Source organism: Kluyvera sp. EC_51 (genome assembly GCF_019584505.1).
Taxonomy (GTDB): Bacteria; Pseudomonadota; Gammaproteobacteria; order Enterobacterales; family Enterobacteriaceae; genus Kluyvera; species Kluyvera sichuanensis.
In genome coordinates, this window is sequence record NZ_VDAG01000002.1 from 56,155 (window position 1) to 171,497 (window position 115,343).

At 55.3% G+C, this 115,343-nt stretch carries 104 protein-coding genes and 2 pseudogenes (1 of these 106 running past the window's edge); 37 read left to right on the forward strand and 69 right to left on the reverse strand.

Annotated features, from left to right (window positions below; translation table 11 throughout):
- Window positions 1-955: the 3' portion of a bile acid:sodium symporter family protein gene (locus tag FHC49_RS00650; protein ID WP_220438246.1), read on the forward strand. It extends 41 nt beyond the left edge of the window; the window shows 955 of its 996 coding nt (coding positions 42-996); its start codon lies off the left edge, out of view; it ends in the stop codon at window positions 953-955.
- On the opposite strand, the gene FHC49_RS00655 is transcribed toward FHC49_RS00650, so the two are convergent.
- The 3 genes from FHC49_RS00655 to zipA all read right to left on the reverse strand — a co-directional run bounded on the left by FHC49_RS00655 (window position 952) and on the right by zipA (window position 4,262).
- The gene (locus tag FHC49_RS00655; protein WP_035896906.1) at window positions 952-1,164 is read right to left on the reverse strand and encodes a DUF3820 family protein; all 213 of its coding nucleotides are present in this window, start codon (window positions 1,162-1,164) and stop codon (window positions 952-954) included. The two genes, FHC49_RS00650 and FHC49_RS00655, sit on opposite strands and share 4 nt — an antisense overlap.
- 1 nt (window position 1,165) lies before the next feature.
- On the reverse strand, window positions 1,166-3,181 hold the full coding sequence (gene ligA / locus FHC49_RS00660; protein ID WP_220438247.1) for an NAD-dependent DNA ligase LigA: 2,016 nt from the start codon (window positions 3,179-3,181) through the stop codon (window positions 1,166-1,168).
- A gap of 70 nt (window positions 3,182-3,251) precedes the next feature.
- Window positions 3,252-4,262: a cell division protein ZipA gene (zipA, locus tag FHC49_RS00665; protein WP_220438248.1), complete on the reverse strand. Its 1,011-nt coding sequence runs from the start codon at window positions 4,260-4,262 to the stop codon at window positions 3,252-3,254.
- A 230-nt stretch (window positions 4,263-4,492) separates the two neighbouring features.
- Here zipA and cysZ point away from each other — a divergent pair, with 230 nt between their 5' ends.
- The 5 genes from cysZ to crr all read left to right on the forward strand — a co-directional run bounded on the left by cysZ (window position 4,493) and on the right by crr (window position 9,348).
- A complete protein-coding gene (gene cysZ / locus FHC49_RS00670; protein ID WP_220438249.1) occupies window positions 4,493-5,254 on the forward strand; it encodes a sulfate transporter CysZ in 762 nt (253 codons plus the stop codon).
- A 156-nt stretch (window positions 5,255-5,410) separates the two neighbouring features.
- Entirely contained in the window at window positions 5,411-6,382 is a 972-nt protein-coding gene (cysK, locus tag FHC49_RS00675; RefSeq protein ID WP_035896911.1) for a cysteine synthase A, read from the forward strand.
- Window positions 6,383-6,767: 385 nt separating this feature from the next.
- The gene (ptsH, locus tag FHC49_RS00680; protein ID WP_002913505.1) at window positions 6,768-7,025 is read left to right on the forward strand and encodes a phosphocarrier protein Hpr; all 258 of its coding nucleotides are present in this window, start codon (window positions 6,768-6,770) and stop codon (window positions 7,023-7,025) included.
- Window positions 7,026-7,070: 45 nt separating this feature from the next.
- Entirely contained in the window at window positions 7,071-8,798 is a 1,728-nt protein-coding gene (gene ptsI / locus FHC49_RS00685; RefSeq protein ID WP_185669913.1) for a phosphoenolpyruvate-protein phosphotransferase PtsI, read from the forward strand.
- A gap of 40 nt (window positions 8,799-8,838) precedes the next feature.
- The gene (gene crr, locus FHC49_RS00690) at window positions 8,839-9,348 is read left to right on the forward strand and encodes a PTS glucose transporter subunit IIA (RefSeq protein ID WP_185669912.1); all 510 of its coding nucleotides are present in this window, start codon (window positions 8,839-8,841) and stop codon (window positions 9,346-9,348) included.
- Between the two features lie 60 nt (window positions 9,349-9,408).
- On the opposite strand, the gene FHC49_RS00695 is transcribed toward crr, so the two are convergent.
- Both FHC49_RS00695 and pdxK read right to left on the reverse strand, forming a co-directional pair.
- Window positions 9,409-9,648 carry a cytoplasmic protein gene (locus FHC49_RS00695; RefSeq protein WP_115073804.1) on the reverse strand — a complete coding sequence of 80 codons (240 nt, stop codon included), beginning with the start codon at window positions 9,646-9,648 and terminating at the stop codon, window positions 9,409-9,411.
- Window positions 9,645-10,511, reverse strand: coding sequence for a pyridoxine/pyridoxal/pyridoxamine kinase (pdxK, locus tag FHC49_RS00700; protein ID WP_220438250.1), 867 nt, complete (start codon window positions 10,509-10,511; stop codon window positions 9,645-9,647). Before pdxK ends, FHC49_RS00695 begins: the two co-directional genes overlap by 4 nt.
- 84 nt (window positions 10,512-10,595) lie before the next feature.
- On the opposite strand from pdxK, the gene ptsJ reads away from it, so the two are divergent.
- From ptsJ to FHC49_RS00715, 3 genes are all read left to right on the forward strand, one after another.
- Window positions 10,596-11,891 (forward strand): transcriptional regulator PtsJ, encoded by a 1,296-nt coding sequence (gene ptsJ, locus FHC49_RS00705; RefSeq protein ID WP_220438251.1) that lies wholly within the window; start codon window positions 10,596-10,598, stop codon window positions 11,889-11,891.
- A 13-nt stretch (window positions 11,892-11,904) separates the two neighbouring features.
- Complete coding sequence (locus FHC49_RS00710) at window positions 11,905-12,609, forward strand: type 1 glutamine amidotransferase (RefSeq protein ID WP_220438252.1); 705 nt, start codon at window positions 11,905-11,907, stop codon at window positions 12,607-12,609.
- Window positions 12,610-12,708: 99 nt separating this feature from the next.
- On the forward strand, window positions 12,709-13,110 hold the full coding sequence (locus FHC49_RS00715) for a DUF4440 domain-containing protein (protein ID WP_185669908.1): 402 nt from the start codon (window positions 12,709-12,711) through the stop codon (window positions 13,108-13,110).
- Here FHC49_RS00715 and cysM read toward each other — a convergent pair.
- The 5 genes from cysM to FHC49_RS00740 all read right to left on the reverse strand — a co-directional run bounded on the left by cysM (window position 13,107) and on the right by FHC49_RS00740 (window position 17,940).
- The gene (gene cysM, locus FHC49_RS00720) at window positions 13,107-14,018 is read right to left on the reverse strand and encodes a cysteine synthase CysM (protein WP_220438253.1); all 912 of its coding nucleotides are present in this window, start codon (window positions 14,016-14,018) and stop codon (window positions 13,107-13,109) included. The genes FHC49_RS00715 and cysM overlap by 4 nt on opposite strands.
- Window positions 14,019-14,131: 113 nt before the next feature.
- The gene (gene cysA, locus FHC49_RS00725; protein ID WP_185669906.1) at window positions 14,132-15,226 is read right to left on the reverse strand and encodes a sulfate/thiosulfate ABC transporter ATP-binding protein CysA; all 1,095 of its coding nucleotides are present in this window, start codon (window positions 15,224-15,226) and stop codon (window positions 14,132-14,134) included.
- Window positions 15,216-16,091 (reverse strand): sulfate/thiosulfate ABC transporter permease CysW, encoded by an 876-nt coding sequence (gene cysW / locus FHC49_RS00730; RefSeq protein ID WP_185669905.1) that lies wholly within the window; start codon window positions 16,089-16,091, stop codon window positions 15,216-15,218. The genes cysA and cysW overlap by 11 nt, the downstream gene beginning before the upstream one ends.
- Complete coding sequence (gene cysT, locus FHC49_RS00735) at window positions 16,091-16,924, reverse strand: sulfate/thiosulfate ABC transporter permease CysT (protein WP_185669904.1); 834 nt, start codon at window positions 16,922-16,924, stop codon at window positions 16,091-16,093. Before cysT ends, cysW begins: the two co-directional genes overlap by 1 nt.
- Window positions 16,924-17,940, reverse strand: coding sequence for a sulfate ABC transporter substrate-binding protein (locus FHC49_RS00740; RefSeq protein WP_220438254.1), 1,017 nt, complete (start codon window positions 17,938-17,940; stop codon window positions 16,924-16,926). Before FHC49_RS00740 ends, cysT begins: the two co-directional genes overlap by 1 nt.
- A 197-nt stretch (window positions 17,941-18,137) precedes the next feature.
- On the opposite strand from FHC49_RS00740, the gene FHC49_RS00745 reads away from it, so the two are divergent.
- Window positions 18,138-18,500 carry an endonuclease domain-containing protein gene (locus FHC49_RS00745; RefSeq protein ID WP_185669903.1) on the forward strand — a complete coding sequence of 121 codons (363 nt, stop codon included), beginning with the start codon at window positions 18,138-18,140 and terminating at the stop codon, window positions 18,498-18,500.
- Window positions 18,501-18,584: 84 nt separating this feature from the next.
- On the opposite strand, the gene FHC49_RS00750 is transcribed toward FHC49_RS00745, so the two are convergent.
- The 4 genes from FHC49_RS00750 to FHC49_RS00765 form a co-directional block, all read right to left on the reverse strand.
- Window positions 18,585-19,484, reverse strand: coding sequence for a Dyp-type peroxidase (locus tag FHC49_RS00750; protein ID WP_220438255.1), 900 nt, complete (start codon window positions 19,482-19,484; stop codon window positions 18,585-18,587).
- 96 nt (window positions 19,485-19,580) lie between these two features.
- Entirely contained in the window at window positions 19,581-20,156 is a 576-nt protein-coding gene (locus FHC49_RS00755) for an RpoE-regulated lipoprotein (RefSeq protein ID WP_185669901.1), read from the reverse strand.
- 61 nt (window positions 20,157-20,217) lie between these two features.
- Window positions 20,218-20,667 (reverse strand): DUF2919 domain-containing protein, encoded by a 450-nt coding sequence (locus tag FHC49_RS00760; protein ID WP_185669900.1) that lies wholly within the window; start codon window positions 20,665-20,667, stop codon window positions 20,218-20,220.
- Complete coding sequence (locus tag FHC49_RS00765; RefSeq protein ID WP_035891508.1) at window positions 20,654-21,079, reverse strand: GNAT family acetyltransferase; 426 nt, start codon at window positions 21,077-21,079, stop codon at window positions 20,654-20,656. The genes FHC49_RS00760 and FHC49_RS00765 overlap by 14 nt, the downstream gene beginning before the upstream one ends.
- A gap of 213 nt (window positions 21,080-21,292) precedes the next feature.
- Between FHC49_RS00765 and amiA the strand changes: the two genes are divergently transcribed.
- Both amiA and hemF read left to right on the forward strand, forming a co-directional pair.
- A complete protein-coding gene (amiA, locus tag FHC49_RS00770; protein WP_185669899.1) occupies window positions 21,293-22,162 on the forward strand; it encodes an N-acetylmuramoyl-L-alanine amidase AmiA in 870 nt (289 codons plus the stop codon).
- A complete protein-coding gene (gene hemF / locus FHC49_RS00775) occupies window positions 22,162-23,061 on the forward strand; it encodes an oxygen-dependent coproporphyrinogen oxidase (RefSeq protein WP_185669898.1) in 900 nt (299 codons plus the stop codon). Before amiA ends, hemF begins: the two co-directional genes overlap by 1 nt.
- A 43-nt stretch (window positions 23,062-23,104) precedes the next feature.
- On the opposite strand, the gene maeB is transcribed toward hemF, so the two are convergent.
- Complete coding sequence (gene maeB / locus FHC49_RS00780; protein ID WP_220438257.1) at window positions 23,105-25,384, reverse strand: NADP-dependent oxaloacetate-decarboxylating malate dehydrogenase; 2,280 nt, start codon at window positions 25,382-25,384, stop codon at window positions 23,105-23,107.
- A 245-nt stretch (window positions 25,385-25,629) separates the two neighbouring features.
- Window positions 25,630-26,541, reverse strand: a complete 912-nt coding sequence (locus FHC49_RS00785) for a LysR substrate-binding domain-containing protein (protein WP_220438258.1) — start codon at window positions 26,539-26,541, stop codon at window positions 25,630-25,632.
- Between the two features lie 215 nt (window positions 26,542-26,756).
- Between FHC49_RS00785 and FHC49_RS00790 the strand changes: the two genes are divergently transcribed.
- Entirely contained in the window at window positions 26,757-27,083 is a 327-nt protein-coding gene (locus FHC49_RS00790; RefSeq protein ID WP_220438259.1) for an EthD family reductase, read from the forward strand.
- Here FHC49_RS00790 and FHC49_RS00795 read toward each other — a convergent pair.
- The 3 genes from FHC49_RS00795 to aegA form a co-directional block, all read right to left on the reverse strand.
- Complete coding sequence (locus FHC49_RS00795) at window positions 27,080-28,129, reverse strand: DUF1176 domain-containing protein (RefSeq protein WP_220438261.1); 1,050 nt, start codon at window positions 28,127-28,129, stop codon at window positions 27,080-27,082. The two genes, FHC49_RS00790 and FHC49_RS00795, sit on opposite strands and share 4 nt — an antisense overlap.
- Window positions 28,130-28,231: 102 nt before the next feature.
- Window positions 28,232-28,810, reverse strand: coding sequence for a GDP-mannose pyrophosphatase NudK (gene nudK, locus FHC49_RS00800; protein WP_220438262.1), 579 nt, complete (start codon window positions 28,808-28,810; stop codon window positions 28,232-28,234).
- 57 nt (window positions 28,811-28,867) lie between these two features.
- The gene (gene aegA, locus FHC49_RS00805; RefSeq protein WP_220438263.1) at window positions 28,868-30,850 is read right to left on the reverse strand and encodes a formate-dependent uric acid utilization protein AegA; all 1,983 of its coding nucleotides are present in this window, start codon (window positions 30,848-30,850) and stop codon (window positions 28,868-28,870) included.
- 327 nt (window positions 30,851-31,177) lie between these two features.
- On the opposite strand from aegA, the gene acrD reads away from it, so the two are divergent.
- Window positions 31,178-34,291 (forward strand): multidrug efflux RND transporter permease AcrD, encoded by a 3,114-nt coding sequence (gene acrD, locus FHC49_RS00810; protein ID WP_220438265.1) that lies wholly within the window; start codon window positions 31,178-31,180, stop codon window positions 34,289-34,291.
- Window positions 34,292-34,431: 140 nt separating this feature from the next.
- Here the strand turns inward: acrD and ypfM are convergent, their stop codons facing one another.
- Window positions 34,432-34,491 carry a protein YpfM gene (gene ypfM, locus FHC49_RS00815; RefSeq protein WP_001386977.1) on the reverse strand — a complete coding sequence of 20 codons (60 nt, stop codon included), beginning with the start codon at window positions 34,489-34,491 and terminating at the stop codon, window positions 34,432-34,434.
- A gap of 357 nt (window positions 34,492-34,848) precedes the next feature.
- On the opposite strand from ypfM, the gene FHC49_RS00820 reads away from it, so the two are divergent.
- The 3 genes from FHC49_RS00820 to FHC49_RS00830 are packed head-to-tail and all read left to right on the forward strand — an operon-like array spanning window position 34,849 to window position 36,616.
- Window positions 34,849-35,208, forward strand: coding sequence for an ArsC family reductase (locus FHC49_RS00820; RefSeq protein ID WP_220438267.1), 360 nt, complete (start codon window positions 34,849-34,851; stop codon window positions 35,206-35,208).
- Window positions 35,209-35,262: 54 nt separating this feature from the next.
- A complete protein-coding gene (dapE, locus tag FHC49_RS00825) occupies window positions 35,263-36,390 on the forward strand; it encodes a succinyl-diaminopimelate desuccinylase (protein ID WP_185669889.1) in 1,128 nt (375 codons plus the stop codon).
- 25 nt (window positions 36,391-36,415) lie between these two features.
- Complete coding sequence (locus FHC49_RS00830; protein ID WP_185669888.1) at window positions 36,416-36,616, forward strand: YpfN family protein; 201 nt, start codon at window positions 36,416-36,418, stop codon at window positions 36,614-36,616.
- Window positions 36,617-36,705: 89 nt separating this feature from the next.
- On the opposite strand, the gene ypfH is transcribed toward FHC49_RS00830, so the two are convergent.
- From ypfH to dapA, 6 genes are all read right to left on the reverse strand, one after another.
- Window positions 36,706-37,404 (reverse strand): esterase, encoded by a 699-nt coding sequence (gene ypfH / locus FHC49_RS00835; protein WP_185669887.1) that lies wholly within the window; start codon window positions 37,402-37,404, stop codon window positions 36,706-36,708.
- Between the two features lie 76 nt (window positions 37,405-37,480).
- Complete coding sequence (locus FHC49_RS00840; RefSeq protein ID WP_220438268.1) at window positions 37,481-39,481, reverse strand: tRNA(Met) cytidine acetyltransferase TmcA; 2,001 nt, start codon at window positions 39,479-39,481, stop codon at window positions 37,481-37,483.
- A 16-nt stretch (window positions 39,482-39,497) separates the two neighbouring features.
- Window positions 39,498-40,370: a neutral zinc metallopeptidase gene (locus tag FHC49_RS00845; RefSeq protein WP_220438269.1), complete on the reverse strand. Its 873-nt coding sequence runs from the start codon at window positions 40,368-40,370 to the stop codon at window positions 39,498-39,500.
- 141 nt (window positions 40,371-40,511) lie between these two features.
- Window positions 40,512-41,225 carry a phosphoribosylaminoimidazolesuccinocarboxamide synthase gene (gene purC, locus FHC49_RS00850; RefSeq protein WP_035891480.1) on the reverse strand — a complete coding sequence of 238 codons (714 nt, stop codon included), beginning with the start codon at window positions 41,223-41,225 and terminating at the stop codon, window positions 40,512-40,514.
- Window positions 41,226-41,334: 109 nt separating this feature from the next.
- Window positions 41,335-42,369, reverse strand: a complete 1,035-nt coding sequence (bamC, locus tag FHC49_RS00855; RefSeq protein ID WP_185668934.1) for an outer membrane protein assembly factor BamC — start codon at window positions 42,367-42,369, stop codon at window positions 41,335-41,337.
- Window positions 42,370-42,385: 16 nt separating this feature from the next.
- Window positions 42,386-43,264, reverse strand: coding sequence for a 4-hydroxy-tetrahydrodipicolinate synthase (dapA, locus tag FHC49_RS00860; protein WP_185668933.1), 879 nt, complete (start codon window positions 43,262-43,264; stop codon window positions 42,386-42,388).
- Between the two features lie 154 nt (window positions 43,265-43,418).
- On the opposite strand from dapA, the gene FHC49_RS00865 reads away from it, so the two are divergent.
- Complete coding sequence (locus tag FHC49_RS00865) at window positions 43,419-43,991, forward strand: glycine cleavage system transcriptional repressor (protein WP_035891472.1); 573 nt, start codon at window positions 43,419-43,421, stop codon at window positions 43,989-43,991.
- Window positions 43,991-44,461, forward strand: coding sequence for a thioredoxin-dependent thiol peroxidase (bcp, locus tag FHC49_RS00870; protein WP_185668932.1), 471 nt, complete (start codon window positions 43,991-43,993; stop codon window positions 44,459-44,461). The genes FHC49_RS00865 and bcp overlap by 1 nt, the downstream gene beginning before the upstream one ends.
- A gap of 291 nt (window positions 44,462-44,752) precedes the next feature.
- Here bcp and FHC49_RS00875 read toward each other — a convergent pair whose 3' ends face one another.
- Window positions 44,753-45,826, reverse strand: coding sequence for an AI-2E family transporter (locus tag FHC49_RS00875; protein ID WP_185668931.1), 1,074 nt, complete (start codon window positions 45,824-45,826; stop codon window positions 44,753-44,755).
- A gap of 215 nt (window positions 45,827-46,041) precedes the next feature.
- On the opposite strand from FHC49_RS00875, the gene bepA reads away from it, so the two are divergent.
- The 3 genes from bepA (at window position 46,042) to FHC49_RS00890 (ending at window position 49,022) form a co-directional block, all read left to right on the forward strand.
- Window positions 46,042-47,505: a beta-barrel assembly-enhancing protease gene (gene bepA / locus FHC49_RS00880; protein ID WP_185668930.1), complete on the forward strand. Its 1,464-nt coding sequence runs from the start codon at window positions 46,042-46,044 to the stop codon at window positions 47,503-47,505.
- Window positions 47,506-47,517: 12 nt separating this feature from the next.
- Entirely contained in the window at window positions 47,518-47,877 is a 360-nt protein-coding gene (gene arsC, locus FHC49_RS00885) for an arsenate reductase (glutaredoxin) (RefSeq protein ID WP_220438270.1), read from the forward strand.
- Window positions 47,878-48,083: 206 nt separating this feature from the next.
- Window positions 48,084-49,022 carry an Rpn family recombination-promoting nuclease/putative transposase gene (locus FHC49_RS00890; RefSeq protein WP_220438271.1) on the forward strand — a complete coding sequence of 313 codons (939 nt, stop codon included), beginning with the start codon at window positions 48,084-48,086 and terminating at the stop codon, window positions 49,020-49,022.
- A gap of 1 nt (window position 49,023) precedes the next feature.
- Here the strand turns inward: FHC49_RS00890 and FHC49_RS00895 are convergent, their stop codons facing one another.
- From FHC49_RS00895 to bglK, 5 genes are all read right to left on the reverse strand, one after another.
- Window positions 49,024-49,725, reverse strand: coding sequence for a DnaA inactivator Hda (locus FHC49_RS00895; protein ID WP_185668937.1), 702 nt, complete (start codon window positions 49,723-49,725; stop codon window positions 49,024-49,026).
- Between the two features lie 94 nt (window positions 49,726-49,819).
- Complete coding sequence (gene uraA, locus FHC49_RS00900) at window positions 49,820-51,109, reverse strand: uracil permease (protein WP_185668927.1); 1,290 nt, start codon at window positions 51,107-51,109, stop codon at window positions 49,820-49,822.
- 87 nt (window positions 51,110-51,196) lie between these two features.
- Complete coding sequence (upp, locus tag FHC49_RS00905; protein WP_035891452.1) at window positions 51,197-51,823, reverse strand: uracil phosphoribosyltransferase; 627 nt, start codon at window positions 51,821-51,823, stop codon at window positions 51,197-51,199.
- 186 nt (window positions 51,824-52,009) lie between these two features.
- Window positions 52,010-53,440, reverse strand: coding sequence for a 6-phospho-beta-glucosidase (locus FHC49_RS00910; protein WP_220438275.1), 1,431 nt, complete (start codon window positions 53,438-53,440; stop codon window positions 52,010-52,012).
- 24 nt (window positions 53,441-53,464) lie between these two features.
- Complete coding sequence (gene bglK / locus FHC49_RS00915) at window positions 53,465-54,343, reverse strand: beta-glucoside kinase BglK (protein WP_220438276.1); 879 nt, start codon at window positions 54,341-54,343, stop codon at window positions 53,465-53,467.
- A 287-nt stretch (window positions 54,344-54,630) separates the two neighbouring features.
- Between bglK and purM the strand changes: the two genes are divergently transcribed.
- From purM to ppx, 4 genes are all read left to right on the forward strand, one after another.
- Window positions 54,631-55,668, forward strand: coding sequence for a phosphoribosylformylglycinamidine cyclo-ligase (purM, locus tag FHC49_RS00920; RefSeq protein ID WP_185668924.1), 1,038 nt, complete (start codon window positions 54,631-54,633; stop codon window positions 55,666-55,668).
- The gene (gene purN, locus FHC49_RS00925) at window positions 55,669-56,307 is read left to right on the forward strand and encodes a phosphoribosylglycinamide formyltransferase (protein WP_220438277.1); all 639 of its coding nucleotides are present in this window, start codon (window positions 55,669-55,671) and stop codon (window positions 56,305-56,307) included. It begins immediately after the preceding gene.
- Window positions 56,308-56,537: 230 nt separating this feature from the next.
- Window positions 56,538-58,598: a polyphosphate kinase 1 gene (gene ppk1 / locus FHC49_RS00930; protein ID WP_185668922.1), complete on the forward strand. Its 2,061-nt coding sequence runs from the start codon at window positions 56,538-56,540 to the stop codon at window positions 58,596-58,598.
- Between the two features lie 3 nt (window positions 58,599-58,601).
- Entirely contained in the window at window positions 58,602-60,149 is a 1,548-nt protein-coding gene (ppx, locus tag FHC49_RS00935; RefSeq protein ID WP_185668921.1) for an exopolyphosphatase, read from the forward strand.
- Here the strand turns inward: ppx and FHC49_RS00940 are convergent.
- Window positions 60,102-62,378: an EAL domain-containing protein gene (locus tag FHC49_RS00940; protein ID WP_220438278.1), complete on the reverse strand. Its 2,277-nt coding sequence runs from the start codon at window positions 62,376-62,378 to the stop codon at window positions 60,102-60,104. The two genes, ppx and FHC49_RS00940, sit on opposite strands and share 48 nt — an antisense overlap.
- Window positions 62,379-62,731: 353 nt before the next feature.
- Between FHC49_RS00940 and FHC49_RS00945 the strand changes: the two genes are divergently transcribed.
- Together FHC49_RS00945 and mscS are read left to right on the forward strand one after the other, a co-directional pair.
- Entirely contained in the window at window positions 62,732-62,935 is a 204-nt protein-coding gene (locus FHC49_RS00945; RefSeq protein ID WP_185668919.1) for a YfgG family protein, read from the forward strand.
- A 368-nt stretch (window positions 62,936-63,303) separates the two neighbouring features.
- Window positions 63,304-64,182 carry a small-conductance mechanosensitive channel MscS gene (gene mscS, locus FHC49_RS00950; RefSeq protein ID WP_185668918.1) on the forward strand — a complete coding sequence of 293 codons (879 nt, stop codon included), beginning with the start codon at window positions 63,304-63,306 and terminating at the stop codon, window positions 64,180-64,182.
- Between the two features lie 17 nt (window positions 64,183-64,199).
- On the opposite strand, the pseudogene FHC49_RS24265 reads toward mscS, so the two are convergent.
- Together FHC49_RS24265 and FHC49_RS00955 are read right to left on the reverse strand one after the other, a co-directional pair.
- A pseudogene (locus tag FHC49_RS24265) lies at window positions 64,200-64,307 on the reverse strand (hypothetical protein); the annotation flags it as partial.
- A gap of 127 nt (window positions 64,308-64,434) precedes the next feature.
- Window positions 64,435-65,338, reverse strand: a pseudogene (locus tag FHC49_RS00955) (LysR family transcriptional regulator).
- 72 nt (window positions 65,339-65,410) lie between these two features.
- On the opposite strand from FHC49_RS00955, the gene FHC49_RS00960 reads away from it, so the two are divergent.
- From FHC49_RS00960 to FHC49_RS00970, 3 genes are all read left to right on the forward strand, one after another.
- On the forward strand, window positions 65,411-66,604 hold the full coding sequence (locus FHC49_RS00960; RefSeq protein ID WP_185668916.1) for an MFS transporter: 1,194 nt from the start codon (window positions 65,411-65,413) through the stop codon (window positions 66,602-66,604).
- Between the two features lie 4 nt (window positions 66,605-66,608).
- The gene (locus FHC49_RS00965) at window positions 66,609-67,124 is read left to right on the forward strand and encodes a GNAT family N-acetyltransferase (protein WP_220438288.1); all 516 of its coding nucleotides are present in this window, start codon (window positions 66,609-66,611) and stop codon (window positions 67,122-67,124) included.
- A gap of 262 nt (window positions 67,125-67,386) precedes the next feature.
- On the forward strand, window positions 67,387-68,946 hold the full coding sequence (locus tag FHC49_RS00970; protein ID WP_220438289.1) for an EAL domain-containing protein: 1,560 nt from the start codon (window positions 67,387-67,389) through the stop codon (window positions 68,944-68,946).
- Between the two features lie 328 nt (window positions 68,947-69,274).
- On the opposite strand, the gene FHC49_RS00975 is transcribed toward FHC49_RS00970, so the two are convergent.
- From FHC49_RS00975 to guaB, 4 genes are all read right to left on the reverse strand, one after another.
- Window positions 69,275-71,227 carry a DUF262 domain-containing protein gene (locus tag FHC49_RS00975; protein ID WP_185668913.1) on the reverse strand — a complete coding sequence of 651 codons (1,953 nt, stop codon included), beginning with the start codon at window positions 71,225-71,227 and terminating at the stop codon, window positions 69,275-69,277.
- Window positions 71,224-72,504: a DUF262 domain-containing protein gene (locus tag FHC49_RS00980; RefSeq protein WP_220438290.1), complete on the reverse strand. Its 1,281-nt coding sequence runs from the start codon at window positions 72,502-72,504 to the stop codon at window positions 71,224-71,226. The genes FHC49_RS00975 and FHC49_RS00980 overlap by 4 nt, the downstream gene beginning before the upstream one ends.
- 385 nt (window positions 72,505-72,889) lie before the next feature.
- Entirely contained in the window at window positions 72,890-74,467 is a 1,578-nt protein-coding gene (gene guaA / locus FHC49_RS00985; protein WP_185668911.1) for a glutamine-hydrolyzing GMP synthase, read from the reverse strand.
- A gap of 68 nt (window positions 74,468-74,535) precedes the next feature.
- Window positions 74,536-76,002, reverse strand: a complete 1,467-nt coding sequence (guaB, locus tag FHC49_RS00990) for an IMP dehydrogenase (protein WP_185668910.1) — start codon at window positions 76,000-76,002, stop codon at window positions 74,536-74,538.
- Window positions 76,003-76,162: 160 nt separating this feature from the next.
- Between guaB and xseA the strand changes: the two genes are divergently transcribed.
- Window positions 76,163-77,539 carry an exodeoxyribonuclease VII large subunit gene (gene xseA / locus FHC49_RS00995; protein ID WP_220438291.1) on the forward strand — a complete coding sequence of 459 codons (1,377 nt, stop codon included), beginning with the start codon at window positions 76,163-76,165 and terminating at the stop codon, window positions 77,537-77,539.
- Window positions 77,540-77,583: 44 nt separating this feature from the next.
- On the opposite strand, the gene FHC49_RS01000 is transcribed toward xseA, so the two are convergent.
- The 4 genes from FHC49_RS01000 to FHC49_RS01015 form a co-directional block, all read right to left on the reverse strand.
- On the reverse strand, window positions 77,584-77,805 hold the full coding sequence (locus FHC49_RS01000; protein ID WP_220438293.1) for a zinc ribbon domain-containing protein: 222 nt from the start codon (window positions 77,803-77,805) through the stop codon (window positions 77,584-77,586).
- A gap of 51 nt (window positions 77,806-77,856) precedes the next feature.
- A complete protein-coding gene (locus FHC49_RS01005) occupies window positions 77,857-78,948 on the reverse strand; it encodes a Gfo/Idh/MocA family oxidoreductase (protein WP_220438294.1) in 1,092 nt (363 codons plus the stop codon).
- An 89-nt stretch (window positions 78,949-79,037) separates the two neighbouring features.
- The gene (metC, locus tag FHC49_RS01010; RefSeq protein ID WP_220438295.1) at window positions 79,038-80,219 is read right to left on the reverse strand and encodes a cystathionine beta-lyase; all 1,182 of its coding nucleotides are present in this window, start codon (window positions 80,217-80,219) and stop codon (window positions 79,038-79,040) included.
- 51 nt (window positions 80,220-80,270) lie between these two features.
- Complete coding sequence (locus tag FHC49_RS01015) at window positions 80,271-81,551, reverse strand: amino acid permease (protein WP_185668905.1); 1,281 nt, start codon at window positions 81,549-81,551, stop codon at window positions 80,271-80,273.
- 387 nt (window positions 81,552-81,938) lie between these two features.
- Here FHC49_RS01015 and FHC49_RS01020 point away from each other — a divergent pair, with 387 nt between their 5' ends.
- Window positions 81,939-82,916: a LysR family transcriptional regulator gene (locus tag FHC49_RS01020; protein WP_185668904.1), complete on the forward strand. Its 978-nt coding sequence runs from the start codon at window positions 81,939-81,941 to the stop codon at window positions 82,914-82,916.
- A 4-nt stretch (window positions 82,917-82,920) separates the two neighbouring features.
- Here the strand turns inward: FHC49_RS01020 and FHC49_RS01025 are convergent, their stop codons facing one another.
- The 3 genes from FHC49_RS01025 to FHC49_RS01035 all read right to left on the reverse strand — a co-directional run bounded on the left by FHC49_RS01025 (window position 82,921) and on the right by FHC49_RS01035 (window position 84,840).
- Window positions 82,921-83,166 (reverse strand): DUF2543 family protein, encoded by a 246-nt coding sequence (locus FHC49_RS01025; RefSeq protein ID WP_123650323.1) that lies wholly within the window; start codon window positions 83,164-83,166, stop codon window positions 82,921-82,923.
- Between the two features lie 45 nt (window positions 83,167-83,211).
- Window positions 83,212-83,688: a cold-shock protein gene (locus tag FHC49_RS01030; RefSeq protein ID WP_185668903.1), complete on the reverse strand. Its 477-nt coding sequence runs from the start codon at window positions 83,686-83,688 to the stop codon at window positions 83,212-83,214.
- Window positions 83,689-83,856: 168 nt separating this feature from the next.
- Entirely contained in the window at window positions 83,857-84,840 is a 984-nt protein-coding gene (locus FHC49_RS01035) for a GlxA family transcriptional regulator (RefSeq protein WP_220438297.1), read from the reverse strand.
- Between the two features lie 111 nt (window positions 84,841-84,951).
- On the opposite strand from FHC49_RS01035, the gene FHC49_RS01040 reads away from it, so the two are divergent.
- Entirely contained in the window at window positions 84,952-85,593 is a 642-nt protein-coding gene (locus FHC49_RS01040) for an HD domain-containing protein (RefSeq protein ID WP_220438299.1), read from the forward strand.
- Window positions 85,594-85,687: 94 nt separating this feature from the next.
- Here FHC49_RS01040 and der read toward each other — a convergent pair whose 3' ends face one another.
- The 10 genes from der to FHC49_RS01090 all read right to left on the reverse strand — a co-directional run bounded on the left by der (window position 85,688) and on the right by FHC49_RS01090 (window position 102,169).
- On the reverse strand, window positions 85,688-87,163 hold the full coding sequence (gene der, locus FHC49_RS01045) for a ribosome biogenesis GTPase Der (RefSeq protein WP_185668900.1): 1,476 nt from the start codon (window positions 87,161-87,163) through the stop codon (window positions 85,688-85,690).
- A gap of 97 nt (window positions 87,164-87,260) precedes the next feature.
- A complete protein-coding gene (gene bamB, locus FHC49_RS01050; protein WP_185668899.1) occupies window positions 87,261-88,439 on the reverse strand; it encodes an outer membrane protein assembly factor BamB in 1,179 nt (392 codons plus the stop codon).
- Between the two features lie 10 nt (window positions 88,440-88,449).
- Window positions 88,450-89,067, reverse strand: coding sequence for a YfgM family protein (locus FHC49_RS01055; RefSeq protein ID WP_220438301.1), 618 nt, complete (start codon window positions 89,065-89,067; stop codon window positions 88,450-88,452).
- A gap of 33 nt (window positions 89,068-89,100) precedes the next feature.
- Window positions 89,101-90,375, reverse strand: coding sequence for a histidine--tRNA ligase (gene hisS / locus FHC49_RS01060; RefSeq protein WP_220438302.1), 1,275 nt, complete (start codon window positions 90,373-90,375; stop codon window positions 89,101-89,103).
- Window positions 90,376-90,466: 91 nt separating this feature from the next.
- Window positions 90,467-91,585, reverse strand: a complete 1,119-nt coding sequence (gene ispG, locus FHC49_RS01065; protein ID WP_185668896.1) for a flavodoxin-dependent (E)-4-hydroxy-3-methylbut-2-enyl-diphosphate synthase — start codon at window positions 91,583-91,585, stop codon at window positions 90,467-90,469.
- A gap of 26 nt (window positions 91,586-91,611) precedes the next feature.
- Window positions 91,612-92,628, reverse strand: a complete 1,017-nt coding sequence (rodZ, locus tag FHC49_RS01070; RefSeq protein ID WP_220438304.1) for a cytoskeleton protein RodZ — start codon at window positions 92,626-92,628, stop codon at window positions 91,612-91,614.
- 279 nt (window positions 92,629-92,907) lie between these two features.
- A complete protein-coding gene (locus tag FHC49_RS01075; protein ID WP_185668894.1) occupies window positions 92,908-94,074 on the reverse strand; it encodes a bifunctional tRNA (adenosine(37)-C2)-methyltransferase TrmG/ribosomal RNA large subunit methyltransferase RlmN in 1,167 nt (388 codons plus the stop codon).
- Between the two features lie 167 nt (window positions 94,075-94,241).
- Window positions 94,242-94,673, reverse strand: a complete 432-nt coding sequence (gene ndk / locus FHC49_RS01080; RefSeq protein ID WP_185668893.1) for a nucleoside-diphosphate kinase — start codon at window positions 94,671-94,673, stop codon at window positions 94,242-94,244.
- A gap of 229 nt (window positions 94,674-94,902) precedes the next feature.
- A complete protein-coding gene (gene pbpC, locus FHC49_RS01085; RefSeq protein ID WP_220438305.1) occupies window positions 94,903-97,221 on the reverse strand; it encodes a peptidoglycan glycosyltransferase PbpC in 2,319 nt (772 codons plus the stop codon).
- A gap of 1 nt (window position 97,222) precedes the next feature.
- Complete coding sequence (locus FHC49_RS01090) at window positions 97,223-102,169, reverse strand: alpha-2-macroglobulin (protein ID WP_220438306.1); 4,947 nt, start codon at window positions 102,167-102,169, stop codon at window positions 97,223-97,225.
- Between the two features lie 203 nt (window positions 102,170-102,372).
- Between FHC49_RS01090 and sseA the strand changes: the two genes are divergently transcribed.
- A complete protein-coding gene (gene sseA, locus FHC49_RS01095) occupies window positions 102,373-103,218 on the forward strand; it encodes a 3-mercaptopyruvate sulfurtransferase (RefSeq protein WP_220438307.1) in 846 nt (281 codons plus the stop codon).
- 68 nt (window positions 103,219-103,286) lie between these two features.
- Here the strand turns inward: sseA and sseB are convergent, their stop codons facing one another.
- The 11 genes from sseB to trmJ all read right to left on the reverse strand — a co-directional run bounded on the left by sseB (window position 103,287) and on the right by trmJ (window position 112,127).
- Window positions 103,287-104,063, reverse strand: a complete 777-nt coding sequence (sseB, locus tag FHC49_RS01100) for an enhanced serine sensitivity protein SseB (protein WP_035891377.1) — start codon at window positions 104,061-104,063, stop codon at window positions 103,287-103,289.
- A gap of 117 nt (window positions 104,064-104,180) precedes the next feature.
- Complete coding sequence (pepB, locus tag FHC49_RS01105; RefSeq protein ID WP_220438308.1) at window positions 104,181-105,467, reverse strand: aminopeptidase PepB; 1,287 nt, start codon at window positions 105,465-105,467, stop codon at window positions 104,181-104,183.
- 52 nt (window positions 105,468-105,519) lie between these two features.
- A complete protein-coding gene (gene iscX / locus FHC49_RS01110; protein WP_185668888.1) occupies window positions 105,520-105,720 on the reverse strand; it encodes a Fe-S cluster assembly protein IscX in 201 nt (66 codons plus the stop codon).
- 9 nt (window positions 105,721-105,729) lie between these two features.
- Complete coding sequence (gene fdx, locus FHC49_RS01115; RefSeq protein ID WP_035891374.1) at window positions 105,730-106,065, reverse strand: ISC system 2Fe-2S type ferredoxin; 336 nt, start codon at window positions 106,063-106,065, stop codon at window positions 105,730-105,732.
- 1 nt (window position 106,066) lies between these two features.
- Window positions 106,067-107,917, reverse strand: coding sequence for a Fe-S protein assembly chaperone HscA (gene hscA, locus FHC49_RS01120; protein WP_220438309.1), 1,851 nt, complete (start codon window positions 107,915-107,917; stop codon window positions 106,067-106,069).
- A gap of 15 nt (window positions 107,918-107,932) precedes the next feature.
- Window positions 107,933-108,448 carry a co-chaperone HscB gene (gene hscB, locus FHC49_RS01125; RefSeq protein ID WP_185668886.1) on the reverse strand — a complete coding sequence of 172 codons (516 nt, stop codon included), beginning with the start codon at window positions 108,446-108,448 and terminating at the stop codon, window positions 107,933-107,935.
- A 79-nt stretch (window positions 108,449-108,527) separates the two neighbouring features.
- Window positions 108,528-108,851, reverse strand: a complete 324-nt coding sequence (gene iscA / locus FHC49_RS01130) for an iron-sulfur cluster assembly protein IscA (protein ID WP_035891367.1) — start codon at window positions 108,849-108,851, stop codon at window positions 108,528-108,530.
- Between the two features lie 18 nt (window positions 108,852-108,869).
- Window positions 108,870-109,256 (reverse strand): Fe-S cluster assembly scaffold IscU, encoded by a 387-nt coding sequence (iscU, locus tag FHC49_RS01135; protein ID WP_005120408.1) that lies wholly within the window; start codon window positions 109,254-109,256, stop codon window positions 108,870-108,872.
- Between the two features lie 25 nt (window positions 109,257-109,281).
- Window positions 109,282-110,496, reverse strand: a complete 1,215-nt coding sequence (iscS, locus tag FHC49_RS01140) for a cysteine desulfurase (protein WP_035891364.1) — start codon at window positions 110,494-110,496, stop codon at window positions 109,282-109,284.
- Window positions 110,497-110,660: 164 nt separating this feature from the next.
- Window positions 110,661-111,152 (reverse strand): Fe-S cluster assembly transcriptional regulator IscR, encoded by a 492-nt coding sequence (gene iscR / locus FHC49_RS01145; RefSeq protein WP_035891361.1) that lies wholly within the window; start codon window positions 111,150-111,152, stop codon window positions 110,661-110,663.
- A gap of 243 nt (window positions 111,153-111,395) precedes the next feature.
- On the reverse strand, window positions 111,396-112,127 hold the full coding sequence (gene trmJ / locus FHC49_RS01150) for a tRNA (cytosine(32)/uridine(32)-2'-O)-methyltransferase TrmJ (RefSeq protein WP_185668884.1): 732 nt from the start codon (window positions 112,125-112,127) through the stop codon (window positions 111,396-111,398).
- A 120-nt stretch (window positions 112,128-112,247) separates the two neighbouring features.
- On the opposite strand from trmJ, the gene suhB reads away from it, so the two are divergent.
- Together suhB and FHC49_RS01160 are read left to right on the forward strand one after the other, a co-directional pair.
- Window positions 112,248-113,051: an inositol-1-monophosphatase gene (suhB, locus tag FHC49_RS01155; protein WP_185668883.1), complete on the forward strand. Its 804-nt coding sequence runs from the start codon at window positions 112,248-112,250 to the stop codon at window positions 113,049-113,051.
- Between the two features lie 142 nt (window positions 113,052-113,193).
- Window positions 113,194-113,622 (forward strand): OsmC family protein, encoded by a 429-nt coding sequence (locus FHC49_RS01160; protein WP_185668882.1) that lies wholly within the window; start codon window positions 113,194-113,196, stop codon window positions 113,620-113,622.
- A gap of 55 nt (window positions 113,623-113,677) precedes the next feature.
- On the opposite strand, the gene FHC49_RS01165 is transcribed toward FHC49_RS01160, so the two are convergent.
- Together FHC49_RS01165 and FHC49_RS01170 are read right to left on the reverse strand one after the other, a co-directional pair.
- Complete coding sequence (locus FHC49_RS01165) at window positions 113,678-114,658, reverse strand: nickel/cobalt transporter (protein ID WP_185668881.1); 981 nt, start codon at window positions 114,656-114,658, stop codon at window positions 113,678-113,680.
- Window positions 114,649-115,287: a DUF1007 family protein gene (locus FHC49_RS01170; RefSeq protein ID WP_185668880.1), complete on the reverse strand. Its 639-nt coding sequence runs from the start codon at window positions 115,285-115,287 to the stop codon at window positions 114,649-114,651. The genes FHC49_RS01165 and FHC49_RS01170 overlap by 10 nt, the downstream gene beginning before the upstream one ends.
- Window positions 115,288-115,343: the final 56 nt, after the last annotated feature.

Sequence of the window (115,343 nt, forward strand, 5' to 3'; positions counted from 1 at the left end):
TATTGCGGTCGTCCTGCTTGCGACCTTCTTCCCAGCGCGCGGCGACTTCGTTCCCTTTTTTGAAAATCTGACCACCGCCGCTATCGCGCTGCTGTTCTTTATGCACGGCGCCAAGCTGTCGCGTGAGTCGATTATTGCCGGCGGCAGCCACTGGCGACTGCATCTGTGGGTGATGTGCAGCACCTTTGTGGTCTTCCCGGTGCTGGGCGTGCTGTTCGCCCGGTGGGCGCCGATCAACGTCGACCCACAGCTTTATGCCGGTTTCCTGTATCTGTGCATTCTGCCTGCTACCGTGCAGTCGGCCATCGCTTTTACTTCGCTGGCGGGCGGTAACGTTGCCGCCGCAGTGTGCTCTGCGTCGGCATCCAGCCTGCTGGGGATCTTCCTGTCACCGCTGCTGGTTGGCCTGGTGATGAACGTCCACGGCGCGGGCGGTAGTCTTGAGCAGGTAGGCAAAATCATGCTGCAGCTGCTGCTGCCGTTTGTGCTGGGGCACCTTTCCCGCCCGTGGACCGCGGCGTTTGTAACCAAACACAAAAAATGGATTGCCAAAACCGACCAGACCTCGATTCTACTGGTGGTCTACTCCGCCTTCAGCGAAGCGGTGGTCAACGGTATCTGGCATAAGGTAGGCGTGGGGTCACTGCTGTTTATCGTGGTGGTGAGCATCGTGCTGCTGGCGCTGGTGATTCTGATTAACACCGTGGTTGCCCGTCGGCTGGGCTTCAATAAGGCGGATGAGATTACCATTGTCTTCTGTGGGTCGAAAAAGAGTCTGGCCAACGGTATTCCGATGGCCAATATTCTCTTCCCAACCTCAGTGTTGGGGATGATGGTGCTGCCGCTGATGATCTTCCACCAGATTCAGCTGATGACCTGTGCGGTTCTGGCCCGTCGCTACAAAGCGCAGGCCGAGAAACTGCAGGCCAAAGAACAGGCCCGCGTAGGCAGCTAGCGCTTAAGGGGCTGAACCAGCTGGCTCAGCCCTTCTGTTTTGATGAGCAGCGTCAGTTGCATCAGCTCGCCAAGATGCCCGGCAGGAAACTGATCCTTCCGGGCAAACCACAGCAGATACTCTTCCGGCACGTCAATAAGCCGCCGTCCTTTGTACTTACCAAACGGCATTTCGGTGTTGGCAATCTCAATCAGCTGCGCTTTATCCACCTCAGACTCCTAACAGACGCAGCATTTCGGCTTCGTCAATCACCGCAATGCCAAGCTCCTGCGCCTTCGCCAGCTTCGAGCCAGCGGCTTCACCGGCAATCACCAGATCGGTCTTCTTCGACACGCTACCGGCAACTTTCGCCCCCAGCTCAACCAGACGCGCTTTGGCATCGTCACGGGACATTTGGCTCAGGCTGCCGGTCAGCACCACGGTTTTACCAGCAAACGGGCTATCGATCTCTTCAGCGTTGATCACCACCGGCGCAGGCCAGTTCACGCCCTCTTTCAGCAGTTGTTGAATCACGTTACGGTTGCTCTCTTCGGCAAAGAAGTTGAACACGTGATTTGCCACCACCACGCCGACGTCCGGCACCTTTTGCAGCTCTTCAATGGAAGCGGCTTCCAGTGCTTCAAGCGTACCAAAGTAGGCCGCCAGACCGGCTGCCGTTGCCTCGCCCACTTCACGAATACCTAACGCGTAGAGGAAGCGAGCGAAGGTGGTCTGTTTGGCTTTTTCCAGCGCGCTGACGACGTTTTGCGCCGATTTTGGCCCCATACGGTCAAGCCCGGTCAGCTTGCCAGCGGTCAGGGTGAAAAGATCGGCCGGAGTATGGACATACTCCTTCTCCACCAACTGGTCGATAATTTTGTCGCCCATGCCGTCGACATCAAGCGCACGACGGGAGACAAAGTGCTTGAGCGCCTCTTTACGCTGCGCACCACAGATAAGGCCACCGGTGCAGCGGGCTACGGCTTCACCTTCCACGCGCTCTACGTCAGAGTTACACACCGGGCAATGAGTCGGGAAGACGATTTCCTGCGTGTCGTCCGGGCGCTCAGAGAGCACCACGTTGACCACCTGCGGAATCACATCGCCCGCGCGGCGAATCACCACCTTGTCACCAATGCGCAGGCCAAGACGCTCGATTTCATCGGCGTTATGCAGCGTCGCGTTGCTGACCAGCACACCGGCTACCTGCACCGGCTCCAGGCGCGCCACTGGCGTAATCGCCCCGGTACGCCCTACCTGGAACTCCACGTCGCGCACAAAGGTCATCTGCTCCTGCGCCGGGAACTTAAACGCCACCGCCCAGCGCGGCGCGCGGGCTACGAAGCCCAGCTGTTCCTGCAACGCCAGCGAGTTCACCTTGATCACCACGCCATCGATATCAAAACCGAGCGTAGGACGATCGGTTTCAACTTTATGATAGTAAGCGAGCACTTCCTCCGGGGAGTCACAGAGCGTGACCCGGTCGCTCACCGGCAGCCCCCATTCTTTAAACTGCAGCAAACGCCCCAGATGGGTATCCGGCAGTTCGCCCCCTTCCAGCACACCCACGCCGTAGCAGAAGAAAGTGAGCGGTCGCTTCGCGGTAATCCGCGGGTCAAGCTGACGCAGCGAGCCAGCGGCGGCGTTACGCGGGTTAGCGAACACTTTGTTACCGGTGCGACGGGCTTCGTCGTTGATTTTTTCAAACCCGGCCTGCGGCATAAACACTTCACCGCGCACTTCCAGACGGGCCGGAATGTTCTCTCCGCGCAGCTTCAGCGGAATAGCGCGAATAGTACGGACATTCGAGGTGATATCTTCGCCGGTGGTGCCGTCACCGCGCGTCGCCGCGCTGACGAACACGCCGTTTTCATAGAGGATGCTGACCGCCAGGCCGTCCAGCTTTAGCTCACAGCACCAGGTCAGTTTATCCGTACTCTTGAGACGGTCCTGGACGCGCTTGTTAAAGGCAAGGAAGCTCTCTTCGTCAAAGACGTTGTCCAGCGACAGCATCGGCACTTCATGGCGAATCTGGCTGAACGCCGCCAGCGGATCGGCGCCGACCCGCTGCGTGGGCGAGTCGGAGGTAATCAGCTCCGGGTGCTGCGCTTCCAGCTCGCGCAGTTCGCGCATCAGACGGTCATACTCCGCGTCCGGCAGTTCCGGGGTATCTAAAACATGATACAGATATTCATGATGGCGAAGCGTCGCTCGCAGTTCATTCAGTTGTTGTTCTATAGGTTGCATATCACACCATCAATGATAAAAAACCCCCGACAGGCGGGGGTTCAGGAAAGATTGGAAACGCGCGAGCCTATCAGGCGTTGGCGTCTTTAACTTCGCGGATGCGGTCCTGATACTCACGCAGTTTTTGCGGGGTCATCATGCGGCGCTGGTCGTCCAGCACTACACCACCCACTTCGTCGGCAATGTACTGCGCCGACTGCAGCATCAGCTTGAAGTTTTGCAGCTCATCGCCGTAGGACGGCACCTGCATGAAAATGGTCACGCCAGTGGTTTCCATCTCGCCCATCGTTTCCGGGTCAAAGGTGCCTGGCTTGAGCATATTGGCCAGGCTAAACAACGCCGGTCCACTGCCGTCCGGGCTAAGATGACGATGGAAAATATTCATATCACCAAATTTAAACCCGGCCTGCTGAATGCTATTCAACAACAGTTCGCCGTTAATCTGCGTACCCTGATGCGCGGAGACGTTCATGACGATAACCGTCTCTTTACGCTCTTTTTTCTCAGGCTGAGGAGGTTCAGGCGCTGGCTGTGCGGCAACCGGTTCTGGCTGCACCGGCTGAGCGACTGGCGCTTCTACCGGCTGCGGAGCCTGAGGCGCTACAGGCTGCTGAGCAACATGCTGCGGCGCTTGAGCTACCGGCTGAGGTTCGACAACCGGCGGACGCGGAGGCTGCTGAACAGGCTGCGGCGGCGGTACCGGCGCGGGCTGTGCAGGCTGATAAGGCTGTTGCACATGCGGTTGCTGTACCGGCTCTGGCGCACGCGCAGGCTGAGGCGCCTGACGCTCATAAGGCGGCTGGTACTGGTGTTGAGGCGCGTGACGAGGGGCTTCATGCTCCCCAGTTGCCCCAGGGGCGTGATTGACCTTGTGGACCCGAACTTCACCCACGCCTTCAACATTGTCATCAGCATCGTCTTCCGACTCATCGTCGGCATCACGAGACTTCATTCGCTTCATTGGTCGATCGCGGAACATCGATGAACGCTCTTTACGGCTCGTCCAGAAACCATGAACCAGTAAAGCAAGTATGGCGATCGCGCCAACAATGATTAATATCAGACGCAAATCCTGCATCATTATATTCTCTGTTGTTCTAACACCTTGCCACCACGGCAAACATTTACTCACTAAGAGTATTTGCCCATCACGTCAAGTGCAAGTGTGCACATGACATTCACCGCATAAAGATGCGTTAAATCGTACTTTTTGCTGTTTTTTCGAACATTTCCTAACTGGTCATTGTCCAACAACCCGATAATATATAGTCGTCTTTTCAATGTAGTCCGTAAAAGGAGCTTCACCTGACCATGGTTTCATCGTCCACCCCTGCCGCACGTAGCGGCGTCTACTATTTCTCTCAGGGCTGGAAACTGATCGGCTTGCCGGGCATCCGCCGATTCGTCATCTTACCGCTGTTGGTCAATATCATCCTGATGGGCGGCGCCTTCTGGTGGCTGTTCAGCAAGCTGGAAAGCTGGATCCCATCCTTAATGAATCGTATCCCCGACTGGCTGCAGTGGCTGAGCTATCTACTCTGGCCGGTGGTGGTGATTTCAATTCTGCTGGTGTTTGGCTACTTCTTCTCGACCATTGCCAACTGGATTGCCGCGCCGTTCAACGGCCTGCTGGCAGAACAGCTGGAAGCGCGCTTAACCGGCGCGACGCCGCCGGATACTGGAGTGGTTGGCATCATGAAAGATCTGCCGCGCATCATGAAGCGTGAATGGCAGAAGCTGGCATGGTATCTGCCGCGCGCGATTGTACTGTTCCTGCTGTACTTTATTCCGGGCATTGGTCAGACGGTCGCGCCGGTGCTGTGGTTCCTGTTCAGCGCGTGGATGCTGGCTATCCAGTACTGCGACTACCCGTTCGACAACCATAAAGTACCGTTTAAAACCATGCGCCAGGCCCTGCGAACTCGCAAAGTCACCAATATGCAGTTCGGGTCGCTAGTGAGTCTGTTTACCCTGATTCCGGTGCTGAATCTGGTAATTATTCCGGTCGCCATCTGCGGCGCAACGGCGATGTGGGTTGACTGCTATCGCGACAAACACGCCATGTGGAAGTAATCACCTCTCCAGGCGGGGCTTATGCCCTGCCTTATTCCATCCCGCTTGCCATTATTTCCCTTCAGTATATAGATATGCGAAATCCTTACTTCCGCAGAATCTTTAAGCAGGTATGCTGGACCAGTACCCCAAATTTCATACAGTTAAGGATAGGCCATGAGTAAGATTTTTGAAGATAACTCCCTGACTATCGGTCATACACCACTGGTACGACTGAACCGCATCGGTAACGGGCGCATTCTGGCGAAGGTTGAGTCACGTAACCCAAGCTTCAGCGTCAAATGCCGTATCGGTGCCAATATGATTTGGGATGCCGAAAAACGCGGCGTGCTGAAGCCTGGCATCGAACTGGTTGAGCCAACCAGCGGTAACACCGGTATCGCTCTGGCCTATGTCGCTGCCGCACGTGGTTATAAGCTGACGCTGACCATGCCGGAAACCATGAGTGTTGAACGCCGTAAGCTGCTGAAAGCACTTGGCGCGAACCTGGTACTGACCGAAGGCGCGAAAGGCATGAAAGGCGCGATTCAGAAAGCCGAAGAGATTGTTGCCAGCAACCCGGAAAAATTCCTGCTGCTGCAGCAGTTCAGCAACCCGGCTAACCCGGAAATTCACGAAAAGACCACCGGCCCGGAAATCTGGGAAGATACCGACGGTCAGGTTGACGTATTCATTGCGGGCGTCGGCACCGGCGGTACGCTGACCGGCGTAACGCGCTACATTAAAAATACCAAAGGCAAAACAGATCTGATCTCGGTCGCCGTTGAGCCAACCGACTCTCCGGTTATCGCCCAGGCGCTGGCGGGTGAAGAACTGAAGCCAGGCCCACATAAGATTCAGGGGATCGGCGCAGGTTTCATCCCTGGCAACCTTGATCTGAAGCTGATCGATAAAGTCGTCGCCATCACCAACGAAGAAGCTATCTCCACGGCGCGTCGCCTGATGGAAGAAGAAGGCATTCTGGCGGGTATCTCTTCCGGTGCCGCGGTTGCCGCAGCATTGAAACTCCAGGAAGATGAAACCTTTACCAATAAGAATATTGTGGTTATCCTACCGTCTTCGGGTGAGCGTTATTTAAGCACGGCGCTGTTCGCAGATCTCTTCACCGAGAAAGAACTGCAACAGTAATGCCAGTTGGTTAAAATCGTGTAAAAAAGCACCCAAATGGGTGCTTTTTTGTGGCATGCATCAAACTTTTACCCCCCCTGGCATTGATTCACCTCCGTAGGTCTGGTATTTAACCTCTCATATTTATTTTGAGCCGCGAAATTATTCTTAACAGGTTTTCCATAAGCTGAATCGATTTTATGATTTGGTTCAAATCCTGCTTTCACGGCATAATGTTTAATGATAAGCGAAACGTCAAAGGCCAGAAGCGTCTGCGTCGGATGGTTTGTCGCCGATGGTAGTGCTGATTTTGTGGGCGTCGCTTGATTTGTAATACAGGCTAAAGTCTATCCACCAGGCTAGACTTTAGTTCCACAACACTAAACCTATAAGTTGGGGAAATATAATGTTCCAGCAAGAAGTTACCATTACCGCTCCGAACGGTCTGCATACCCGCCCTGCTGCTCAGTTTGTTAAAGAAGCGAAAGGCTTCACTTCCGAGATCACTGTGACCTCCAACGGAAAAAGCGCTAGCGCAAAAAGCCTGTTCAAACTGCAAACTCTGGGTCTGACCCAAGGCACCGTTGTTACCCTGTCCGCAGAAGGTGAAGACGAGCAGAAAGCAGTTGAACATCTGGTTAAACTGATGGCTGAACTCGAGTAAGTTCAACGAGTTCTTTTAAATATCAGTCACAAGTAAGGTAGGGTTATGATTTCAGGCATTTTAGCATCCCCGGGTATCGCTTTCGGCAAAGCACTGCTGCTGAAAGAAGATGAAATTGTCATCGACCGGAAGAAAATTTCTGCCGATAAAGTTGAGCAGGAAGTTGAACGTTTTCTGAGCGGCCGTTCTAAAGCGTCAGCTCAGCTGGAAGCTATCAAGACTAAAGCTGGCGAAACTTTCGGTGAAGAAAAAGAAGCCATCTTCGAAGGGCACATCATGCTGCTCGAAGATGAGGAGCTGGAGCAGGAAATCATAGCCCTGATTAAAGATAAGAACATGACGGCTGACGCAGCTGCGCATGAAGTTATCGAAGGTCAGGCAACTGCCCTGGAAGAACTGGATGATGAATACCTGAAAGAACGTGCGGCTGACGTACGTGACATCGGTAAGCGCCTGCTGCGCAACATCCTGGGTCTGGCCATTATTGACCTGAGCGCCATTCAGGATGAAGTTATCCTGGTTGCCGCAGACCTGACGCCGTCCGAAACCGCACAGCTGAACCTGAAGAAGGTGCTGGGTTTCATCACTGACGTCGGTGGCCGTACTTCCCACACCTCCATCATGGCGCGTTCCCTGGAACTGCCAGCGATCGTGGGTACCGGTAGCGTCACCACTCAGGTGAAAAATGGCGACTATCTGATTCTGGATGCCGTAAACAACCAGGTTTACGTCAACCCAACTAACGAAGAAATTGAGCAACTGCGCGCCATTCAGGAGCAGGTTGCCAATGAGAAAGCCGAACTGGCTAAACTGAAAGACCTGCCGGCAATCACCCTTGATGGCCACCAGGTTGAAGTTTGCGCCAACATCGGTACCGTTCGTGATATCGACGGTGCTGAGCGTAACGGCGCTGAAGGTGTTGGTCTGTACCGCACCGAATTCCTGTTCATGGACCGCGACGCGCTGCCAACTGAAGAAGAGCAGTTTGCGGCGTACAAAGCTGTGGCTGAAGCGTGTGGCTCTCAGGCAGTCATCGTCCGTACCATGGACATCGGTGGCGACAAAGAGCTGCCGTACATGAACTTCCCGAAAGAAGAGAACCCGTTCCTGGGCTGGCGTGCCGTGCGTATCGCAATGGATCGTAAAGAGATCCTGCGTGACCAGGTTCGCGCTATCCTGCGTGCCTCTGCTTTCGGCAAACTGCGCATCATGTTCCCAATGATCATCTCTGTTGAAGAAGTGCGTGCACTGAAGAAAGAGATCGAAATCTACAAACAGGAACTGCGCGACGAAGGTAAAGCGTTTGACGAAACGATTGAGATTGGCGTGATGGTAGAAACCCCTGCCGCTGCGACTATCGCTCGTCATTTAGCCAAAGAAGTTGATTTCTTTAGTATCGGTACCAATGATTTAACGCAGTATACTCTGGCAGTTGACCGTGGTAATGATATGATTTCACATCTTTACCAGCCAATGTCACCGTCTGTCCTCACTTTGATCAAGCAAGTTATTGATGCTTCTCATGCTGAAGGCAAATGGACTGGCATGTGTGGTGAGCTTGCAGGCGACGAACGTGCTACACTTCTGTTGCTGGGTATGGGTCTGGACGAATTCTCTATGAGCGCCATTTCTATCCCACGCATTAAGAAGATTATCCGTAACACGAACTTCGAAGATGCAAAGGTTTTAGCAGAGCAAGCACTTGCTCAACCAACTACAGACGAACTGCTGGCGTTGGTGAACAAGTTCATTGAAGAAAAAACAATCTGCTAATCCACGAGATGCGGCCCAAATTACTGCTTAGGAGAAGATCATGGGTTTGTTCGATAAACTGAAATCTCTGGTTTCTGATGATAAAAAAGACACCGGAACCATTGAGATCATTGCACCGCTCTCTGGCGAAATCGTCAACATCGAAGACGTGCCGGACGTAGTGTTTGCTGAGAAAATCGTTGGCGATGGCATTGCTATCAAACCGACCGGCAACAAAATGGTTGCGCCGGTTGACGGCACCATCGGTAAAATCTTTGAAACCAACCACGCTTTCTCTATCGAATCCGATAGCGGCATCGAGCTGTTCGTTCACTTCGGTATCGATACCGTTGAACTGAAAGGCGAAGGTTTCACTCGTATCGCGGAAGAAGGCCAGCGCGTTAAAGTTGGCGATACCGTGATTGAGTTCGATCTGGCTCTGCTGGAAGAAAAAGCCAAGTCTACCCTGACTCCGGTTGTTATCTCCAACATGGACGAGATCAAAGAACTGATCAAACTGTCCGGTAGCGTAACTGTGGGTGAAACCCCAGTCATCCGCATTAAGAAGTAATGCTTAATTGCATATAGAAATGGCGCCGATTGGCGCCATTTTTTTTGCCTGTAGGCCAGGTCACAGCTGCGACGTCACCGGGCGGAAACACGGCTCGCGCATCAGAACTTTCATCCCTTCCGGCCCGCTTTCCAGCATTCGACGCTCAGAATCAGACACCAGCAGTTCACACTGATAGCCACCGGTCACGCCAAACATCGCCCGCGCGACGCAGGCATCCTCAAGGGCATCCTGCCCGCTGGTATCAAAATGCCCTACCAGACGGCCATTATGCCGAATAACCAGACGATAACACTTCATCGCACCTCCCCTGCCGGTGGCAGTATTAACTCATCACAACCGCATTGCTGCGTCCAACTCATCACTGCCAGCACCCTTTCTGCCGCCGCATGCGCGGCTGCAGCCAACGGCTGTTGCTGCACAATGCCGCTAATGAGCTCAGCACAGAACAGATCGCCCGTCCCTTTCAGGTCCGTTTCCAGACGTGGATGCTCAATCACCTCTGTCGATTCCGGCGTCACCACGGCAACCGTAATATTGTTTTCCGTCTGCCCCGGCGCGCTGGTGATCACCACCCACTTCAGCGTATCGCTGAGCATTGATTTCGCCGCCAGAATCGCTTCATCCAGCGTACGGCATGGCTTGCCGCTGAGCATTTCCAGTTCGAACACGTTCGGCGTCAGCCCCTGCGCCAGCGGCAGCAGATGAGTACGGTAGGCCTCCGGAATTTCCGCCTTCACGTAGATCCCACTGTCGACATCGCCAATCACCGGGTCGACCAGGATGCAGATATCCGGATGCGACACCTGTACCGTTTTCAGCCACTCAGCCAGCAACGCAATCTGCTCCGCGCTGCCCATATAGCCGGTGGTGACCGCTTTCAGCTCACGCAGCGCATCACGCTCGTTCAGCGCCTTCAGGTAGCCGCCGAACCACTCACCGGGAATAACGCCGCCGTAGAACGTCTCGTAGTGCGGCGTGTTGCTGAACAGCACCGTCGGCACGGCGGTCACCCGCAGACCGTGGGATTTAATCGCCGGTACCGCGATGCTGTTGCCTACGCTGCCGTAGACCACCTGTGACTGAACGGCCACGATGTCCGTCTGTAATGCCCGGTGCGTATCGTTGAAGAGCACCGACTGTATTTCACTATCCTGCCCCATCACCTTCTCCTCTGACTCTGGACAGCGGGCTAACGCCTCACTATTATCGTCATATGCTAAAATTCATTTTGTCATAGGTCAATAATGATCGACGGAAAAAGCGCCAACGAAATCTTTGACAGTATTCGTCAGCATATCACCAGCGGAGCCTTAGCGAAGGGAGAAACGCTGCCGCCGGTACGTGAACTGGCCGCCCAGCTTGGCGTTAACCGCAATACGGTGGCGTCCGCCTATAAGCGGCTGGTCACCTCCGGGCTGGCGCTGAGCCTGGGTCGTAACGGTACCGTGGTTAAAGAGACCGTCGCTCCGGTGGCGCTGGAGGGCGGTAACCCGCATACCCCGCTTACCGATCTCTCCAGCGGCAATCCCGCCACGGCACGGCTGCCAAACCTGGCTCAGTATCTCTCCCATATTAGCTGCTCACCGCGCCTGTATGGCGATACGCCGGTGTTGCCAGCGCTGGCTGACTGGGCGGCGAAGTGGATGCAGGACGCCATGCCCGCAGCGGGAGAAATCGACCTCACCAGCGGGGCAATTGATGCCATTGAGCGCCTCCTGAGCGCCCATCTGCTGCCCGGTGATAGCGTTGCCGTTGAAGACCCCTGCTTTCTGAGCAGCATCAGCATGCTGCGCTACAGCGGCTTTAGGGCCAGCCCGGTTCCCATCGACCAGGAAGGTATGCTGCCGGAAAAGCTGGAGCAGGCGCTGAGCAAAGGCGCTCGTGCGGTGATTCTGACGCCGCGCGCCCATAATCCTACCGGGTACAGCCTTAGCGCCGCCCGCGCCGCCGCTTTACAGCAAGTGTTAATCCGCTACCCGCAAACGCTGGTGATTATCGACGACCACTTTGCCCTGCTCGCCGAAGCGCCATGGCATCCGGTCATTGCGTCGCAGACGCAGCACTGGGCGGTGGTGCGCTCGATGTCAAAAACGCTGGGTCCGGACCTGCGGCTGGCCTTTGTCGCCAGCGATAAAACCACTTCGGCGAAGCTGAGGCTGCGGCTGAACGCCGGCAGCCAATGGGTCAGCCACCTGTTGCAGGATCTGGTCTACGCCTGCTTAAGCGACCCGGACTTCCAGCAATCCCTTGAGCAGACTCGCCAGTTTTACGCCGGGCAGCAACAAAAAATGGCCGAGGCGCTTCAGGCGCAAGGCGTCACCAATATTGCCCCCGGCGACGGCCTGAACTTCTGGCTGCCGCTCGCTGATTCCAGCCATGAAACGGCCTTTGCGCTCGCCAAATCCGGCTGGCTGGTGCGCGAGGGGGACGCTTTTGGCGTGCAGGCGCCAGCGCAGGGCCTGCGCATTACGCTTTCAACACTCAACGACAACGACATCAACCGGCTGGCTGGCGATATTCGTCAGGCGCTGAGCCACTAACAGGAGAACATCCGTGCGAGTCCATTTTGTTATTCATGAATCATTTGAGTCTGCGGGTGCCTACCTGCCCTGGGCTGCGACGCGCGGCCACATCGTGAGCGAGACCCATGTGTATACCGGGGAGGTGGTGCCGGAGAGCGCCGACGGTTTTGATATGCTGGTGGTCTTTGGCGGCCCGCAGTCGCCGCGCACCACGCTTGCCGAGTGCCCTTATTTTGACTCGAAAGCCGAGCAACGGCTGATTCGTCAGGCGATTGAGGTCGGGCATGTCGTGGTAGGGATCTGTCTCGGCTCGCAGCTGATTGGCGAAGCGCTAGGTGCAGAAGTGCAGCAGAGCCCGGATAAAGAGATTGGTCACTACCCGATTACGCTCACCTCAGCAGGGCTTGAACATCCGCTGTTCAGCCATTTCGGCTCACCGCTGACCGTAGGCCACTGGCATAACGATATGCCGGGCCTGACCGCAGAGACAGTGATTCTGGCCGAAAGCGCAGGCTGCCCGCGCCAAATCGTTCAGTATCGCGATAAGGTTTATGGTTTCCAGTGCCATATGGAATTTACCGCTGATGCCGTAGAAGGGTTAATTCAGCACTCCGAGCAGGAACTGGCGGAGGCCAAAGGCAAACCGTTTATCCGTTCGGTGGAGGAGATGCGCGCGCACGATTATCGCGAAATGAACCAGAAGTTATGGGAATTCCTTGATAAGCTGACCCAGTAAGGTTGAAGCATTCCCGGCGGCGCTACGCTTGGCCGGGCTACAAAACACCAAACCGTAGCCCGGACGAGGCGAAGCCGACTCCGGGGATGAGGAGAACCCATGCCAGCAACATCGCTAAAAGCCGTTATCGAAGCCTGCGACCGCGCTATCTCGCAGGAAGACTACGCCACGCTAATGGAATACTACGCCGACGACGCCACTCTGGTGGTCAAGCCGGGTATGGTCGTCAGCGGCAAAGAGAATATCCGCAAAGCGTTTATTGCCATTGCCGACTACTTTGGGCACCGGCTGGTGGTGACGCAGGGGCGAATGGAAATAATTGAAGGCGGTGATAACGCGCTGGTGATCATGGAAACTCGGCTGGATATTCCGTTGGCGGAGGGCGGTTCAACGCAGGTCACGCGCCGCGCCACCTACGTTTTTCAACAGTTTGCGGGCCGCTGGCTTTGTACCGTAGATAACTCCTACGGCACAGACCTGCTGGATAATCCCGAGATTTAAATCCCTGCGCCCTGGCTGAAGTGCTCTTCGCCAAACACGCCGGTTGAGAGGTAGCGATCGCCACGATCGCAGATGATCGCTACCACTACCGCTCCCGGGTTTTGCTCTGCCACGCGAATGGCGCCCGCCACCGCACCACCGGAACTCACACCGCAGAATACGCCTTCTTTCACCGCCAGCGCGCGCATAGTGTTTTCCGCGTCGTTCTGGTGGATATCCAGCACCTGATCGACAAGACTGGCATTGAAAATACCCGGCATATACTCTGCCGGCCAGCGGCGAATGCCCGGAATACTGCTGCCCTCTTCCGGCTGCAGACCAACGATAGTGACCGCTTTGTCCTGCTCGCGTAAAAAGCGCGACACGCCGGTAATGGTGCCGGTGGTCCCCATGCTGGAGACGAAATGGGTCATGCGCCCCGCCGTCTGCTGCCAGATTTCCGGGCCGGTGGTGGTGTAGTGCGCGTACGGGTTATCCGGGTTGTTGAACTGATCCAGCAGCTTGCCTTCGCCACGTTGGGCCATTTCAAGCGCTAAATCGCGCGCCCCTTCCATCCCCTGCTCTTTGGTGACCAGAATCAGCTCTGCACCGTAGGCACGCATCGCCGCACGACGTTCCTGGCTCATGTTGTCGGGCATCAGCAGCTTCATCTGGTAGCCCTTGAGCGCGGCAATCATCGCCAGCGCAATGCCGGTATTACCACTGGTCGCTTCAATCAGCACATCGCCCGGCTTAATTTCGCCGCGCTTTTCCGCTTCGACAATCATCGACAGCGCTGCGCGGTCTTTGACCGACCCCGCCGGGTTGTTGCCTTCCAGCTTGATCCAGATTTCGCTGCCGTTATCCGGCCCCAGACGTTGTAATTTGACCAGCGGCGTGTTGCCGATCGTTTGTTCTAATGTATTCACTTCTGCTGTCCAATAAAAAGCCCGGCTGCGTTTCGCTTACCGGGCCTGTCAATATTGTCTTGTAGGCCGGGTAAGCGTAGCGCCACCCGGCAAAACCACGTGCGATTAAGCTATCAGGCCGTTTCTGCCAGAGCAAGCGTCTCATGGGACTCAATGCGCTGGTCGCCGTGGTACAGGCGCGCATTCTGCAGGCCGACAAACAGGCGATCGCCACGCAGCGGCGCGTCGTCACCGCGCATCACCACCGTTAACGGCTCCTGATACCACCCCAGAGGCTGAACAACTAATTGGGTGTAGTGACCTTTAGGGCTGGCTTCCAGCACCTGCACCGGCAGCGGAGAATCGAGGCTGGTACGACGGCTCACGTCCACTTCCCACGGGCGCAGGAACAGATCCACTGGCCCCTGATAAGACGGCGTGTAGCCCAGCGGCCAGCGGTGCGCGCCAACGTGGAACTGCCCACCGCGAATGGTGCCCTGTAGACGGTTCACTTCGCCCATAAACTCCAGCACAAAGCGGGTCGCGGGCTCGCGCCATACTTGATCCGGCTCGTCGGCCTGTTCGATATTGCCCTGGCTCATCACCACCACGCGGTTAGCGACTTCCATCGCCTCTTCCTGGTCGTGGGTAACGAAGACGCTGGTGAATTTCAGCTCTTCGTGCAGTTGACGCAGCCAGCGACGCAGCTCTTTACGCACCTGCGCATCCAGCGCGCCGAACGGTTCGTCGAGCAGTAAAATCTGCGGTTCAACCGCCAGCGCACGGGCCAGCGCCACGCGCTGTTTCTGCCCGCCGGACAGCTGTGCCGGGTAGCGATCTGCCAGATGGGCAAGCTGCACCATCTCCAGCAGTTTGGTCACTTTGGCTTTAATGGTCGCGGCGTTTGGACGCTCGCGGCGCGGCAGCACGGTCAGGCCAAAGGCGATGTTGTCGAACACCGTCATATGGCGGAACAGCGCGTAGTGCTGGAAAACAAAACCTACCTTGCGATCACGGGCGTGCAGACGACTCACGTCGGTACCGTGGAAGCGAATATGCCCGCTGGTCTGGTGTTCCAGCCCGGCGATAATGCGCAGCAGCGTGGTTTTCCCGGAACCGGACGGCCCCAGTAGCGCGACCATCTGGCCGGAAGGGATATCCAGAGAGATATCATTCAGCACCTGGGTGCGACCAAAAGACTTCTTAATATTGGCAATCTCAATGCTCATGATTTCCCTCCTGTTGCGCGCGTTTTTCTTGATTATGCAAACGCCACTGCAACGCACTCTTTAAGAACAAGGTCAAAATAGCCATCAGGGTCAGCAACGCGGCGGCGGTAAAGGAACCGACGGTGTTGTAGTCCTGCTCCAGCAGTTCAATCTGTAACGGTAACGACAGAGTCTCGCCGCGAATCGAGCCAGAGACCACCGACACCGCGCCAAACTCGCCGATAGCGCGGGCGTTGGTCAGTACCACGCCGTACAGCAGCGCCCAGCGAATGTTCGGCAACGTGACGCGTTTAAACATCTGCCAGCCGGAAGCGCCAAGCAGCACCGCCGCTTCGTCTTCCTGGCTGCCCTGGCTCAACATCACCGGCACCAGTTCACGAACCACGAACGGGCAGGTGACGAAGATGGTGACCAGCACCATGCCCGGCCAGGCAAACATAATCTGCAGGTTATGCGCTTCCAGCCAGCCGCCAAGCGGGCCGTTGGAACCGTAGAACAACAGATAAACCAGACCCGCCACCACCGGCGAGACGGCAAACGGGATATCCAGCAGCGTCAGCAGCAGCTGACGCCCCGGGAAGTTAAAGCGCGTCACCAGCCAGGCGAGCAGCACGCCGAACACCAGGTTCACCGGCACGGTAATCAGCGCAATCATCACCGTCAGCCAAATGGCATGAAGCATGTCCGGGTCGGCCAGGTTATGCAGAACCGGCATCAGCCCTTTGCTAAACGCCTGGACGAAGATATAAATCATCGGCACCAGCAGGATAAAGGCCGACACCACCATCCCGATGCCAATCAGCACCCATTTCCCCCAGTTGATGCGGGGGGCGTCATAGCGTTTCAATTGAGTAACTTCCGCCATTAGTGACCTACCACACGTCGACCAAAGCGACTTTGCAAGGTATTGATGGAGAACAGCAGCAGCAGAGAGGCCGCGAGGATCACCGACGCAATCGCGCTCGCCGCCGGATAATCAAACTCCTGCAGGCGAATAAAGATCATCAGCGAGGTCACTTCCGTCTTCCAGGCGATGTTACCGGCGATGAAAATCACCGCACCAAACTCGCCGAGGCTGCGGGTGAACGACAGCGCCACGCCCGCCACCAGCGCCGGAGACAGCTCCGGCAGCACCACTTTACGGAAGCTCTGCCAGCGCGTTGCGCCCAGGGTTTCCGCCGCTTCTTCATACTCGGGACCTAACTCTTCCAGCACCGGCTGTACGGTACGTACCACGAACGGAATGCTGGTAAACGCCATCGCCACCGCAATGCCGAGCCAGGTATAGGTCACCTTGATATCAAACTTCGCCAGCCACTCGCCGTAGAAGCCGTTCACCGAGAACAGCGACGCCAGCGTCAGGCCCGCTACCGCCGTTGGCAGCGCAAACGGCAGATCCATCAGTGCGTCCAGCAGCGTGCGGCCCGGGAAACGGTAGCGGGTTAAAATCCACGCCATCAGCAGGCCAAACACGCCGTTAAAAATCGAGGCCACAAACGCCGACAGCAGCGTCACTTTATAGGCCGCCACCACCTGCGGGTTGGTGATCACTTCCCAGTACTGCGACCAGCTCATCTGCGCCAGCTGCATAACCAGCGCGCTCAGCGGCAGCAGCAGAATTAAACATACAAACAGCAGACTGGTGCCGAGGCTCAGGGTAAAGCCCGGCAGCACGCGTCTGGAGGAGACTGCAAACATTACTTACGCCCCGCCGCTAACAACTTGTCTAACTCGCCACCGCTGGCGAAATGGGTTTTCATCACTTCTGGCCAGGCACCGAACTTGTCTTCCACGCGGAACAGTTCGGTCTGCGGGAATTTGTCTTTCAGCTTGTCCATCACCTGCGGGTTGTTCACGCGATAGTAGTAGTCGGTGATGATGGTTTGCGCCTGCGGGCTATACAGGTAATTCAGGTAGGCTTTCGCCGCCTTCTCGGTACCGTTAGCGTTGACGTTTTTGTCTACCCACGCGACCGGGAACTCCGCCAGAATGTTGACCTTCGGCACCACGACTTCGAAGCCCTGATCTTCATACTGCTTACGAATGTTGTTCACTTCAGACTCAAAAGTGATCAGCACATCGCCGAGACCACGCTCCACGAAGGTGGTGGTTGCCCCACGGCCGCCGGTATCAAACACTTCGACGTTTTTCAGGAACTGGGTCATAAACTGCTGGGTTTTGGCTTTATCGCCGCCGTCAGCCTGATCCGCCGCGCCCCACGCTGCCAGATAGGTGTAGCGCGCGTTACCGGAGGTTTTCGGGTTCGGGAAAATCAGCTTCACGTCCGGACGCACCAGATCATTCCAGCTTTCGATGTGCTTCGGGTTGCCCTTGCGCACCAGGAACGCCATGGTCGAGTAGAACGGTGAGCTGTTGTTCGGTAAACGAGACTGCCAGTCGGCCGGGATCAGGTTGCCTTTATCATGCAGGATCTGCACATCGGTCACCTGGTTATAAGTTACAACGTCAGCTTTTAAGCCCTGCAAAATCGCCAGTGCCTGCTTGGAAGAACCGGCGTGCGACTGCTTAATAGTCAGCTTGTCACCTGCGTTATCCTTAGCCCATTGCTGCTCAAACGGCGTATTCAGGGCGGCAAACAGCTCACGGGAGACGTCATAAGAACTATTTAACAGCTCTGTCGCCTGTGCTTGTGCCACCAGCAGCATTGAAGCAGCCAGCGCCAGGTATCTTTTTTTCAGTAACGTCATAGCCATTGCGCACCCTATCGTTTGAGGACTCTCTGAGCATCAGTGTATTTATAACGGGGACGAAAGGAGTAACGGTTTTATATACCGTTTGGTGATTTGGAAGTTGAAAAGAGAATAAGCGCCAGAATGGTGCTTTCTGAAGCGAGATTCCAGAATCGTAACAGCATTCTGACAAAGCGAAAACATCCAGGCAAAGTGCCTGAATGGAAAATACCTATGATTTTGCTCGTCAGTTAAGGCGAGGACTTACGCCCCATGAACGCCGCTTGTGGTATCAGCTCCGGGATCGTCGGTTTGCGCAGTTTAAGTTCCGTCGCCAGCATCCGGTTGGGCCGTATATTCTTGATTTTGCCTGCTGCGCGGTTCGTCTGGCGGTGGAGCTGGATGGTGGGCAGCATAATGAGAGGGCCGGATATGATGCAAGGAGAACAGCATGGCTAGAGTTACAAAGGTGGCGGGTGTTGCGGTTCTGGAATAATGAGTTGATGGGGAATGAGGAGGCGGTGTTGGCGCAAATTCTGGAGGCATTGGTATCACAATTACCCTCACCCCGGCCCTCTCCCTGAAAGGGAGAGGGGGAATAGCAAACCGCACCTAACGGTCCCCTCTCCCCTGCGGGGAGAGGGTTAGGGTGAGGGGGCAACGTCGAACTACAACGCCACCAGCTTATCCAGCGAAGGCGCAAAGTAATACCCACCGGTCACCGGCTTGGTGAAACGCAGCATCGCATCACGCTTACCGTCGGTGTCGCCAAACATGCTCAGCAGCTGCTGCTCAATGTTGTGCAGACGCGCGCAGTAGGCGCAGAAATAGAGGCCATGAGTGCCGCTCGCGGTGCCGTAAGGCAGGCTCTGGCGCACAATTTTCAGCCCTTTGCCGTCTTCTTTCAGGTCAACGCGGGTCAGGTGAGAGGTTTCCGGGCGCTCGTCGCCGTCAATCTCTTCGTTGGCTTCTTTGGTACGGCCAAACATCATTTCCTGATCCGGCACGCTCATGCGGTTAAGCTGCTTGAGGTTGTGCTCCCAGCGCTGAACGAAAACATAGCTGCCGCCCGCATCAAAGCCGTCTTTAATGACCGCAACTTCGCGGCGCGTCTCTTCACCCGCCGGGTTTTCGGTGCCATCAACGAAGCCGCTCAGGTCACGCTCTTCAACCCAGCGGAAACCGTGCACTTCTTCCTGCACGTCCAGGGAATCACCGAACGCCGCCAGCGCCGCCTGGGCAACGGAGAAGTTAACGTCGTGGCGAAGTGACAGAATGTGGATCAGCACATCAAACTGCGTGGAGGGTGCAAGTCCTTTACCGTACGGAGGGAAGTCTTTCAGCTCTTCTGCACCTACGCCGCCGCTCAGCTCACGCCAGGTGTTGTGACCAAACGCCACCACCGCGCCTAAATGCGCGTCCGGGAATTTATCCTGAAACGCCGCCAGCTTTTCGGCAAAAATTTTGCTGCCAGCGCGCAGGGCGTTTACGTCCCCTTTGAGATTGGCTTCAATCCAAATCGCCGCACGGCAATGTTCCGGCAAAATGCCGCTCTGAACCTGAGACATCGCTCCTCCTGAAATAAAATGCCACGACATCGTGGCATATAAAAACCTCACATATTGTACCCGCTTTTGACATCTGCGGGCTATCTGGCGTCAAATTTAGCGACGCCAGATAATTTTCTTCAGCGTCCAGTTCTTCAGCGTATCGTCCGGCGGCATCAGACCCTGCGGCCCCTGCCAGTCGCCCGAGAACTGATAGCTGATGTGCTCGCTGCCTTTGGCCTTACACTCAACGACGTTGCTGTCGTCCCCCGTGGTCGCCTGACAGTTGCCGAAGGCTTTATCGTAAACTTTATTGAACGGGGTGCCGACCTTCACGTCATCAGCGGCTTCAATACTGTCATCAAGAACATCAATACGGCTGACGGTGCCGCTATCGCCGTTAATCACCAGCGCCAGCGTGTCGCCGCGCAGTGCTTCAAAGTAGTGAACGATATTACCGTCGTGCGCTTTCATCCCGCTACGCAGGCGGTAGCTGCTGCCGAGCGCGTCGCTAATCGCCTGCTCGTTCAGCGCCGTTGAGCCGCTAAGCCCGCCCACGCCCTGCTCCGTCACGCCGGCAGAGGAACCAAACCAGTTCCACGGATAGGCGGCGGACCAGTTCACCGACGACAGCGTAGAGCAGCCGGTCAGCGCCAGCGGGAGGGCACACAAGAGTAAACGCAGCGATTTCATTGATACTTCCTATATTTTCAAGTCAGGCCTATTGGAGTCCAGTAAACACAAAAAGTGCCGTCTATTCTGCGACATCCGTAAAACAGGCGTGTAAACGCCGGTTGGTGATAAGCCACCATAAGGCAAAAATATCGAGTAAAAACAGACTTAAGCCTATGCCAGAGAGCGTTTCGCCGCTCAGCCAAAGACAGGGCTGCCAGAGCAGTAAAATCAGTTGGGCGAAGATCAGCACCGGGCGCAGCCATTGCCATAGGCGTGGATACAGATGCCGCCGCCCGCTCAGCAAAAAAGCCAGTACCGCCGGTACGCCGGGGATCAGACCTATCCAGAAAAGGCTATGGTCGGGATAAAACAGATTCAGCAGCGCATCGCCCTGGTCGCGCGAAGCGCCCGCCATCAGGAACAGTACCCACGTCCGCGCCTGCAATAGCAGCAAGCACCAGAACAGGAAAGGCAGGCGCAGACGGCCCTGCGGGTCGTAATCAGCGGGCGAAAACTCAGTACTCTTCATCTTCTATCAGGCGCTTACCTAAACTTTGTGCGTCGGCGTGTTCATAGCCTAAACGCTCGTACATCCCCAGCACCACGTCGTTTTCTTCGCGCACCATAATCTGGATCTTCGGGCAGCCGCGGGCAATCAACTTCTTCTCAAGGCGATTAAGCAGCGCATTGGCGATGCCGCGCCCCCGGTATTCCGGGTGTACGCCGAGATAATATGCGGAGCCACGATGACCGTCGTAACCGCCCATAATGGTGCCGACAACTTCACCGTTCACTTCGGCGACCAGGAACAGGCTGACGTCGTGGTTTACCTTGCGCTCGATGTCCATCTCTGGGTCGTTCCACGGCCGCAGCAGATCGCATCGCTCCCACAGGGTGATGACCTCTTCAAAGTCCGACTGGCGAAAAACGCGTATCTCCATGGTATTACCCGCCTTTTCAGGTTTAAAAACAGTGATTATGGCGTGAACGGGCAATTTAGCCAATATCTGACGCGGCACAGTGAAAAAAATGGCATAATACGGTACAGACACGTATTGAAATGAAAAGTAAAACAATTCTCATCACGAACAGTCGTAACCGAAATCGCGATACGATATAACATATAGATTCTTGTTTTTACAACTCAGGCCGGAATGAGCACTTTTAAACCCTTAAAAATACTGACTTCGCGCCGCCAGGTGCTAAAAGCCGGATTGGCTGCACTCACGCTGTCGGGGATCGCCTCCCAGGCAGTCGCTAAAGAGACCAATTTAAAAACCAGCAACGGTCACAGCAAACCGGCAAAAAAATCGTCGGGCAGACGCTTAGTGATGCTGGACCCAGGCCACGGCGGTATTGATACCGGGGCCATTGGGCATAACGGTTCGAAAGAGAAACACGTGGTGCTGGCGATTGCCAAAAACGTCCGCGCTATTTTGCAAAAGAACGGTATCGATGCCAAATTGACCCGCTCTGGCGACACCTTTATTCCGCTGTACGACAGGGTCGAAATTGCCCATCAGCACGGTGCGGATCTGTTTATGTCGATTCACGCGGACGGCTTTACCAACCCTTCTGCGGCGGGCGCCTCAGTATTTGCCCTCTCGAACCGTGGGGCCAGTAGCGCCATGGCAAAATACCTGTCGGATAAAGAGAACGCCGCCGATGAACTCGCCGGTAAGAAGGCCAAGGATAAAGACCATCTGCTCCAGCAGGTGCTGTTTGACCTCGTCCAGACCGACACCATTAAAAACAGCCTGACGCTCGGCTCACACGTACTGAAGAAAATTAAGCCGGTGCACAAGCTGCACAGCCGCAGCACAGAACAGGCCGCATTTGTGGTACTGAAGTCGCCGTCCATTCCGTCGGTGCTGGTCGAAACCTCATTTATTACCAACCCAGGTGAAGAAAAGCTGCTGGGTACCACCGCGTTCAGGCAGAAAATTGCCGATGCGATTGCCTCCGGCATCATCAGCTATTTCCACTGGTTTGATAACCAGAAAGCCCACGCGAAGAGACGTTAATGACCATCAACGTACAACAGGTGAAAGCCTTTCTGCTTAAGCTGCAGGACGATATCTGCCAGCAGCTTGAGCGCGTAGACGGCAGCGCCTTTATCGAGGATAGCTGGCAGCGGGAAGCAGGCGGCGGCGGTCGCAGCCGGGTGCTGCGCGACGGCAGCGTCTTTGAACAGGCCGGAGTGAACTTCTCCCACGTCTACGGCGACGCCATGCCCGCCTCCGCCACCGCACATCGCCCGGAGCTTGCCGGGCGCAGCTTTGAAGCGATGGGCGTTTCTCTGGTCGTTCACCCGCGTAATCCGTACGTGCCGACAAGCCACGCCAACGTGCGCTTCTTTATTGCTGAAAAGCCGGGCGCTGAGCCGGTGTGGTGGTTCGGCGGCGGCTTCGATTTAACGCCCTATTACGGTTTTCAGGAAGATGCGGTGCACTGGCATACCGTCGCTCGCGACCTGTGTCAGCCGTTTGGCGAGGATGTCTATCCGCGCTATAAAAAGTGGTGCGACGACTATTTCCATCTCAAGCACCGCAACGAGCAGCGCGGCATTGGCGGCCTGTTCTTTGATGACCTGAATACGCCTGACTTCGACCACTGCTTTGGCTTTATGCAGGCCGTGGGGAAAGGCTTCACCGACGCCTACCTGCCGATTGTTGAGCGTCGCAACGCGATGCCATACGGTGAGCGCGAACGTGATTTTCAGCTCTACCGCCGCGGGCGCTACGTGGAGTTCAATCTGGTGTGGGACCGCGGCACGCTGTTCGGCCTGCAGACCGGGGGCCGTACGGAGTCGATTCTAATGTCGATGCCGCCGCTGGTGCGCTGGGAGTATAACTTCCAGCCGGAAGAAGGCAGCCCGGAAGCCGCCTTGAGCGAGTTTATAAAAGTGAAAGACTGGCTCTGAGCTAACCCGGGGTCGGCGTAAACGCCTCGCCCGGGCTGCATTGTTACAGCGGCTGGGTTTGCGCTTCGACTACCGCCAGCGCCACCATGTTAACGATACGGCGAACGGAAGCGATTGGCGTCAGGATATGTACCGGCTTCGATACCCCCATCAGCACTGGCCCCACGGTTACCCCTTCAGAGCTGGATACGCGCAGCAGGTTGTAGCTGATGCGCGCCGCTTCCATATTTGGCATCACCAGAATGTTCGCGGAGCCTTTCAGCGGGCTGTCCGGCATACGATCATTACGGATGCTTTCCACCAGCGCAGCATCGCCGTGCATCTCACCGTCAATCATCAACTCAGGATCACGCGCCTTCACCAGCTCCAGCGCATCACGCATTTTGCTGGCTGACGGGCAGTCGGACGAGCCAAAGTTAGAGTGTGACAGCAGCGCCACGCGCGGTTCGATACCGAAACGACGTACGCTTTCCGCCGCCATCAGGGTGATTTCAGCAATCTGCTCCGGCGTCGGATCGTTGTTGACGTAGGTATCGGCAATAAAGGTGTTGCCGCTTGGCAGCAGCAGTGCGTTCATAGCACCAGCGGTATGAACGCCTTCACGGTAGCCAAACAGCGGCTGTACGGCGCTAAAGTGCTCGTGGTAGTCGCCAATGGTGCCGCAGATCATGCCGTCAGCTTCGCCGCGCAGCACCATAATGGAGCCAATCGCGGTGGTGTTGCTGCGCATTTCACGCTGCGCCTGCTCCTGAGTGATGCCGCGGCGCTTCATCAGGTTGTAGTATTCCTGCCAGTACTCTTTAAAGCGCGGGTCCGATTCGTTGTTAACGATTTCGAAGTCTACGCCCGCTTTGATTTGCAGCCCCAGTTTCTGCAGGCGCATTTCAATGACGCTTGGGCGACCAATCAGAATCGGCTTCGCCAGACCCAGCGTGATCAGCTCCTGCGTGGCGTGCAGTACGCGGTTATCTTCCCCTTCTGCCAGCACGATACGCTTCGGCTCTTTACGCGCCTGAGAGAAAATCGGCTTCATGAACAGGTTGGTTTTGTAGACGAACTCGCTCAGTTTTTCGATGTAGGCATCAAAATCGGCAATTGGACGATTCGCCACGCCGGAGTCCATCGCCGCTTTCGCTACCGCAGGGGCGATCTTGACGATCAGACGCGGATCGAACGGCTTAGGAATAATATATTCCGGGCCAAAGCTCAGGTCCTGGTCACCGTAGGCGGAGGCCACCACTTCGCTCTGCTCGGCGTGCGCCAGTTCAGCAATCGCGTGGACTGCCGCCAGCTTCATCTCTTCGTTAATCGCCGTTGCGCCAACGTCCAGCGCGCCGCGGAAGATGAACGGGAAGCACAGCACGTTGTTGACCTGGTTCGGGTAGTCTGAACGGCCGGTACAGATAATCGCATCCGGACGCACTTCTTTTGCCAGCGGCGGCAGAATTTCCGGCTCGGGGTTGGCCAGCGCCAGAATCATCGGCGCACGCGCCATCTTCTTGACCATCTCCTGAGTCAGCACTTTCGGACCGGAGCAGCCAAGGAAGATATCGGCATCGGCAATCACGTCGTCGAGGCTGCGTTTACCGTCATCTTTTACCGCATAAGCGGCTTTGGTTTCCGCCATATTCGGCTCGCGGCCTTCGTAAATCACGCCCTTCGAGTCGCAGACCACGATGTTGTGTTTCTGCATCCCCAGTGCCACCAGCAGGTTCATACAGGCGATTGCCGCCGCGCCCGCGCCGGAAACCACCATGCGAACGTCGGAGATATTTTTCTCGACGACGCGCAGGCCATTGAGGATAGCTGCGGTGCTGATGATAGCCGTACCGTGCTGATCGTCATGGAACACAGGAATGTTCATACGTTCACGCAGTTTCTGCTCAATGTAGAAACATTCCGGTGCTTTGATATCTTCCAGGTTGATGCCGCCGAAGGTTGGCTCCAGTGCGGCAACCACGTCGATAAATTTGTCAGGGTTGGTTTCGTCCACCTCGATGTCGAAAACATCAATACCGGCGAACTTCTTGAACAAAACGCCCTTGCCTTCCATTACGGGTTTACCGGCGAGCGCGCCGATATTCCCCAACCCGAGTACCGCGGTACCGTTTGATACCACTGCCACCAGGTTGCCGCGCGCCGTATATTTGTACGCCGCCAGCGGGTCTTTTTCGATTTCCAGACACGGCGCCGCTACGCCCGGAGAGTAGGCCAGCGCAAGGTCGCGCTGCGTTGCCAGCGGCTTAGTCGGGGAGACTTGAATTTTTCCTGGGATAGGGAATTCATGGAAATCGAGGGCACTTTGTTTTAATTGGTCGTCCATTTAGGGTTCCTTTCACGTATCGAACTAAAAAGGTGAAGCGCAATTACGTTCCTGATGCACTCCCGAAGGAAGCGCCTAGTATCGCCTTTGGCAGCCCGGCAAACTTTGAAGGCCGCCATACTCTTGCGAACACGCTTTGCTTTGTTATTGATTTATTGCTCGCATGTTATCAACTATCGGTAGCAAGATCATGATTTCCATCTATGCTTTTTCGTTATGTTCGCCATAACCAAATCGTTATGGGCTTAATCCAACCGCCCCTCCTGACCCGCCCGCACCAGCTCATCCACCGCATAGCGAATCTTCGGCAACAGCTGGCGATTCTTCGGCCAGATGGCGCTGATGGGCATCTCCGCGCCCGCGCTTTCCACCAACACCTCAACCAGCAATCCCTGGGCCAACGCGTCTGCCACCAGCCAGCGCGGCAGCTGCGAGAGCCCGCAGCCGGCAAGCGTTGCCGCCAGCATGGCATCACCGTCGGCCATCTCAAACGTTGGCGGCGGCGTGAAGCGCGTTACCTTCCCGTCCGCCGATTTTAGCAGCCACGAAATCGGCTGATTCCGCCGAAAACCAACCACGCAGCGATGGTGAGCCAGCGCTTCTGTGCTCAGCGGCTCGCCGAATGCCGCGAGGTAGGCCGGGGCCGCGCAGATAACCAGCTTCTGCGTCGTCAGCCGTCGAGCGACCAGCCCGCTGCTGTCGGCCAGTTCACCGATGCGCACCACCAGATCAATCCCCTCTTCAATCAGGTCAACAAAGCGCTCGCTGAAGGTCACCGTCAGCGACAGTTCAGGATAGTGTTGGGTAATGGCTAGCAGGATCGGCAGCACGCGCTGGCGGCCAAAAGCCGACGGTAGATCAACCCTCAGCCGACCAGACGGATGAATCACGTGCGAAGTGAGCTCAGCTTCCGCCTGTTCAAGAATATCGATCGCCTGCTGACAGCGCGAAAGGAAGGCTTCGCCGTCGGGGGTCAGGCTCAGGCGGCGGGTAGAACGCTGAAACAGCGTTAGCCCGAGGCGCGCTTCGAGGCGGCTCACGCTCTTGCCCACCGCCGATTTGGTCAGCCCCAACTGCTCTGCGGCGGCGGTAAAGCTGCCCTGCTGAGCCGTTGTCACAAAAGCGGTGATCCCGCCAAGGTTATCGGTTTTTCGCATCGTTCCACGTCCACGGAATTAAGTCCCCTCAAGCTGTAGCGTATTGGAGAATTTATGTCTACAAAGAAGCAACCAAAACCCCATTTATCGCCAGAATAAAATCAATCATAGTATTCAGCGTGATGACGAATCGCCATCATGCGGCAAAGCAGGCCTGTTAAGCCATCATCCTGAATCGTTAAATTAATCATTACGTTGATAATCTGGAGAACATTATGACGACGGTAAACGGTTTTAAACACGTCGGTCTGCTGACGAAAAAAGAGACGCAGAGTTTTGAAGAATTTGTCGCCCACTGGCAGGCCGTGCACAGCAAGATTGCCCTGGCACTGCCGGGTCTGCGCGGGTATGTGCTGAATCCTATCGATCGCCGCGTCTACCCTGACTCACCGATCGACGGTTTTTCCGAGCTGTGGTTTGATTCACTGGAGGATGCAATGGCGGCCTTTGCATCGCCGGTGGGTCAGGAGGCGTTCGACGACGTGCCGAACTTTGCCGCCAACGTGGCCGTTACCTATATTACGGAAATCAGAAAGCGTTAACCGGAGACCCACTGCGTCGCCCACGCATCCGCGCTCTGCCAGCTGTCGCATTCCGGCTGCGCGGCATAGCGCACCAAGCGGAAGCGTTGGCCGTCGTAGCGCCAGCGCGTTTGCACGCCACAGTCGCCCAGACCACGGCCTTTATCCAGCGTCACCAGCTCCCGGGAATTTTCATTGAAGGTCAGATTGACCAGCTCAATATCACGGCTATCGCTACCGGCAGGCAAGAACGGCAGGCGCAGACGTATTGGCGTAGTGATGAACGGCTTCTGACGCGATACCAGCCAGGCAAGATAGATGGTGTTGTAGGCGCCGGATTCGCAGCTAGTCATGATCAGCGCTTTATCATCGCTTAAGGCGGTAACCCACACTTCGCGGCGGATAGGGTCCAGAGAGCACTGGTTGTTGTTCATGCGCCAGGTGGCGAAGTCGAGCAGATCGTTGTACTCATCATGGTTCAGCGGCACGGGCGCGGGGATCGCTTTAACCGCTGATTTCAGCGCCGGTGCGGGCGGCACGCTCATTGGCGGCTCGTCACCTTTGCGAACCCATGCGGTTTCATTACCCACGCGCTTTTGCTGAGCGTCGATAAACAGCAGCGCGGCCTTCAGCCCCTTCAGTGACATCACCTGCACGCCTTTATCCAGCGTAATCGCATCGGCATCCTGAACCTGTTGGAGAAACGCATCGATGGTGACGCTATCGCCGGTGGTGAGTAGTTTAGGCTGCACCTTCCAGTGTTCGCCGGAAAGCTTCAGCGGTTTGCTATCCAGCAGCAGCCGTGGCTCAATCGCCGGAACGGCGGCAACCGGGTTCACCAGACCGCCCAGCTCAATGCGCAGCTGTGCGTCGGTGTGCGCCCCGGCGCTACGGCTTAACGTCATCACCAGACCGTGGTGCAGGCCCACGTTGCGGGTGACGCAGAAATTCTGGTTATTACAGGTCACTAACCAGTCAGAAAACAGCTGCTGCGCTGGCGCGGCCCACGTCACCGACGTCGGGAGCCACCCGATGCAGAAGAAAAACAGGAGAACGTGGTAACGCATGGACGGTACAACCCCAGAAGAAAAAAGCATCAGCATACTGGGGGTATCTTCACTATCGAAGCGGCAAGGCTCAATCGGATTTATCGGATTGAGCATTGTCCCTTATTGCGCCATAAGGCCGGAATTTTGCAGATACTGGAGCAAAATCACCGTCTTACCGTCGCAAATTTCGCCACGACGAATCATCTCAATTGCCTGAGCAAACGGCAACTCCAGCACGTCAATATCTTCATCTTCCACCCCACCGCCGTCATTCTGCCGCAGACGTTCGTCATACTCGGCAATAAAGAAGTGGACGATTTCAGTGACGCCGCCGGGTGACATATACAGCTGGAACACTTTACGCACGTTGCTGACCTGGTAGCCGGTCTCTTCAATCGCCTCTTTACGGATGCAGGCTTCCGGCTCGTCATCGTCCAGCAGGCCCGCGCAGGTTTCAATCAACATACCGTCGAGATTACCGTTAACCCAGGTGGCGACGCGGAACTGGCGTACCAGCACTACGCTCTGTTTTTGGCGGTTATACAGCAGTACCGTCGCACCGTTGCCGCGATCGTACACTTCGCGCTTATGCTGGACGACCTCACCGTTTCGCTGGGTTAAGTTGTAGGTGATATTGCGCAGGATAAAGTAGTTTTCGGAGAGGATTTTATCTTTGATAACGGTGATATTCAGGGACATGCGAGCTCCACGGCGTAATACGGATAGCGCATATTACGCCGCTGAGCCCGGCTATCGTCAATGCGCAGGGATGCTTTTTACCCCCAGCCAGTCGAGAATGCCCTGTGCGGCGTGTCGTCCTTCGGCCATCGCGGTCACCACCAGATCGGCCCCGCGCACCGCATCACCGCCGGCAAAAATCTGCGGGTTGCTGGTCTGATAGCGGTAAGGCGAATTGACGTTAGCGCGAATGCGCCCCCAGTCGTCGACATCAACGCCTTTAGCATTAAGCCACGGCATGCTGTGCGGATGGAAACCAAAGGCCATAATCACCGCATCAGCGGGCATCACAAACTCGCTGCCGGGGATCGGCATTGGTCGACGGCGGCCCTGAGCATCCGCCTCACCAAGCTGAGTGCGCAGCAGGCGAATACCGCAAACGTGGCCTTTCTCATCCAGTTCAAGGGTCACTGGCTGTACGTTAAACTCAAAATCAGCCCCCTCTTCTTTGGCATTCTTCACCTCTTTTTTCGACCCCGGCATATTGGCTTCGTCGCGACGATAGGCGCAGGTCACCTTCTGCGCACCGTGACGCAGCGCGGTACGCACGCAGTCCATCGCCGTATCTCCACCGCCGAGCACCACCACGTTCAGCCCTTTGGTATTGATGTAAGGCTCGTCAGGTAGCTCACCGATGCCCATCACGTTTTTGGTATTAGCAATCAGGAACGGCAGTGCATCGTAGACGCCGGGCGCCTCTTCATTCGGTAAATCCGCCTTCATCGAGCGATAGGTTCCGACGCCGACAAACACCGCGTCGTAATCCGACAGCAGCGTCTCCAGCGCGATATCTTTACCAATCTCGCAGTTCAGCTCAAAGCGAATGCCCATCTCGGTAAAGATCTCACGGCGGCGCGCCATCAGCGATTTATCCAGCTTGAAGGAGGGAATGCCAAAGGTCAGCAGGCCACCAATTTCCGGGTGACGGTCAAACACCACTGGCTCCACGCCCTGGCGCACCAGGATATCGGCGCACGCCAGCCCCGCCGGGCCAGCGCCGATAATGGCGACCCGCTTACCGCTGCTGGCAACGTTACCGACCGTAGGCCGCCAGCCTTTGGCCAGCGCACGGTCAGAGATATAGCGTTCGATATTGCCGATGGTTACCGCACCGTGTTCATCGCGAATGGTGCAGGCTCCTTCGCACAGCCGGTCCTGCGGACAGACGCGGCCAGTAATTTCCGGCAGCGGGTTGGTCTGGTGCGACAGCTCTACCGCGGCGTCGATATCCCCGGCGTTCACGCGTTCAATCCACTGCGGAATATGATTGTGCAGCGGGCAGGTCCATTCACAAATGCTGTGTTCACCGCAGGTCAGGCAGCGTGAAGCCGCCTGCTGCGCCTGCGCTTCTTTTAGCGGCAGATAGATTTCAGCAAAGCCAGTTTTGCGGGCGTCGATATTCAGCTTATCCGCCTCACCGCGTGCGGGCGTCTGCGCCATCTGCTCAACTTTGCTGCGCTGCACCTCAGGGGCAACGGCACGGCTGTCGCTGTGCCATGGCTGCGCTTCCCGGCAGGCAGTTTGCAGGCGGCGGTTTTTAGCGATATCGGTAAGCTGCTGGCTGGTCATCAATTGCAGCGCATCTGCCGGGCAGTTCTCCACGCACGCCGGACCCGCCGCGCGGTCATGGCACAGATCGCATTTATGAGCGCTGGCTTTGACGCGCCCCTCTTTGGTTGGCGTCAGCACCATCTGCATGGTGCCGAACGGGCAGGCCACCACGCAGGATTTACAGCCGATACATTTTGCCTGATCGACCAGAATGGCGTCATCGTTCTGACGTATCGCGCCGTTCGGACAGCTACGGGCGCAGGGGGCATCTTCGCAGTGGTGGCAGGTTGCCGCCCCACGTTGATTATTCATCTTCACGGTCGTAATGCGCGGAATAAACTGCGCTGAAGTCAGCACATGTTGCTCATCGTTATGCGACATTACACAGGCTACTTCACACGCCTTGCATCCAATGCATTTTTGGCTATCTACCCTAATAAAACGGTTCATACATTCTCAGCCTATGGTTCAAATTAACCTTATATTTATAAGTCCTATTTATTAGCCGAGTATTCCTCACCCAGGCAATGTCCATTTGCCCAGAAACGGTGACTATTTATCAGTATGATGTGGCAGATCAAAAAATTTCAGCTTAAATGAAATTACGTTTCAGGGGCCAAGGCCGATAGCGTAAGGATGTGCAAACCGTTTCTGAAAAGCGGAATGATAATTTACATTATCTCCTTTTTTTCTCCACGATTGCTGAGGGCCTTACCGCTACAGTGTTTGACGCAATTCAGTACGTAAAAAAATGAACAACACGAGGTTCGGATCCTGATGGCGAATTTCTTTATTGATCGCCCCATTTTTGCCTGGGTGCTGGCAATCCTTTTGTGCCTCACAGGGGCCCTGGCGATATTTTCTTTACCCGTTGAGCAATACCCTGACCTCGCGCCACCGAACGTGCGCGTCACGGCAAACTATCCAGGTGCTTCCGCGCAAACGCTGGAGAACACCGTCACGCAGGTTATCGAGCAGAATATGACCGGTATCGATAACCTGATGTATATGTCCTCACAAAGCAGCGCCACCGGGCAGGCAACAATTACCTTAAGCTTTGTAGCAGGCACTGACCCTGACGAAGCGGTGCAGCAGGTACAAAACCAGCTACAAACCGCCATGAATAAGCTGCCGCAGGCGGTACAAACTCAGGGCGTCACGGTGCGTAAAACCGGGGATACCAACATTCTGACCATCGCCTTCGTCTCTACCGACGGCAGCATGGATAAGCAGGATATTTCCGACTACGTCGCCAGTAACATTCAGGACCCCATCAGCCGCGTGGACGGCGTGGGCGATATCGATGCCTATGGCTCACAGTATTCGATGCGCATCTGGCTGGACCCGGCCAAGCTTAACAGCTACCAAATGACCACGGCCGACGTGACAAATGCGATTAAATCCCAGAACGCCCAGATTGCGGTCGGCCAACTTGGCGGCACGCCATCCATCGACAAGCAGGCGCTGAACGCCACGATTAACGCCCAATCGCTGCTGCAAACGCCGCAGCAGTTCCGCGACATTACGCTACGCGTCAACCAGGACGGCTCAGAAGTGACCCTGGGCGATGTGGCGACCGTCGAAATGGGTGCAGAAAAATACGACTACCTCAGCCGCTACAACCGTAATCCGGCCTCTGGCCTGGGGATTAAGCTCGCCTCTGGCGCCAACGAAATGGCGACCGCCGAGCGCGTGATCCAACGTCTGGATGAACTCAAGCAGTACTTCCCGCATGGGCTGGAATATAAAGTGGCCTACGAGACCACCTCGTTCGTCAAAGCCTCAATTAAGGATGTGGTAAAAACGCTGCTGGAAGCCATTTTGCTGGTGTTCCTGGTGATGTACCTGTTCCTGCAGAACTTCCGCGCAACGCTGATTCCGACCATTGCCGTTCCGGTGGTATTGATGGGTACCTTCGCCATTCTTTACGCCTGCGGATACAGTATCAACACCCTGACGATGTTTGCGATGGTGCTCGCCATCGGCCTGCTGGTGGATGACGCCATCGTGGTGGTCGAAAACGTTGAGCGAATAATGAGTACCGAAGGGCTCACACCGCGGCAGGCGACGCGTAAATCAATGGGGCAGATTCAAGGGGCGCTGGTGGGTATCGCCATGGTGCTGTCGGCGGTCTTTATCCCGATGGCCTTCTTCGGCGGCACCACCGGGGCTATCTATCGTCAGTTCTCTATTACCATTGTTTCAGCAATGGTGCTGTCGGTGCTGGTGGCGATGATCCTCACCCCGGCGCTGTGCGCCACCCTTCTCAAGCCGATTCATAAAGGCGAAGTGCACGGCACCAAAGGCTTCTTCGGCTGGTTTAACCGTCATTTCGATGCCAGCGCGCGTCGCTACGAATCCGGCGTGGCCAGAATTCTCCATCGCAGTATCCGCTGGATGCTGATTTACGTGCTGTTGCTGGGTGGTATGGTATTCCTGTTCCTGCGCCTGCCTTCCTCCTTCCTGCCGTTGGAAGACCGCGGCATGTTCACTACCTCCGTACAGCTGCCGAGCGGTTCGACGCAACAGCAGACGCTGAAGGTGGTGGAGCAGGTTGAAGACTATTTCTTCAAAAATGAGAAGGACAACGTAACCTCGATTTTTGCCACCATCGGCTCCGGCCCTGGCGGTAACGGCCAGAACGTAGCGCGTATGTTCGTGCGCCTGAAAGACTGGGACGAGCGTGACAGTAAAACGGGGACCTCGTTCGCCATTATCGAACGTGCCACCAAAGCGCTGAACAAAATTAAAGAGGCCCGCGTTTACGCCAGCAGCCCGCCGGCCATCAGCGGCCTGGGCAGCTCTGCCGGTTTCGATATGGAGCTGCAGGATCACGCCGGTGCCGGGCACGACGCGTTGATGGCCGCCCGCGATAAGCTGCTGGAGCTGGCGAGTAACGATCCACAGCTGACGCGCGTACGCCACAACGGTCTGGACGATAGCCCGCAGTTGCAGGTTGATATCGACCAGCGTAAAGCGCAGGCGCTGGGTGTGTCTATCGATGATATCAACGACACGCTGCAAACCGCGTGGGGTTCAAGCTACGTGAACGACTTTATGGATCGCGGACGCGTGAAGAAAGTCTACGTTCAGGCGGCGGCGAAGTACCGCATGCTGCCGGAAGACATGAACCTATGGTACGTGCGTAATAATTCCGGGCAGATGGTGCCATTCTCCGCCTTCGCTACTTCACGCTGGGAGACCGGTTCACCACGTCTGGAGCGCTATAACGGCTACTCGGCGGTTGAGATTATCGGTGAAGCCGCACCGGGCGTCAGTACCGGTACTGCCATGGACGTGATGCAAAACCTGGTGCAGCAATTACCAACCGGCTTCGGCCTCGAATGGACGGCGATGTCCTATCAGGAGCGGCTGTCAGGGGCGCAAGCACCGGCACTTTATGCCATCTCACTGCTGGTCGTCTTCCTCTGTCTGGCAGCGCTGTATGAGAGCTGGTCGGTACCGTTCTCAGTTATGCTGGTGGTACCACTAGGGGTTATCGGCGCGCTGCTGGCGACCTGGATGCGCGGGCTGGAAAACGACGTTTACTTCCAGGTGGGGCTGCTGACGGTTATCGGCCTATCCGCCAAAAACGCCATTCTGATCGTCGAATTTGCCAACGATCTGAATCAGAAAGGGGAAGATCTGATGACGGCGACGCTGGAAGCCTGTCGCCAACGTCTGCGCCCTATCCTGATGACCTCGCTGGCGTTTATCTTCGGCGTACTGCCGATGGCGCTCACCACCGGTGCAGGTTCTGGCGGGCAGCACGCGGTGGGTACCGGCGTGGTCGGGGGGATGGTTTCCGCAACGATTCTGGCTATCTTCTTTGTGCCGCTGTTCTTTGTGCTGGTGCGCCGCCGCTTCCCGCTAAAAGAGAAGCCGGAATAACGGGTAAACGCTAAAAACAGAAAAGGCGACATGATGAATGTCGCCTTTTGACCTTTATGTGATGCAACGACTCTGTACTGCAAACAACACCATCATGGTTATTGAAAGAACACAGCGCTTTTAAATCACATTGCTGAAAATTATTTACGAAGCATCACTTCAATAAAATCTTTCCAGTTCCCCAGTTCACGTTCGATCATAACTACCTCTCTTATTATTATGCGTATTTTACGTACAAATGTATGACCTGTGAATACGGTTAATCCGATTACTTTGATTGACGCTGCCAACCTTTGTTTACTGCTTGAGGTCACTATGGGCCGGAATTTTGACATTTAATGTGACCAACAGCAACATTCTGAAATAGTTATCAGAATGTGAATCATATGATACATATTTAACCTATGACAACGCAAACCCGCTACGCCAAAGCGCGTAGATAGCATGATAAACTGTACGCTTTTCAGCCACTTTAGCCGGATAAAATTAAAACAGGCAGCCGCGGGAATTACGTGTATATTCGAGTCCCCTAAAACCTGCAGATATAAAGGTGCAACATGACCATCCTCTACGGAATAAAGAATTGCGACACCATCAAGAAAGCCCGTCGCTGGCTGGATGAGCATCAGGTTGAATATCGCTTTCACGACTATCGCGTCGATGGCCTGACGCCAGAGCTGCTGGCAACCTTTATTGGCGAGCTAGGCTGGGAAGCGCTGTTGAATACCCGTGGCACCACTTGGCGCAAGCTGGATGAACAGGTGCGCGTCGGAATCAACAACGCCGATGCCGCTGCGGCGCTGATGCTGGAAATGCCGGCAATCATCAAACGCCCATTGCTCTGCGCGCCCGCACAGCCTATGCTGCTGGGTTTCAGTGATGCCAGTTATAGCCAATGGGTCGCCCAGACGCGCTAATGCCGTTGGCCCTGTTTTACAGTTTCAGATAACGAAAATAACGAGGTCTAGTTTATGTCTTGCCCAGTCATTGAGCTGGCTCAGCAGCTTATTCGCCGCCCTTCTCTTAGCCCAGATGATGCGGGCTGTCAGGCGTTAATGATTGAACGCCTACGCGCAGCAGGTTTTACCATTGAGCCGATGGATTTTGGCGATACCCAGAACTTCTGGGCCTGGCGCGGCAAAGGAGAAACCCTGGCATTTGCAGGCCACACCGATGTGGTACCTGCGGGTGATGCTGACCGCTGGATTAACCCACCGTTTGAACCCACAATTCGCGACGGCATGCTGTTTGGCCGTGGTGCTGCCGATATGAAAGGCTCGCTGGCGGCAATGGTCGTGGCGGCAGAGCGCTTCGTCGCTCAGCATCCGAACCATAAAGGCCGCCTGGCGTTCCTGATCACCTCCGATGAAGAAGCGAGCGCCACGCACGGGACGGTGAAAGTGGTCGAAGCGCTGATGGCCCGTAACGAGCGTCTGGACTACTGCCTGGTGGGCGAACCGTCCAGCACCGAAGTGGTTGGCGACGTCGTGAAAAACGGCCGTCGTGGCTCAATGACCTGCAACCTGACCATTCATGGCGTACAGGGACACGTAGCCTATCCGCACCTCGCCGATAACCCGGTTCACCGCGCCGCGCCGTGGATGAACGAACTGGTGTCGATTGAGTGGGATCAGGGCAACGAATTCTTCCCGCCGACCAGCATGCAGATCGCCAACATTCAGGCCGGCACCGGCAGCAACAACGTGATCCCGGGCGATCTGTTCGTGCAGTTCAACTTCCGTTTCAGCACCGAGCTGACGGATGAGATGATCAAAGCACGCGTTATTGCCCTGCTGGATAAATATCAGCTGCGCTATAGCGTTGACTGGTGGATTTCCGGACAGCCGTTCCTGACCGCACGCGGTAAACTGGTCGACGCGGTGGTGAACGCTATCGCGCACTATAATGAAATAGAACCGCAGTTGCTGACCACCGGCGGCACGTCAGATGGTCGCTTTATCGCCCAGATGGGTGCGCAGGTTGTTGAACTGGGTCCGGTGAATGCCACCATTCATAAAATTAATGAGTGTGTGAACGCGGCAGACCTGCAGATGCTGGCGCGGATGTATCAGCGCATCATGGAACAACTTGTCGCCTGACGGCACAACATAAGGGGTAATGCACATGGATTGGCTGTCAAAATACTGGTGGATTCTGGTGCTGGTGTTTCTGGTGGGGGTGATTATCAACGTGATCAAAGATCTCAATCGCGTCGATCACAAAAAATTCCTTGCCAATAAACCGGACCTTCCGCCGCACCGCGACTTTAACGACAAGTGGGACGATGACGACGACTGGCCGAAGAAGGACCAGCCGAAGAAATAGTTCGGTGTCGATCCCGGCGTCGCGTTGCTCGGCTGGGCTACCAGATAGTAGCCCGGCCGAACGCAGTGACGCCGGGGAACACACAAGATTTACATCATCTCAATAAGATCGTCATTTTTCGGCGTACTGCCGCTCAACGCTTCATCGAAATAGTGCTTCGGCACGGTATAACGCAGGTGATCCAGCGCGAACTGCATACTGCGATCGTCTATCGCGTGGCCTAAATCCTCAACGATATCCAGCGTCACATCGCCGCCTGCGGCCTGTAGTGCTTCCTGGCCTTTCACCGCCCAGGCAAGATCGATAACCCGGTCTTCCCCGCCGTGAATCAGGTGGATGGTCGTCGCGGTATCCGCTTTTTCCGGCATCGTCGCGTAGCGGCCGTTAAAGGCAATCACCCGTGATGCCAGCCCCGGCTGCGCTTTAATCCCCTCGAGCGACATAATTGCCCCCTGCGAGAAGCCAATTAATGCCGTCGCCTGTGGACTCACACCGCTCTGTTTCTGCCAGTAGCGCACGGTTTCAATAAAGGTCGGCATAATGGCATCAATACGCGCCTGACGGTTTTCTTCCGTCACGCCCGCCACCGAGAACCACTGGCGGCCCGGTGCCGGGCCACAAGGCTCTGCGCCACCTACGCTAACGATGAGCGCATCCGGAAACAGCGGCGCAAACCAGCTGCCGATCTGGCCCATTGCCACCGGATTATCGCCCACGCCATGAAACAACAGCAGCAGCTGTTGAGCGGGCTTCGCGGGGCTTTGAACAACAAAATGATCGTGTGTCATGGCTGTCTCCTTGGTTTTGACGGTCAGTTTACGCCGCGCCAAAATAATGACCATGCCATTTAACTGAATGAGTCAGTTAAAAAAATTGCAGTTGTTGAACCTGTTTCATGAGCTGATTTGTCCGAACCTCATCGAGGTTCAGCATCGCCTGCGCCGCGTCTTCACGCAGCCTGACCAGCAGCGCTTTCCGCCCGTGCAGGCCAAGGCGGGCGCAGAGCGCCTGCTCATTCTCGCCGGATAAACGTCCACGCAGCGCCGGAAGCGCCAATTCGCTAGTGCCACAAAGTAGGTGCAGGCTACCCAGCGCCGCCAGCATCGGGCGATGAGCAAAGGCAAACCCGGCCAGATCCAACCAGTCATCTTCAGTAAGGATAGCCTCTGGCACATCGGCTAGCGGCACTTTTTCATCGACCCACTGCGAGAGCCAGCGCCACTCACGACACAGCCGATGGTGCTCACGCAGCATCAGCGCTTCTCCCGCCGCCGTGAGTGGACGCAGTGCCATCGCTGCATAGCAGCCGCTGCTCGCCTCCCGCTGGGTGCCAATGCGCACCAGCGTAAAGCCGCAGCGCTGCCAGAAGCGCCAGAGTTCCTCGGTGTAGCCAAAACTCACCGACAGATAATCATATTCCGCCGCCGTTGCCCACGCCTGCGCAATCAGCCGCTGACCTATCCCCTCACGCTGACGCTGCGGATGAACCGCAATTCGACTAATACGCCGCCCGATAAGCGTCGCCGCCAGCGGGCTGCCTCCGTGCGCCGCCATCGACTGCGCCACCAGGTTCCCGCGGGGGCGACGGTAGCCCGCCCACACGGCCTGGCTCAGCTCAGGCGACAATCCCCCTTCATCCACCAGCCATAGCGCACCGGCTGGCCCCTGCGGCGTTTGTGCGCTGATAAAATGCTGCCCCGGCGCATCCATCATCCGCCGTAGATCGAGCGGCGAGGTGCGGTAATGCGCACCGGAAAGAAGTTGATACAACGCGACGGGTTGCTCAGGGCTGGACTGCCAGGCCGATTGGGGAACGGGACACAGCGTCACCTCACCGGCTGGCGACGTGGTAAAGGCTTCATCGCGGAAAATCAGCGCATCGTTAACCAGCGCTTCCAGCGGGCATCCTGCCGCCCAGCGGATAGGCTGGTTGAGGGTGAAAACGTGCCGTTCGGGAAATGCAGCGCAGAGTTTAAGTAAAAAACCGCGCCCGGTGCCCTCGTAGCCCTGCACGGTGGTGGTCAGCAGCGTACGGGGGAAGCGAGCGATAAGCCTCTGGAGCAGTGGCGCAGGGATAGCGGCGGCTTCATCCACCACCAGCCAGTCAGCGCATTCGTCTGAGTCCAGCAGCGCATCAGGGGCCATAAAGCGAAAACGCTCACCGGCAAAGGTGGCAATCACCTCCGCCGACGCCCGGGAAGGTGCGGTGACAACAGCCTCGCCGTGCAGGCGCTGGATATGCATCCCCGCCAGCGCTGACTTTCCTCGCCCGCGCTCTGCCGTCACCACCGATACGGGTGCGGTCGTCTCCTCCAGCGCCGCCAGAATCGCCTGCTGCTCACGTGCGGGCTCGCCGCTCGCGCGTTGCCAGTCCGGTCGTTCAATTGTCGTGAGCGGTGGCAGCGGTGTGCCCTGCAGCCAGAGTAGCGTCTCTGGATGGCGGGAGAGCGCCCGCCAGAAATGGTCAACAAAGTTCGGCGTGACGATGGGTTCCAGCGAATCACTCCAGCGCAGTGAATCCGCATCGGCATGATGGGGCCACTGCGCCCATTCCGGCACCAGCAGTATCAGCCAGCTTCCAGCCCGGAGCGTGCCCGCCAGCGCGGCAAAGGCCGAGACATCAAAGCCATCGCGGGCGTCGAAGATAGCGTGCTGGAACTCGCGCCCCAGCAGCGTCACCAGCTTAGAGGACGGGCAGAATGGCGCGGTGGCCGGGTTCAAACCAACCCAGAGCACCTCTTCCCCCGCCGCTGCGCGAAACGCCGTGGCCTGCTGTTCGCTCCACGCGCGTTCGCCGCTTATCACCAGCAGGCGGCGAATGCCCTCCTGCGCCATGCGCTCAGCCTGCGCCAGCAGTTCATCCATGACTCAGGACCCGCCGTCAGAGTGATTTGCTAAAAGTGTTGCACTGCGCCGGGTCGCCGCTATCAAAGCCGCGTTTCAGCCAGGTATAGCGCTGCTGTGAGGTACCGTGCGTAAAGCTATCTGGCACCACGCGCCCTTGCCCCTGCTGTTGCAGACGGTCGTCGCCAATGGCTTCGGCAGCATTCAGCGCCTCTTCCAGGTCACCGGCTTCCAGAATGCCCTGTTTCTGCATGCTATGCCCCCAGACGCCCGCAAAGCAGTCCGCCTGAAGCTCCATACGTACGGAGAGACGATTCACCTCCGCCTGCGAGGCGCCCTGCTGCATCTGACGCACTTTCGGTTCGATACCCAGCAGTTTTTGTACGTGGTGGCCGACTTCATGCGCAATCACGTAGCCCTGAGCGAAGTCGCCGCCCGCGCCAAGCTTGTTTTTCATGTCGTCGTAAAATGAGAGGTCGATATAGACCGTGCTGTCGGTTGGGCAGTAAAACGGCCCCATCAACGATTGCCCGGTACCGCAACCGGTACGGGTCGCGCCGCGGTACATCACCAGACGCGGCGGCTGATAGGTTTTGCCCATCGCCTTAAATTCCTGCGCCCAGGTGTCTTCCGTCGTCGCGAGGATCACCGAGGTGAACTTCGCGGCTTCGTCATCTTTAGGGCCGCTCACTCGCTGGGAAGTTTGCTGCTGACCGATGGGTTCGCCGGTCATCAGGCCGGTCAGATCCACGCCGTAGTAGCCCGCCACCAGCACGATAATCAGCAGGACAATGCCGCCCTTGCCGCTTGGGATGCGAAAACCCGGGCCGCGCCCGCCCATCATCGGGGATTCAGAATTATTCCGCCGGTCTTCTACATTGTCGCTTTCGCGACGACCTTGCCAACGCATAACTACCTCAGTCTTATTCTCAGAAATACTGAGATGATCGTAGGCGGTTACGGGGGGGATTACCACTGGAAATGTTGTGCGAGGATTTCCCGGCGTCGCTTTGCTCGGCCGAGCAAAGCGACGCCGGTGATGTGTAGAAACTTAGTCGAGCTTCACGCCTAAACGATGCGCCACTTCTTCGTACGCTTCAATCAGGCCGCCCAGGCTCTGACGGAAACGGTCTTTGTCCATTTTGTCCATGGTCTTTTTGTCCCACAGACGGCTTCCGTCCGGGGAGAACTCATCGCCCAGCACCACTTCGCCTTTGAACAGACCGAACTCCAGCTTGAAGTCGACCAGGATCAGGCCTGCGTCGTCGAACAGCTTTTTCAGCACGTCGTTCGCTTTGAAGGTCAGTTCCTGCATACGCGCCAGGTTCTCTTTGCTCACCCAGCCGAAGGTTTCGCAGTAGGATTCGTTAACCATCGGGTCGTGCATCGCGTCGTTTTTCAGGAACAGGTCAAACAGCGGCGGATTCAGCTCGATACCTTCTTCAATCCCTAAGCGTTTTACCAGCGAGCCTGCCGCACGGTTACGCACCACGCATTCCACCGGCACCATATCCAGCTTTTTCACCAGACATTCGGTATCGGACAACAGCGCTTCCATCTGGGTTGGAATACCAGCTTCTGCCAGTTTGCTCATAATGAAATGGTTGAACTTGTTATTCACCATGCCTTTACGATCGAACTGCTCAATGCGGGCACCATCCCCTGCTGACGTATCGTTACGGAATTCGAGTACCAACAGATCCGGGTTTTCGGTGCTGTATACGGTTTTCGCTTTACCACGATACAACTCAGCTAGCTTTTGCATCTTTGTCACTCCAGTGATGATTACGATAAATATTTGTGCATTTTCCGGCGACGCACACGATTGCGTCACTATACAGAAAAAAGGGCCGGATTGCTCCAGCCCTGTTTAATTACTTGCTAAATGCGGCCTGGAATGCGGCTACCAGGGCGTCATTCTGCGACTGCGTCAGCGTATGACCTTTCGGATCGATGAACTGCAGGCTACTACGGTTGTCCAGGTCGCCGACCTGAAGTTTGTAGTCACCGGAGACCAGACCCGGATCGCTAGCGCCCAGATCTTTCCAGCTGCTGTCAGACAGTGGCTTGTAGGTCACCGCGATGCTGCCCTGAGAACGGGTGCTGTCGGTCACTTTCATGCCCACTTTTTCCAGCGCGCCAGGCAGACGTTGCCATACCTGGTTAAACGGACCACGTACCACCAGCATTGGCAGGCCGGTATCGTCGGAGGCGCTCTGCACGTCGAAGGTTGCGCCCGCAGTACCTCTGGAACTGTTCGCGGCATCCGTCGCGTTCTTATCCAGGCCTGCGGAAATCACGTTCAGCATTTCAGCGCTATAGCGCTGCAGAGAAGCACGGTCAGCAACCGGCTTGCCAGCCTGTTCCAGGTTAACCAGCTTCACCATGACGGCCTGCTGGTAGCCCTGCGGCTGTACGGAGACCTGATAGCGACCACGGTACTGCTGGTCTTCATCAAGACGGTTCCACTCAACCCAGTCTGTCGTCAGCGTCTGGCTAGCATCATCACGTTTGGTGATGGTGTAGTTTTTCGCCTGAACGATGCTGACAACCTGCGGCCACAGAGAACCGCTACGGCCATTTTCAACCAGCAGCATAGCGGTATCACCCGTGAACTGGGTACGCGCACCAGAAACCAGCGCCAGCGGCTGAGCCGGTGGACGGATATCCAACGCTTTACCGACGGCACCGCTGCCGTTAGCGACCGGAATGTTATAGTCGCCATTTTCAACCGGCAGAATCATGCCCGCAGGGGCGTGAAGTTCACTCAACGGAGTGGCTTGCAGGTAGGATTCATCACCGCTGACCTGGCGCTTATAGCGCGAGTCGGAACTACAGGCCGCAAGCAGTAAAACCAGCGATACCCCCGCAACCTTCGCCAGGCGCGACTTCTGTACTGAGTAAGCCATCAAATCTCCCTAAACTTTACAGCAAACCGGCATGCTTTAATGCAGATGCCACCACATCACGACCGTGGTCGGTGATAGGGGTCATCGGCAGACGCATGGTGTCGGTCGCCACAAGTCCCAATTCCTTACATGCCCATTTCACTGGGATTGGATTGGGTTCGACAAATAATTTATTGTGCAGCGGCATCAAACGCTGGTTAATGATACGCGCCTGGTCAAACTGGCCATCAGCTGCCAGTCTGCACATTTCCGCCATATCACGCGCCGCAACGTTTGCCGTTACTGAAATAACGCCATGACCGCCGAGCTGCATGAAGTCCAGACCGGTTGCATCATCACCGCTCAGCAGGATGAAGTCATCTGAAACCAGCTCTTTGATCTGATGAACACGGCTTAAGTTCCCCGTGGCTTCCTTAATCGCGATAATATTTTTAATTTTCGCCAGGCGACCTACGGTTTCCGGCAGCATATCGCAACCGGTACGGGACGGCACATTATACAGAATTTGCGGCAGGTCAGTATGCTCAGCGATCGTTTTGAAGTGCTGGAACAGACCTTCCTGGGTTGGGCGGTTGTAATACGGGGTAACGGTCAGGCAACCCACCACGCCGGTATTATTAAAACGTTGGGTCAGGCTAATCGCCTCTGCGGTTGCATTTGCCCCCGTTCCTGCGATCACCGGAATGCGGCCGTCGGCCAGCTCCAGCGTCGTCATCACGACATCGCCATGCTCTTCGTGGCTGAGCGTTGCCGATTCGCCGGTCGTTCCTACCGAGACAATCGCCGAGGTTCCGCTGGCGACATGGTAATCAATCAGTTTTTTCAGGCTTGAACGGTCGACATTACCTTTTTCATCCATCGGCGTGACAAGCGCTACAATACTTCCCGTAAACATGGGCCATCCTCTGTGCTGACGTGCGGACATGAATCTCAATGGTACGTTTGGTCTTGTAATAAAAGCAAGAGACTGAGGGCCTTCAGAATGTTGTATGCCGGTTTTTTTTATGCTTTCCTAAGGAATACCGCACCTTTTTAAAGGAAGAACAGGTTTGACAGCCTCATTACAACACTATCTGGTCATTACAGCCCTGGGCGCGGATCGCCCTGGCATCGTCAATACGATTACCCGTCACGTGAGCAGCTGCGGCTGTAACATCGAAGACAGTCGCTTGGCCATGCTGGGGGATGAGTTCACTTTTATTATGCTGCTTTCCGGTTCATGGAATGCGATTACGCTGATTGAATCCACCCTGCCGCTCAAAGGTGCAGAGCTGGATCTGCTGATCGTGATGAAGCGCACCACCGCGCGCCCGCGTCCAGCGATGCCTGCCACCGTCTGGGTGCAGGTTGAGGTTCCTGATTCGCCGCATATTATTGAGCGCTTTACCGCGCTGTTTGATAGCTGGGAAATGAACATTGCCGAACTGGTGTCGCGCACGCAGCCTGGCGATAACGAAGGCGTTGCGCAGCTGTTTATTCAGATAACCGCCCACAGCCCCGCTACGAAAAATGCATCAAATATTGAGCAAGCGTTCAAAGCCCTATGTACAGAACTGAACGCACAAGGCAGTATAAACGTGATCAATTATTCACAGCATGATGAACAGGATGGAGCTGAGTAATGAACCCACTGAAAGCCGGTGATATCGCACCGAAATTTAGTTTGCCCGATCAAGACGGCGAGCAGGTAAATTTAACCGACTTCCAGGGACAACGTGTTCTGGTCTATTTCTACCCGAAAGCAATGACCCCTGGCTGCACCGTGCAGGCCTGCGGCCTTCGCGACAATATGGATGAGCTGAAAAAGGTTGGCGTTGAAGTGCTGGGCATCAGCACCGATAAACCTGAGAAGCTCTCCCGCTTTGCGGAAAAAGAGTTGCTAAACTTCACGCTGCTCTCCGATGAAGATCACCAGGTTTGCGAGCAGTTTGGCATCTGGGGTGAGAAAACCTTTATGGGCAAAACCTATGACGGCATTCACCGCACCAGCTTCCTGATTGACGCCGACGGTAAAGTCGAGCACGTCTTCGACGACTTCAAAACCACCAACCACCACGACATCGTGCTGGGCTGGCTGCAGGCAAACGCCTAACCCAATAACGTAGCCCGGCCGAGCGCATGTACGACCGGATACATAGGTAACACTTCAGACCGGGAACATAGGTAACACTTTCCTAGTCTATCCGGATAATACTACGGCTTTTCCGGTCATAGTAAGCAAGCGTTGGGTCTCAGTCCAGGGCATAGCGAGTCTCCTCTTCTATGCCAGTTATAACTGTTACCCATGTATCCGGTCTAAAGTGTTACCTATGTTTCCGGTTTGTACCGCAGCGACCCCGGGGTTCCTCCAGGGCCGGCGTAACCGCCTCGCCCGGGCGACACGTTAGTTTGATATTTCTTCTTCTACCACCAGCCCATCCGGCCAGGCGTGAACTACCGCTTTAATCAACGTCGCCAGTGGTATGGCAAAGAACACGCCCCAGAAGCCCCACAGCCCACCGAAAATCACCACCGACAGAATAATCACCAGCGGGTGCAGGTTCACGGCTTCGGAGAACAGCACCGGCACCAGCAGGTTACCGTCCAGCCCCTGAATAATCAGATAGACCGCAAACAGGCTCCAGAACTCGGTACCAAGGCCAAACTGGAACAGCGCCACGCAGACCACCGGAATCGTCACCACGAACGCGCCGATGTAAGGAATAAGGACCGATAGCCCCACCAGCACCGCCAGCAGCAGCGAGTAGTTAAGGCCAAACATCAGGAAGCCAAGCCAGGTGGCAATGCCTACGACGATCATCTCCAGCACCTTACCGCGAATGTAGTTGGTAATTTGCTGGTTCATCTCTTTCCACACCTGCCCTGCCAGACCGCGGTTGCGCGGCAGCACGCGACGCACCGCGTTCAGCATCTGCTCTTTATCCTTCACCAGGAAAAAGACCATCAGCGGCACCAGCACCAGATAGACTGCCAGCGTCAGCAGTCCCATCAGCGAGGCCACCGAATATTTCACCACCGAGTCACCGAGCGTTAGCATTCGGGTACGCATATTTTCGGCCATCGCATCAATGATCCCGGCATCCATCAGCGCAGGATAGCGGCGGGGCAGCGTGGCGGCATAATCAGAAAGCTTGTTCAGCATGCCCGGCATGTCGTGGATAAGGTTAATCCCCTGCTGCCAGGCAATCGGCATCACCACGAAGGACATCAGCAACAGAATGCCGATAAACAGCACCATCACGGCGGTAGTGGCCCAGGTACGCGACCAGCCCAGCCGCTCCAGGCGGACGGTCGGCCACTCCAGCAGATAGGCCAGCACCAGTGCAACCAGCAGCGGCGCCAACAGGCCACTGAAGAAGAACAGAATGCAAAAACCTGCCACCAGAATGACCAGCAGCGCGATCGCCTCCGGGTCACTAAATCGGCGGCGGTACCACTGCATCAACATCTCGAGCATAAATCGATTCCCTGAACGCTTTGCTTTCACACGGAGATGAATTGTATCGAAGTGTCACAAAAAAGACTCCGCTTTTTATATTTATCCCAACAATCTCGCGATTATCATTTTCATCCCGTGAGCAGATAGATACACTCCCAGAGCAGCGTAAAATGGAACGTAAGATTATGCTGTTGGTCAAAACAGGCACATCCCCACATTACAGGACAGAGGTTATGTTCAGGCAGTTGAAAAAAACGCTGTTGGCATCCCTTATTGCAACGCTTACGCTCGGGCAAATCGCTCCGGCCTTTGCGGATTCGGCTGATACTCTCCCGGATATGGGCACCTCAGCAGGAAGCACGCTCTCCATCGGTCAGGAGATGCAGATGGGGGATTACTATGTCCGTCAGCTGCGCGGAAGCGCTCCGCTGATTAATGATCCGCTGCTGGTTCAGTACATCAATTCACTGGGGATGCGTCTGGTTTCGCACGCCTTTTCCGTCCGTACGCCGTTCCACTTCTATCTGATTAACAACGACGACATCAACGCCTTCGCCTTCTTCGGCGGTAACGTGGTGCTGCACTCAGCGCTATTTCGCTATTCCGATACCGAGAGCCAGCTGGCGTCGGTAATGGCGCACGAAATCTCCCACGTCACCCAGCGTCACCTGGCGCGCGCGATGGAAGACCAGAAGCGTAACGCTCCGCTGACCTGGGTTGGCGCCCTCGGTTCAATTTTACTGGCGATGGCCAGCCCGCAGGCCGGTATGGCGGCGCTAAGCGGCACGCTGGCCGGTACCCAGCAGGGCATGATCAGCTTTACTCGCCAGAATGAAGAAGAGGCTGACCGCATCGGTATCCAGGTACTGCAGCGTTCAGGCTTTGATCCCCAGGCCATGCCGGCCTTTATGGAAAAGCTCCTCGACCAGTCGCGCTACTCATCGCGGCCGCCGGAAATGCTGCTGACTCACCCCCTGCCCGAAAGCCGTCTGTCCGACGCGCGTAACCGCGCCAACCAGATGCGTCCGGTGGTGGTGCAATCTTCCGCCGATTTCTATTTCGCTAAAGCGCGTACCCTCGGCATGTATAACTCCGGTAAGAACCAGCTCGGCAGCGACCTGCTGGATAACTGGTCGAAGGGAAATATTCGCGAGCAGCACGCCGCACAGTACGGCCGTGCGCTGCTGGCCATGGAAGCGAAAAACTACGCCGAGGCGAGCAAACAGCTGCAGCCGCTGCTGAGCGCCGAGCCGCAAAACGCCTGGTATCTTGACCTGGCAACGGATATCGACCTCGGGCAGAAGAAAACCGCCGAGGCCATCAGCCGTCTGAAAAATGCCCGTGAACTGCGTACCAACCCTGTGCTGCAGCTCAACCTGGCGAACGCCCTGCTTGAGGGCGGGCAGCCTGCGGAAGCGGCAACTATTCTGAACCGCTACACCTTTAACAATAAAGACGATACCAACGGCTGGGATTTGCTAGCCCAGGCGGAAGCCGCGCTGGGTAATCGTGATCAGGAGCTGGCGGCTCGCGCCGAGAATATGGCGCTGGTAGGCAGACTCGATCAGGCGATTTCCATGCTCAGCTCGGCCAGCGGTCAGGTGAAACTGCGTAGCCTCCAGCAGGCGCGCTACGATGCCCGTATCGATCAGCTACGCGAGCTGCAGGAACGCTTCCGCCCTTATCAGAAAATGTAAACAGGAGAGACGATGACGGATTCGGTCACGATTTATCACAACCCGCGCTGCTCAAAGAGCCGCGAGACCTTAACCCTGCTGAAGGATAATGGCATCGATCCTGAGGTGGTGCTGTATCTCGACACGCCGCCGGATACCGCGACGCTGCGCAAACTGATTGACATGCTCGGCTTCAGCAGCGCGCGCGAACTGATGCGCCAGAAAGAAGATCTCTACAAATCGCTGAACCTCGCCGACAGCCAACTTAGCGAAGAACAACTTATCCAGGCGATGATTGAGAATCCAAAACTGATTGAGCGCCCTATCGTTGTTCACAACGGGCAGGCGCGCATTGGTCGTCCGCCGGAGCAGGTGCTGGAAATCGTTCGCTAATCCCTTCTACCCGCCGCGGTTGATATTGTTCGGCTGCGGCACGCTCTCCCCCTTCCAGATGCGAACGTAATTCCAGCGTTTTGTACCGCTTGCATACATTGATAAACACTTTGCGTTGTACCATCTGTAGTTTGATTTTCCCTGCCTCTCCATGATGTCAAACTTGTTAGAGTCCCGCCATCCACTGGTCTTCACGGAGAGAAGCGATGAGCGAGAACGCCACATCGATGCCGCATGATGCGATTTTTAAGCAGTTCTTGCAGGATCCTGCCACCGCTCGCGATTTTCTACAGATTCATCTTCCTGGTTCGCTGCAGCGTCTTTGCGATCTCGATACGCTCAAGCTCGAGTCCGGTAGCTTTATTGAAGAGAGTCTACAGGCAAGCTATTCTGATATGCTTTACTCGCTTAAAACGACAGCTGGAGACGGCTATATTTATGCCCTGATCGAGCATCAGAGTAAGCCAGACCGTCATATGGGATTTCGCCTGATGCGCTATGCTATTGCCGCCATGCAGCGTCATCTCAATGCGGGGCACCGACGGCTTCCTTTGGTTATCCCCATTCTTTTTTATCATGGACTCGTGAGTCCCTACCCTCATTCACTAAACTGGACAGATGAATTTGCCGCACCGGAAATGGCACGAGCGTTCTATAGTCAACCCTTTCCGCTGGCCGATATCACCGTCATCCCCGACAGCGAAATTATGCATCACCGACGTATTGCCTCGCTAGAATTGCTGCAAAAGCATATTCGGCTACGGGATCTAGCCGAGCTTATCGCTCCTCTAGCTCAGCTATTAGTGATGGGATACACTGATCGCGACAGACTAATCGCAATCCTGAACTATATGTTGTTAAACGGCACCGCCGACCAGCCAGAAAAACTGATTCAGGAACTGGCACAACGCACAGCACATCATGAGGGAACACTGATGACGGTCGCAGAGTATCTGGAACAAAAAGGTTGGAAAAAGGGCCTGGAAAAAGGCATGGAAAAAGGGTTAGCAGAAGGCAGAAACGAAGCCGCCACCCGTATAGCCAAAGCCCTACTTCAGGACGGTATGGAACGGCAACGGGTTATCGCACTTACCGGTGTCCTGGCAGATGATCTTAACGCCATCGCACAGGAAAAAGCGGAATAACCTACAGCTTCAGAATCTCTTTCACAAACGGAATGGTCAGCTTGCGCTGGGCGGTGATAGAGGCGTGATCGAGCTGATCCAGCGTCTGGAACAGCGTGCGCATTTCGCGATCCAGACGTTTGAGCATAAAACGGCACACATCGTCCGGCATTTCAAAGCCGCGCAGGCGGGCACGTAGCTGCAATGCCTGTAATTTATCTTCATCGGATAGTGGTTGCAGCTTGTAGATTTGCCCCCAGTCGAGGCGAGAAGCGAGATCCGGCAGACCCAGATTCAGCTGACGCGGTGGGCGATCGCCGGTGATCAGCAGGCGGGTATTGCCCGACTCGAGGATCCGGTTGTAGAGATTAAAAATCGCCATTTCCCACAGTTCGTCTCCCGCTACGCACTCGATATTATCGATGCACACCAGCGAAAGCTGCTCCATCCCTTCCAGCACTTCCGGAACAAACCAGGTACGTTTATCCAGCGGAACGTAGCCCACGGCATCGCCGCGCTGCGAGAGTTCGGCGCAGGCTGCATGCAGCAAATGGCTGCGTCCGGCACCTTCACGTGCCCAGATATAGATGTATCCGCTGTGCTCCTGCCGCAGCACGTTTTGCAGTGCAGCAAGTAAAGAAGGGTTATCACCTGGGAAGAAACTCGCAAAGGTTTCATCATCAGGAAGATAAAGTGGCAAAGAGAGCTGTGCCGGTGCGTTCAGAGAGACCTCAACATGGGCTTACGAAAAAACGGGAAGAGTTTACCACAGAAAATAGCGGGGAGAGAACCGGGCGGCGATCCGCCCGGCTTGAGGATCACGACTTAGAGGTATCACTCTCGTCCGCGTCCAGCACCACTTCTTCCGGACGCAGGACACTTATCAGCTTGAAGACCAGGCTCAGACAGATACCAACGATCGTCGCCAGCGCCATGCCTTTCAGCTCAGCCGCGCCGATGTGCACTTTCGCGCCGCTGACGCCGATGATCAGGATGACGGAGGTCAGGATCAGGTTCTGCGCTTTGCTGTAATCCACTTTGGATTCGATCAGCACGCGGATACCGGAGGCACCGATTACGCCGTACAGCAGCAGAGAAACGCCGCCCATGACCGGCAGTGGGATAATCTGAATCGCCGCCGCCAGCTTACCAACGCAGGAGAGCAGAATCGCAATGATTGCCGCGCCGCCGATAACCCAGGTGCTGTACACGCGGGTAATCGCCATCACGCCGATGTTTTCACCGTAGGTGGTGTTCGGCGTGGAGCCAAAGAAACCGGAGATCACGGTGGAAAGGCCGTTGGCAAACATCGAACGGTGCAGACCCGGATCGCGAATCAGGTCTTTCTTGACGATGTTCGCCGTCACCACCAGGTGGCCGACGTGCTCGGCAATCACCACCAGCGCCGCTGGCAGGATAGTGAAGATAGCAAACCACTCAAAGCGCGGGGTATAGAAGGTTGGCAGCGCGAACCAGTGCGCATTCGCAATCGGCGAAGTGTCCACAACGCCCATCACGAAGGAGAGCGCGTAGCCCACCAGCACGCCGATAAGAATCGGGATAATCGCCAGGAAGCCGCGGAACAGCACCGAGCCAAACACGGTGACGCCCAGGGTTACCAGCGAAATAATAATGGTTTTGGTATCCGCAGACTGACCGTCCGGCGGCAGCAGGCCCGCCATGTTCGCCGCCACGCCCGCCAGCTCCAGACCGATAACGGCAACGATTGCGCCCATCGCCGCAGGAGGGAACATCACGTCAAGCCAGCCGGTCCCCGCTTTCTTCACGATGAAAGAGACCAGGCAGAACAGCACGCCGCACATAATAAAGCCGCCCAGCGCCACTTCGTAGCCTAACGGCAGCAGCAGCAGTACCGGAGAGATAAAGGCAAAGCTGGAGCCCAGATAGGCCGGGATTTTGCCTTTACAGATGAAGAGGTACAGCAGCGTCCCAAGACCGTTGAACAACAAAACGGTGGCCGGGTTGATGTGAAACAAGACTGGCACCAGCACGGTTGCGCCAAACATGGCGAATAAATGCTGCAAGCTAAGCGGGATGGTCTGTAAAAGCGGCGGTCTTTCACTTACCCCAATGGCACGGCGTGTCATGATGTTTTCCTCGAGTGTGTTATTAGCTTCGGTTTTTTTATTCAAAAAAAAGCCGACTCTAAAAGTCGGCTCTTTTTATTTTTTCGTTTACTTGGTACCAAAAATCTTATCGCCGGCATCGCCGAGGCCCGGAATAATGTATCCGTGCTCGTTCAGGCCCTGGTCAATCGACGCGGTGTACAGCTCGATGTCCGGGTGCGCTTTTTCCAGCGCGGCAATACCTTCCGGCGCAGCAACCAACACCAGCACCTTAATGCTGGAGCAGCCCGCTTTCTTCAGCAGGTCGATGGTGGCGATAACGGAACCGCCGGTAGCCAGCATTGGGTCAACGATCAGCGCCATACGTTCATCGATGTTGGAGACCAGCTTCTGGAAGTAAGGTACCGGCTCCAGCGTCTCTTCGTCACGGTACATACCGACAACGCTGATACGCGCGCTTGGTACGTTTTCCAGTACGCCGTCCATCATGCCCAGGCCTGCACGCAGGATTGGCACAACGGTAATTTTCTTACCTTTGATCTGGTCGATTTCTACCGGGCCGTTCCAGCCTTCGATAGTCACTTTTTCGGTTTCCAGACCGGCGGTAGCTTCATAAGTCAGCAGGCTGCCGACTTCGGAGGCGAGTTCACGGAAGCGTTTGGTGCTGATGTCGTTCTCGCGCATCAGGCCCAGCTTGTGTTTGACGAGTGGGTGTTTAACTTCCACAATCTTCATTCTCTTTCTCCTTTAGATGGGGCAGCCACAAAAAAAATCGCGGGATTATACCGCTTTTTTACGATTGCGCCATACCTGTGATGATTGACCAGGATCAAGCAAAGCGGTGAATGGGTCCCCAGAGAGTATAAGACAGGATAAAAATAAACCCCGACTCGCGGGGTTTTATTTTACGTATTCAGCGGGTTAGAGCTCTTCGCCGTTGGTCGCAATCACCTTCTGATACCAGGCAAAAGATTTTTTACGGCTGCGCGCCAGCGTACCGTTACCTTCGTTGTCTTTATCGACATAAATAAAGCCGTAGCGTTTCTTCATTTCGCCGGTGCCAGCGGAAACCAGGTCGATACAGCCCCACGGGGTGTAGCCCATCAGATCCACACCGTCTTCCACAACCGCTTTTTTCATTTCGGCAATATGCGCTGAGAGATAGTCGATACGGTACTGGTCGTTCACCGTGCCGTCGCTTTCCAGCACGTCAATCGCCCCGAAACCGTTCTCCACGATAAACAGCGGCAGCTGATAGTGGTCATAGAACCAGTTCAGCGAATAGCGCAGGCCCACCGGGTCAATCTGCCAGCCCCAGTCGGACTTTTGTACATATGGGTTGGAGACCAGGCTGGTGGTTTCGTCGTAGTCGAGCTGCGGGTTATCGTCGGTGGCCTTGGTGGCAAACGACATATAGTAGCTAAAGCCGATGTAATCGACGCAGCCCTGGGTCAGCGCCTGACGGTCTTCGTCGGTAATATCCAGCTCAAAACCGCGACGCTCGAAGTAGTTCAGCAGATGCTGCGGGTACTTGCCGCGCACGTGCACGTCGGTAAACCAGTAGCGACGGTGCATGGCGTTCATCGCCATCATCATATCGTTTGGCGCACAGCTCAGCGGGTAGATTGGGCACATGGCAATCATGCAGCCAACCTGCAGCGCTGGGTTAATCTCACGCGCGGCTTTTACGGCCAGCGCGCTCGCCACCAGCTCATAGTGCGCAGCCTGATACATCACCGGTTCGCGGTCTTCACCCGGCTGGTACTTCAGCCCCGAGTTGGTAAACGGTGCAAAATCTTCGTGGAAGTTTGCCTGGTTATTGATTTCGTTGAACGTCATCCAGTACTTCACTTTGTGCTGGTAACGGGTAAATACTACTTTGGCGAAGCGGACAAAGAATTCAATCAGCTTACGGTTGCGCCAGCCGCCGTATTCGGTGACCAGATGGTATGGCATCTCGAAGTGCGACAAGGTAATCACCGGCTCAATGCCAAGCTTGAGACACTCGTCGAACAAATCATCATAGAATTGCAGGCCCGCTTCGTTCGGGGTCAGCTCATCGCCGTTCGGGAAAATACGCGTCCAGGCAATAGAGGTACGGAAGCACTTGTAGCCCATTTCAGCGAACAGCTTCAGATCGTCTTTATAGCGATGATAGAAGTCGATGGCTTCGTGGTTCGGATAGTTTTTTCCTGGCAGTACGCCGTTGGTAATTTCGCGCGGCACGCCGTGCGCACCGGCGGTCATCACATCCGCCACGCTCACACCCTTCCCGCCTTCCTGCCAACCGCCTTCAAGTTGGTGTGCGGCTACCGCGCCGCCCCAGAGAAACCCAGCTTTAAATCCAGACATATCTTTCCCTCGTTAAACAGTGAGTTATCGCTGCGAATAGTGCTGATTGAAATGGTAAACCGCGCCGATAAGCCCGGCGTCGTTGCCATGGCTGACGGTATCGATGTAGTCGGCAATGCCGAACCAGGCCAGATGCTCACGCATCAGGGCTAGAAAACCAGGGCGCTCGACAATGCCACCGCCGATAAAAATAGTCTGCGGGTCAAACAGGTTTACCAGGTTGTAAAGGCCGGTGCCGATATCGTTGAGAAACTCTGATACCAGTCGCTGACAGATGGCGTCACCCGCGTCAAAGCGGTCAAAAATTTCCTCGCCCGTCACCTCTTCCAACGCTTTGCCGATATGCTGCGCGTAGCGATGGCGCAGCACGCGCAGGGTGCAGTTTTCATTCATGGAGTAGCGACGGACGTCGCGTGAACCGGGACGCATGGTTTGCATATAGCCAAACTCACCGGCGCGAAAACGGGCGCCGTGCACCAGTTGGTTGTTGCAGAAGATAGCGCCGCCGATGCCGGTGCCGATGGTCATCACCAGGCAGTTGGTCATATCACGGGCCTTGCCCTGCCAACGTTCCGCCAGCAGCACGCAGTTGGCGTCGTTCTCGATCGCCACCGGAAGACCGGCGCGTTCTTCCAGCCACGCTTTAATGGCAAAGTTGTCGAACCGACGAATGGCGCCGCCCATTTCGATAAAGCCGGTATGCGGGTTAACGTAGCCCGGCGCGCTGATGGCAATCCCTGTGCACTCTGGGTGGGCCGTAATCCAGCGCTCAATCGCCGCCAGAATCTGGTCACCATCGCTGTTGCTAATCGGCTCTTTTCCCTTATCGAGCAGCTCACCGCTTGCGGCAACAACGCCCATCTTTAACGCCGTACCCCCAATATCAAAGGCAGCAATCTTCATTCCATTCATCCCTTGTAGCCGTTTTACATCGGTGATTGGCTTCGCTGAAACAAAAAACAGAAACCGGTTTCATTGATATGATGTGGATTGTGCTCAGTGGATGCAAGGACAAGGGTGTACCCGGTTTCATTTTCGTGAGCAGTATCATATTTGACCGATATATAGATGGAAACAATGGAAAAACCGGGAGGTAAAAATTGGGATCAGAATAGGCTCGCAAACGTTTGCCTGGACTGATAGAATTGCGCCGATTTTTCTTGCTATCGCAAACGCGTGGAGACTTAGCAGTGACCGACAAAACCTCTCTCAGCTATAAAGATGCCGGTGTTGATATTGACGCAGGAAACGCTCTGGTTGACCGTATCAAAGGGGTGGTGAAGAAAACTCGCCGTCCGGAAGTGATGGGTGGATTAGGCGGTTTTGGCGCACTGTGCGCGCTGCCGCAAAAATATCGCGAACCGGTGCTGGTTTCCGGCACTGACGGCGTTGGCACCAAATTGCGTTTAGCGATGGATTTAAAACGTCACGACACTATCGGCATCGATCTGGTGGCCATGTGCGTGAACGACCTGGTGGTACAAGGCGCCGAGCCGCTGTTCTTCCTCGACTACTATGCGACCGGTAAGCTGGACGTCGATACCGCAGCAAGCGTTATCAGCGGCATCGCCGAAGGCTGTCTGCAGTCTGGCTGTGCGCTGGTTGGCGGCGAAACCGCCGAAATGCCGGGCATGTACCACGGTGAAGATTACGACGTAGCCGGTTTCTGCGTGGGTGTGGTCGAGAAGTCAGAAATCATCGACGGCAGCAAAGTGACCGACGGCGACGTACTGATTGCCCTCGGCTCCAGCGGCCCGCACTCCAACGGCTACTCGCTGGTGCGCAAAGTTATTGAAGTGAGCGGCTGCAACCCGGATACCACTCAACTGGAAGGCAAAACCTTGGCCGACCACCTGTTGGCACCGACCCGCATCTACGTGAAGTCCATTCTGGAACTGATTGCCAGCGTCGACGTTCACGCTATCGCCCACCTGACCGGCGGCGGCTTCTGGGAAAACATCCCGCGCGTGCTGCCGGACAACACCCAGGCGGTGATTGATGAATCCTCCTGGCAGTGGCCAGCGGTATTCAACTGGCTGCAGGATGCCGGCAACGTGAGCCAGCATGAAATGTACCGCACCTTTAACTGCGGCGTGGGCATGGTTATTGCGCTGGCGGCCGATCAGGCTGACAAAGCGATTGCGCTGATGAACGAAAAAGGTGAAAACGCGTGGAAAATCGGCTATATCAAAGCCTCTGATTCCGAACAGCGTGTGGTCATCGAATAAATGAAAAATATCGTGGTGCTGATTTCCGGCAGCGGCAGCAACTTACAGGCGATTATCGATGCCTGTGAGCAGAAAAGGATTCCAGGCACCATCAGGGCGGTATTTAGCAACAAGGCCGACGCGTTCGGCCTTGAGCGGGCGCGTGAGGCCGGTATTCCCCAGCACGCGCTGGCTGCCAGCCAATTTGCCAGCCGCGAAGCCTTTGACCGCGAGCTGATGCATGAAATTGACGCCTATGCGCCCGATGTCGTGGTGCTGGCAGGCTACATGCGCATTCTGAGCGCAGAGTTTGTTCAGCACTATCAGGGCAAGCTGCTCAACATCCACCCTTCCCTGCTGCCAAAATACCCGGGCCTGAACACCCATCGTCAGGCGCTAGACAACGGCGATACGGAACACGGCACCTCGGTGCATTTCGTGACCGAAGAGCTGGACGGCGGGCCGGTGATTTTGCAGGCTAAGGTGCCGGTTTTCGCCGGTGACGACGAAGCGGAAATCACCTCACGCGTTCAGGCGCAGGAGCACGCTATCTATCCTCTGGTGGTGAGCTGGTTCCTTAATGGCCGTCTGAAGATGCAGGATAATCACGCCTGGCTTGACGACATTAAGCTGCCGCCGGAAGGCTATGCCGCAGAATAAATCCAGTAGCCCGGACGAGGCGTGTCAACGCCGACTCCTCGGCATCTCCCCGGCGTCACTTCGTTCGGCCGGGCTACCTGACTAAGAGGGCCTTATGGCCCTCTTTTTTATGCAAATCAGGATAACTGTCATACTAAGATGACACAGTTGGACATAGCCCGGCAAAGCTAGCAATATAATCAGTAGACGACGTTGCCGCGTCCCGTGAATAAACCGGAGTGTGAGTAGTAATGGGTCAGGAAAAACTGTACATCGAAAAAGAACTGAGCTGGTTGTCATTCAACGAGCGCGTCCTCCAGGAAGCGGCTGACAAAAGTAACCCGCTTATTGAACGTATGCGTTTCCTGGGGATCTACTCCAACAACCTCGACGAATTCTACAAGGTCCGCTTTGCGGAGCTAAAGCGCCGCATCATCATTAGCGAAGAACAGGGTGTCACCACGCATTCTCGTCACCTGCTGAGCCGTATTCAGGCCCGGGTGCTGAAAGCCGATCAGGAGTTCGATGGCCTCTACAACGAACTCTTGCTGGAGATGGCCCGTAACCAGATCTTCCTGATTAACGAACGCCAGCTTTCCGTCAATCAGCAGGGCTGGCTGCGTCACTACTTTAAACAGCATCTGCGCCAGCACATCACCCCGATCCTGCTGAATCGGGAGACCGATCTGGTCCAGTTCCTGAAAGACGATTACACCTACCTGGCGGTCGAAATTATCCGCGGCGACGAGATCAACTACGCGCTGCTGGAGATCCCGTCAGATAAAGTGCCGCGCTTCGTCAACCTGCCGCCAGAAACGCCGCGCCGTCGCAAACCGATGATCCTGCTGGATAACATCCTGCGCTACTGCCTGGATGATATCTTCAAAGGCTTCTTCGACTACGACGCCCTCAACGCCTACTCCATGAAAATGACCCGTGATGCCGAGTACGATCTGGTGCACGAAATGGAGTCGAGCCTGATGGAGCTGATGTCCTCGAGCCTGAAGCAGCGTCTGACCGCCGAGCCGGTGCGTTTTGTGTACCAGCGTGATATGCCGGATGCGATGGTAGAAATGCTGCGTAAAAAGCTGACCATTTCCCGCTATGATTCCATCGTGCCGGGTGGTCGCTACCACAACTTTAAAGACTTTATTGGCTTCCCGAACGTCGGTAAAGCCAACCTGGTCAACAAGCCAATGCCGCGCTTGCGCCATCTATGGTTCGATAAGTTCCGCAACGGCTTCGATGCTATTCGCGAACGCGACGTGCTGCTCTACTACCCGTACCACACCTTTGAGCACGTGCTGGAGCTGCTGCGTCAGGCCTCGTTCGACCCAAGCGTACTGGCGATTAAGATCAACATCTACCGCGTAGCGAAAGACTCACGCATTATTGATGCGATGATCCACGCCGCCCACAACGGTAAAAAAGTCACCGTGGTGGTGGAACTGCAGGCACGCTTCGACGAAGAGGCCAACATTCATTGGGCGAAACGCCTGACCGAAGCGGGCGTTCACGTGATCTTCTCCGCGCCGGGACTGAAAATTCACGCCAAGCTGTTCCTGGTGTCGCGTAAAGAAGGCGATGACGTGGTGCGCTATGCGCACATCGGCACCGGTAACTTTAACGAGAAAACAGCGCGTATCTACACCGACTACTCGCTACTGACCGCCGATGCCCGCATCACCAACGAAGTACGCCGGGTGTTTAACTTTATCGAGAACCCGTATCGTCCGGTGAACTTCGACTATCTGCTGGTCTCGCCGCAAAACTCCCGTCGTCTGCTCTACGAGATGATCGACCGTGAAATCGCCAACGCGCAAAACGGCCAGGCCGCAGGAATTACCCTAAAACTCAACAACCTGGTCGATAAAGGGCTGGTTGATCGTCTGTACGCGGCCTCCAGTTCCGGCGTGCAGGTCAATCTTCTGATCCGCGGCATGTGTTCTCTGATTCCAGAATTAGAGGGGATCAGCGATAATATTCGTGTGATCAGCATCGTTGACCGTTTCCTTGAGCACGATCGCATCTATATTTTTGAGAACGGCGGCGATAAACGCGTTTATCTCTCCTCCGCTGACTGGATGACCCGAAATATCGACTACCGTATCGAAGTGGCGACCCCGCTGCTCGACCCGCGCCTTAAACAGCGGATCCTCGATATTATCGATATTCTGTTCAGCGACACGGTGAAAGCCCGCTTTATTGATAAAGAACTGAGTAATCGCTATGTGCCACGCGGCAACCGACGCAAGGTCCGCGCGCAGCAGGCGATTTACGATTACCTCAAATCACTTGAACAACCTGACTAACCTATGCCAATAAAAAGCAAAGCACCCCGGCCGCAGGAGTTTGCGGCGGTTGATCTTGGTTCGAACAGTTTCCATATGGTTATCGCGCGCGTCGTCGACGGCGCGATGCAGATTATTGGCCGTCTGAAGCAACGTGTTCATCTGGCCGATGGGCTGGATGAAAACAATATGCTGAGCGAAGAGGCAATGGAGCGCGGTCTTAGCTGCCTGTCGCTGTTTGCCGAACGCCTGCAGGGCTTCGCTCCGTCCAGCGTCTGTATCGTCGGTACCCATACGCTGCGTCAGGCCGCGAACGCCACCGAGTTTCTGACGCGAGCGGAAAAGGTGATCCCTTACCCTATTGAAATCATCTCCGGGAACGAAGAAGCCCGTCTGATTTTTATGGGCGTAGAGCACACTCAGCCTGAAAAAGGCCGCAAGCTGGTGATTGATATCGGCGGCGGCTCCACCGAGTTGGTGATTGGCGAAGACTTCGAGCCGAAGCTGGTCGAAAGTCGTCGTATGGGCTGCGTTAGCTTTGCGCAGCAGTTCTTCCTCGCCGGCACCATCAACCGCGAAAACTTCCAGCGCGCACGCCTGGCGGCAGTGCAGAAGCTGGAAACGCTGGCGTGGCAGTACCGCATTCAGGGCTGGAATTTTGCCATGGGCGCGTCTGGCACCATCAAAGCGGCCCATGAAGTGCTGGTTGAGATGGGCGAAAAGGACGGTTTTATCACCCCTGAACGTCTCGAGATGCTGGTAGAAGAGGTGCTGAAGTATAAAAACTTCAATAGCCTGAGCCTGCCGGGCCTGTCGGAAGAGCGTAAAGGCGTGTTCGTGCCGGGGCTGGCTATTCTCTGCGGCGTATTCGATGCACTGGCGATTAAAGAACTTCGTCTCTCCGACGGTGCGCTCCGTGAAGGCGTGCTGTATGAAATGGAAGGCCGTTTCCGCCACCAGGACGTGCGCAGCCGCACCGCGCAAAGTCTGGCAAACCAGTACAACATTGACCGTGAACAGGCGCAGCGCGTGCTGGAAACGACCATGCAGATGTACGATCAGTGGCTGGAGCAAAACCCGAAGCTGGGCAATCCACAGCTGACTGCGCTGCTGAAATGGGCTTCGATGCTGCATGAAGTCGGGTTGAATATTAACCATAGCGGCATGCACCGCCATTCGGCCTATATTCTGCAAAACAGCGATTTGCCGGGCTTCAACCAGGAGCAGCAGTATCTGATGTCGACGCTGGTGCGCTTCCACCGTAAGGCGATTAAGCTCGACGAACTGCCGCGCTTTACGCTGTTCAAGAAGAAACAGTTCCTGCCGATGATCCAGTTGCTGCGCCTTGGCGTGCTGCTGAACAACCAGCGTCAGGCGACAACCACGCCACCGACGCTGAAGCTGACCACCGAGGCTAACCACTGGACGCTCTGCTTCCCGCACGACTGGTTTACCCAGAACGCGCTGGTGCTGCTCGATCTGGAGAAAGAGCAGCAGTACTGGGAGAGCGTCACCGGCTGGCTGTTAAAAATCACTGAGGAGCGTGCGCCCGACGAAGTGGTCGCCGCCTGATTCACACGCCGCCGTTTCCGCTACCGCCAGCTCCTCCAGGGGAGCTGGCTTGCCGATGCCGTACCCCTGCAGATAATCAATCCCCAGCGCAATCGCCGCCGTGCGGATCTCCTCGTTTTCAACGTACTCCGCCACCACCCGCATCCTCTTCATGCGCGCCAGATGGCAGATAGACGAGACAATCTGGTAATCCAGGCTGCTGGTCGCAATATTGCGGATAAAACTGCCGTCGATTTTCAGAATATCGGCGCTGATATGTTTGAGACGCGCGTAGCTGGCATAGCCGGTTCCAAAATCGTCAATCGCCACCCGACAGCCCAACTCCTGAAGCTCACGCAGCGTCCGCCGCGCCTGCTCGGCATTCACCAGCGAGTGGCTCTCGGTTATCTCAAAGACCAGCTGCCAGGCCTCAATACCGTACTCTTCCAGCAGTTCCTTCACCTGATGCGCAAAGCCAGTTCCGCTCGCCGTGGAAGGCGAGAGGTTAAGCGCCAGACGCATACCTGGATTACTTTCCCGACGGCTCGCCATAAAGACCAGCGTATTTTCCAGCACCCAGAGATCGATGCGCGAGGCCATGCCAAACTCATAGGCGACCGGTAAGAACAACAGCGGCGAGATAAGTTCGCCATCATCACCAAGCATACGCAGCAGGACTTCGTGATAATCATCGCCGCGAATACCGACAATCGGCTGCGCCATCAGTCGGAAGCGGTTGTTTTCCAGCGCCTGCTGCACCCGCACCATCATGGCGATCTTATCTTTCAGCTCTTGCTGCAGGTACTGCGCGCCGCGGCGCTGTAAGTTTTCCGGGCGATTCGTAGCAAGCGAAAGCTCCGCCACCGTATTCAGCTCCCCCAGCATCAGCGAGAGATGGGCCACCGGCGAATGGATATAGCAATAGCTAATACCAATCTGCGGCTGCAGCGGCATCCCGTTCCAGCTGTAGCGGAACTGCTTCAGACGGTCGTAGAGCGCTTCCACTCGCTCTTTATAGGATTCAGTATGCAGCAGCACCGCCAGGTCACTACCGGTAAGCTGGTAGACGTTCTCGCCGGGGCGGAGCATTTCGCTAAGATACTTCGCCAGATTCTGCTTGTAGTTGATACGCAACATAATGCCATAGTGGCGCGTCAGCACTTCAAGATCCGGCATGCGTAAAAAGCACAGTACCGACCACGGCGTATTGTTCACCGCCCGACTCAGCGCGCGCATGTTAGGCAGGCTGACCACCGGGTCGATGAAGGCAATGCGGCGCACGCGTTCATGAATGGCGCGCTGGCGGCTGGAGAGCATCGCCATATACGCAATAATAAACGAGAAGATCAGGTAACTCGATGAGGTTATCGCCAGCTGGACGCTATAGCCTGCGCTTTTAGGTACATAGTGATAGTGGATGGCCACAATCAGCATCAGCGTCCAGATAACCGAGATAAAGCGGTAGCCAAAGCGCATCGAACCCCAGAGCATAATCGGCAGCAGCAGCGACAGCGTATAGTTGGTGCTGAATATCGTGCTGCCTTTGGTCATCGGCACCATCAGCATCGAGAAAACACCAATCACCAGGGTGCTCCAGGCCAGCATTTCCGGCCATTTCACCTTTGGATCAAAATCACGGCGCACCTGCGACAAGAAGCTGCGAAGATAGTTAGGGTTACGGATTAAACGCACCATCAGATAGCATAGCGGCACGCCGGTCAGATAGCCCATCAGCAACGACTGGTAGTTAATCAGATTGCGCTGGGTGAGCGGAGAGGCCCACTCGGTATCCCCCAGGCTCGGATACAGCCCAAGATACAGCGCAAACTGTATCAGCAGCATGAAAACCGTCGATGGGACAAACATCTGCCAGAACAGCCGATGCGCCATCAGCCGCGTATCGCCGTGTGAAATCATCTTGCGTTGCTGGTTAAAAAACTGATACCCGCCCCATGCCACAATCGTCGGAATGAGGAACTGCAACGCAATGCCCACCCTTTCCACAAAATGGAGATCGTCAGTAAGATAGCAGCTAATACCTGCAACAAGGCCAGGCAGCGCTTTCCAGTTGAAGAACAACATCATGCAAAGCATAAACGGCAGCGGTAGGTAATAAAGGTAGGTTTTGCCGCCGCCAATATAGGTGTATGTATTAGCAAATTTGATTATTGGTAACACAAGAAGAGGCAATATCAGGGGCAGTCCCCACCACTCATCTCGATATTGCTTATATATTTTACTGAAATTCATAGATGCTCTAAGGATACCCCAAATCCAGCTGGGTATTTTCAGACAGGCATCCAACCTGGCTTAAAAAAGGCCGCGAGAGAAGATATTACGCGGGTCAGGTGGAGATTTTAGTTATCGCTTACGAATGAAGTTTGATATGAGTCAAAAAATAACGTACATAAAAACACTAATTTTCTTTTCTTTGGTCTACCCCTCGTAATCAAGGCCTGCTTGTGAATACGAATAATATCTTATATAACATTAATTAATGTTTTATCTGACGGATTTTTACATTCATCGCAATTGACCCACGCCCCGCTCTGTGCCTTAATGTATGTACCGCCCGTCTATGGGTATAACGTAAGGACCCCTTTGTGAGCCAGGTTACCAGCCTACGAAAACGACACCGATTTAATGGTCGAATGACCCGTATCGTACTGCTTATCAGCTTTATCTTCTTCTTCGGACGCTTCGTCTACTCCTCCATCGGCGCGTGGCATCACCACCAGGACAAAAAAGAGTCCCAGCAGAGCAGCCTGTCGCAAAAGACTTCCCCCGCGCAAACCGACGACCGTTAACGCCCCTTTTTTTCCGACACCGAGATTCCTTACCGAATGGCTAAAAGATTGATTTTTAACCATCCGGTAAGGAATTTAGTCGTGTTTCATCCCCATGATGCCACATTAGTTTCAATTCGTACTTTATTAGCCAAAAAATAATTTCCCGCACAATTACACAAACTTTTCCTTTTCTGCTGCCGCAACATGCCGCGCTGATTTTTTGATGCATCAATCAGTCGTCTAAAAAAACGGCGATAAAAGCGCAAATAGTCGCTAATACATAACTCCAAAAGCACCCTACTTATAAATATATAGATTTTTTGTATATATGTTGAATATTTAATTGAATCTTCCACCATTAATTTTAAAGCGGCAGGATTTTTACCATGAAAGGTTTTACGTTATTTCCCAAAATAAGAAGTGGATTGGAGTGGATGTCAGGTCACAGCGACGCGGTTATCCAGTTTGGCTGGAACATCGTTGCAGCGATTATTCTGTTATTTATTGGTAAATTTATCGCCCGCCTGCTCTCCCGTGGGCTGGAAAAATTGCTGCTAAAACGCAAAGTGGATATCACCATCGTGCAATTCTTTACTGCACTGGTTCGCTACATCACGCTCGCGTTTTCGGTGGTCGCCGCGCTGGGGCGTTTGGGCATTGAGACGTCGTCCATTATCGCCGTGATTGGTGCCGCAGGCCTGGCTATCGGCCTGGCGCTGCAAAGCTCGCTGTCAAACTTCGCGGCGGGCGTGATGCTGGTCTCCCTGCGCCCCTTCCGCGCGGGCGAAGTGGTGCAAATTGGCACCATGACCGGCACCGTTGAGAAGGTACATATCTTTTCAACTACACTGCTAACCGGCGACAGCAAAGAGGTGGTTATCCCCAACGGCAAGATTATTGCCGACAATATCATTAACTACTCACGACACCCGTTCCGCCGCATCGATTTGGTGATTGGCGTAGGCTACCAGAGCCGAATTGCCGATGTGAAAAGGGTTATCACCCAGCTCATCGAGCAGGATAAACGTATCGATCAGAAGCGCGGTTTCACCGTGCGTTTAGGTGAGCTGGGCGCGTCATCGCTGAACTTCTATGTGCGCGTATGGGTGCGCAACGCCGAGTACTGGAACACCTATTACGATCTGCTAGAAAACATCAAAGAGGCGATGGATGCTAATCACATTGACCTACCGTACCCGCAGATGGATATCCGCGTAGAGAACGTTGCCAACCGGCCTCAGCAGCAACTGCAGTTGGTCGACTAAACCCGGCGCTTGTAGATTCAATCTGTCAATGCAACACCCCTTTCAATTATCTCTTTCGGTGTTTTGAACTTCAGTGTCTTTCTCGGTCTGTTGTTTAGCTGAGCAGCAACCAGATCTAGTTCATTTCCATAGTTCAAAAACAGAGGCTTTTTCCTCTGCTGTAAATGTTCGTCTCATTCAAAAAACCTCCGCAACCCCATGTTTTCACATAACTGTTGCGTTGACCAATTGAATCTACACTCCCCTTTTATCTTAGAGGGGAGCGTGCTGCTGCAACAGCCGGATAATTTCCGTCATTCCTTTGCTCAAAATTTTATCCTGCCGCATCACGATACCTAACTGACGATAGAGAGGCGGCGCCAGCGATCCTACCCGTAGCCCTTCCGCGTCACGATGATGCTCCACCGCCATCCGCGGAATAATGCTGTACCCCAACCCCGCCGTCACCATACGTTTAATCGCCTCTATGCTGCCCAATTGCATCACCGGCGTCACCTGAAGCCCAGTCTGCTGGAACCAGCTATCAATCAGATCGCGCGTTCCGCTGCCCGCTTCAAATGCAATCAGCGGCAGCGTCTTTAACATTTCCAGGTTGAGTTCACCCTGTGATTCGGCGCTGATAACGACAAATTCTTCACGTAAAACCGGCATGATATCGAGGCTGCGCCCGCTGGCAGGTAGCGTGACCAGCCCTAAATCGAGGCGGTTTTCTTCTACTGCACGAGTAATATCCAGCGTATTACCGGTCGTTACCCCCACCGCGAGCATCGGGTGCTGCTCGCGCAGGTGCTGTAGTAAAGGCGGCAAAAGGTGGATACAAGCCGTGGCGCCGGTGCCAAGCGTAATCGTGCCGCTTACGGTCTGCTGGCAGTCGTTCACCGACTGCACTGCCTCACTGACCGCTTGTTCGATACGTTCACCGTGAAGCAGAAGCGCCAGGCCGGCCGCGGTGGCCTTTACCCCGCGTCCGGTGCGTTCGATAAGCCTCGCTTGCAGAAACTGCTCAAGCTGACGCACCTGCAGGCTGACGGCGGGTTGTGAAATCCCCAGCACGTCCGCCGCCGCCGAAAAGCTGCCACGCTGAACCACTAAACGAAACGTTGCCAGGTATCCCAGATTCAGCGTCGTCATTCAAAGTTTCTCTTATCAGGGTCATAAATGGAGGGCTCTGCCTGCACAATAGCGCGCAGGTTATGCTGCCAGCAACTGCATAACCTACGAGAAGATAATGAAAACACCTGCCGCATCGCTCCCCGTCACCCTCGCTGCCGGAGGCAATCAGCTGATCAACTGGGGGATTTCGTTTTATATGCCGGGCACTTTTGCCCGCGCGATTGCGCAGGACACTGGATGGTCATCAGCGCATATCTACCTGGGCCTGACGCTAGCGATGCTGATGATGGCGCTGCTCTCCCCCTGGGTTGCCCGCCTGCTGGCGCATTTTGGCGGCCAGCGTGGGGTGGTCTGTGGAACGTTGCTTATTGCCGTAGGCTGCCTGCTGATGTCGGTAATTCACTCGCTTTTTGGTTGGTACATCGCCTGGATGATAACCGGCATCGGTATGCGGCTAGCGCTCTACGACGGGCTTTTCGCCGCGCTGGTTAATCTGTACGGACAGCGCGCACGCGTGACTATCTCCCGCGTGACGCTTGCCGGTGGCCTTGCTTCCGCGCTGTTCTGGCCGCTGGGTGCGGCGCTGCTGACGGTCACCGACTGGCGGGGAGCATTGCTGGTTTATGGCCTGCTGGGGATCGTGAGTGCACTGCTGCTGATGCGCTTGCCTAACCAGAAGCTGCCGCCGGTTCCTGCTCGCCGTGCTGCGTCTGCGTCTGCGCACGATCGCCGTACTGGTTTGCTGTATGCCGCGTTGATAGCGCTGGTAACGTTTATATCTAACGGCACCTCGACGCACCTGCCGGAGTTCATCGCCGCACACGGACTGCCCGTTGCCGTCGGTATGCTCTGGGGCGTCGGGCAGACCGGCGCGCGCTTTCTCGAAGTTGCCTCGGGTTCAGCGCTCACGCCGATAAAACTCACCCTGCTCACCACCTTTTTTATTCCGCTTTGCTTCGCCCTCGGCATGAGCAGCACACATATCGCCTGGGCCGCCGGGGGTTTTGTCCTGGGCTATGGCGCGATCAATGGCTTAACCACCGTTTTCAAAGCGACTCTGCCACTTCAGCTATTCGCCACCGAAGATTACGCCCGTCGCACCGGCGTGTTGTTGATTCCGGCGCAGGTGCTCGCCGCTGCCTCACCGTTTGCCTACGCGTGGCTGAATCATCGTCTGGGGATCAATGGCAGCCTGATGCTCTCCGCTGCGCTGGCGCTGATCGTCGCCGGGCTGGCGGTGTCGATTGCGCTGTGCCAGGCTAGTCGCACAATAAAAACGCACGATGAACAACCTTTTCGACAAGGATAAACCCATGCACCTGCAATCCGAACATCTCACCCTGCGTCCAGCGACAGCAGACGATCTCGACGATCTTTATCGCATTTACGGTGACCCTGCGACCAACACTTTTAACCCAGCAGGCCCGCATGCGGATCTCGCACACTCTTGCCGGGTGCTGGCGGGCTGGCTCGAGCATCTCAACGTTTATGGTTTTGGTAACTGGGCCATCAGCCTGCGGGAAAACCCGCAGCGGGTGATTGGTTTTGGCGGGCTGCGTATCGTGGAATATCCCGACTGCACGGTAAACAACCTGGGGTATCGCTTTGCGCCAGAGGCCTGGGGTAAAGGGTTGGCCACGGAGTTATCACTGACAGCGATTGATTATGCGTTCAACGTGCTGAATTTTGAGGAGGTGGTAGGCATCGTGCGCAAGAACCATCTTGCCTCGCAGAAGGTGCTGCTGAAATGCGGAATGACGCTGGTACGGGAAATTGATGATGTGCCGGGGAAGGAGCCTAGCCTGATGTTCAGACGGCTACGTGGCTAGCTATCGCTCCACTCTTCGAGACGCAACCCGCTGATGTGCTCAAATTCACAGGTATTAAGGATGTCCAGGGAAATGAAAATTCTGAGGTGAGCACTTAAGAAGTGATCCATTTGTGCCGCCTCGCGTGATACCAAACCTCGTTAATACGTGTGCGCACTAAAGTAGTTCCTATGAAAAAGACAACATCACGAAAAGCAACATTTACACTTTTTATAATGTTCCCAAATAGGAATTACATATTTCACAGAATGGAATCACATCAATGAACAACCCATTAACAAAACCAATGGTAAGTAAACCTCATATTCGATTACTTATCTCTGCATTGGTTTTCTTCATGATTTTAAGCTCTTGCTTCTTGCTATTGAAGATGCAACTTGAAGAATCAATAAATGAAATCACCCAGGATTCAGCTAATCAATTAATGACCAAAGCAGAAGTCATTCTTAATCATTCTGGAATGACTCATCAACTTATCAAAGACGATCTAACGAAGAAATGTAATTCTCGCGTTAACGAAAAAATACAAAATATAGTGGCTGAACAGCTCTATTTACGCAACGCAAGTTTTTTTAAGAACGGTAAAATTTTTTGTTCTTCGGTACCAGAGGCGGTTGGTATGCCGATTCGTTCGGCAGAAAATTTCCACCGCAATCATATCCTTTTATTTACAGATGAATATTTAACCAAAGGAATTCCTCTGTTTGCCACACGAATGGATGAAAATGACCTGGGAATTGTCAGTGTTATTGATGGTCGTTACTTGCAAAATATGCTTGAAGTCAATAACAGCAATACAAAACTGGTTTCATACTTACAAGTTGGCGATGCGTGGATCGAAAACAGCGGGCATGTACATCATTCAGCAATACCAATGCTTGATTTCTCTTCTACTGTCCAGGGCTCCTTACTTCCAATAACGATCATTGTTGGTATGAAGCCTATGCATATATTGCTACGCTTATGGTCAGAGTACAAACTGATAATAGTTATTATCACATTAGCATGTTTTATACTCTCAGTGTTTATCCATCAAATTCTTGCATCACCAGGAAAAAAAGAAAAGATACTTAATGCAGCGTTAAAAAACAATGAGTTCACCCCTTGGTTACAAGGTATCGTTAATAAAGATGAAAAGCTTTGTGGTGCTGAGGTGTTAATTCGCTGGCAAAAAACCTCAGGCGAAATTATTAGTCCTGACAAGTTTATCCCTGCGGCAGAAAAATGTGGGTTAATCGCCTCAATGACCACATCAATGATGCCAAAATTACAGGATTTTTTTATCCAGCATGAAGCGATAATACCGAAAGGATTTATTCTCAGCATCAATATTAGTAAGGTCCATTTTCAGGACATGAGTCTGGTTGAAGAATGCCGTCGCTTCCTTGGGAATTTCCCAAAAAACAACCTTGTATTGTGCCTGGAAATCACTGAACGCGAGTTAATTGAGCAAACCCCGGTGAGTATTGAAATGTTAAGGCAGTTGACAGAAATGGGCGTTAAAATTGCGATTGATGATTTTGGAACCGGACACTCCTCATTTAATTATTTACAGAATTTCAATGTTGATATCATAAAAATTGACCGTGCATATATTAATAATATTGGCACTGAGTCGGTCTCTGCTTCCTTAGTCGATATTATTATTGATATGGCATCCACATTAAAAATGGATGTCGTGGCAGAAGGCGTTGAGACTAAAGAGCAAGTTGAATACCTAATCTCTCGCAACGTCACCAAGCTGCAGGGGTTCTACTATCACAAACCTGTTCCACTACAGGTATTTACGAATGTTCTTGAGAAAAATACAGATTTACTGTGAGGAACTGGCGCTGATGTGCCACATAGCAATTTCATAATTAGCCATAAATAAAAACCCTCTGTAAAAGCAGAGGGTTGATTGCATTCTTAGCTGCTCATGAAAACTCAGGAAGAGTTATCGGCTTATTCCCACTCGATGATCAATGCAGCCTTAAAACACTATAAAATCAAAAAAAATAGCATTATCTTTGCATGTCAATACCACACAAAATATCATGGTAAGAAAACCTGGGAGCTGTACTGATCGTGTCGCCCGACGCAAAACGCTTTTAGACTGACAACTTGCACTCCACAAGAGACATTCGTCCAAAAGCGGTTATTCAAAGAAGTCAACGCCCCGGGTAGGATCTTCCGCTTGCCTCCACCAGACTTACATCATCACGAAGCAACGTTACCATCTCTTCATGATGTGCTGTTATCTGCTGATCGTCCCAGCTTGTATTTCGAGTGATTTCCGCCATTCTCTTGAGCTTGGGACTTTGAAGTTCAATCGTATCCTTGAAGTTTTCGGCCTTCGCTTTGGGAAGGCTATTGCTGAATTTTGAGTTCGCGCTGACGCTTACGAGCGCGAGGTTACCAAGCAGGTTAAGGCTAGAACCTGAAACAACCGCACCCGACTGTTCTTTGTCCGGATGCTGTGGATAAAAGTGCTCAATGGAAGTTCTGAACTGAAATTTGAAATCTCGTTTTGAGGAATCGCTCAACAGAAGATAGTCGAGATACGAAAAGACGATACGGCTAATACCAAACCCCTGTGGTTGCTGATCTTCCTCAAAGGGGAATGTCTCTTTAACCTTGCTGCGGGCATACCCCTTCAACAAATCGGCAAGATCCGCATGTTTCGCGTCTTGAGGGGCTTTAACGGATAGCCAGCGAAGCACTTTGGTAATCCAGTGCATCGTTCGCGGAGAAGTGTAGGTAATCCGAAGCATGGACTGGAGCAGCAATACATCTCGGGTATGTGGGTCAGCACCGCCGTCCTCCTCTAAGTTTCCATTGCTGGCCGAGAAAACATGGATGTACGTCGGGGTTAGCTTCTTGTCCGCGCCGCTTTTCTTCAATCGCTGGAGAGACCAATCACCATCGTCACCAATGTTCGCCGTGAATTGGCGCTTCAAGATGAAGCCATCGAAGAGGTTGCGGCACTTGAGAAGCATGAATGCAAAGCTACGCACCCAATCGGCTTTAGCATCGGGTACATTATTTACGGCATCGTCAAATGACTTGATGAGGCGCTTGTCGTCAAGCTGGCCTTCGTCTTCGACCTCATCGCCTTTCATAATTCTTAGAACGTGTAGCAGAAAGGCCGGAAACTCAATAGTCGAACGAAACCGCTCGTTGCCCTCGTCTTCAGTGGAATTTGACTTGATCTCTTTAGCGTATTTTGACAACGCCTCATCCAAGGACAACGATACCCCTTCGGAGGATTGCCTTGATGAATTGGTGCCGGATTGCGGACGACTTTCCATTAGCGACGCGAAGCTGGTCACCTCCAGCCAGGACCATTCATCGCCAAATACTTTGTTTCGTAAACTGGTGTCACCACGGGTCAGAGACATCTGGACATAAGAATCCATGTCAGCACAGGCATCCCAAACCCACGCGAAGCATTCGCGCTCATATTGATTGGGCAACTTGCTCATCAGGCGAGCCTTAACAATATCAACCTGCTTGAGTTGCTGCCCACGAGTGTTCATGATCTCGAAGTAGCGATTGAGGTCGGTATTGGGTGGTAGCGAGACACGGACGACAGTCACCTTCGTTAGCAAGAAATCGGAGAATTTTTCGCGTGAGCGATTAAGGGTTTCATTTTGTTTGAAGAACTGATTGATGATGCTGTAGCCCTCATGGATGCCAGCATCTGCATTACTCGTGTAGCCCTGCGGTCGGACGTGCTCCTTAGCCGCCTCCTGTGCTACTCGCCGCAGGGCTTCCGTTGCCCGTGCGCGCGACTCATATTGCAAGTGGCCTGCATGGCCAACCGACGGCTTCTCACCCTCACCGTTTAGCTCCAGGAAGGTCAGAAGCAGATAGAGGGTTGTAAGTCGTTGTTGTCCATCTATGACCTCGAACTCGTCCTCTCTACCCCGCTTGATTACAACAAGGTTCCCAAGAAAATAGTCGTCCTGGCCCCCAACCACCGAGTCTTGAATATCGCTGATAAGTTGCTCAATCTGTTCGGCTCGCCAAGCATAGTTCCGTTGATAAATAGGAATCAGATAATTGTCCGTGAATAGCTTGCCTACTGTTAGCAGTTCGGGTTTCAACTCCTTCTTGCTCATTGCAGCCCCTTGATAAAAGCAACGAGTTCCTTTTCGTGGTTATCGCTGTATGGCTGACTTGCTATTGGAAGTTTGTGGACAACACTTCCAGTCATCGCGTTGCGTAGCAAAACAAAAGGTGATTTATTTGCATCGTTTTTACCTCGCGCTCGGTTGTCAGCAGAAACAAATTGCACACGAAGTAACTCGACCCGCAAGGCATATGCCCATGCAAATAACCTATTTCGCACTTCATCCACATCTTCATCGCCAAACTTGTTTGTATAGCAAAGCAGCGCGGCAATGAACAATTCGTACACGTAACGGTAGCGACTTTGAGATGGGCCAAAGTTTTTGAAACCTCTGTCGATAACCTCTTTTTCCAGTATCTTCAATTCGTCAAGCATGAATGTCACCATCTCGAAAAATGAACGCCCAGCGATTATCGGGGCATCAAGCTGAAAGCGGCTGCGCCCGGCATTTCGTGCGTCATGTGTAGAGGACACCGCCCATGCACTTAGAAGTGGCATAGCGGCTTGTGCTGCAAGGTGATATCGCAGATTTGGCGAAAATGATCTGTGGGATCGTGATGAAATTCCCTTGAATATATCGATGTCCCTAATAGTAAATTCGAGCGAGCTTTCTCCTCGTGACCACCTGGATATCCGGTATAAAAAAGTAGAAAAAAGCCTGTCCAGATCCTCATCATTTACGGCTTCCCAAGCCTCAACGACAGCCACTTTCATAGCAGCGGACTCATCGTGCATTTCGCGCAGGTGGTGTGCTTTGAGCAAGTCATGAGGGGCAAGCGGTTTACCGCGATAGTTCTGGGAATCAAAGACACGAAATGCCTCATCAATATCGTCCGTCACAATACGCACCAACTGACATTTGTGACAGATAAAATCCAAAAATTCTTTTTTATCTTCCAACTGCGGCAGGCGCCTTTGAAGCTCTATCCAAACCAGGGAGACAGGGGTTCCGCTGTTACCAGACATCGAAATCTGATGATTTATCGGATCTAAGGCCGCAAGAATCATTCGCAAAGTCAGCAGACGTTGCTGTCCGTCGACTACATTGAGATACTCACCATCATCGTGAAGAATGATTGCACCCAAAACATAGGGAATATCTGTTCGTTCGGTATCTCGAAGAGCTTCGCTGATATCATCCACCAGTTGTAGAGCGGTCGATACTTCCCAACTGTATGGGCGCTGATAGTTCGGTATCCGAAGGCCTTGCTGGAGTAATTCATCCACTGTGACTGCACTAACACCGTCCTCTCCGTTAATCGCCATTGCTATGTCCCTTCATTGACACTTTTCTATTTTCTCAGCGTGTTTTCCGCAAACTTTATTCACCCATATGGATACTTCGATTCCGAGCGGCGGCTGCCTTGTTCACAATTTCGATCACGAGGTGCTCCTCTGGCGCATATTTAACGATCTGGAGGCTTGGGTCGAGAGAGCGGTTCTGACCAAAAGCGGGCATCGATGACATCAGCACAGCGCTGCAATGCACCCGGTTGTCGATACCATGGCATTTGCTTATACGGCCACATGGTATTTGCTATATCTTCGATTCAGCGTCGGCCTTATACCATGAAAAATGCCATTGATAATGCAGTCAATATCATCAATGGCACTCACTAAATCAAATAAAACAATAGGTTAAATAATAGCCTCACTCCCACTCAATCGTAGCCGGTGGCTTACCGCTGATGTCATACACCACGCGGGAGATACCGTTGACTTCGTTGATGATGCGGTTGGATACGCGGCCGAGGAAATCGTACGGCAGGTGCGCCCAGTGTGCGGTCATAAAGTCGATGGTTTCCACAGCACGCAGGGAGACAACCCAGTCGTACTTACGGCCATCGCCCATCACGCCGACGGAACGTACCGGCAGGAACACGGTGAACGCCTGGCTCACTTTGTTGTACAGGTCGGCTTTGTGCAGCTCTTCGATAAAGATAGCGTCCGCACGACGCAGCAGGTCGCAGTACTCTTTCTTCACTTCGCCCAGCACGCGAACGCCGAGGCCTGGGCCTGGGAACGGGTGACGGAACAGCATGTCGTACGGCAGACCCAGTTCCAGGCCAATTTTACGCACTTCGTCTTTGAACAGCTCACGCAGCGGTTCAACCAGACCCATCTTCATCTCTTTCGGCAGGCCACCCACGTTGTGGTGAGATTTGATGACGTGCGCTTTACCGGTTGCGGAGGCCGCAGATTCGATAACGTCAGGATAGATAGTGCCCTGCGCCAGCCACTTCACGTCTTCCAGCTTCAGCGCTTCTTCGTCGAACACTTCAACGAACACGCGACCGATGATCTTACGTTTGGCTTCTGGGTCGTTTTCGCCTTTCAGCGCGTCGAGGAAGCGCTGCTCGCCTTCGACGTGAACAATGTTCAGACCGAAGTGATCACCGAACATGTCCATCACCTGCTGGGCTTCATTCAGACGCAGCAGACCGTTGTCGACGAACACGCAGGTCAGGTTTTTACCGATGGCGCGGTGCAGCAGCATCGCGGTCACGGAGGAGTCCACGCCGCCGGACAGGCCGAGGATCACTTTATCGTTGCCAACCTGCTCGCGGATGCGGGCAACAGCGTCGTCGATGATTTTCTCTGGGGTCCACAGCGCTTCACACTGGCAGATGTCGCGTACAAAACGCTCCAGCATACGCAGGCCCTGACGGGTGTGGGTCACTTCCGGGTGGAACTGCACGCCGTAGAAGCGTTTTTCTTCGTGCGCCATAATGGCGAACGGGCAAGTCTCGGTGCTGGCAACGGTGACGAAACCTTCCGGGATGGCGGTAACTTTGTCGCCGTGGCTCATCCACACGTCCAGCAGCGGTTTGCCTTCAGCGGTCAGGGAGTCTTCGATGCCGCGGATCAGCGCGCTGTCGGTCTGTACTTCAACCTGTGCATAGCCGAACTCACGCTCGGTGGAGCTTTCAACGTGGCCGCCCAGCTGCATTGCCATGGTCTGCATGCCGTAGCATACGCCGAATACCGGCACGCCTGCGTTGAACACGTACTCTGGCGCACGTGGGCTGTTTGCTTCGGTGGTGCTTTCCGGGCCGCCGGAGAGGATGATACCGCTCGGATTGAACTCACGGATTTGCGCTTCAGTAACATCCCATGCCCACAGCTCGCAATAGACGCCCAGTTCACGTACGCGACGTGCAACCAGCTGGGTGTACTGGGAACCGAAATCAAGGATGAGAATGCGATGTTTATGAATATTGTCTGTCATTTGACGTTAATTCCGAGGCAAGTGAAACAATAACAAAGCGCCCGGTGAAAACCGGGCGCGGAAACTTATCAGGAGCCCATACGGTAGTTCGGGGACTCTTTGGTGATGGTCACGTCGTGAACGTGGCTTTCCTGGATACCCGCACCGCTGATACGCACGAATTCAGCCTTCGTACGCAGCAGGTCGATGGTACCACAGCCGGTCAGACCCATACAGGAACGCAGGCCGCCCATCTGCTGGTGAATGATCTCTTTCAGGCGACCTTTATAGGCTACGCGACCTTCGATACCTTCTGGTACCAGTTTGTCGGCAGCGTTATCGCTCTGGAAGTAACGGTCGGAAGAGCCTTTGGACATCGCGCCCAGGGAGCCCATACCACGGTAAGATTTGTAAGAACGGCCCTGGTAGAGTTCGATTTCACCCGGGGATTCTTCGGTACCTGCCAGCATGGAGCCGACCATCACGGCAGCAGCGCCTGCTGCGATAGCTTTAGCGATATCGCCGGAGAAACGGATACCACCGTCGGCGATAACCGGAATACCGGTACCTTCCAGCGCTTCAACCGCGTCGGAAACGGCGGTGATCTGCGGTACACCTACGCCGGTGACGATACGGGTAGTACAGATGGAGCCAGGGCCGATACCGACTTTAACCGCGCTGCAGCCAGCGTCTGCCAGCGCACGAGCGCCCGCACCGGTTGCAACGTTGCCGCCGATGATCTGCAGGTCTGGGTATTTTGCACGCGTTTCACGAATACGCTGCAGAACGCCTTCAGAGTGGCCGTGGGAGGAGTCGATCAGCAGGACGTCAACGCCCGCGGCAACCAGCGCATCAACGCGGTCTTCGTTGCCCGCACCCGCACCAACCGCTGCGCCTACGCGCAGACGACCTTTCTCGTCTTTACAGGCGTTTGGTTTACGTTCTGCTTTTTTGAAGTCTTTAACGGTGATCATGCCCAGCAGGTGGAAGCTATCGTCAACCACCAGCGCTTTCTCTACACGGCGTTCGTGCATCTTAGCGAAGACCACTTCACGCGATTCGCCTTCGCGAACGGTAACCAGACGATCCTTCGGTGTCATGTAGACGCTCACCGGCTGGCTCAGGTCGGTCACGAAGCGTACGTCACGACCGGTAATGATACCGACCAGTTCGTTGTCTTCGGTCACAACCGGATAGCCTGCAAAGCCGTTACGCTCGGTCAGCTCTTTCACTTCAGCAAGCGTAGTGGTTGGCAGGACGGTCTGCGGGTCGGTAACCACGCCAGATTCGTGTTTCTTCACGCGGCGAACTTCTTCCGCCTGGCGCTCGATGGACATGTTTTTGTGGATAAAACCAATGCCGCCTTCCTGTGCCAGGGCAATTGCCAGGCGCGCTTCAGTCACGGTGTCCATTGCCGCAGAGAGCATAGGAATGTTCAGGCGAATTGTTTTGGTCAGCTGGGTGCTGAGGTCAGCAGTGTTCGGCAGAACGGTAGAATGAGCGGGAACGAGGAGAACGTCGTCAAACGTCAGGGCTTCTTTTGCGATACGTAGCATGGGCAATATCTCACCTGGGAGGTTATTAAATATTGCCGCGGCATTATACAGAGCGTAAGCGATTGCATCCACACTTTTTTGCACAAAATGCTTGCACTCACCTGTTAGCAGGTTACTATCGACTGAATAACCTGCTGATTTAGAATTTGATCCCGCTCACATGTTATCCTCACAAAGCCCCTCAATTTTTACCGTTAGCCGCCTTAACCAGACGGTGCGTCTACTGCTTGAGCAGGAGATGGGCCAGGTGTGGATTAGCGGCGAGATTTCAAACTTCACCCAGCCCGCTTCCGGCCACTGGTACTTCACCTTAAAAGACGATAACGCCCAGGTGCGCTGCGCGATGTTCCGCAACAGCAACCGCCGCGTGACGTTCCGTCCGCAGCATGGGCAGCAGGTGTTAGTCCGCGCCAATATTACGCTGTACGAGCCGCGCGGCGATTATCAAATCATCGTTGAAAGCATGCAGCCAGCGGGCGAAGGGTTGTTGCAGCAGAAGTATGAGCAACTGAAAGCGAAGCTCCAGGCCGAAGGCCTCTTCGACCAGCAATTTAAGCAACCGCTCCCCTCTCCGGCGCACTGTGTTGGGGTCATCACCTCGAAAACCGGGGCGGCGCTGCACGATATTCTGCACGTCCTGAAACGCCGCGATCCGTCGCTGCCGGTGGTGATTTACCCGACCGCCGTGCAGGGCGAAGATGCGCCGGGGCAAATCGTTCGCGCTATTGAGCTGGCCAACGCCCGCGGCGAGTGCGACGTGCTGATCGTCGGTCGCGGTGGCGGTTCGCTGGAAGATTTGTGGAGCTTTAATGATGAGCGCGTGGCGCGGGCTATTTTTGCCAGCCGCATTCCAGTCGTGAGCGCCGTCGGCCATGAAACCGACGTCACTATTGCCGATTTCGTCGGCGACCTGCGCGCGCCAACGCCGTCCGCCGCAGCAGAAATGGTCAGCCGTAATCAACAAGAGTTAGTCCGCCAGATCCAATCCGCCCAGCAGCGGCTCGGGATGGCAATGGACTACTATCTGGCTAATCGCAGCCGTCGTTTCACACAGCTTTTCCATCGCCTACAGCAGCAGCACCCGCAGCTACGGCTGGCACGCCAGCAAACGACGCTTGAGCGTCTTCGCCAACGCATGAGCACGGCGCTGGAAAACCAGATAAAGCAGGCCAATCAACGCCAGCAGCGCATGATGCAGCGCCTGAATCAGCAGAATCCGCAGCCGCGCATTCATCGCGCCCAGTCGCGTATTCAGCAACTGGAATATCGTCTGGCCGAGAATATTCGCGCCCGCCTGAGCGAGCAGCGTGAACGCTTTGGCAATGCGGTGACGCATCTGGAAGCCGTCAGCCCACTGGCAACGCTCGCGCGCGGCTACAGCGTCACGACTGCCAGCGATGGCAAAGTGCTGAAACAAACGAAGCAGGCAAAAGCGGGAGAGATGCTGACGACGCGTCTGGCAGACGGCTGGGTGGAGAGTGAAATCCGCACGGTCACCGCGCAGAAGAAAACGCGAGCGCGTAAAAAAGCCGACTAAGCGCTGAGAATGACCGGGCATTTATGCCCGGTCTGAGACGTCCATTACTCACCGACAGGCGCCCACTCCACCCGTTTTTTCGATATCAATCCGTGGCCGTTCTGGCAGAAGTAGTCCACCGCGCCGCAGGCTTTCAACACTTCCAGCGGCTTCAGACACTCCGGGCAGCGTGCTTCCAGCGTAAAATCTTGCTTGCAGCGATCGCAGTGGGCCTGGTTACCCTGCACCTCCAGCGAGGCCTGACAGGTTGGGCAGATGAATTCCATGACGACTCCTTAACTCGGTTCTTGTGCCGCTATTTTACCACGACTCACCGCTCAATGTTCCCCACGCAGCTGCTGCTGGATACGCAAAAGCGTCTCCACTTCCGCCATCCGGCGCTGCGTCAGTTTCGCCACTTCGTCCGGGGCGCGGAAAAACAGGCTACGCTTACCGAGAATGTGCTCCGCGAGGCAGTGCGCGTAAATGGCGCCCGGCCGCGTCCAGCGCATCACGCTATCGCCATCAATCAACTCTACGCTTTCACCGCCAGGAGCACGAGTCTGGCTGATAATCCTTCCGTCGCGCAGATAAATGCGGATCCCTTTGCGCTCTACGCCCGGCCCAGCGTATTTGTTCAGCCACAGGTTAACCGGAATATGGCCTAGCGTACCTTTGAGATGCGCCTCCCCTTCCGCCGTTTCGATATCGCCATGCGCGATAGGCCGCCCCAGCCGGTCCTTAACCTGCTCCGCCACCAGTTGAATATCATCGCTACCGCCGAGATAGCGCACCGTCTCACGCATCATGGCCAGCACGTGGGTGCCGATATCGACTATCACGCCGTCAGGATGGCGAAATTCACGGGTATCCGGCTCGCCGGTGGTAAAGTTCAGGGCGATAGGCTCCCCGGTGGCGTTAAAGCCGCTTGGCTCCAGCAGAAAGCCGTCGATGCCGGCAATATCGTCCAGCGAAGTGACCAGCGGCGCAGTCACGCTCGCTGAATCCTCCGGCTGCCAGCGCTCATCCATTTTCCCCTGCGCCAGACACCACGCGCCATCGCGCGCCATCCAGTGGTCCAGCGCCAGCACGCGCTGGGCATTATCTTCATGGGCAAGCAGTTGACGCAGGCTATCAATCTGCGCCAGGGTGGCGGCGACCGGTTTTTCCACCACGATACGGGGGATGTTAGAACGCAGTGCCTGCTCGAGCGCAGGTAGATGCTGCAATGAAACGGTGGTGATAAACAGCACGTCGAGCGGCTTTTCCAGCAGCTCCGCCAGTGACGCACAGGCGCTGACGCCCGGCAGCGTGCGCTGTGGATTCAGATCGTATCCCCAAAGCGAAGAGATTGGGAACGACAGTCGCGCTAGCGCAGGAAGATAGGCGGTTTCCACCACCGCCCCCAGGCCGATAAATCCAATATTCATAATTTCCGACTCACGTATAAGTAAACGACATTTAGCGCCATTATGCGTGAAGCGCCATCGTGAATTATTGTTCACGATGGGCTATCGGGTTACAGAACCGCGCGCAATCGCGCAAAACCTTCTTCCAGATCGGTTTTCAGATCATCCATATCTTCGAGGCCAATCTGGATACGCAGCGTCAGGCCACCCGGCTGCCAGGTGGTGGCGGTACGATAATCAGCGCAGTTAAACGGAATCATCAGGCTTTCGAACCCGCCCCAGGAATACCCCATGCCAAAAATGCCCATATGATCCAGCATGTTCGCCACGCCCGCTTTGGTAAATTCCGGCTTAAGCACGAAAGAGAACAGCCCGGATGATCCGGTAAAATCACGCTTCCACAACTCATGCCCCGGGCATTCCGGCAGCGCCGGGTGCAGCACTCTCATCACCTCAGGGCGTTCGCTCAGCCAGTGCGCCATCTCCAGGCCGCGTTTTTCCGCCTCTTTCAGGCGTAGATGCATGGTGCGCAAGCCGCGCAGCGCCAGGAAACAGTCTTCGGCACCGGGCAGCATCGCCATCAAATCATAGGTCTGACGAAGCTGGGGCCACCAGTTTTCATTAGCCGACACCGCGCCCATCAGCAGGTCTGAATGGCCACCGAGATATTTGGTCCCCGCCTCCAGCGACAGATCGCAGCCGTGCTCGTGGGCGCGGAAGAAAATCGGCGTCGCCCAGGTGTTATCGATGATGGTGGCAATATTGTGTTTTTTCGCCGCCCGGGTCATCGCTGGAATATCCTGAATTTCAAAGCTTTGTGACCCCGGTGACTCCAGGAATAGCGTGGTGGTGTTGGGCCGGAATAGGCTCTCAATGTCCGCACCAATCAGCGGGTCGTAATAGGTGGTTTCAATACCCATTTTGGTCAGCATCCCGGCGCAGAAGTTACGGGTTGGCCGGTAAACGCTGTCGGGCATCAGCAGGTGATCGCCCGCTTTCAGCGTAGTCAAAAGCGACAGCGCAATCGCCCCCAGGCCAGACGGCGACAGCACCGTACCCGCAGCACCTGCCAGCGCGCTCCACGCATTCTCCAGGCTGGCAATCGTCGGCGTGCCCATGGTGCCGTAGTTAAACTCCGCGCGATTATGTTCAAGGTCACTCACCGTCGGGAAAATCACCGTCGAGCCGCGATAGACCGGTACGTTCACAAATCCCGCCTGTTTGCTGGCATCCCGGCCAAGCTGGGTGATTTGCGTGCTGATGTTAAAGTCGGATGTGGATCGATTACTCATGGATTACCTCATAAATTTCCCTGGTCGCGAAAACATCGTAACCACCGAACGTTACTCAAAGAACTTAAAGAAGGGCGATAGACACAGCAAGATGCCGAAGAAAATGATGAACCAGACCCCCGGGCCTTTAAACTGATGCAGCACCTTCACCTTATAAACCAGATAGCAAGGGATCAGGCAGGACACCAGGCCAAACAGCGGACTGCCAAGCTGCATAAAGAACAGGATCGAGAAACGCGTCGAGATCCAGACCCACAGCGCGAGGATCACACCAATGCTAATTGCCACGTGCAGCACCTTCTGGTTGATCTTCTCTTCAGGCATAAAGCGGGTGATAACGTTCACCACGATGCCCTTAATCGCCTCCTGAAAACCGAGGTAGATACCGAGAAACGCGGTGAGGATGGCAAAAATATTGAGCAGCGCGCTCATCACTTTAACCACTGAACCAGGAATGACCTGGGCGGCAATGGCAAGCGCCGAAATATTCTGTTCAAAAGCCGATACTGCCTGCTCGTGGCTAATGGCAAAGGTGAACGAAAAAGCAAAAAACAGCACCGCAACGGCCAGAATAATATAGGCCACCCGGTTGGCGCGAATCGCCCGGTAAGTTGCGATACGTTTATCGGTTTCTATCTTGCGATAGGCGATATTCATTGGGCTTAATATCTGCACAAACAAAATAGAAAACAATGTAAACGGCAGCGTCAGGAACACATCACGCATAAACGTCAATATAGGCGGAAATGCGCTAATATTGCTGAAGTTCCAGTACGGCACCATCACCAGACCCAGCACCACGATAATGCCAAATTTCACGCACACCATGGGGCCTGAAACCTTAAACAGCAGCTTTTCACCCTGCGAGGCAATACAAACCAGGACCGTCAGGATAATCAATCCGTACCAGATAGAATCAGATAGCAGGCCTTTCGTCAGGCCAAAGGTTTGAATATAGGATGCGCTATCAAAGGTCACGGCCAGCGAGTAAGAAAACATACCGTGCAACAGCATCAGGAAATAGGCAATACCTAAACCCATCCCCCAGTTTTTCCCCAGATATTGAGTAATGACGCTGGCGTAATCCTGACAATCATCTGTTTCTGACAGCGTCTTCAGATAGAGGCTTTGCAGGATATAAATCGCTGGATACGAAATTGCCACCGAAGCGATAAAGACCCAAATACCTTTAATACCCACCTGTACTGGCATAAAAACGATGCCTGAACCAATGGCCATACCAATGCAGAGAATCACCCAACCAACATCATATTTCGTGAAAGGTACGGATTTATATAAATTATTAGCTTTATTTTCGAGTATCTCAGCCATTAAATGCCTTCCTATTTATAAGTGTTATTTAGAATAGAAACTCAAAAAACTGGATTGAGGTGTCTGTCAGCACAAATGTTAGGGGATATGGCAGGGACAAAGAAAGGTCTGAACGGTGTTAATCACTAACAATACCTTTGCGTTTAACGCAAAAGTTGACAGCCATCTCAATTTTTAAGATGAATAATAAAAGTCCTTTAAAAACAAATAACTATACCATAAAAAGATTCTATTTTTCTTTCTGAGCCGGTTCGGGTAAGGTGACAGCAGGCGGCGTACTTTATTGCGCATAGCGAACAGGTCAGTGAGCGGTTCACCATTTCCGTGATGGTGTTCAAACTTCAAAATTTTTACGGCTATTGTTCAGCTAAAAAAAAAGGGGTAGCGATGTCATTAAATAAAAATGCGGCACTCGCAAAATTAAAAATTGATAACTATTCCATCTTTCATCATCTGAAAACGTTTATCAAAGTGGTGGAGTGCAATAGCTTTTCTGCCGCTGCACAAAAGTTGAATCTGACCCCCTCTTCCGTGAGTCGCAGTATTGCCCAGCTTGAGGATCAGCTCGGTGTCGTGTTGTTAAAGCGCACCACCCGTACCTTAATTCTGACCGAGCCGGGGCAATATCTGCTATTCCGCGCCCAGCGCCTATTAGAAGAGCTGGACGAGTCGCTGGCCAATATCGCCAGCTTTAACCATCACCCTCAGGGCAAGCTGCGCGTCACCTGCTCTATTGCTTTCGGCGTCGGCCATCTGATGCGTATTTATAGCGACTATCGTCAGGACAACCCGGACGTCACGCTCTCCGTCGATTTAAACGACCAGAACGTCAATCTTAACGAAGAGAATTTTGATATTGCCCTCAGAATTACCGCACACCCGCCTACCAATTTTGCGCTGCGCAAAATCTGCAAAATTAACTGGGTGTACTGCGCCAGCCGGGACTATTTCGCACGGCGCGGTGTGCCGCAACGGCTTGAGGATCTTGAGCAGCACGACTGTCTGATTAATCCTAACGTTTCCGATAACTGGCGCTATCAGAACGTCAACGGCAGCTTTAGCGCGCTAAAGGTGAACAGCATCATCGAAGTGAACAGCACGCTCGGGCTACTTCAGGCTGCGCTGCATCACCAGGGAATCGTCAGCCTGCCGACCTATATGCTGGGCGATTCGATTGCCCGGGGTGAGCTGGTGCCGGTACTGACGGAATATAGTGCGAGAGAAAATGATTACAGCCTGTACGCCCTGTATCACCCGGGGCATTACCAGGATCCCAAAGTCAGAAGTTTTATCGATTTTCTGGTCGAGAGCATCGGGGAAAACCCCGACTGGGATCGCTGGATGCAACGCCCCGCAGAGGCGTAGCGTGTTACTCGTTGCCCCACTCGTTGAGGAAGTTGGCAATCTCATCAATACGCTGCGCACTGATACCGGCTTCGGTCGCCATCTCCTGCTGGGCTTCTTCGCTGATCTCTTCGTTATTCATTAAACGGGTCAGCAGTAGCTGGAAGTAGTGCGCCAGCGCATCCAGTTCGCTCTCGCCGACGGGCTTCGCCGATTCTGAAGCGTACTCTTCGGCAATATCATAATACTTCAGTGGAATGTCATTATTCATACATCGCTCCTGGGGTTAATCTCATTCTTCGCGGTTGAGCAGGTCTCAGACCTTAAGCATTTTTACCGTGGCTTCAATATCAATCTCATCTTCCGAGAAAATGAGCGTCGTGCCCTGGAAAGTGGTGATTGCCAGCTTCTTCAGTGTGCGCATTTCACCCGCTTTCTCCGCTGATTTCGGCTTGATGCTGTTCATCAAAAGCCCCACGGACAGCACCGCATTCTCTTTATCAATACGGGTATCAGCAGGCACTTCCTCGCTGTACACCAGGAAGGATTTGATCGACGTGAGCTTGATGCGCTCGCCCGCGATATAGATATGTTTGCTTTCCGGGATAACTTTCACCGCGTAAGCAGACAGCCCTTTGTTGTTGGTCGTGGGTTCGAAGGTCACCGCGGCATCTTTTTTAATCAGATCGGGGTTGGCAACCTTAATCACATGAAAATAGCGGTTATCGCCGTTTTCATCTTTGATAAACCCAAAACCTTTATCTTTAAACCAGGTTGTGATTGTTCCGTTCATCGACCTTACCGCCTACTTTAATCGTTTGTTGACTCAATTTTTGCAGCGCGCAGTGTAAAGCACAATGCCTGTACAGACTACGTCTTTGGCTTAAGTCTGGATGATAATTTTCGGCTACGCGAGAACAACCTGCCATAAGCGGCGTCATAAAGCGGTTACGTTCGCTGCTCACTCCGGCAATTGTGCCCATGGTCGGGCCACATTCAGCCGTCGGTACATCGACGGCGTGATACCGACGCGCTTAATAAACGCCCTGCGCAGCACGTCGCTGCTGGAGTACCCACACTCACTGGCGATGGTTTTCAGCGGTAGCGTGCCGCTTTCCAGCAGCATTTTAGCCCGGTCAATTCGCCCAGCCTCCAGCCACTCTCCAGCGGCCATATTCATCTCCTGACGAAACAGCCTGCCCAGATGGCGAGCGCTAAGACCAATATGGTCAGCCATATCCTGCAGGCTCAACACCGTCGACAGGTTAGCAAGCGCCCAGCGCTGCAAGTCCTGAAAGGCATTGCGGCCGGTCGTAGAGACCGCGCTGTGGCGTATAAAATGTCCCTGATTCACCGGGCGGCGGAAAAACATCACCAGATTACAGGCTATCTCCTGCGCCACCTCGCGCCCCAGATCTTCTTCCACCAATCGAATGGCTAAATCCATACCCGAGGTCACCCCTGCCGCCGTTCTGACTGGGCCGTCCGCCACATACAACGCCTCGGCATCGACCTCAACGTCTGAGAACGTCGCCATAAAACGGGACGTCATGGCCCAATGGGTGGTGATTTTACGCTGGGCCAGCAGCCCCGTTTGCGCTAATAGAAACGCACCGGTACAGACGGAGCCGTAGCGGCGGCTACTGTCACAAAGTCTGCGGATATGCGCGATTTGCTCATCGTTCAGCGTCTGTTGCCAGACTTCCGGCGCACCGGCCAGCAAAAACGTATCCGGCTGTAGTTCCGTGGTTTCCGCCAGTTGCGTGTTCGCCACCAGTTTCACGCCGGACGACGCGCTCACCGTCATCTCTTCCAGTGCAATAACGGCAAACTCATACACCTCGCGATGCAGGATCCGGTTGGCCTCGGCAAAGACATCCAGCGGGCCGGAAACGTCCAGTAACTGAACGCCGGGCACGGCAAGTAGAGCAATAACGCGTTTCATGAGCGGGGTGTCCTGATTCGATGCAATGTCTTGAATCGTCGTAATACGACAATTCATGACGTATAGAATGCCCTGTAAACTCTCCTTCAACAACCCATGAGGAGAAAAGATATGACCATCAACGTGCAAGGCATCCGTATTCCCGACAGCAAACTGGCTCGCGAAACTACCGAGTTTATTCGCGATACCGAAAGTGACCTGCTGTTCCACCACTCTAGCCGCGTCTACTACTGGGGGGCGCTGGCTGGAGCACGCCGGGAGCTGAAAGTGGACCACGAACTGCTGTACGTCGGCTGTATGTTCCATGATATTGGCCTGACACATGAGCATTGCAGTTGCGATAAGCGATTTGAAGTCGACGGCGCCAACGCCGCCCGCGCTTTCCTTGAAGGCCACGGTATTGCGACTGCTGATATTGATAAAGTGTGGACGGCGATAGCCCTGCACACCACGCCCGGTATTCCGGAATTTATGGCCCCAGAGATAGCGCTGTTAACCGCAGGTGTGGAAATGGATGTGCTGGGAATTGGCTATGACGAGGTTAGCGATGCGAGTCGTGAAGCGGTCGTTCAGCAGCACCCGCGCCTGGATAACTTTAAAGAGAATATCATTAGTGCGTTTTATGATGGGATTAAAGGTAAAACCCAGACCACCTTCGGCAACGTGAAGGCCGATGTTATCTGCGATAAAGACCCAACGTTTGTGCCCGGCAATTTCTGCAGCGTGATTCGTCAGTCGCGCTGGAAATCATAATAGCGTCGGATGGCGCTTTGCTCATCTGGCCGACAACGGCCATAAAAAAACCCGCTCTCGCGGGTTTTTAGCTATTCGGCGCTTAAAGCATCGCTTATTTGCTTTTCTTAATGTGTCGAATCAGACGCTGACGCTTACGCATCTGGGTTGGCGTCAGCGTATTACGTTTGTTCGCATACGGGTTCTCGCCTTCCTTGAACTGAATGCGGATAGGCGTACCCATCACATCCAGCGATTTGCGGAAGTAGTTCATCAGATAGCGCTTGTAGGAATCCGGCAGGTCTTTCACCTGGTTACCGTGGATAACCACAATCGGTGGGTTATAACCACCGGCGTGCGCATATTTCAGCTTCACGCGACGACCGCGAACCAACGGGGGCTGGTGATCTTCCGTCGCCATGGTCATGATGCGGGTCAGCATCGCGGTACCCACGCGGCGGGTCGAGCTGTCATACGCTTCACGGATAGATTCGAACAGGTTACCTACGCCGCTGCCGTGCAGTGCGGAGATAAAGTGCACGCGAGCAAAGTCGATAAAGCCCAGACGGTAGTCCAGGGTCTCTTTCACCTGCTCTTTCACTTCCATGCTCAGGCCGTCCCACTTGTTGACGACAATAACAAGTGAGCGCCCACTATTGAGGATAAAGCCCAGCAGCGACAGGTCCTGGTCAGAGATACCTTCACGGGCATCAATCACCAGCAGACAAACGTTCGCATCTTCAATAGCCTGCAGGGTTTTGATTACGGAGAACTTCTCAACCGTATCCGTTACCTTACCGCGCTTACGCACACCTGCGGTGTCGATGAGGACGTATTCGCGCTCATCGCGTTCCATTGGGATATAGATACTGTCGCGGGTGGTACCCGGCATATCGTATACCACTACGCGGTCTTCGCCGAGGATACGGTTAGTAAGCGTAGACTTACCTACGTTCGGACGGCCCACGATAGCGATTTTGATTGGCAAGTCCTGCGGGTTGAAGTCGTCTTCCGGCTCTTCAACCGCTTCGCCATTCTCGGCTTCAAACTTCGCCCAGTACTCGGCATCTTCGTCTACTTCTTCCGGCGGGTTGACGTCGTCAACAAACGGCAGCAGAACGGTTTCCAGCAGCGTGGTTACGCCACGACCGTGGGAGGCCGCAATCGCGTGAATTTCACCGAGGCCCAGCGACCAGAAATCGGCAATTGCCTGATCCGGGTCAATCCCGTCGGTTTTGTTCGCCACCAGGAAGGTTGGCTTTTGACGAGAACGCAGATGTTTGGCGATACCTTCGTCCGCAGGCATCAGCCCCGCACGCGCATCCACCATAAACAGCACGACGTCAGCTTCTTCAATCGCCATCAGCGACTGTTCCGCCATGCGGGTTTCCACGCCCTCTTCCGTGCCATCGATACCGCCGGTATCGATACAGATAAACTCACGCCCTTCAACTTCAGCACGACCGTACTTACGGTCACGAGTCAGACCCGGGAAATCCGCAACCAGCGCATCACGAGTGCGCGTCAGGCGGTTAAAAAGCGTGGATTTTCCAACATTAGGGCGCCCGACAAGCGCGACCACAGGTACCATGTTAAAGCCTCATATACTCAAAATTTTGACAAAATCTATAAATAGCAAACGGCCCCTGAGCATTCAGGAGCCGTCCATTGCTGAATCAACGCCGCCGTTAACGCGTAATCGCGTAAACCGTACCGTCTTTCGCCTGAATCAGCAGTTTACCGTCAGCCACCACCGGCTCCGTCAGGAAGCCCGCGCTGTCAACCTTCTGCTGAGCGACGAAACGCCCATCTTCCGGGTTAATCCAGTGCATGTAACCTTCCGCGTCACCCACCACCAGGCTGCCATTATACAGCGCCGGAGAGGTCAGCAGACGGTGCAGCAGATCGCTCTGCGTCCACAGGGTCACGCCACCGTCGGTGGTCAGCGCCAGCAGACGGTCGTTCTGGTCAACGATGTAGATACGGTTGCCGTCAACGATGAAGTCATTCACCGAGCCCAGCTCACGTTTCCACATGATCTGACCGCTGCGCAGATCCAGCGCCGTCAGGTTACCATTGTAGGCTAACGCGTAGACAACGCCATTCACGATAACCGGCGTAGTGTCTACATCGCTCAGACGATCGATTTCGGTTGAGCCAGTCGCCTGAGAAATACGCTGCTGCCAAATCATCTGGCCCTGCTGCATCAGTACCGCGCTCACGCGACCGTTATCGCCGCCAACAATCGCCGCGCCGAAGGCCACAGCCGGTGCAGATTCACCGCGTAGAGAGAGCGCAGGCATATCCAGGTTCACCGTCCATTTCACGACGCCGCTGTTTTCATCCAGTGCCTGCAGCTGACCGTTGCTGGTATGCACCAGCACCAGGCCATCGCTGACGGTTGGACGAGACAGTACTTCGCCTGCTGCCGTGGTTTTCCAGACAACGGAACCATCACCCGCATCCAGCGCATAAACCTGCGCTTTTTCGCTACCCACATAAACGTGGCCGCCGGCAACGGTCAGGCCACCGGAGAGCAGCGCTGGCTTACGAGAGAACCAGCCATCTTTTTCTGCCAGGTTGACGGACCACACTTCTTTGCCGTCATCCGCGTTCAGCGCTTTCACGGTACCTTTACGGTCAGCCGCGTAAACCACGCTGTCCGCATAAGCCGGATGCAGGTTAGAGTAGAAGTCACCGATACCGCTGCCGACGGAGACATCCCATGCGGTAGACGGCGTAAACTGGTTTTCTACGGTTGGCAGAGGAGACATTTTAACCACATCTTCTTCGCCGCTAAACAGTGAACAACCACTCAACAGAGTGACAGAAAGCAGTCCTGGCAAAAGTAATTTACGCAATTGCATCGGGTCCCTCTCAGACGGACAAATTATTAATTTTCATGCGCATCATTTCGCTCAGCGCGGGCGATGCATCGCTCTTAGCGCCAGCTTCCCACGCCGCACGTGCACCCTGCTTGTCACCTTTACTGAGCAGGATTTCCCCGCGTAAATCAGCAACAATCGCCGTCCAGCCTTCGCCCTTCACGCCTTCCAGCGTTTTCAGAGCAACGTCAGGCTGCTTCAGCTGTAGCTGAACGCGCGCCAGACGCAGGCTGATGACGGATTTCAGATTATCATCAGATGCGGCAGCCAGGCCCTGCTGCAGCTGTTTTTCAGCCTGAGCAAGGTCGCTTTTATCGACGAAGACCTGAGCCAGTTCCAGAGAAGCAAACGCACCATAGGTGTTTTTACTGTCGGCGGCAAATTTCTCCGCGGCGGCCAGCGCTTCCGGTTTCCCTGAACTCAGAGAAGAGACGGCGTTTTCATAAGCCGCAGAGAACTCACGGGCCGAATCTAACTGATGCGAGTTCCAGTAACGCCAGCCAACCAGCGCACCAATCCCCAGAATGACCCCAACGGCCAGCGCTTTACCATTTTCGGCAAAGAAGCTTTTAATCGCCTCAACCTGATCGTTTTCGTTATTAATTTCCACGCAGCCCTTCTCCTGATAATAATGTCCTGGAGATTAACCCAGAATAGTGCGCAAATGCGCGGCAACGCCTTCCTGCGTTACGGTTGTCTGCTCACCAGAGCGCAAATCCTTCACGACAACAGTGGCTTGCTCAACCTCAGACTCACCCAGAACCAGGGCAATACGGGCGCCCCATTTATCAGCGCGGGCAAACTGCTTCTTAAAGTTGCCGCCGCCGTGGTTGGTCATCAGCTTCACGCCCGGTAACGCATCACGCACCTGCTCTGCCAGACGCATGGCGGCTGACTGAGTATCGGTGCCTGAAGCGACCAGGTATATATCGACAACAGGATCGGCTTTAAATTCCGGATTAACTGCCTGAACTAATAAAACAAGACGTTCCAGACCCATCGCGAAGCCTACCGCAGGGGTAGCACGGCCGCCCAGTTGCTCAACCAGACCATCATAACGGCCACCTGCACAAACGGTACCCTGCGAGCCGAGGCTGTTGGTCACCCATTCGAAAACGGTGCGGTTGTAGTAGTCCAGACCGCGAACCAGACGCTGGTTAACTGTGTAGGCAATTCCAGCGGCATCCAGCTGCGCGCACAGGCCAGCAAAGTGCTCACGGGACTCTTCGTCCAGATAGTCGCCCAGCGCAGGGGCGTTGTTCAGCAGCGCCTGTACGTCTGGGTTTTTGGAATCCAGCACGCGCAGTGGGTTGCTGTACATACGACGTTTGCAGTCTTCGTCCAGCACTTCTACGTGCTGTTCAAGGAAGGCCACCAGCGCGTCACGATAGTTGGCGCGGGCTTCCAGAGAACCGATGGAGTTCAGCTCCAGATTCACGTGTTCGGCCATGCCCAGCGCACGCCACCAGCGCGCGGTCAGCATGATAAGCTCGGCGTCGATATCCGGCCCCTGCAGGCCAAACACTTCGACACCCAGCTGATGGAACTGGCGGTAACGTCCTTTTTGAGGGCGTTCGTGGCGGAACATCGGCCCGATGTACCACAGACGCTGCTCCTGATTGTACAGAAGACCATGTTCGATGCCGGCGCGTACGCAGCCCGCAGTACCTTCCGGACGCAGCGTCAGGCTATCGCCATTGCGGTCTTCGAAGGTATACATCTCTTTTTCAACCACGTCGGTCACTTCACCGATAGCGCGTTTGAACAACGGGGTCTGCTCTACAATCGGCAAACGGATTTCGCTATAACCGTAGCTGCCGAGCACCTGCTTGAGTGTGCCTTCAATGCGCTGCCAGATGGCGGTCTCGCCAGGCAGATAATCGTTCATGCCGCGAATGGCTTGAATGTTTTTTGCCACGTTAATTCTCTTTATATATAAAAATGAACCCTCGGCGCGTTCGGCACCTGGGGTTCAATCATACACAGGAAGCAAGCCGCTTCCCATCTCGTTATTTTTCAACCTGCTGAACGTCGATACGGCGCGCTTCATCAAGCACCGACGCTTTCGCGCGGATCCTTGCTTCAAGCTGGCTAATCATATCGTCGTTATCGACGCGATCTTTACGCACGCCGTCTTCATACAGGCCGCTTTTTTTGTTGCCGCCGGTCACGCCGAGCGTTGACACCAGCGCTTCGCCAGGGCCGTTAACCACGCAGCCGATGATCGATACGTCCATCGGGGTGATGATATCTTCCAGACGCTGCTCCAGCGCGTTGACCGTCCCGATAACGTCAAACTCCTGACGTGAACAGGTTGGGCAGGCGATGAAGTTGATCCCACGTGCGCGGATGCGCAGTGATTTCAGAATATCGAAACCGACTTTGATCTCTTCAACCGGATCCGCCGCCAGCGAAACGCGCAGCGTATCGCCGATCCCTTCAGAGAGCAGCAGGCCCAGGCCAATGGCAGACTTCACGGAACCGCTACGCAGACCGCCCGCTTCGGTGATCCCGAGGTGCAGCGGCTGATCGATCTGTTTAGCCAGCAGGCGATAAGATTCCACCGCCAGGAAAACGTCGGACGCTTTCACGCTGACTTTAAACTTGTCGAAGTTCAAACGATCGAGGTGATCCACATGACGCATTGCTGATTCCAGTAGCGCCTGCGGCGTAGGTTCGCCATATTTTTCCTGCAGATCTTTTTCCAGCGACCCGGCGTTCACGCCGATACGGATAGGGATATTTTTGTCGCGAGCGCAGTCAACGACCATGCGAATACGCTCTTCGTTGCCGATGTTGCCCGGGTTAATACGCAGGCAGTCAACGCCGTACTCCGCCACTTTCAGAGCGATACGGTAGTCGAAATGGATATCAGCAACCAGCGGGACGTTAACCTGCTGTTTGATAAGTTTGAAGGCTTCTGCGGCGTCCATCGTCGGCACGGATACACGAACGATATCCGCCCCCACGCGTTCCAACGCCTTAATTTGATTAACCGTCGCTTCAACGTCTGTTGTGCGCGTATTGGTCATCGACTGTACGGCGATAGGAGCCCCATCGCCGATCGGCACGTTCCCAACGTAAATGCGTGTGGATTTTCTACGTTGAATTGGAGCCTGGTTGTGCATGAAAAATCTCCCGCATTACGCGTCTGTTATTGTGCTGGTGATTGTTCAGCACTCACGGTCAGGCGCGCAACCTGGTTAGTTCTGATAAAGCGGCTCAGATCGACCGGTTTACCCTGGTAGGCGATCTGTACTGCGGCCGGTGCACCAATTTTCAGTTTGTAAGGCGCCTGGCCGCTCAGGTTCAGGTTACCACCTTTACGCTGCAGGCCGCTGAACAGCTTTTTACCGGTAGCGTCGGTCACTTCCAGCCAGCAGTCGGCGGAGAAGTTCATCACCAGCGCGTTAGCATCAGCAACCGGTGCGGCAGTTTGCGCCGGGTCGGTTGGCAGTGCGCCCGGCGTTGCGGTCTGCGGTGCAGGGGTGGTGGTTTGCGCTGCGGTACCGTCGACGTTAGCCTGAGACGGTGCCACAACGGCGTTATTCTGTGCGGTCGCTACAGGTGCATCTGGAGCCGGGGTGGCATCCGCTGGTGCGGCAGTAGCGCTATCTGGGGTTGCTGCAGTATCGGTCGTAGCAGGAGTCTGCGCGGTATCCGCGCCGGTGTTCAGCGGGATATCCTGCGAGTCGTTGCCGCTCGCTTTCAGCTCAACGGAGGATTGATCGGCCATGGTGGTGATCTCTTCCTGCTGCGCTTTATGGTTCTGCCACCACCAGGCGACGGTTAACCCGACAACCACGAAGAGGACAAGCCAGGTAAAGCTCATCAGCCAGCCATCACGTTTTTTGCGACGCTTGCCCAGGGAGAAGGTCTGCATCGGAGCGACTTTCGCCGCGCGTACCGGTGCTTGCTTTTCCATCATCGGCAGCAGCTCTTCCTCGGGGATATGCACAAGGCGAGCGTAGGAGCGGATATAACCACGCAAGAATGTTGAAGCGAGTTCAGCAGGCGCCTTATCTTCTTCAATATCACGAACGGTGGAAACCTTCAGGCACAAGCGTTCTGCAACGGCTTGCTGGCTGAGTCCGAGTTGTTCACGGGCAGTACGCAGACGGACACCCGTGGTTTGTGCTTCTTGTTGGTCGTGGTTGGTTTCAGTATTCATTCGCTACAACTGCTGATTCGTGAAATTTAAGGTTCTGATGCGGAACCGTACCCGCACCGCGAAACATCCGATCGTTGCTATCGGACAGACCGACAAGCTGCCCGGTATACCCAACTTCAAAACAGCGTCAAAGGCCGTCGCTACGCTGTTGTTGCAACGCTACATACTGCCTCAATACTCATCGAAACGCACCGTAATTATTATCCAAATCAGTACGTTTCGCCTAATCCTTAAGCACTTGGCTTTACGTGCGCCTTTTCAGGCGCACGCCACGCTGAATTACAGCGCTTTCACGTCGATCGCTTCACCCTGCATACGCTTACGCATTGTACGCTTGGTGCGGTCGATAACGTCACCGGCCAGCTGGCCGCAGGCGGCGTCAATATCATCTCCGCGCGTTTTACGCACAATGGTGGTAAAGCCATAGCCCATCAGCACTTTACAGAAACGGTCGATACGGCTGTTCGAGCTGCGGCCATACGGCGCGCCCGGGAACGGGTTCCATGGGATCAGGTTGATCTTACATGGCGTATCTTTCAGCAATTCCGCCAGTTCATGCGCATGCTCGGTACCATCGTTGATATGGTCCAGCATCACGTACTCGATAGTCACACGGCCCTGGTTGGCGTTGGATTTCGAGATATAGCCGCGAACAGATTCCAGGAAGGTGGCAATATTGTACTTTTTGTTGATAGGTACAATTTCATCACGGATGGTGTCGTTCGGAGCGTGCAGGGAAATCGCCAGCGCCACGTCAATCATATCACCCAGCTTATCCAGCGCAGGCACAACGCCTGAGGTAGACAGGGTTACACGACGTTTGGAGAGACCAAAACCGAAATCGTCCAGCATGATTTCCATCGCTGGAACCACGTTGGTCAGGTTCAGCAGAGGCTCGCCCATGCCCATCATCACCACGTTGGTGATAGGACGTACGCCGGTCGCTTTGACGGCACCGACGATTTTCGCCGCGCGCCAGACCTGGCCGATGATTTCCGATACCCGCAGGTTACGGTTGAAGCCCTGCTGAGCCGTAGAGCAGAATTTACACTCTAACGCGCAGCCGACCTGTGAAGAGACGCACAGGGTCGCGCGGTCGTCTTCCGGGATATAGACAGTTTCAACGCGCTGATCGCCAACGGCAATCGCCCATTTGATGGTGCCGTCAGATGAACGCTGCTCTTCCACCACTTCAGGGGCGCGAATCTCAGCGACTTCTTTGAGCTTGCCACGCAGGACTTTGTTGATGTCAGTCATCTCATCAAAGTCGTCGCAGCAGTAATGATACATCCACTTCATCACCTGATCGGCGCGGAAGGGTTTTTCGCCTAAGTCTTTAAAAAACTCGCGCATCTGCGGACGGCTAAGATCCAGCAGGTTAATTTTTCCATCTTTGTTGGGAACCGCCGGGATGGCGCTCTCAGGCGTGACAATTTGTTCAGACATTTTCTATTCCGGCCTCGTTGTTACACGTTATGGCCCCTGGAGGGTTGATAAAAAGAAGCGCCCCAGGAAAGCGGTCTGCTCGTCCGGGGGCGCTGCATTGTACAAATTCTGGCGCATGGATGCCACGTCTGCACGCGGCATTCGCTAAATAAAGTGTAAACGTGCCCTTAGCGGGTACGTGGGCACACTTCGCCTTCTGCGAAGAAGAACGCGATTTCGCGCGCGGCGGATTCTACGGAGTCAGAACCGTGGGTGCCGTTTTCGGTGAAGCTGTCCGCGTAGTCAGCACGCAGGGTGCCAGCCAGCGCGTTGTCTGGGTTGGTTGCGCCCAGCAGGTCACGGTGACGCTGAACGGCGTTTTCGCCTTCCAGTACGGAAACCACGATTGGGCCGGAGGTCATGAACTCAACCAGACCGTCGAAGAACGGACGACCATCGTGCTCAGCGTAGAAGCCACGAGCCTGCTCAACGGTCAGGTGCAGCATTTTGGTGCCAACAATCTTAAACCCTGCTGATTCAAAGCGAGCGAAGATGCTGCCAATAACGTTTTTTGCCACCGCGTTTGGCTTGATGATGGAAAAAGTACGTTCAATAGCCATGATTACCTCTAATTTTATGTTGTCGTGCATACAGCTGTTGTATGACCTGGCGCGGATTATAAAGACCGGATGCGTCGTTGCCTATGGATGAAGGTAACATTTTTTTAAAATAAAACACTTTTAGGCAACACATTTTGTAACAAGCCCGGTTTGGCTATTGTGCGCCGGTTTTGCCCGATGGCGCTACGCTTATCGGGCCTACATCACGCTATCCACCCGGCAATATCACTCACTGCAGCGTAAAGTTCACCACCGACGTCTGCCCGGTTTCATCCATCACCACCAGTTGATAGCGCGTCGGGTTCGTCAGCGTTAAGGTCAGGCTATCCCCTGCGCTCGTCTGTGGTTCACCGTTGAGAAACCACCAGCGTCGCCCTTCTCCACCACTCGCCTGTAGCACTATTTTTGCGTTCGGCTCCCCGGGCAAGCGCCGGATCACCACGTCTTCACGAATACCGGAAAGCATCAGCGGGGCGGCATTCTGCAATTGACGCGGTGGGCAACGTGTCGAAACCGGCGGCAATCGCGCGGCGCGTCGCTCACCGACGGGCAGCCACGGCTCCAGCGGCAGCGGCCAGACGTCGAGCGTGATTTCACGAGCATCAGGACAATCCGCGGCGACGCGCTTACCTTCGCTATCCAGCCACAACGGGAAACGAATCCCCTGCATCCCTTCTTGCTCTGGCAGCAGCAGCGTCGGCGGCAGGCTGTTATCCAGTACCCAGGTGGACAGACGTCGACGGCAGTTGCTGTCTCCGGCAGGTAACGGCTGCCCGCCCGGCCAGCAAATTTCCGCTGAACTGACCGAGGTAGGACGCGGATCGCGACCTTCCTGCTGGCGCGCACTATTCGCAAGCAGCAGGTTACTCACCTGATTGAGCAGCGGGATCGCGCTGGCAAACCCGAACTGCCCGGCAACCGGCGTGCCGTCTGGTCTGCCCGTCCAGATCCCGATGCTGTAGCGAGCATTTACGCCAATAGCCCATGCGTCGCGATAGCCATAGCTGGTGCCGGTTTTCCACGCCAGCGGCACCACCTGAGGCAACGACGCGTCCGGCACCGGCTGGGCTTCGCCGGCGAGGATACGGTGAATGATCCACGCCGCGCCGGGCGAAAGCAGCGGGCGTTCCACCAGCGGGTCACTCGCCAGCATACGTAATTTTCCGACCCTGCCGTGGCGAGCCAGAGCGCTATAGGCCGCGGTGATATCCGCCAATCGCGCGCCCGCACCGCCGAGGATCAGCGACAGATTCGGCTCCGCGCCCGCAGGCAACATCAGCGGCAGCCCGGCATTACGCAAACGCGCGGCAAACTGCTTTGGCCCGTAGGCGTCCAGCACCTGTACCGCCGGGAGATTCAGCGAGCGCACCAGCGCCTCGCTCATGCTGACCGGACCGTGGAAACCGCTATCAAAGTTGCCGGGACGATAGTCGCCCATGCGCCGGGGGACATCCTGTAGCAGTGATTCAGGGTGAATCAGCGCGCTGTCGAGCGCCAGACCGTACAAAAATGGTTTCAGCACCGAGCCCGGTGAACGTACCGCCGTCACCATATCGACATGGCCAAAACGGCTGTCGTCAGTGATATCTGCCGAACCCACCCAGCCACGCACTTTCATATTGTGGTTATCCACCACCACCATCGCCAGCGAGCTGCGCGGCGGCAGGCGCGATTTCCAGTTCAGCGCCATCTCTTCCAGTTGACGCTGCAGCCCGGCATCCAGAGTGGTGACGACTTTCTCATCCCGGCTCTGCGCAAGTATATGGCGAGCAAACAGCGGCGCGAGCTGCGGCATCTGCCGAGGAAACAGCCACACCGGCTCCTCTTTGGCTTCTTTCACCAGCGCGGCGGACCAGACCTGCTGGGCCTGCATGCGGTCCAGCACTTTGTTACGTGCGGCCTGAGCCCGTTCGGGCCAACGGTCCGGGCGCAATCGGCTCGGCGCCTGCGGCAACACGGCCAGCAATGCAGCGTCGGCATAGCTTAGCTGGACGGGCGGTTTTCCGAGATAGGCCCAGCTTGCCGCACCAATGCCCTGCAGCGTGCCGCCAAACGGGGCGCGATTAAGATAAAGGGTAAGAATGTCACGCTTAGAGAGGTGCCACTCCAGCTGCATCGCGCGCCAGAGCTGACGAAATTTACCGCCGAAGGTTCGCGGGTGCGGGTCAAGCAGACGCGCGACCTGCATGGTCAGGGTGCTGCCGCCGGAGACGACGCGGCCAGAGGTCACATCCTGCCAGGCCGCACGGGCAATAGAAAACGGATTCACACCGGGATGATCCCAGAACCAGCGGTCTTCATACTGAATCAGGGCATCAAGATAGCGCGGCGACACCTCTTCGATGGTCACCGGGTAGCGCCAGATCCCCTGCGCATCGGCAAAACGCCACAGCGGGCTACCATCCTCCGCCACCACCACCCTAGCGGGGGTGACTTCATGGAGCGGCAGCGGCCAGAGTTTATCCGCCAGCAAAATGCTGACGGATAATAATACGACCGCCCCGACAAGCCATCGCCAGACGCGGCGTATATTCCAGGCAAGACGCATCCTACGGCACAACGATCAGCATATCGTCAGCCGCCCCAACGGCGCGCCAGCCTGGTACATACATAGACTCAACCTGCGACGGCGGCACGCGGTAGGTTCCCGGCATCACCGCTCGAGCCAGATAGACCAGCGTGACCGGCTGATTCGCGCTGACGGCAACCGCCGCCACAAAGCGATCGTCACGGAACTCCATATGCTGGATATCTGCCTGCTGCATCTGGTTGAGCCACTCCTGCACTGCGGTGCCGTTGTCCTGCAGATTGGCGCTGCTGTTCGCAAGATTCTGATTTTCCAGCTCTAGCCCCGCTGGCAGCATATCGACAACCAACGCGTCTGGTACGTTTTGACTGGCGTTAACATCCAGCTTCACCAGCACCAGCTCGCCGCTGCGCAGGGAAGAGAGCGATTTACGCTGCCCGTCGGTACCGTAAAACTGACGCTCGATGTGCAGCACATTGCTGGACGCCGCAGGCGCATTTTCCGGGTATCCGTTGCTATCCAGGCGTAGCCACAGCGGCTGTTCGCCTTTGTTGGTCACCGTCAATGTAGAAAGCTGATCGCCGTCAAGATTCCGCGTCAGGGCCTTTTCTCCTTGCAGCGGCTGGCTTTCAAACGAGGTCTGCGCCTGCCAGTTGCCGGGGAGATCCAACACGCCTTTCGCCGCCAGGAACAGCGCATTGTTCTCCTGGGTTGACAGCCAGCGCTCGCTGAACGCCTGTTCAGAGAGCGTCTGCAGCAGCGTGTTTTGCGCGTCCGGCAGCAGCTTGTTCTCTTCCAGCAGCGAAAGCATCAGTGCGTTATCGCGAAGCGCGCTGCCGTAGTCCGCCAGCCAGCGTCGCTGATCCTCACGTTTGGTGGTGAGCGAAAGCTGGATAGCCTGTTCGCTACGTGGCGCATCACCCATTGCTTTTAGCGCAATGCCTAGCTGCATTAACGGCAGGCCGGAACCCACCTGAGCGCGACGTTCCCACAATTCGCGCAGCGCGCCAAGCGGCGCTTTTTGCTGCCGCGCCAGCACCAGACCGGCATAGGACTGAATGGCGAAGCGGCTTGCCGCGTTATCATCGGTATAGCGTACGCTCATCAGCCCCGGCTCCTGCAAGTAGCGCAGCAGACGATTGTTACCGTTGTTAATCGCCTCTGCCGGTACGCTATAGCCCTGCTCGCCCGCGCGCACCAGGAAGTCCATCACGTAGGCGGTCAACCAATACTCTTCCGGCCCGTTTTTATCCCACAGCGCAAAGCCGCCGTTATCTTTCTGCATTTGCAGCAGGCGCGAGATACCGATATCGACCGCTGCACGGCGTTTATCGTCACTATCACCCACGATACCCAGCGTTTTCAGCTGCGCGGCGTTGGTATACAGCTGCGGGAAGAGGCCGCTGGCAGTCTGCTCAAGACAGCCGTACGGATAGGCTTTGAGTTCGCGGATATAGCGCGCCAGATTCAGCGGCGGTTTGCCGCTCAGCAGCAGTTGCCCCTGTAGCGTGACCGGCGAGAAGTTCAGATGCTGATTTTCCGGAACGTTCCAGCTTTCACCCGGTTGCAGCACCGCACCGCTATTGACGGTTTGCGCCGGATAGGCCGGACGCACGCCGATTTTCCACTGTTTGTGGAGATCGGCCAGGGTTTCTCCTGGCAACGTCATGCCCGAAACGCTTACGCTGATCTCGCCGTCACCAAAGCCTTCACCTGCGCTAACCGGGACAAAAAGCGTGTGACGCACGCCCGGCTCTAACGTGACCGGTTCCGGTGGTGTACTTTTCAGCTGCAGCAGACCATTAGCCACTATCTGCACGTTGAGCGTCTGCGGTTTGTCCGTCAGGTTAGTGACGTCCAGCGTCAGACGCGCGCTGTCGCCGCCGGCCATAAAGCGCGGCGTATTCAGTTCAACCACCACCGGCGCAGCGACCACGACCTTCGACTCGCTGCGGCCAAAATCTTCCGCCGTCCACGCCTGCGCCATCACTCTCAGCTCGCCGTTAAAATCGCCGATAGGCAGCGTAATGGTGCCCTCGCCGTTCTCATCAAGCGTTACCGGCTGCGCCTGTTCGGCAATAATGGTGACGTGGTTCACCGGCGGTTTGCCGCCACGATTAAGCTCATCACCATCGCCGCCAAAGCGCAGGCTCGCCAGTCTCCCCGGGCCTTCAATTACCTGACCGTAGATGTCGTAGATATCCGCACCGTAGCGTTTCTGACCAAAGAACGCCTGCCATGGATCGGGGGTGGTGTAGTCGGTAATACTCAGCACGCCGCTATCGACCGCTGAGAGCAGCACGTTTACTTGCTTCGGCGTATCACCCTCTTTGCGATTCACTTTAACCTTGACGGTCAACGGCTGGTTTGGACGCATTTTCTGCGGCCCCTCCAGCGTTACATCCAGACGACGCTGTTCATCGCCTAGCGGCAAATGCAATACGCCCACCGCCCGCTTCGGCGTAGCAGAGCGAGATTTATCCCCCGGGCGCACCACCAGCGTGCTGAGATAGAGGTCGTGACGATTCCAGCTTTTATCCACCGGAATGGTGAGATCCAGCCCTTCGGCCGGAACGTTAATTTCCTGCCACCATAGCGGACCGTCGCTGGACTCCACCATCGCATAGCCTTTGCCTGCTGCCGGAGCAGCAACGTGCAGCTTGATGGTATCGCCAGGACGGTAGCTCGGTTTATCGAGTTTCAGCGTCACGCGATCCGGGCGCGCCGCGCCGCTACCGTCGCTGTTGTCCTGCCAACTATAGCCTGCCCAGAAACGCACGCTGCTCACCGCATCGTTCGGTGCCTTCACTTCTAATCGATAAGCGCCCCACTCCACCGGGAAGCTGACTTTGCCGGTTTCGTCGGTTTTCAACGCCAACGTCTCTTCACCTTCGACCAGATCTTTTTGATCAAAGCGGGACTGCCAGCCGTCGCTTTCCGACCAGTTCCAGTAGTAATCGCGGCGTTCGCGAATCAGCCGAACCTGAAGATCGGAAACGGCCTTTTTTTCACCCTTGGCATCGGTGTAGACGATATCAAACGCCGCCTGGCTGTTTTCTTCAACGATCGGCTGATTCGCCGTGGTGTCAGTGCGGTAGTCATAGACCGCCTTACTGGCGAACTGCGGGCGAATACCCGGCAGTTCAGAGGCTGGCCAGATGGCCTGCGTGGCGCGGCGAGTGACTGGACGACCGCCGGACTCAAGCAGGCTGGCCTGTAGAATCACCTGCAGCGGCGAATGCGTTTCCTGCCACTGGCTAGCGGTGGTCACTTCGCCGTGACCTTTGGCATCCAGCGTCAGATTCATTTCATCAAGGCTGCGGGTGGTGTTTTGTTCGGCAATATCGCCAAACTGAAAGCCCGGCAGCGCGGCAACGGCCTCGCGCAGCGGGCGTAAAAACAGTTTCCCCTGCAGGCTATTGCCGTTAGCCGGTGCGCCGTAAAGATAGTAGCCCGACACGTCAAACTTCACGTCATCACTCGGTGCAAGCGGCGTCGGCTGCGGCGTCAGGTTGAGCGCCATACGTTCAGGCATAAAGTCTTCGACGTGGAAATCCCACTCGCGCGGCTGGTTATCGCCGGTGTTGGCGCGAATATGCCACATGCCGGTTGCCGCACTGCTATCCAGCGGATAGGTAAACTGATAGAGACCGTTCACCGGCTGGCTGACGACGCTGCGGATCACCTGCCCGTCAGGTTTCACCACCTCAAGTTTCACCGGCTGTTCCGGTAACGCTTTGCCGTCGCCATCGCGCAGCAGGCCGTTGAGGATCACCGTTTCGCCAGGACGATAAAGATCGCGCGGGCCAAACATAAAGAACTGTTTGCTGAAGCCAGGGTCACCTGCAACGTTAAACTCCGCCAGGTCGAGCGCCGGCAGTTTGAGATCAAGTAAGGTGGTTTGCCCTTCTTTGCGCGCCAGCAGCAGCGCAGCCTCTTTGTCGGTTTTCAGGACCGCATGTCCCTGAGCATCGCTGGTCGCCTGCGCCAGGGTTTGCCCTTTGTCGTTGAGCAGCGTGAGCTCAACCGCCGACTGGGCCCCGCCGTTTTCCAGGCTTTGCGTGAATACGTCAAGCTGGTTGTGATAACGGTGCAGCGACACGCCAACGTCGCTGAGAGTAAAGAGCGTAGCAGCATTGCTGTAGCTGTACTGGCCTGCCGGATTCATCACCGCGATATAGACGCCGGACTGCTGCAGCGGCGCAATATCTTTCAGCGGCAGCAGCAGTTTTTCCCGCGTGTTGCGTGCCGGGTTAAGGTCGAAACGTCCGGTGTAAACCAGATCCGCCATTTTCAACAGTTCGTCAGACTCCCAGTTACTGAGCGAGCTGCGGTACTCCCACTGGCTGACAAACGCCGCCAGCGATTCCGGCTTCACGCGGAAGAAGTTGACGTCTACATGCGGCACGTTAAGCACCATTACCGGCAGCCCGTCCACCACTTTGCCCGGCAGCAGCGAGCCACGGCTGGCGAAGCCAACGCTTGGGGCAATATCGCGGGTGGTCAGCGTTTTCTCCACGCTGGTGCCGAAGGTGGCCTTATTCAGCGCAGCAAGCTCTGGGTCAACGGTGACAATCAGGTCGCGCTTCGGCTCCAGATGACGCAGACGCAGCTCTTTCAGATTCGGCGCCAGCTCCCAGGCTCCGTCCACCTTGCCGCTTTTCTTATCCACCACGTGGACGGTCTTGCTGAAATCCTGCTCGGGATTGAGCGCAATAGAGAACGTCAGCACCAGCGTTGCCGCGCCGTCGAGCTGAACCTCTGAGGCATCCAGCAGCGTGAGCGCTTTACCCTCGCTCTGCTGGGCAAGTTTCGCCAGCTGTGCGGCATCCGGTTTAACCGGCGCAACGTTTTGCGACGCCGTCGAGGACGCGACGGGTTTGACATCCTGCGCTTTGTCGCTGTTATCGCACCCGGACAGGAGCGAGGCGGCCAGCATAGCAAGCACGGCTAAACGGAACGGTTTCATCCTTATAACCTCTGACGTTAAGTCTCTATTTCGTTAATTGACATAGTATTATGTGCAAACGTGACTTTTACCAATAGCACGCTCATTACAGAGCCGATTTTCAGATTTCATATATAGCCTTAATCACAACCGCAGCGTTGCTAACTTGTCAGCTCTCCGGAAAACATCGACAATTCCTCTACGATTGCAAATGGAGGCACTCAATGACCACCTCTTTCTTTGTCGCCGCCGATTGGCTGGCTGAACACATAAACGATCCGGCAATTCAAATTATCGATGCGCGAATGGCGCCTCCCGGACAGGAACACCGGGATATGGCGGGTGAGTACCGTGCAGGCCATCTGCCCGGCGCGCTGTTCTTTGATATTGAAGCGCTCTCCGACCACACCTCGACGCTGCCGCATATGATGCCGCGCCCGGAAGCTTTTGCCGTCGCCATGCGCGAACTGGGCGTGAGCAGCGACCGCCATTTAGTGGTGTATGACGAGGGTAATCTGTTCTCCGCGCCGCGCGCGTGGTGGATGCTGAAAACCTTCGGCGTGGAAAACGTCTCTATTCTGGCGGGCGGCCTTGCAGGCTGGCAGCGCGATGAACTGCTGCTCGAGGAGGGCGATGTTGATGCCGGTGAAGGCGAGTTTGAGGTTAAGTTTAACGCCCACGCCGTTGCACGTCTGACCGATGTACTGCTGGCAAGTCATGAACGTTCGCAGCAGATTATCGATGCGCGCCCAGCCGGTCGCTTTAATGCCGAAGTGGATGAACCACGCCCTGGCCTGCGTCGCGGCCATATTCCCGGCGCGCTGAACGTGCCGTGGAGCGAACTGACTTTCAACGGCGAGCTGAAGACCACCGACGAGCTGGAAATGATTTTTGCTCGCCAGGGCGTAGACCTTAATCAGCCGATTATCACCAGCTGTGGCTCAGGCGTGACGGCAGCGGTGGTTCTGCTGGCGCTGGAGACGTTGGGGGCAAAAGAGGTCGTGCTGTATGACGGTGCCTGGAGTGAATGGGGCGCGCGCGACGATTTGCCGATTGAGCCTCAAAAGTAACGACGGGGCCGTGCCATCCCGGGGTCGGCGTGAACGCCTCGCCCGGGCTACCATAGAACCGGATCGGCTCAAATGATTCGGTTCTGCTTAAAATCACGCAGGAAGCTGCCCCAGCGTTTTTCATAGAACGGCGTGATATGGGCGAGCATAAAGTGGCTGATGCCCTTCTCGCCTTCCACCACCTGACAGATATCAATCGGTTCATCACCCGGTAAGGTGTCGGTCGCTACGCTGCCCGCGGCGTGAATAATCTCTTCGATATCCCCTTCCGCTTCAATGCCAATCAGCAGGTTCGGCTGTTCGTCCGCACGCTCTTTAATGGAGCAGATAAACGCACGCTTCACCGTTTTCAGGGTTTTGAACAGCGTGGTCAGCGATTCCACCATCTGGGCCGGTGGCTCTGCAACTTCAGAGAGCAGCAGCGCGCTGCCACCTTCCAGCACTTCCTGCGTGCTGAGCGGGTTGCCCTCTTCACCAATCAGGTGGCTGATTTCACGCGGGGTAAACTCTTTGCCGGTCGGCAGCTTCGCGTTGAGGAACAAGGTTTCGCCAAGCGTCATTTCAAACAGCGTGCGCACCGGCATAACCACAAATGCCTGCTCGGTGGTGACCGCTTCTTTCAGGGCTTCCAGCGAGGTGAAGAACGGGATGACGGAGGTGCCGTCGTCTTTTTCCCAGTGCTGTAATTCTAAGGCGCTGTCATCAACAACCTGCTGGTCATCGGCTGCGCTGCCGGGAACCCAGACGGTGGACTCCAGTAAAGTGCGGAAAAAGGCTGGGCGATGAGCAGGTTCGGTTGCCGCCTGTTCCAGCAGCGTTTCGAGTTCGTTTTTGCTTTCAGACATAGTGCTTCCAGAAGGTGTGAATACCCCTCACCCCGGCCCTCTCCCCAAAGAGGAGTGGGAGAAAACCGGACGGTCCCCTCTCCCCTTTGGGGAGAGGGTTAGGGTGAGGGGAAAAGATTACTCGGCGGTCAACAGATTCGCGATAGTCCGCACACCCAGCCCGGTGGCACCCGCCGACCACTGCTCAACGGCAGATTTGCGGTAAGTGGCAGAGCAGTCGATGTGCAGCCAACCCTGGTGGTAGTTTTCCACGAAGTGGGACAGGAAGCCCGCCGCGGTGCTTGCGCCTGCCGGGTAGGCTGCGCTGCCGGTGTTGTTCAGCTCAGCAAAGTTAGACGGCAGCTGGTTGCGGTGGAACTCGGCCAGCGGCAGACGCCAGAAGGCTTCGTTTTCCGCACTGGCGCTTGCCAGCAGACGGTTCGCCAGCTGGTCATCAAAGCTAAACAGCGCGTGGTAATCGTTGCCCAGCGCGGTTTTGGCCGCCCCGGTCAGGGTTGCCGCATCGATGATAAGCTCTGGCTTCTGCGCGCTGGCATCAATCAGGCCATCGGCCAGCACCAGGCGACCTTCTGCATCGGTGTTCATCACTTCCACATTTTTACCGTTACGGTAGTGGATGATATCGCCAAGCTTGAAGGCGTTGCCGCTGATCAGGTTATCCGCACAGCACAGGTACAGTTTTACGCGCTTGTTCAGGCCGCGGGTAATCGCCAGCGCCAGCGCACCGGTCACGGTTGCGGCACCACCCATATCGGACTTCATGGAGTCCATGAACGCGCTCTGTTTGATGCTGTAGCCGCCGGAGTCGAAGGTGATACCTTTACCGACCAGACAGGCGTAAACCGGCGCTTCTTTATCGCCCGTTGGGTTGTAGTCCAGCGCCAGCAGAACCGGTGGACGTTCGGAACCACGGCCCACGGTGTGCAGGCCCGCGTAACCCTGCTCACGCAGATCTTCGCCTTTGGTGATGCGATAAGAGACGTTGTCGCATGCCACGCCGCACAGCAGGTCAACCGCGCGCTGCGCAAGCTGCTCTGGGCCCAGCTCTTCCGCTGGGGCGTTGATGGTGTCACGTACCCAGTCAATGTAGGTCAGACGGTTGTCCAGTTCCTGGCGCTGCGCATCGTCCAGCTCAGGCCATTCAACCTGACGAGCGCCTTTCGGCCCTTTGTAGCCCGCCCAGAAAGCCCAGGCGAGGTCGACGTTCCAGCCTTCGCCAGACAGGTCAACGTGCTTGATGCCCATGCCGTCAATTTTACGCGCCGCGCGCTGGATAAGGCCCGCGTCGTCGCGGCCGGTCAGGTGCAGGACAATACCTTCATCATTAATGCTATAGGCCGCTTTTTCACCCCAGCGCGCATCGGCTGGCTGAGTAGAAAGGGTAATTTTCATGGCTTGTGTCATTTTTTTATCCTTATTAGCAAACGGGCCGCCGATTGGCAGCCCGTGATGTGACTTATTCTGCTTCATCCAACCAGACTAGCAGAATTGCCTCAAGGATTTTTTCATTTGATGCCTGAGGGTCATCATCAAAATCTTCGAGGTCGCAAATCCACTGGTGCATGTCGGTGAAGCGCACCGTTTTCGGATCGGTATCCGGGTAAGCATCGTACAGCGCTTCGCCGATTTCGCGGCTGTCAGTCCACTTAAGTCCCATACTATCCTCTTAGTGCTCGCGCGCGTGGTTAATTGTGTAACGCGGAATTTCGACCACCAGGTCTTCATCCGTGACGCGGGCCTGGCAGCTCAGGCGGCTATCTGGTTCCAGCCCCCAGGCTTTATCCAGCATATCGTCTTCGTCTTCGGTGCTTTCTGGCAGCGAGTCGAAACCTTCACGCACGATGCAGTGGCAGGTGGTGCAGGCACAGGATTTTTCGCAGGCGTGTTCAATCTCGATACCGCTACGCAGCGCAGCATCCAGAATGGTTTCACCGGTCTCAGCTTCCACAACGATGCCATCCGGACACAGGTCCTGATGTGGCAAAAAAACAATCTTTGGCATATTAAACCTCGTCCACGGATTGGCCTTTCAGCGCGACACGGACGGATTGGTCCATGCGGCGAGCGGCGAATTCCTGGGTTTGTTTATCAACGTTTTTAATGGCTTGTTCTATGGCGTCAGTGTCATTACCCTCGGCAACCGCACTCAGCACGGCGGCAGCCTCGTCAATCTCCTGACGCTCTGCGGCGCTTAACAGCGCGGCATCAGCGGCCAGCGCGCTGTGCAGGCTTTCCAGCACGCGAGCGGCTTCCACTTTCTGCTCTGCCAGCATACGTGCTTTCACGTCCTGCTCGGCATAGCTCATGGAATCCTGAATCATGGTGGCGATTTCGCCATCGGTCAGACCGTAGGACGGCTTCACCTGAATAGAGGACTCAACGCCGGTGGATTTCTCCATGGCGGTGACGCTCAGCAGGCCATCGGCGTCCACCTGGAAGGTTACGCGAATGTGCGCGCCGCCAGCCGGCAGCGCCGGAATCCCGCGCAGCGCAAAACGCGCCAGTGAACGGCAGTCCTGCACCAGTTCACGCTCGCCCTGCATCACGTGGATGGACATCGCGGTCTGTCCGTCTTTGAAGGTGGTGAACTCCTGCGCGCGAGCCACTGGAATGGTGGTATTACGCGGGATAACCTTCTCGACCAGGCCGCCCATGGTTTCGAGGCCAAGAGAGAGCGGGATCACGTCGAGCAGCAGCATTTCGCTGTCCGGCTTGTTGCCGACCAGAATATCCGCCTGCACGGCGGCGCCAATGGCGACCACTTTATCCGGGTCGATAGAGGTCAGCGGCGTACGGCCAAAGAACTCGCCCACGCGTTCACGCACCAGCGGTACGCGGGTTGAACCGCCGACCATGACTACTTCCAGCACCTCTTCGGCTTCCACGCCTGCATCTTTCAGCGCGCGACGGCAGGCCAGCAGTGTGCGCTTCACCAGCGCGGAAATCAGGTCGTTAAACTGTTCGCGGGTTACCTCGCCTTTCCAGCCAGCGACCTCAACGGTCACGCTATCGGCATCGCTCAGGGCGATTTTGGCGGCGATGGCGGCGTCAAGCAGTTCGCGCTGTACGCGGTTGTCGCTGCGATCGGCAATGCCCGCCTGTTCGCGGATATGGTCGGCCAGCAGGTGGTCGAAGTCGTCGCCGCCCAGCGCAGAATCCCCGCCGGTAGCCAGCACTTCAAACACGCCGCGGCTCAGGCGCAGAATCGAGATATCGAAGGTACCGCCGCCCAGATCGTAGACGGCAATCACCCCTTCCTGACCGGAATCGAGGCCGTAAGCGATAGCCGCGGCGGTCGGTTCGTTCAGCAGACGCAGTACGTGCAGGCCCGCCAGACGCGCGGCGTCTTTGGTGCCCTGACGCTGTGCATCATCAAAATAAGCGGGAACGGTAATCACCACGCCATCCAGCTCGCCTTCAAGCGTTTCGGTGGCGCGAGCCGCCAGCGCTTTGAGGATATCGGCCGAAACGCGGATTGGGTTCAGTACACCGGCCTTGGTCACCAGCATTGGCAGGCCGTTTTCGCTTACCTGGAACTGGTACGGCAGATGTGGGTAGCGCGTCTGGATATCCGCCAGCGAGCGGCCCATCATGCGTTTTACGGAGCTGATGGTATTAGCGGGGTCAAGCGCGGCGTTGGTGCGCGCATCGTAGCCGACCACGTGGCCCTGCTCCTGATAGTGCACAACGGAAGGCAGCAGGTGACGCCCCTGATTGTCGGCCAGCGTTTCCGCCTGGCCGCTACGCACGGTAGCCACCAGGGAATTGGTGGTGCCTAAGTCAATGCCCACCGCCAGACGACGCTGGTGCGGCGCGGCGCTTAGACCCGGCTCACTAATTTGTAATAAGGCCATGTTAAGCTTCCAGAATCAGAAATCGAGCAGCTTTTCTTCGAGTAATTCAGCGCTGCTTTGGAGTTTATCGAGAAAACGCAGTTTACGGACGGTATCCGCCGCCGCTTCCCACGTTTGCGAATCGAGTTCCGCCACCATCTGCTGCTGGCGTTGGCTATACATTGCTTTGATGCGTTTGATAAGCCCTTCCAGGCGGTCGGTATCTTTTGCCTGTTCAATCTCGTCCAGCTCTTCACGCAGTTCCAGCTGTTCCATCAGGAACGCGGTATCGCGCACGGTGTGCTGTTCGGAGGCAAGATCAAACCCGTGCAGGGAGAGCAGATATTCGGCGCGCATCAGCGGGTGACGCAACGTTTGCCAGGCCTGGTTGATGTTCGCAGAACGCTGGACCGCTGCGAGCTGTTCAGCGTCGCTGCCGCTAGCAAATCGGTCGGGGTGGTTCTGACGCTGCAGGTCCTGGAATCGTGCCGCGAGGGCCTGAGTGTCTACGTGATAACCGGCTGGCAATCCAAAGAGAGTGAAGTAATCCATGACGATCTCAGGGTTAACTATTTAAAACAAACCCCACGCACAGCGATGAAACCATGGGTGGGGTTGGCAGGACTCAAAATCAGACGTTAAAGCTTTCGCCGCAACCGCACTCGTCTTTTACGTTCGGGTTAGTGAATTTAAACCCTTCGTTCAGACCTTCTTTCACGAAGTCGAGCTGCGTGCCATCAAGAAATTGCAGGCTCTTACCGTCGATGACAACCTTCACGCCTTTGTCTTCGAAAACGGTATCTTCTGCCGCCGGCTCGTCAACAAATTCCAGTACATAGGCCATACCTGAACAACCGGACGTTCTCACGCCAAGACGCAGACCAAACCCTTTACCGCGGTTTGACAGGAAGGTATTGACTCGCGCTGCTGCACTGTCGCTTAAGGTAATCGACATAAAAACCTCAACTCTTAATTATTTTGCTTCACGTTTGCTTTTGTAATCCGCAATAGCGGCTTTAATCGCGTCTTCTGCCAGGATAGAACAGTGAATTTTCACTGGTGGCAGTTCAAGCTCGTCTGCGATATCGGTATTTTTAATGGCCTGTGCTTCGTCCAGGGATTTCCCTTTTACCCACTCGGTGACGAGGGAGCTGGAAGCAATGGCGGAACCGCAGCCGTAGGTCTTGAAACGCGCGTCTTCAATGATACCTTCATTGTTGACTTTAATCTGCAACTTCATCACGTCGCCGCAGGCCGGAGCACCGACCATGCCGCTGCCGACGCTTTCGTCGCTGTTGTCGAAGGAACCTACGTTACGTGGGTTCTCGTAGTGATCGATTACTTTTTCGCTGTAAGCCATGATGAATTCTCCTTATCGGTACCGATTAATGATGCGACCATTCAATGCTGTTCAGATCCACGCCCTGTTTGAACATTTCCCACAGTGGAGAAAGGTCGCGCAGACGGCCAATGGAGTTGCGAACCAGATTGATGGTGTAGTCAATCTCTTCTTCGGTAGTGAAACGACCTAAAGAGAAACGAATGGAGCTATGCGCCAGCTCATCGGTCATGCCCAGTGCGCGCAGCACGTAGGATGGCTCAAGGCTTGCGGAAGTACAGGCGGAACCGGAGGAAACCGCCAGGTCTTTCAGCGCCATAATCAGGGATTCACCTTCAACGTAGTTAAAGCTCACGTTGAGGATGTTTGGTGCGCCCTGCTCAAGATCACCGTTCAGGTAGACTTCTTCCATATCCTTCACGCCGTTCCACAGACGGTTACGCAGACCGCGCAGACGGGCCATTTCGGTCTCCATCTCTTCTTTCGCGATACGGTAAGCTTCGCCCATGCCGACGATCTGGTGAACAGGCAGGGTACCGGAACGCATGCCGCGTTCGTGACCGCCGCCGTGCATCTGCGCTTCGATACGGATACGTGGTTTACGACGAACGTACAGTGCGCCGATACCTTTTGGACCGTAGATTTTGTGACCGGAGAAGGACATCAGGTCAACTTTCAGCTGGCTCAGGTCGATAGGCAGTTTGCCCACGCTCTGGGTCGCATCAACGTGATAGATGATGCCGCGCGCACGGCACATTTCGCCGATGGTCGCGATATCCTGCACCACGCCGATTTCGTTGTTCACGTGCATGATGGAGACGAGGATGGTGTCGTCACGCATGGCTGCTTCGAGCTCTTTGAGATCGATAATGCCGTTACGCTGAGGCGCCAGATAGGTGATTTCGAAACCTTCGCGCTCAAGCTGACGACAGGTGTCCAGCACGGCTTTATGCTCGGTTTTGCTGGTGATAATGTGCTTGCCTTTTTTCTGATAAAAGTTGGCTGCACCTTTAATCGCCAGGTTGTCGGATTCAGTCGCACCGGAGGTAAAGACGATTTCACGCGGGTCTGCACCCACGAGGTCGGCAATCTGATTACGGGCGATATCTACCGCCTCTTCAGCCTGCCAGCCGAAACGGTGTGAACGAGAGGCCGGGTTACCAAAGGTCCCGTCCAGGGTCAGAAACTGCATCATTTTCTCGGCAACACGCGGGTCCACCGGCGTGGTTGCGGAGTAGTCGAGATAAATCGGTAATTTCATTGCTCTTTAACTCCGTACATCACTCAATGCAAGGAGTCAGGCAACCGGCTGGATGTACGACCGTGTTGACGGGACGCTGTCCCGGCCTGACTCTGAAATCTCATTTTTATCTATAACCAGCCCTGCTACGTGCGCCCGATAAGGCACACGGCAGAGCGGGTGGATTATGCACGTAACTTAACGTCGATAGCGTCTTGTACGCGGGTATTGCGGGAGGTGTCGTGCGAATGCTGGCGACCAGACACGTCCAGAACTTCCTGGTTATTGACCAGTTCACCGAGGGTGATGTTGTTCAGGAAGCCAGTCAGACGGTCGCTCAGATCGCGCCAGAGTGCGTGGGTCAAACATTTATCGCCGCCCTGGCAGCCACCTTTCCCCTGACAGCGGGTAGCGTCAACGGACTCGTCCACTGCGCTAATCACTTCACCCACTGCGATGTGGTTTGCTTCTTTACCCAGCAGATAACCACCGCCTGGTCCGCGTACGCTGGATACTAAGCCATTTTTACGCAGACGGGAGAACAGCTGCTCCAGATAGGAGAGTGAAATTCCCTGACGTTCAGAAATATCAGCCAACGGCACCGGGCCCGCTTCGGAGTTGAGTGCAACGTCCAGCATCGCGGTTACGGCATAACGCCCTTTAGATGTCAGTCTCATGTCTTACTTAACCTCAAACTCGCCCCTGCCCGGGGTTTTTAATAATATTGTGGGTATTGCATAGCAGGGCCAAGTCTGACATTCCCGACTAAAACAGTCAACTATTTACTTGAGTAATTTAGTCAGGTATTTGGCGTTCCGTGCGGTATTGATTCTGAGCCGTTTCCGGGGTCAGCCAGAGGCCTCGCCCCGGTTACAAAAGGGGTGTAGCCCGGCCAAACGGAGCACCGCCGGGAATGCACCTTACTCTTTGTTTTTCTGCTCAATAGACGCCAGAATCCCACGCAGGATGTTCAGCTCCTGGCTTTCCGGGCGCGCACGGGTAAACAGACGACGTAAACGGCTCATCACCTGCCCCGGATGGTTTTCGCGGATGAAGCCGGTAGCGAGCAGCGTCTGCTCCAGGTGGCCATAGAAACGCTCAAGATCGTCCACCAACGGGTACGGCGTCTCTTCGTGCTCAACCTTCGGTTCGTTGCTTTCCTGCGTCGCCAGCCAGGCCATGCGCACTTCATAAGAGATAACCTGCACGGCCATCGCCAGATTCAGCGAGCTGTATTCCGGGTTAGCGGCAATCGCCACGTGGTAATGACATTTTTGCAGTTCATCGTTGGTCAGGCCAACGCGTTCACGACCGAACACTAGCGCCACCGGCGCATGTTCACCTTCTGAGACGCTTTTCAGACCGCACTCACGCGGGTCGAGCATCGGCCACGGCAGCGTACGGGAACGCGCGCTGGTGCCAACCACCAGGCTGCAACCGGCCAGCGCTTCATCGAGGGTATCGACGATCTGCGCGTTGCCAATCACATCGCTGGCTCCGGCTGCCAGGGCGATGGCCTGGGAGTCTGGTTTCACCAGCGGGTTGACCAGCCACAGGTTGGTTAACCCCATGGTTTTCATAGCGCGGGCCACGGAGCCCATGTTGCCGGTGTGGGAGGTTTCGACCAGCACGATTCGGATATTTTGCAGCATTGTCATTCTTCGTCTAAAGATTATTCAACCATATTACCATAAATCTGAGACAGAATCCGAATTCGCTGCTATGATATGCGCCGTTTTCCCCGTTCTTTAACATCCAGTGAGAGTAACCTGATGCATCCGATGCTGAACATCGCCGTGCGCGCAGCGCGCAAGGCGGGTAACCTGATTGCCAAAAACTACGAAACACCAGAAGCTGTTGAAGCGAGCCAGAAAGGCAGCAACGATTTCGTGACTAACGTTGATAAAGCCGCTGAAGCGATGATTATCGACACCATTCGCAAATCTTACCCGCAACACACCATTATCACCGAAGAAAGCGGTGAACATGTTGGCGAAGATCTGGATGTTCAATGGGTTATCGATCCACTGGATGGCACCACCAACTTTATCAAACGTCTTCCACACTTCTCCGTCTCCATTGCCGTACGCATTAAAGGTCGTACTGAAGTGGCTGTGGTTTACGATCCAATGCGCAACGAACTGTTCACCGCTACCCGCGGTCAGGGCGCACAGCTCAACGGTTACCGTCTGCGCGGCAGCACTGGCCGCGATCTGGATGGCACTATCATCGCGACCGGTTTCCCGTTCAAAGCGAAACAGCACGCTACCGCCTACATGAACATCCTCGGTAAAATGTTTACCGAATGCGCTGACTTCCGTCGCACCGGTTCCGCTGCGCTGGATCTGGCCTACGTTGCCGCTGCGCGCGTTGACGGCTACTTCGAAATCGGCCTGAAGCCATGGGATTTCGCCGCTGGCGAACTGATCGCTCGTGAAGCAGGCGCTATCGTTTGTGACTTCACCGGTGGCCATAACTACATGATGACCGGCAACGTCGTTGCAGGTAACCCACGCATCGTGAAAGCCATGCTGGCGAACATGCGTGACGAACTGAGCGAAGCGCTGAAGCGCTAAGTTCGGACTCCACGTCATTAAGAAGCCCCTTTGCGGGCTTCTTTTTTTTGTACCTACCCTTCCCCCAGAATTATCTCTATTCCCGTTGCCGCCAGATGCGTCGTCTATACTTAGCCTTTTGTTAGCCAAAAGGAGAACGAGAATGACCATTCACAAACACGGTTCGGCACACTGGTCAGGCGATATCAAACGCGGAAAAGGGACGGTCTCTACTGAAAGTGGCGTGCTCAACCAGCAACCTTACGGCTTCAATACTCGCTTTGAAGGCGCAAAGGGCACTAACCCGGAAGAGCTGATTGGCGCAGCGCATGCGGCCTGTTTTTCGATGGCGTTATCGTTGATGCTGGGTGAGGCAGGCTATACCCCTGATGCCATCAATACCACGGCAGACGTCTCATTGGATAAAACCGACGGCGGGTTTGCCATTACCAAAATCGCCTTACAGAGTAAGGTGAGCGTGCCCGGTATCGATCCGAAGCAGTTTGACGGCATCATCCAAAAAGCCAAAGCGGGTTGCCCGGTTTCCCAGGTTCTGAAGGCAGAAATCACGCTGGATTACACGTTGAACTAACGTTTTCAGGCAGCAGTAAGAACATGCTGGTCACCTTATTGACCAGCATTTCACTCTAGAACGGCCTTAACCCTCTGCTGACCGGCACTGCACTCACCCACATCACCACCGCCGCAGCGACCAGAACCGCGCCACCTGCCAGTGCCAAAGTTGTCCACCCCACCTGCCGCCAGAGTACCGGCGTTTTATTACCGCTGAGCTTCACCGCCAGGGTGCGAAAAACGTGGACCAGCAGCGCTAAAGAAGAGATGGTGAGCGACGTTCCTGCCGCCATCGCCAGCGCAGAGGCAACGCCCCAGCCAAACACGCCAATCACTTTACTGAACAGCAGCACCATAATGGCACCGGAACAGGGGCGCATGCCCATCGACAGTATAATCATCAGCCTCGCCCGCCAGTCTTCATCACGTTCAAGCCGTTTAGGGTCCGGCATGTGCTGATGACCACAGCCGCAGTGCTGGTCATGAACGTGATGTGGCGTAAAAGCGGTAAACTTCGGTTTGCGCAGCAGTACCCGCAGCTTTCTCAGCGCCCGCCAGCAGAGTAATAATCCCAGCACGCCCACCAGCGCATAGCTGCCCTTCTCCAGCCAGAAACTGCTGAGGTGCAGCTGGCGCGCCGGAAGTCGTAGCAGCGTCAGCACAACGATGACCAGGCCAATGGCTACCAGCCCCTGTAATAAAGAAGCCGCGAGCGTCAGGCCAATACTGGATTTTAACTTTGACGGATGGGTGGCCAGCCACGTGGTGATGACGACCTTACCGTGCCCCGGCCCCAGCGCGTGCAGCACGCCGTAGACAAAGCTGAACAGCAGCAGCGCCCCGCCCGCCTGAGTCGGATTTTCCGCCACGGCCTGTAACAAACCACTCATCTGCTGGTTCACGTCGCGTTGCCAGACCACGCTTTGCAGCATGACCTGTGGCCAGGCCTGCCAGAGCCATAGCAAGCCAATAACCGCAACCGCAAAAAACAGTAGCAGCGGCCAAAGCGACAGCCAGCGGCGCGAGGTGCGACGATTAACGGAGATTACTGACATGCGATGGTGACCTTCTGCGCAAACTGTTTTCCAAGATCCATATCTTCCGGAGGCGCATCCGCTTTATCGAGCGATTGCGCGTAGGAGAGCATCTCATCGTTGGGATGCGGGGTATGGACGCTGACCTTACATGCACCTTTAAAATCTGGCGCAAACGCCACGTCACCGTCCTTCTCGTAGCTCATATCGACATAATAGGTCGGGTCGAAGGTAGAAAAGGTGTAAGTCTGTCCCGCCAGCGTTTGCGGCGTCGCCAGCGGTAAGGTAAAGGTCAGCACCGCCTGATGCCCCTGTCGCGCCAGGCCGTAGGCGGTAGGCAGGTTTTCGAACTTCACCTTTTTGCCGTCGTGCCAGAACTCGGTAAAGTAGTGCTGCCCCAGCACGTTCGCCATCACCTCAGCGGCCAGCTTTTTCCAAACCTCATCGCCCGGTTTTGCGTTGCCCGCGTCGTAGAGCAGATCCGCCGAGGTGAGTTCATCCATTACCCAGCGCATTTTCATGCCCGTCAGCTTGCCGTCAGCCACCACCAGCTGGTTAGTGATGGTAATAAAGCTGTGCGGATGTGCGCTGACGTTTAACGATAAAACCGTAAGAAATATCAGAACCGCGCATTGTTTCACTCTCTTCATCGGTTCCTCAGTGAAAAATTCTGTGACCGTCACCCGCATTCCTTAGCTAAAGCTCA

Coding starts and splice junctions, on each gene's coding strand:
- ligA (WP_220438247.1), bottom strand. CDS start 3,181: ATGCAACCTATAGAACAACAACTGAATGAACTGCGAGCGACGCTTCGC.
- zipA (WP_220438248.1), bottom strand. CDS start 4,262: ATGATGCAGGATTTGCGTCTGATATTAATCATTGTTGGCGCGATCGCC.
- cysZ (WP_220438249.1), top strand. CDS start 4,493: ATGGTTTCATCGTCCACCCCTGCCGCACGTAGCGGCGTCTACTATTTC.
- cysK (WP_035896911.1), top strand. CDS start 5,411: ATGAGTAAGATTTTTGAAGATAACTCCCTGACTATCGGTCATACACCA.
- ptsH (WP_002913505.1), top strand. CDS start 6,768: ATGTTCCAGCAAGAAGTTACCATTACCGCTCCGAACGGTCTGCATACC.
- ptsI (WP_185669913.1), top strand. CDS start 7,071: ATGATTTCAGGCATTTTAGCATCCCCGGGTATCGCTTTCGGCAAAGCA.
- crr (WP_185669912.1), top strand. CDS start 8,839: ATGGGTTTGTTCGATAAACTGAAATCTCTGGTTTCTGATGATAAAAAA.
- FHC49_RS00695 (WP_115073804.1), bottom strand. CDS start 9,648: ATGAAGTGTTATCGTCTGGTTATTCGGCATAATGGCCGTCTGGTAGGG.
- pdxK (WP_220438250.1), bottom strand. CDS start 10,511: ATGGGGCAGGATAGTGAAATACAGTCGGTGCTCTTCAACGATACGCAC.
- ptsJ (WP_220438251.1), top strand. CDS start 10,596: ATGATCGACGGAAAAAGCGCCAACGAAATCTTTGACAGTATTCGTCAG.
- FHC49_RS00715 (WP_185669908.1), top strand. CDS start 12,709: ATGCCAGCAACATCGCTAAAAGCCGTTATCGAAGCCTGCGACCGCGCT.
- cysA (WP_185669906.1), bottom strand. CDS start 15,226: ATGAGCATTGAGATTGCCAATATTAAGAAGTCTTTTGGTCGCACCCAG.
- cysW (WP_185669905.1), bottom strand. CDS start 16,091: ATGGCGGAAGTTACTCAATTGAAACGCTATGACGCCCCCCGCATCAAC.
- cysT (WP_185669904.1), bottom strand. CDS start 16,924: ATGTTTGCAGTCTCCTCCAGACGCGTGCTGCCGGGCTTTACCCTGAGC.
- FHC49_RS00740 (WP_220438254.1), bottom strand. CDS start 17,940: ATGGCTATGACGTTACTGAAAAAAAGATACCTGGCGCTGGCTGCTTCA.
- FHC49_RS00745 (WP_185669903.1), top strand. CDS start 18,138: ATGGAAAATACCTATGATTTTGCTCGTCAGTTAAGGCGAGGACTTACG.
- FHC49_RS00750 (WP_220438255.1), bottom strand. CDS start 19,484: ATGTCTCAGGTTCAGAGCGGCATTTTGCCGGAACATTGCCGTGCGGCG.
- FHC49_RS00755 (WP_185669901.1), bottom strand. CDS start 20,156: ATGAAATCGCTGCGTTTACTCTTGTGTGCCCTCCCGCTGGCGCTGACC.
- FHC49_RS00760 (WP_185669900.1), bottom strand. CDS start 20,667: ATGAAGAGTACTGAGTTTTCGCCCGCTGATTACGACCCGCAGGGCCGT.
- FHC49_RS00765 (WP_035891508.1), bottom strand. CDS start 21,079: ATGGAGATACGCGTTTTTCGCCAGTCGGACTTTGAAGAGGTCATCACC.
- amiA (WP_185669899.1), top strand. CDS start 21,293: ATGAGCACTTTTAAACCCTTAAAAATACTGACTTCGCGCCGCCAGGTG.
- hemF (WP_185669898.1), top strand. CDS start 22,162: ATGACCATCAACGTACAACAGGTGAAAGCCTTTCTGCTTAAGCTGCAG.
- maeB (WP_220438257.1), bottom strand. CDS start 25,384: ATGGACGACCAATTAAAACAAAGTGCCCTCGATTTCCATGAATTCCCT.
- FHC49_RS00785 (WP_220438258.1), bottom strand. CDS start 26,541: ATGCGAAAAACCGATAACCTTGGCGGGATCACCGCTTTTGTGACAACG.
- FHC49_RS00790 (WP_220438259.1), top strand. CDS start 26,757: ATGACGACGGTAAACGGTTTTAAACACGTCGGTCTGCTGACGAAAAAA.
- FHC49_RS00795 (WP_220438261.1), bottom strand. CDS start 28,129: ATGCGTTACCACGTTCTCCTGTTTTTCTTCTGCATCGGGTGGCTCCCG.
- nudK (WP_220438262.1), bottom strand. CDS start 28,810: ATGTCCCTGAATATCACCGTTATCAAAGATAAAATCCTCTCCGAAAAC.
- aegA (WP_220438263.1), bottom strand. CDS start 30,850: ATGAACCGTTTTATTAGGGTAGATAGCCAAAAATGCATTGGATGCAAG.
- acrD (WP_220438265.1), top strand. CDS start 31,178: ATGGCGAATTTCTTTATTGATCGCCCCATTTTTGCCTGGGTGCTGGCA.
- FHC49_RS00820 (WP_220438267.1), top strand. CDS start 34,849: ATGACCATCCTCTACGGAATAAAGAATTGCGACACCATCAAGAAAGCC.
- dapE (WP_185669889.1), top strand. CDS start 35,263: ATGTCTTGCCCAGTCATTGAGCTGGCTCAGCAGCTTATTCGCCGCCCT.
- FHC49_RS00830 (WP_185669888.1), top strand. CDS start 36,416: ATGGATTGGCTGTCAAAATACTGGTGGATTCTGGTGCTGGTGTTTCTG.
- ypfH (WP_185669887.1), bottom strand. CDS start 37,404: ATGACACACGATCATTTTGTTGTTCAAAGCCCCGCGAAGCCCGCTCAA.
- FHC49_RS00840 (WP_220438268.1), bottom strand. CDS start 39,481: ATGGATGAACTGCTGGCGCAGGCTGAGCGCATGGCGCAGGAGGGCATT.
- FHC49_RS00845 (WP_220438269.1), bottom strand. CDS start 40,370: ATGCGTTGGCAAGGTCGTCGCGAAAGCGACAATGTAGAAGACCGGCGG.
- purC (WP_035891480.1), bottom strand. CDS start 41,225: ATGCAAAAGCTAGCTGAGTTGTATCGTGGTAAAGCGAAAACCGTATAC.
- bamC (WP_185668934.1), bottom strand. CDS start 42,369: ATGGCTTACTCAGTACAGAAGTCGCGCCTGGCGAAGGTTGCGGGGGTA.
- dapA (WP_185668933.1), bottom strand. CDS start 43,264: ATGTTTACGGGAAGTATTGTAGCGCTTGTCACGCCGATGGATGAAAAA.
- bcp (WP_185668932.1), top strand. CDS start 43,991: ATGAACCCACTGAAAGCCGGTGATATCGCACCGAAATTTAGTTTGCCC.
- FHC49_RS00875 (WP_185668931.1), bottom strand. CDS start 45,826: ATGCTCGAGATGTTGATGCAGTGGTACCGCCGCCGATTTAGTGACCCG.
- bepA (WP_185668930.1), top strand. CDS start 46,042: ATGTTCAGGCAGTTGAAAAAAACGCTGTTGGCATCCCTTATTGCAACG.
- arsC (WP_220438270.1), top strand. CDS start 47,518: ATGACGGATTCGGTCACGATTTATCACAACCCGCGCTGCTCAAAGAGC.
- FHC49_RS00890 (WP_220438271.1), top strand. CDS start 48,084: ATGAGCGAGAACGCCACATCGATGCCGCATGATGCGATTTTTAAGCAG.
- uraA (WP_185668927.1), bottom strand. CDS start 51,109: ATGACACGCCGTGCCATTGGGGTAAGTGAAAGACCGCCGCTTTTACAG.
- upp (WP_035891452.1), bottom strand. CDS start 51,823: ATGAAGATTGTGGAAGTTAAACACCCACTCGTCAAACACAAGCTGGGC.
- FHC49_RS00910 (WP_220438275.1), bottom strand. CDS start 53,440: ATGTCTGGATTTAAAGCTGGGTTTCTCTGGGGCGGCGCGGTAGCCGCA.
- bglK (WP_220438276.1), bottom strand. CDS start 54,343: ATGAAGATTGCTGCCTTTGATATTGGGGGTACGGCGTTAAAGATGGGC.
- purN (WP_220438277.1), top strand. CDS start 55,669: ATGAAAAATATCGTGGTGCTGATTTCCGGCAGCGGCAGCAACTTACAG.
- ppk1 (WP_185668922.1), top strand. CDS start 56,538: ATGGGTCAGGAAAAACTGTACATCGAAAAAGAACTGAGCTGGTTGTCA.
- ppx (WP_185668921.1), top strand. CDS start 58,602: ATGCCAATAAAAAGCAAAGCACCCCGGCCGCAGGAGTTTGCGGCGGTT.
- FHC49_RS00940 (WP_220438278.1), bottom strand. CDS start 62,378: ATGAATTTCAGTAAAATATATAAGCAATATCGAGATGAGTGGTGGGGA.
- mscS (WP_185668918.1), top strand. CDS start 63,304: ATGAAAGGTTTTACGTTATTTCCCAAAATAAGAAGTGGATTGGAGTGG.
- FHC49_RS00960 (WP_185668916.1), top strand. CDS start 65,411: ATGAAAACACCTGCCGCATCGCTCCCCGTCACCCTCGCTGCCGGAGGC.
- FHC49_RS00965 (WP_220438288.1), top strand. CDS start 66,609: ATGCACCTGCAATCCGAACATCTCACCCTGCGTCCAGCGACAGCAGAC.
- FHC49_RS00970 (WP_220438289.1), top strand. CDS start 67,387: ATGAACAACCCATTAACAAAACCAATGGTAAGTAAACCTCATATTCGA.
- FHC49_RS00975 (WP_185668913.1), bottom strand. CDS start 71,227: ATGAGCAAGAAGGAGTTGAAACCCGAACTGCTAACAGTAGGCAAGCTA.
- FHC49_RS00980 (WP_220438290.1), bottom strand. CDS start 72,504: ATGGCGATTAACGGAGAGGACGGTGTTAGTGCAGTCACAGTGGATGAA.
- guaA (WP_185668911.1), bottom strand. CDS start 74,467: ATGACAGACAATATTCATAAACATCGCATTCTCATCCTTGATTTCGGT.
- guaB (WP_185668910.1), bottom strand. CDS start 76,002: ATGCTACGTATCGCAAAAGAAGCCCTGACGTTTGACGACGTTCTCCTC.
- xseA (WP_220438291.1), top strand. CDS start 76,163: ATGTTATCCTCACAAAGCCCCTCAATTTTTACCGTTAGCCGCCTTAAC.
- FHC49_RS01000 (WP_220438293.1), bottom strand. CDS start 77,805: ATGGAATTCATCTGCCCAACCTGTCAGGCCTCGCTGGAGGTGCAGGGT.
- FHC49_RS01005 (WP_220438294.1), bottom strand. CDS start 78,948: ATGAATATTGGATTTATCGGCCTGGGGGCGGTGGTGGAAACCGCCTAT.
- metC (WP_220438295.1), bottom strand. CDS start 80,219: ATGAGTAATCGATCCACATCCGACTTTAACATCAGCACGCAAATCACC.
- FHC49_RS01015 (WP_185668905.1), bottom strand. CDS start 81,551: ATGGCTGAGATACTCGAAAATAAAGCTAATAATTTATATAAATCCGTA.
- FHC49_RS01020 (WP_185668904.1), top strand. CDS start 81,939: ATGTCATTAAATAAAAATGCGGCACTCGCAAAATTAAAAATTGATAAC.
- FHC49_RS01025 (WP_123650323.1), bottom strand. CDS start 83,166: ATGAATAATGACATTCCACTGAAGTATTATGATATTGCCGAAGAGTAC.
- FHC49_RS01030 (WP_185668903.1), bottom strand. CDS start 83,688: ATGAACGGAACAATCACAACCTGGTTTAAAGATAAAGGTTTTGGGTTT.
- FHC49_RS01035 (WP_220438297.1), bottom strand. CDS start 84,840: ATGAAACGCGTTATTGCTCTACTTGCCGTGCCCGGCGTTCAGTTACTG.
- FHC49_RS01040 (WP_220438299.1), top strand. CDS start 84,952: ATGACCATCAACGTGCAAGGCATCCGTATTCCCGACAGCAAACTGGCT.
- der (WP_185668900.1), bottom strand. CDS start 87,163: ATGGTACCTGTGGTCGCGCTTGTCGGGCGCCCTAATGTTGGAAAATCC.
- bamB (WP_185668899.1), bottom strand. CDS start 88,439: ATGCAATTGCGTAAATTACTTTTGCCAGGACTGCTTTCTGTCACTCTG.
- ispG (WP_185668896.1), bottom strand. CDS start 91,585: ATGCACAACCAGGCTCCAATTCAACGTAGAAAATCCACACGCATTTAC.
- rodZ (WP_220438304.1), bottom strand. CDS start 92,628: ATGAATACTGAAACCAACCACGACCAACAAGAAGCACAAACCACGGGT.
- FHC49_RS01075 (WP_185668894.1), bottom strand. CDS start 94,074: ATGTCTGAACAAATTGTCACGCCTGAGAGCGCCATCCCGGCGGTTCCC.
- ndk (WP_185668893.1), bottom strand. CDS start 94,673: ATGGCTATTGAACGTACTTTTTCCATCATCAAGCCAAACGCGGTGGCA.
- pbpC (WP_220438305.1), bottom strand. CDS start 97,221: ATGCGTCTTGCCTGGAATATACGCCGCGTCTGGCGATGGCTTGTCGGG.
- FHC49_RS01090 (WP_220438306.1), bottom strand. CDS start 102,169: ATGAAACCGTTCCGTTTAGCCGTGCTTGCTATGCTGGCCGCCTCGCTC.
- sseA (WP_220438307.1), top strand. CDS start 102,373: ATGACCACCTCTTTCTTTGTCGCCGCCGATTGGCTGGCTGAACACATA.
- sseB (WP_035891377.1), bottom strand. CDS start 104,063: ATGTCTGAAAGCAAAAACGAACTCGAAACGCTGCTGGAACAGGCGGCA.
- pepB (WP_220438308.1), bottom strand. CDS start 105,467: ATGACACAAGCCATGAAAATTACCCTTTCTACTCAGCCAGCCGATGCG.
- iscX (WP_185668888.1), bottom strand. CDS start 105,720: ATGGGACTTAAGTGGACTGACAGCCGCGAAATCGGCGAAGCGCTGTAC.
- fdx (WP_035891374.1), bottom strand. CDS start 106,065: ATGCCAAAGATTGTTTTTTTGCCACATCAGGACCTGTGTCCGGATGGC.
- hscA (WP_220438309.1), bottom strand. CDS start 107,917: ATGGCCTTATTACAAATTAGTGAGCCGGGTCTAAGCGCCGCGCCGCAC.
- hscB (WP_185668886.1), bottom strand. CDS start 108,448: ATGGATTACTTCACTCTCTTTGGATTGCCAGCCGGTTATCACGTAGAC.
- iscA (WP_035891367.1), bottom strand. CDS start 108,851: ATGTCGATTACCTTAAGCGACAGTGCAGCAGCGCGAGTCAATACCTTC.
- iscU (WP_005120408.1), bottom strand. CDS start 109,256: ATGGCTTACAGCGAAAAAGTAATCGATCACTACGAGAACCCACGTAAC.
- iscS (WP_035891364.1), bottom strand. CDS start 110,496: ATGAAATTACCGATTTATCTCGACTACTCCGCAACCACGCCGGTGGAC.
- iscR (WP_035891361.1), bottom strand. CDS start 111,152: ATGAGACTGACATCTAAAGGGCGTTATGCCGTAACCGCGATGCTGGAC.
- trmJ (WP_185668884.1), bottom strand. CDS start 112,127: ATGCTGCAAAATATCCGAATCGTGCTGGTCGAAACCTCCCACACCGGC.
- suhB (WP_185668883.1), top strand. CDS start 112,248: ATGCATCCGATGCTGAACATCGCCGTGCGCGCAGCGCGCAAGGCGGGT.
- FHC49_RS01160 (WP_185668882.1), top strand. CDS start 113,194: ATGACCATTCACAAACACGGTTCGGCACACTGGTCAGGCGATATCAAA.
- FHC49_RS01165 (WP_185668881.1), bottom strand. CDS start 114,658: ATGTCAGTAATCTCCGTTAATCGTCGCACCTCGCGCCGCTGGCTGTCG.
- FHC49_RS01170 (WP_185668880.1), bottom strand. CDS start 115,287: ATGAAGAGAGTGAAACAATGCGCGGTTCTGATATTTCTTACGGTTTTA.